The sequence below is a fragment of the Pandoraea sp. B-6 genome (genome assembly GCF_000282835.1).
Lineage (GTDB): Bacteria > Pseudomonadota > Gammaproteobacteria > Burkholderiales > Burkholderiaceae > Pandoraea > Pandoraea cepalis.
This window is the reverse complement of the sequence record NZ_AKXS01000311.1, coordinates 1-81936: the sequence shown is the minus strand read 5'-3', so window position 1 is coordinate 81936 and position 81936 is coordinate 1. Positions and strand designations below refer to the sequence as shown.

Genomic DNA, 81936 nt, shown 5'->3' with positions numbered 1-81936 from the left:
TCTTGCGGGGCGAGGGCCATGTTGCGTTTGACTCCAGGAGTAGCTGCCGACGCCTCGCGTCGGCATTGGGTTCGTTGGTTCGTTTAAGTTGTGACGGTCGTTCAGCGTGTCAGTGCCACGTTGGCCGGCGTGCCAGCTTCGGCTATGTCGTCCACGGTCACCGCAATGGGCTCGTAAGGCAGCACGCCATCGAGCACTTTGTGGGCTCTCGCAAAGTCGACGTCTTTCTCCCATGCGGCCACGACGAGGGTCGCGACGCAGTTGCCCAGCAGATTGGTGACGGCCCGCGCAATGCCTACGAACCAGTCGACCGGAAGGATCAGTACGAGGCCAATGACCGGGATGGCGGGAATGGCCGTGAGCGTCGCCGCCAGGATCACGATGGCCGACCCCGGAATGCCATGGGCCCCCTTGGACGTCAGCAGCGAGACGAGGATGACGAGGATCAGGTCATGGATGGACAACGGGGTGTTGGTCGCCTGGGCAATGAAGATGACGGCCAGCGTGAGGTAGATGGAAAAGCCATCGAGGTTGAAGGAGTAACCCGTAGGTATCACCAGACCCACGGTGGATTTTTTGATGCCCATCCACTCGAGCTTGCGCATGATGGCCGGCAATACGGCATCGGACGACGCGGTGCCCAACACGATGGACAACTCTTCACGGAAGTATTTGATGAACTTGAAGATGTTGAAGCCCGCCAGACGCAATACGGTACCCAGTACCACGGTGACGAAGACGAAGCAGCTCACGTAGAACACGAGCACGAGCATGCCAAGCTGCTTGAGCGACGACGCGCCGTATTTGCCGGTGGTGAACGCCACGGCACCCAAGACACCCAGCGGCGCGAGTCGGATGATAAACGCCATCACTCGGAAGAAAACGTGGCTCAGGTCTTCGATGAAGCGCGCGACAGGACGCCCACGCTCACCAAGGGCGGCCAAGGCACAGCCGAACATGACGGAGAAGACGAGAATCTGCAGGATGTCGCCTTTGGCAAAGGCGTCGGTGACGGTGTCGGGGATGATCTTCAACAGGAAGCCAGCGGTGTCCTGCAATCCCTTGGCATTCTCGGTGTACGCCGCCATCGCACTCGGATTGAGGCTGCGAACGTCGATGTTCATGCCCACGCCCGGATGCGTCGCCCAAGCCAGCAGTGCACCAATGACTAGCGCGAAGGTGGTGATGACTTCGAAGTACAAAACGGCCTTGACGCCAACCCGGCCGACTTTGCGCAAATCACCCGCACTCGCCATGCCACTGACCACCACGCAGAAGACGATCGGTCCAATGACCATCTTGATGAGCTTCAGAAAGCCATCGCCCAACGGGCTCAATGACTCTCCCAAGTGCGGAAACCAAATGCCAAGCGCCACGCCAACGATCAGCGCAATGACGACTCGGCCAAACAACGAACGAAACAGCTTGGGCATGGTTTGTCTCCTCTGCCTGCAAAATCACTCTCTCGGATTTCGCAATCTCTACGCCTGACGGACTGCGCTCTCTGGGGGCTAATGTTTTCTACCGCAACCACAATTCGAATCAACACCCATCCATGTATTCAGACAAGTCATACCGGTCTGACCAGTGGTGTTATGGAGAATATTAGAAAGCCAATATGGTGGGGTCAAGACGTGTTTTCTGAGGGGATTCCCTAGGGCAGGGCGATGCCCCACGCAGCTTGGGTCAGGGGCGGCGATTCGCTCGTATTTGCCGGTTTTGTTGGGCGAATCCTCCGCAGTTTGTGTGAACTTCGCTTTGGGACGCGCGGTCGCACTTGCGTAGGGTGCGCTGCCTCGACGCCCGGTGAAAGCCGCAAGGCAGTGTGCGCAGATCCCGCAATTTGTGCAGAAATAGGGGGGGCGCCATGCGAATGAAGGACACGGTGGTATTGGTTACCGGCAGTGCTCAGGGCATCGGACGCGCCATCGCGATCCGTCTCGCACAGGAGGGCGCACGCATCGTGGTGGAGGATCGGCAGCACAACGCGATGGCCGAACAGACGCTCGACGCGGTGCGCACGGCCGGTAGCGACGGCTGCGTGATCGCGGGAGATGTCGGTGTCGCCGCGGACGACCGCGCAGTGATTGCGCAAGCCGTCGAGGCCATGGGACGGGTCGATGTTCTGGTCAATAACGCGGGCGTGGAGCGGCGGGCGCCCTTTCTGGATGTGACGGAAGCGGACTACGACCTGGTGATGAATGTGAACCTGAAGGGGGCTTTCTTTCTCACACAGGCGTTTGTGCAGCACCTGCGCGACACGAAGCGCGGCGGGCGCATCGTCAACGTCAGCTCGGTTCACGAGGAGCTGCCGTTTCCGCATTTCACCAGTTACTGCGCCAGCAAGGGCGGCCTGAAGATGATGATGCGCAATCTCGCGATCGAACTCGCCCCGCTCGGTATTGCGGTCAACAACGTCGCGCCCGGCGCGGTCGGCACGGCGATCAATCATCAGCTCCTCGCCAATAAGGCGGAGCGCGACGCGCTGATCGCCAACATCCCCCTCGGGCGTCTCGCCGATCCGAGCGAAGTCGCCAACGCCGTGCTGTTCCTCGCCTCGCCGGACGCCAGTTATGTTACGGGCACTACGCTGTTCGTCGACGGCGGCCTGCTCTGGCGTTACGCGGAGCAATGACGATGACGGACACTGTACAACGCTCGCTGGCCGCCGGCGGCATGACGCCGGACGTCGCACATTCGGCACCGTCTGACGTACTCACCCCCGCCGATCGCTATCAGCAGTTGTTCGTCGACGTGCAGACGCAGCGCATTTTTCCCGACAGCAAGACGTTTGTGGACTGCGTGCCCACGCTGGCGCCGGACGAGATCCTGCGCCGCTATCGCGACGACGTCGCGAAACCCGGCTTCGACCTTGCGCGCTTCGTGTCGTCGTATTTCACCCTCGAACGCCCACCCGCCAGTCACTATGTCTCTGACCCAGGGCAGGGGCTCGTCGACCATATCGACGGACTCTGGGATGTCCTCACGCGCTTGCCCGAAACGCACCCGGCCTACAGCTCGCTGTTGCCACTCCCCCGGCCATATGTGGTGCCGGGCGGACGCTTCCACGAGCTTTATTACTGGGACTCGTATTTCACGATGCTTGGCCTGGCTTGCAGCGCCCGCCACGATTTGCTGGTGAGCATGGCCGATAATTTTTCTTTTCTCATCGACACTTACGGCCACATCCCGAACGGCAATCGCACTTACTACCTGAGCCGCTCGCAGCCGCCGATGTATGGACTGATGGTGGCGCTGTTCGAGTCGCACGGCGTGGCGCGCGCGATTCGGTATCTGCCCCACTTGCGTCGCGAGTACGACTTCTGGATGGACGGGGAGGCGTCGCTCGCCCCCGGCGATGCCTATCGCCATGTCGTGTGCCTGCCCGACGGCTCACGCCTCAATCGCTACTGGGACGAACGCGATACGCCGCGCGAGGAAGGGTATCTGGAAGATGTGAATACGGCGCTCCATGCGCCGGATCGTCCCGCTGCGCAGGTGTATCGCGATCTGCGCGCCGGCGCAGCCTCGGGCTGGGACTTCAGCTCGCGCTGGCTGGACGACGCGACCAACCTCGGTTCGATCCGCACGACCGCCTTCGTGCCCGTGGACCTGAATAGCTTCCTGTTCGCCTCTGAAGTGCAGATTTCCAGGCTGAGCGAGGCCAATGGCGACACGGAAAACGCCCGAGCCTTTGCCGCGCGCGCGCAAGCCCGGCGCGAGGCGATGACGCGCTATCTCTGGTGCGATGACGAGGGCGCATTCCTCGATTACGACTGGCAGCGCGGTGCGCCGCACCCGCGGTTGTCGGCCGCACTCGCCACGCCACTCTTTGTTGGATTGGCCTCGCGTGAGCAAGCACGCCGCTCGGCTCAGACGATCGAGGATCGTCTCCTGGCCCCCGGAGGGCTGCGCACGACGCAGGCGTCCAGCCTGCAGCAATGGGATCCGCCGAATGGCTGGGCGCCGCTGCAATGGATCGCCATTCACGGGCTTCGTCAGTACGGCGAGCACAGGCTCGCGAACGATATCGCCCACCGCTGGCTCTCGACGGTCAGCGCGCTCTATGCTCGCGAAAGCAAGCTCGTCGAGAAGTACTCGCTGCATGCGAGCGATGCAATGTCGGCAAGCGGTGGGGGAGGCGGGGAGTACCCGCTTCAGGATGGCTTCGGCTGGACCAATGGGGTCGTGCGTCGCCTCCTCGGCGATCATCCCGAACACCCCGCCCACCAGGCGACGGCGCAAGGCCGCGCGCGCGGGGGCACGCGTCGATAGCGCCTGCTCCGCGCCCGTGCGCCGGGCGAACGGTAAGTCCCCACGCCGCCCGGGTTTGCTCACACGTTGCCGGCTGAGCGCCTGGGGAGATATTTGGCGTCGTACAATGCGAGATACGTATACCCGCATTCCCTGTGAGGCCTCATGAAGCATTCGGCGCATGCCGTAACCGACGCCGCCGTCGCCATCATCCGCGAGCGCATCGAACGTCAGGTCTATCCGGCTGGCGCGATGCTCCCGTCACAACGCCAACTCGCCGAAGAGCTGACGATCAGTCGCGCCTCGCTGCGTGAGGCCCTGTCGACGCTCGAAGCGCTTGGCATGGTCGCGATCCGCCCCGGTAAAGGCGTTTATGTGAACGACGCCTCGGCGCGCCTGGGCGTCGCCTGGCGCTTCGCCGACCAGATCTCGCTCGCCGACACGTATCAGTTGCGCTATGCGCTCGAAGGCTTCTCCGCCCGCCTCGCCGCCCACGCGGCCAGCAATGGCGAGATCGAGTGGCTCACGGACAACGTGGAGGCGATGAAGGTCGCACTGGTCGACGGCGACGTCGATACGGCCGCCCAACTGGACTTTGCCTTCCACCTGCGCATCGTGGGACTCGCCGGAAACGGGGCCATCGCCGATATCCTGCGCGGCAGCACGGAAATCGTCATGGAAAGCCAGCGTTTGCCGTTCTATCAGCGCGAACTGGTGCTCTCCACCTATCATGAACATCTGGAGATCCTCGACGCCCTGCGCCGCCGCGATGGCGCCGTCGCCGGGGCCGCCATGGAGCGCCATATCGTGCTGGCGGCCCAGCGGGCGGGCATCCATTTCCCTATCCCCTCTGCGTATCCGTCCCCAAACAGCCTCACCCCCAGGGAGAACGCAGAGCGTACTGGTGTTCCGCATGTTCAGCTTTGAGATGATTGGGATTTGCGCTATACTTTGAAGGTTTTAGTCATTTAACCCTCACCCTAGCGCCTACCCGCCTGACATCTCGTCCGTAGCCCGAGCCTCCGCTGTGCGCATATTCCGCGCAATTCCGGTGCCCGCGCAAGTGTCATCGCGAGCGGACGATGGGGCTGGCAGCCGGGGTGAAACCTCCAGGAGTTTCCCGTGCTGCCGTCATTCCCACCCGCCATTCTCGCGCTCGCTGACGGCACGGTCTTTCGTGGGTACGCCATCGGCGCTGCCGGTCACACCATCGGTGAAGTGGTTTTCAATACCGCCATCACCGGCTATCAGGAAATCCTCACCGACCCCAGCTATGCGCGTCAGATCGTCACGTTGACGTATCCGCACATCGGCAACACGGGCGTCAACGGTGAAGACGTCGAAGCCACGAAAGTCCATGCCGCAGGCCTGATCATCAAGGATCTGCCGATCCTTGAGTCGAATTTCCGCGCCGACAGGACGCTGTCGCAATATCTGAAGGACGAGGGCGTTGTAGCCATCGCCGGTATCGACACGCGCCGCCTCACCCGTATTCTGCGCGAGAAGGGCGCCCAGAACGGCTGCATCCTCGCCGGAGAAGGCGCTGACGCGGCCAAGGCCATCGCGCTTGCCCAATCGTTCCCGGGCCTCGCCGGAATGGACCTTGCCAAGGTCGTCTCGACCACGGAGCCGTATTCGTGGACGGAAACGGAATGGCGCCTGGGCGAAGGCTACGGTGAACAGAAGGATCCGAAATTCCACGTGGTCGCACTGGACTACGGCGTCAAGCGCAACATCCTGCGCATGCTGGCCCAGCGCGGTTGCAAGGTCACGGTCCTGCCGGCGCAAAGCTCGGCCGACGACGTGTTCGCGCTGAACCCGGACGGTGTGTTCCTCTCGAACGGCCCCGGCGACCCGGAACCTTGCGATTACGCCATCGCCGCCACGAAGACGTTCCTCGAACGCCGCATCCCGACCTTCGGCATCTGCCTCGGCCACCAGATCATGGGTCTGGCCGTCGGCGCGAAGACGCTGAAGATGAAGACCGGTCACCACGGCGCCAACCATCCGGTCAAGGATCTCGCGACCGGCCGTGTGGTCATCACGTCGCAAAACCATGGCTTCGCCGTGGATGCCAATAGCCTGCCGGCCAACGCGCGCGTCTCGCACGTGTCGCTGTTCGATGGCACGCTGCAAGGCTTTGAGCTGACGGATCGCCCGGCCTTCTGCTTCCAGGGACACCCGGAAGCCTCGCCCGGCCCGCACGACATCGGCTATCTGTTCGACCGCTTCGTGCAGTCGATGGTCGACGCGAAGCAGCCCGCGTAAGGCCTGGCACGACGAGATACGGATAAGGGAACGCTCAACATGCTCGGAAACTCGATCGGCATCGTCAACCTCTGGACCTACCTGGCCGGGGTGGTGGTGATCATTCTGCTGCCAGGGCCGAACTCGCTCTATGTGCTGTCGGTGGCAGCGCAGCGCGGGGTTCGCCAGGGCTACGCAGGCGCATGCGGCGTGTTCCTCGGCGACACGATCCTCATGACCCTGTCGGCCGCCGGCGTGGCGTCGCTGCTGCATGCGCAGCCGGCGCTTTTCTTCGTGGTGAAGTATCTCGGCGCCGCCTATCTTTGCTGGATGGGCGTGAACATGCTGCGCGGAGCCATCACCAACGCGCGGGCCGCACGCGCCAACGCCGGGACGGCAGTCGCCGCGCCCAAGCCAGTCGACGCGGATCACCCGTTCAAGCGGGCGCTGTTCATCAGCCTGCTCAACCCGAAGGCGATCCTGTTCTGCGTGTCGTTTTTCATCCAGTTCGTCGATCCGGGCTACGCTTACCCCGCCGTGTCGTTTGCGGTGCTGGGCGCGATAGTGCAGACCTGCAGTTTCCTGTATCTGAGCACGCTGATCCTGGCCGGTTACCGCCTGGCCGAGCACTTCCGGCAACGTCGCCGGTTGAGCGCCGGGGCGACCGGCGGCGTGGGCGCGCTGTTCGTCGGCTTCGGTGTGAAGCTCGCGACCGCGACGCTGAGTTAAATTTTTGTTGAGAACGTTATGCCAAAGCGCACAGACATCAAGAGCATCCTCATCATCGGCGCCGGTCCGATCATCATCGGTCAGGCATGCGAATTCGACTATTCCGGCGCACAGGCCTGCAAGGCGCTGCGCGAGGAAGGCTTCAAGGTCATCCTGATCAACAGCAACCCCGCCACGATCATGACCGACCCGGACACGGCCGATGTGACCTACATCGAACCGATTACCTGGGAAGTCGTCGAGCGCATCATCGCCAAGGAACGCCCGGATGCCATCCTGCCGACCATGGGTGGCCAGACCGCGCTGAACTGCGCGCTCGACCTGCACAAGCATGGCGTGCTCGATAAGTACAAGGTCGAGCTGATCGGCGCGTCGCCGGAAGCCATCGACAAGGCCGAAGACCGCCTGAAGTTCAAGGACGCGATGACCAAGATTGGTCTCGGCTCGGCCAAGTCGGGCATCGCCCATTCAATGGAAGATGCGCTCGCCGTGCAGGCCCAGATCATGGCCGAGATCGGCGGCAGCGGCTATCCAATGGTGATCCGTCCGTCGTTCACGCTCGGCGGCTCGGGCGGCGGCATCGCCTACAACCGCGAAGAGTTCGAAGAGATCTGCAAGCGCGGTCTCGACCTCTCGCCCACGCGTGAACTGCTCATCGAAGAGTCGCTGCTGGGCTGGAAAGAGTACGAGATGGAAGTCGTGCGCGACCGCGCCGACAACTGCATCATTGTCTGCTCGATCGAGAACCTCGACCCGATGGGCGTGCACACCGGCGATTCGATTACCGTGGCACCTGCCCAGACGCTGACCGACAAGGAATACCAACTGCTGCGTAACGCGTCGCTGGCAGTGCTGCGCGAAATCGGCGTGGAGACGGGCGGCTCGAACGTCCAGTTCTCGATCAACCCGAAGGACGGCCGCATGGTCGTCATCGAAATGAACCCGCGCGTGTCGCGCTCTTCGGCACTGGCGTCGAAGGCGACCGGCTTCCCGATCGCCAAGATCGCCGCCAAGCTGGCCGTCGGCTATACGCTCGACGAGCTGCGCAACGAGATCACCGGCGGTGCTACACCGGCTTCGTTCGAGCCGACCATCGACTATGTCGTGACCAAGGTACCGCGTTTCGCCTTCGAGAAGTTCCGCGAAGCCGACGCGCGCCTGACCACGCAGATGAAATCGGTCGGCGAAGTGATGGCCATGGGCCGCACGTTCCAGGAGTCGTTCCAGAAGGCCATGCGTGGCCTGGAAGTCGGGGTGGACGGTCTGGACGAAAAGTCAACCGACCGCGACGAGATCGTGGCCGAGATCGGAGAGCCGGGCCCCGACCGCATTTGGTACGTGGGCGACGCGTTCCGTTTGGGCATGAGCCTGGAAGAGGTGTACGCCGAGACGGCCATCGACCCGTGGTTCCTCGCTCAGCTCGAAGCCATCGTCAAGAAGGAACAGGCGTTGGCCGGCCGTACGCTGGAGAGTCTGTCGACCGACGAGCTGCGCTTCCTCAAGCAAAGCGGCTTCTCGGATCGCCGCCTCGCCAAGCTGCTCGGCACCGACCAGACGGCCGTGCGCCAAGCCCGTATCGCACAGAAGGTGCGCCCGGTCTACAAGCGCGTGGACACCTGCGCTGCCGAATTCTCGACCGACACGGCCTACATGTACTCGACCTATGAGGAAGAGTGCGAAGCCCAGCCGACCAACAAGAAGAAGGTCATGGTGCTGGGCGGTGGTCCGAACCGTATCGGCCAGGGGATCGAGTTCGATTACTGCTGTGTGCACGCGGCGCTCGCACTGCGTGAAGACGGCTACGAGACCATCATGGTCAACTGCAACCCGGAAACGGTGTCGACGGACTACGACACGTCGGATCGTTTGTACTTCGAACCGGTGACGCTGGAAGACGTGCTCGAAATCGTCGACCTCGAAAAGCCGGTCGGCGTGATCGTGCAGTACGGCGGTCAGACCCCGCTCAAGCTGGCCCTCGATCTCGAAGCGAACGGTGTGCCGATCGTCGGCACCAGCCCCGACATGATCGACGCGGCCGAAGACCGCGAACGCTTCCAGAAGCTGCTGCAGGACCTGGGCCTGCGCCAGCCGCCGAACCGCACGGCGCGCGCCGAGGACGAAGCGCTCAAGCTCGCCGCCGAGATCGGCTACCCGCTGGTGGTGCGTCCCTCGTATGTGCTGGGCGGGCGTGCGATGGAAATCGTCCACGAGCCGCGTGACCTCGAGCGCTACATGCGCGAAGCCGTCAAGGTCAGCCACGACAGCCCGGTGCTGCTCGATCGCTTCCTCGACGACGCCATCGAATGCGACGTGGATTGCATCTCCGACGGCACGGACGTCTACATCGGCGGCGTGATGGAACACATCGAACAGGCTGGCGTCCACTCGGGCGACTCGGCTTGCTCGCTGCCCCCGTACACGCTCTCCGCGCCGACCGTGGCCGAACTCAAGCGTCAGACGGCCGCCATGGCCCGCGCCCTCAACGTGATCGGCTTGATGAATGTGCAGTTCGCTATTCAGCAGGGCAACGGGGTCGACACGATCTACGTGCTCGAAGTGAACCCGCGCGCCTCGCGTACGGTGCCCTACGTATCGAAGGCGACCGGCCGTCAACTGGCCAAGATCGCCGCGCGTGCCATGGTCGGTCAGTCGCTCAAGTCGCAAAACGTGACGAGCGAAGTCGTGCCACCGTACTTCAGCGTCAAGGAAGCCGTGTTCCCGTTCGTGAAGTTCCCGGGCGTCGACCCGGTGCTTGGACCGGAAATGCGCTCGACGGGCGAAGTGATGGGCGTGGGCCGCACGTTCGGCGAGGCACTGTTCAAGTCGCAACTGGCCGCGGGCTCGCGCCTGCCGGCCTCGGGCACGGTGCTGCTCACGGTGAAGGACGCCGACAAGCCGCGCGCGGTTGAAGTGGCCCGCATGCTGCACGCGCTGGGTTACCCGATCGTGGCCACGCGTGGCACCGCCGCGGCTATCGACGCCGCCGGCATCCCGGTGCGCGTGGTCAACAAGGTGAAGGACGGCCGTCCGCACATTGTCGACATGATCAAGAACGGCGAGATCGCGCTGGTGTTCACCACGGTGGACGAGACGCGCACGGCGATTGCCGATTCCCGCTCGATCCGCATGTCGGCGCAAGCGCACAAGGTTACGTACTACACGACGATCTCGGGTGCCCGTGCCGCCGTGGAGGGCCTGAAGTACCTGCAGAATCTCGAGGTCTACGACCTGCAGGGCCTGCACGCCTTGCTGCCGGCCTGATTGCGCAAGGCCTGAGCGGTTACGCTGCGAGGAATGGCGCGCTCGGCGGGGAACCGATCCCCGTCGGACGCGCCAAATGGTGCATAGCTGTTGCCATGTCGTGCGGCCAGCCCTGTGGTTGGCAGCCTCGACAACTCTGCTACACTAACGCCACATAGGTATCACAGCCGCGGTCAAGCGGCGTTCGCAAACCAGTGCGAATGCGGCTTTGCTGCGGCAATTTTTTTGTCTTTCGGAACAACGCGTATGAGTACCATTCCTCTGACCAAGCGGGGCGCCGAGCTGCTCAAAGAAGAGCTGCACCGCCTGAAGACCGTCGAACGTCCGGCCGTGATCACTGCGATTGCTGAAGCTCGTGCGCAGGGCGATCTGTCGGAAAATGCGGAATACGACGCCGCCAAGGAAAAGCAGGGCTTTATCGAGGGGCGTATCGCCGATCTCGAATCCAAGCTCTCCGCCGCGCAGATCATCGACCCGTCGTTGCTCGACGCCGAGGGGCGCGTGGTGTTTGCCGCCACCGTCGAACTCGAAGACCTCGACAACGGCGGCACGGTGCTGTACCAGATCGTCGGCGACGACGAAGCCGATCTGGAACACGGCAAGATCTCGGTGAGTTCGCCGATCGCACGTGCCCTCATTGGCAAGTACGCTGGCGATGTGGCCGAAGTGCAGGCCCCGAGCGGCGTGCGTGAGTACGAGATCATCGATGTCCGCTACGTCTGACGTAACGCCCGCCAGCGGCGCGCCGCGGCTGGAACGGCTGTTCCGCCTGATCGCGACCCTCTGGTGCGGTAGTCAGTGGGCGATCGGCTATGTCGTGGCGCCCACGCTCTTCGCAGTGCTGGAATCGCGCACCATGGCCGGAACGGTCGCCGGTCGCCTGTTTCACACGCAAGCCTGGATAAGTCTCGTCTGCGGCGTGCTGCTGGTCTGGCTGGCGACGGCGCTGATTGCGCGTGCGGGCGACGCCCAAGCGGCACGCAGCTATCGCGGACTGCGGTGGCTGGCGGTGGCGATGATGGTCTGTGTGCTGATCGCCTCGTTCGGCCTCCAGCCGTTGATGGCGGATCTGCGCGCGCAGGCGGAGGCGGCGGGCGTGGAGATCGGCCAGTCGGTGTTCGCTGCGCGTTTTGGCATGCTTCACGGTATTTCGAGCGGCATCTACCTGCTGCAAAGCCTGCTCGGCATGGCACTGATCTGGCGCCAGCCGGTGCGTAGCTGAGTGTCGCAGGGGTGCGGCGACGCTGGCTTCGCAGCCAATCCGATCGCGGCATCCATAAAAAAACGCGCCTGTTGTCCGGGCGCGTTTTTTCGAGAACTGGCGGCGGTGTGCCGTTCGCTCAGTCGTTGCGTTGGCGCTTGACGCTGGTCTGGCGCTTTTTGGCCTTCTTGACGATGCCGCCAGCGGTCATGCGTTCGTTGCCGCGAACGGTCACTTTCTTGACGGTCGGACGGCGTCCCGCGTTGGTGCTGGTCTTGACGACCGTGACAGTGCGCGGGGCACGGCCCTTGACCGTCGCACCCGTACCGCCGGTCCGGGAGCGAACCGGCGCTTCCGTTTCGTCCGGCGTCGGGCGGTACAGAACAAGCAGCTTGCCGATGTGTTGTACCGGCGCTGCGCCGAGTTGATCGCAGATGGCTTCGTAGATGGCCACGCGTGCATCGCGTTCGTCGCCGAACACACGTACCTTGATCAGTTCGTGAGCCTTCAGGGCGCCGTCGATTTCCTTGAGCACCGCCGGCGTCAAGCCGTCGGCGCCAATCAGAACAACGGGATTCAGCGCATGGGCGGTGGAGCGCAAGTCGGCGCGTTGCGCCGGGGTCAGGGTCAGGGCGGGCATAGAGGACAGACGAGACAAACGAGTTAGGATGCACCCGTACGCGGCGGCCGGCGCACCTGCAATTACCAGAGGCCGGCTCGCGCATTTTGGGCGCGCAAGGGCCTATTATCCTGCAAAATCGCAGCGTTTTTGAAGAATTATGGCAAAAAACCGTTTCAGCCACGCCTGGCTGCACGATCACATCAACGATCCCTACGTCAAAATGGCGCAGCGCGAGGGCTATCGTGCCCGCGCGGCCTACAAACTCAAGGAGATCGACGAGCAGGACCGGCTGATCAAGCCCGGTCAGGTCATTGTCGACCTGGGCGCGACGCCCGGGAGCTGGAGTCAGTACGCGCGCAACAAGCTCGCGGGCGGCAAGCGCACGGAAGGGGGTATCGACGGCACGATCATCGCGCTGGACATCCTGCCGATGGCGCCGATCGCCGACGTCACCTTCCTGCAGGGTGACTTCCGCGAGGACAGCGTGCTCGTGCAGCTCGAAGAAATCCTCGCCGGACGCAAAGTCGACCTTGTAGTTTCCGATATGGCCCCCAACTTGTCGGGGGTAGCGTCGGCCGATGCAGCGCGGATCGAGCATTTGTGCGATCTGGCGATGGATTTTGCTCAGCGACACCTGAAACCGGAGGGTGCATTGCTGGTCAAATGTTTTCACGGCAGTGGCTACAGCCAGATTGTCGAAAAATTCAAGCACCAGTTCAAAACCGTGGCGCCGCGCAAGCCAAAGGCGTCCCGAGATAAATCTTCCGAAACGTTCATTTTGGGACGAGGATTGAAAAATCCGGCTTGATGCCCGTCAAACCAGCGCTCTGGCGCTATGGCGGCGGTAAAGAATCACTATGGCGGTGCGCCTGCGAGTGGATTAGAATGAATTCTTGGCGCGAAGCGATTTCATGAAGGAGCAACGCTTTGAACAATAATATGTTTTCCAAAGCGGCGGTGTGGTTGGTCATCGCGCTGGTCTTGTTTACTGTGTTTAAACAGTTCGACAAGCCGCACGTCCAGGAAGGCGTGACGTACTCCCAGTTCATGGACGATGCCAAGAATGGCAAGGTCAAGAACGTGATAGTGCAGGGGCGCAGCCTTCAGGTGACGCCCAGCGACGGCCAGAAATACACCATCGTGTCGCCCGGCGACATCTGGATGGTGGGCGACCTCATGAAGTATGGCGTTCAAGTTTCGGGCAAAGCCGATGACGAACCGAACGCGCTCATGTCCGTGCTCTACTACCTCGGACCCACGTTGCTGATCATCGGCTTCTGGTTCTACATGATGCGGCAGATGCAGGGCGGGGGTAAGGGCGGTGCCTTTTCCTTCGGCAAATCCCGCGCGCGCCTCATCGACGAGAATGCCAATCCCGTGACGTTTGCCGACGTCGCCGGTTGCGACGAAGCCAAATATGAAGTCGGCGAGTTGGTCGACTTCCTGAAAGACCCTCAGAAATTCCAGAAGCTCGGCGGTCGTATCCCGCGCGGTGTGCTGCTCGTCGGCCCGCCGGGAACCGGTAAGACGCTGCTTGCCCGCGCCATCGCCGGCGAGGCCAAGGTGCCGTTCTTCAGCATCTCGGGTTCCGACTTCGTGGAAATGTTCGTCGGCGTGGGGGCGGCCCGCGTTCGCGACATGTTTGAAAACGCGAAGAAACAATCGCCGTGTATCGTGTTCATCGACGAAATCGACGCGGTCGGCCGCCATCGTGGCGCCGGCATGGGCGGCGGTAACGACGAACGCGAGCAAACGCTGAACCAGATGCTCGTCGAGATGGATGGCTTCGAAGCCAACTCGGGCGTGATCGTGATCGCCGCAACGAACAGGTCGGACGTGCTCGACAAGGCGCTGCTGCGCCCGGGCCGCTTCGACCGTCAGGTCTACGTCGGTCTGCCGGACATCCGCGGCCGTGAGCAGATCCTGAAGGTGCACCTGCGCAAGGTGCCGATCTCGAACGACGTCGATGCTTCGGTCATCGCGCGCGGAACGCCGGGCATGTCGGGCGCCGATCTGGCGAACCTCGTGAACGAAGCCGCGCTGTTCGCGGCGCGCCGTAACAAGCGCATCGTCGAAATGCTCGACTTCGAAGACGCGAAGGACAAGATCTTCATGGGTCCGGAGCGCAAGTCGGCAGTGATGCGCGACGAAGAGCGACGTGCCACGGCCTATCACGAGTCGGGTCACGCGGTGGTGGCAATGCTGCTGCCGGGTGCCGATCCGGTGCACAAGGTCACGATCATCCCGCGCGGCTGGGCTCTGGGCTTGACGATGCAGTTGCCGGAACACGACAAGTACTCGGAGTATCGCGACACGATGCTCACGCAGATCGCCATCCTGTTCGGTGGGCGTGCGGCAGAGGAAGTGTTCATCAACAAGATGTCGACGGGCGCTTCGAACGACTTCGAGCGTGCCACCAAGCTCGCCCGCGACATGGTGACCCGTTACGGGATGTCGGACGCCCTGGGACCGATGGTCTACGTCGACACGGAGCAAGACTCGGTGTTCGGCCGGATGTCCGCCAAGTCCGTGTCGGAAGCCACGCAGCAGAAGGTCGACGGGGAAGTTCGCCGCATTCTGGACGAACAGTACGCTCTGGCCAAGACGTTGCTGCAAGACAACCGCGACAAGGTCGAATCGATGACCCAGGCGCTGATGGAATGGGAAACGATCGACGGCGAGCAAATCGGCGACATCATGGATGGTCGTCCGCCGCGTCCGCCGAAGAGCGGTCCGACGAACGGTGGCGCGTCGGGCGGCAATCCGCCGCTCAAGCCCAGCAACACCCCGGCGACCGTCTAAACGCGTAAAAGCCTGGCACGCGCAAGCGCTGCCATCCCAGGAAGGCCGGCACTGCGCCGGCCTTTTTGCGTTCAGACGCGGTGGCGCTGCCCGCAGCCCGCCGCCGCGCGCGGAACGCGACGAATATCGGTGTTACCGAGTGTTTCGATGGTCGATGTGACGGGTGATTCCGGTAACATTACGCCCATACGCAGCGTCCGGTATCTCGGGCGCGCAGGTCCGGTCCTGGCGAACGGGCCGCTATATTTGGCCTTATTGAGCTGAGCTTCCGAATGTCCTCCGAGCCGTCGCAATCCCTTCCTCCCATGTCCCCTGACGCCGACGATATCGTCGAGGCAGGCGCGTTACCGGACATCCCGGCCCCCCCCGCCACGCTGGCCTTCGGCCCACGTTTCACGCTCGATGCCCGCCGCGTGCATGTCATGGGCATCCTGAATGTCACGCCTGACTCATTTTCCGATGGCGGCAAGTTTGTCGCGCGCGACGCCGCCCTGCGCCATGCTGAACAGTTGATTGCCGACGGCGTCGACATTCTCGATATCGGTGGGGAATCGACCCGTCCGGGCGCCGAAGCGCTGTCGGAAGCCGCCGAACTCGAACGCGTCGTACCGATCGTCGAAGCGCTGCGCGATTGCTGCGTGCCGCTCTCGGTCGATACCTATAAGCCGGGCGTGATGCGCGCGGTGCTCGCCGCCGGCGCGGACATGATCAACGACATCTGGGGGTTCCAGCAGCCCGGTGCCATCGACGCGGTGCGCGAGAGCGAAGCCGCACTGTGCGTCATGCACATGCTGCACGACCCGAAGACCATGCAGGACGCACCGATCTACACCGACGTCGTCACCGAGGTTGCCGCATTCCTCGACGGTCGGGTGGACGCGCTGCTCTCGGCCGGTGTTGCGCCGTCGCGTCTGTACCTGGACCCGGGATTCGGCTTCGGCAAGAATCTCGCCCATAATCTCGCACTGCTCAAACACTTGCGTGTGCTGTCGCGCGATGGATTGCCGTTGCTCGTCGGCATGTCGCGAAAGCGGATGCTGGGCGAAATTACCGGGCGTCAGGCGCCATTGGAGCGCCGGGTGGCCAGCGTCGCCGCAGCGATGTGTGCCGCGCAGCAGGGCGCGGCCATCGTGCGCGTGCACGATGTCGCCGAGACGGTCGATGCGCTCAAGGTCTGGCACGCCGTGCGCGACGCCGAGTAACCCTGCCGCGGGCAAACCCGTCGGAAGGCCCCATCGCCGCAAGCCAATGGGGACCCAGCGGGGACGCGCGCCGGCGATAATGGCGGGGGCAGTGGCCCCCCACCGTCTGACGACGGCACATATAAAGATTGAACGACGCGCGCGTGCGGTCCCTCATCCGGCGCAGCGCCTCAACTGGGAACGATGCAACGATGAAACGACGCTATTTTGGGACCGACGGGATTCGCGGTACGGTGGGCGAAAGCCCGATCACGCCAGAGTTCGTGCTGCGACTCGGTTATGCCGCGGGTCGCGTGCTGGCCGGCAACCAAACGCTGGGCCGTCCGACGGTGTTGATCGGCAAGGACACGCGCGTCTCCGGCTATATGCTCGAAGCCGCGCTGGAAGCCGGTTTTGCGGCGGCCGGCGTCGACACCATGATGGCAGGCCCGATGCCCACGCCCGCCGTAGCCTACCTCACCCGGGCGCTGCGCCTGGCGGCTGGCGTGGTGATCAGCGCGTCGCACAACCCGTACCACGACAACGGCATCAAATTCTTCTCGGCGGATGGTAACAAGCTGCCGGACCAGACCGAACTGGCCATCGAAGCCGAACTCGACAATCCGATGACCTGCGTGCGCTCCGAGCAACTCGGCAAGGCGCGTCGTCTGGACGACGCCGCAGGCCGCTACATCGAGTTCTGCAAGAGCACGTTCCCGAACGACTTCGACTTGCGCGGCATGAAGATCGTGGTCGATTGCGCCAATGGCGCGGCGTATCACATCGCGCCCCATGTCTTCCACGAGTTGGGCGCCGAGGTTATCGCGATCGGCAACCAGCCGAACGGTTTCAACATCAACGAGGACTGCGGGGCGACGGCGCCGGATGCGCTCATGCGCGCCGTGCGTGCGAATCACGCGGATCTCGGCGTGGCGCTCGATGGCGATGCTGATCGCCTGCAGATCGTCGACGGTGCGGGACGTCTCTACAACGGCGACGAGCTGCTGTATCTGTTGGTGAAGGACCGGCTGGACAATGGCGGTGTGCCGGGTGCCGTAGGCACGTTGATGACCAATATGGCCGTCGAAGTCGCCCTCAAGGACCTCGGGGTGCCGTTCGTGCGCGCCAAGGTCGGCGACCGTTACGTGCTCGAGCAACTACACAAGCACGGTTGGCAGATTGGCGCGGAGGGCTCCGGCCACATTTTGTGTCTGGACAAGCACACGACGGGCGACGGCATCATCTCGGCCTTGCAAGTGCTGGCGGCGATCCGTCGCGCGGGCAACCCGCCGCTGGCGAAGCTGCTCGACGGCGTGCGCCTGTTCCCGCAACAAATGATCAACGTCCGTACGCCGGCCGGCTACGACTGGCAGAGCGATGCGCGCCTGTCCGACGAGCGCAACGCCGTCGAATCTCAGTTGGGAGATACGGGGCGCGTGCTCATTCGCGCATCGGGCACCGAGCCCGTGCTGCGCGTGATGGTGGAAGCCCGCGAAGCCTCCCAAGCCACGTCCTTCGCCCAGCATCTGGCCGACGTCGTCAAATCGGCCGCCTGAGCGTTCCCTGAACGCCCGGTCTGCCGTCCGTCCTGGCAGGGCCGTGCCCCCCCGAGTGGGGCGGCACGGCAGACAACGCCGAATCCCCTCATCGAAGTCGATCCCGCGGGCGCCCAGCGCCGGTCAACGCGTCGTCGCACCCCTGCGGTTCAGGCTTCCCATCATGGCAATCGACTCAACCCGATATTTCCATTTGTGACACGGTGGCCTAGGATGGTTAGACGGTTTGCACCCGTGTCACGGCGCTGACATGTGTCCCGAATTGGGCGTTTTGCGCGATGGCATGTGCTTTGAGATACCCTAAACCCTTGCTACACAACGCTTTTTGGTCCCAGCGAGAGGCGGGAGATGCCTCCGGCAACGTGACGATCCCGAGTCAACTTTATGACGCCGATATTGTGAGCTTTCACAGATGACACATGATTGTCACATTCGGACTCTATTCTTCGAGCCAACCACACGCTGTAACCACACCAACTCGGAGAAATCCATGAAGCTGATGAAGACTGCGATTGCCGGCATGGCTGGCATTCTGTTTGCCGCTGGCGCGATTGCGGGCGAAATTACGGGTGCAGGCAGCACGTTCGCCGCGCCGATCTACACGAAGTGGGCTGACGCCTACCAAAAGGCGACCTCGAACAAGGTCAACTATCAGGGCATCGGTTCGTCGGGCGGCATCAAGCAAATCCAGGCCAAGACCGTCGATTTCGCAGGTTCGGACGCTCCGCTGACGGACGAAGAACTGGCCAAGCAAGGCCTGTTCCAGTTCCCGACGGTGGTTGGCGGCATCGTGCCGGTGGTCAACGTGCCGGGCGTGAAGGCGGGCGAGCTGGTCCTGTCGGGCCCGGTGCTGGGCGACATCTATCTGGGCAAGATCAAGAAGTGGAACGATCCGGCCATCGCCAAGCTGAACCCGAAGGTCAAGCTGCCGGATACCGATATCGCCGTGGTTCGCCGCGCCGACGGTTCGGGCACGAGCTTCGTGTTCACGAACTATCTGTCGAAGGTCAATGCCGAGTGGAAGAGCAAGGTTGGCGAAGGCACCACGGTGAACTGGCCGACGGGTACGGGCGGCAAGGGTAACGACGGCGTCGCCGCTTTCGTGCAACGCCTGCCGGGCGCGATCGGTTATGTCGAGTCGGCCTACGCCACGCAGAACAAGCTGACGTACACGGCACTGACGAACGCCGACGGCAAGACCGTTGAGCCGACCACGGAAACGTTCGCTGCGGCAGCGGCCAAGGCCGAATGGTCGAAGACGTTCTACCAGATCCTGACCAACGAGAAGGGCGACAAGTCGTGGCCGATCGTGGCTGCCACCTTCGTGCTGGTGCACCAGAAGGCTGACGCCGGCAAGGAAGCGCAGGGCGCCGACGTGCTGAAGTTCTTCGACTGGTCGTTCAAGAATGGCGAGAAGACCGCCAAGGAACTGGACTACATCCCGCTGCCGGAAGCGGTGCTGAAGCAAATCCGTGCAGGTTGGAAGGCGAAGGTTGCCGAGTCGGCCCACAAGGCCGGCATCTAAAGCAGCCTTGCTGGCCCCGGGCAATGCACGGTTGCATTGCCCGGGGCCTCAACCCGGCATTATCCGCGCCGCCTGTTCCGAAGCCCGACCTCTGATCTGGCAACGGCAGGCGGCGCGCTCACGCTGAGACGACATCATGGCAGAAGCCACCCGCCCCCTCGCAACAGCAGGCGCGCAGCGCGCTCCGTCTTCCGTTGGCGACTTTCTTTTCGCGCTGCTCACCCGCGCGGCCGCGCTCATTACGCTGCTCTTGCTCGGTGGCATCATCGTGTCGCTGATGTACAGCGCACTGCCGTCGATTCAGAAATTTGGCTTCGCCTTCTTGTGGACGAAGGAATGGGATCCGCCCGCCGATCACTTCGGCGCGCTCGTGCCGATCTACGGCACACTCGTCACGTCGCTCATTGCGCTCATCATCGCGGTGCCGGTCAGCTTCGGCATTGCGCTGTTCTTGACTGAACTCTCGCCCGTATGGCTGCGCCGCCCGCTCGGTACGGCCATCGAGCTGCTCGCCGCCATCCCGAGCATTGTCTACGGGATGTGGGGCCTGCTGATCTTCGCCCCGATCTTCAGCCAGTACTTCCAGAAGCCGCTGCAGACGCTGCTCGGCAACGTCCCGGTCATCGGCGCGCTGTTCCAGGGACCGCCGCTGGGCATCGGTATTCTGCCCGCCGGTGTGATCCTCGCGATCATGATCATTCCGTACATTGCCTCGGTCATGCGCGACGTGTTCGAAGTCACGCCCGTGCTGCTCAAGGAGTCGGCCTACGGCATTGGCTGCACCACCTGGGAGGTGATGTGGCGCGTGGTGCTGCCCTTCACGAAGACGGGGGTGATCGGTGGCGTCATGCTAGGGCTGGGCCGCGCGCTTGGCGAGACCATGGCCGTGACCTTCGTGATCGGCAACACGAACCTGCTCGACAACGTATCGCTCTATTCGCCGGGCAACAGCATTACCTCGGCGCTCGCCAACGAGTTCGCCGAAGCCGGCCCGGGGCTGCATACGGCCGCCCTGATGGAGCTCGGCCTGATTCTGTTCTTCATCACCTTTGTGGTGTTGGCGCTGTCCAAGCTCATGCTGTTGCGCCTTGAGAAAAGCGAAGGTAAATAATGACCCAACAAGCGCTCGAACTGGAAACCCCAGCCGTGAAGCCGACCGACGCCGTGACCCGCGTGCGGCTGCAAGCTTACCGTCGCCGCAAGAACATTTTTGCGATCGCGATGTCGCTCGCGGCCATGGCCTTCGGCCTGATCTGGCTGCTGTGGATTCTCTACACCACGCTCTCGCTGGGCATCGGCGGTCTGTCGCTGTCGCTGTTCACTGAAATGACGCCGCCGCCGAACACGGCTGGCGGGGGGCTCGCCAATGCCATCGCGGGCAGTGTCGTGATGGTCGGTGTGGCCACGTTCCTCGGCACGCCACTGGGTATTCTGGCCGGGGTGTACCTGGCCGAGTACGGTCAGAAGTCGTGGCTCGCGAGCCTCACCCGCTTCATCAACGACATTCTGCTCTCGGCGCCGTCGATCGTGATCGGCCTGTTCGTGTACGCGCTGGTCGTGGCACAGATGGGGCACTTCTCGGCGTGGGCCGGCATTGTGTCGCTCGCGCTGCTGCAGATCCCGATCGTGATCCGTACGACCGAGAACATGCTCAAGCTCGTGCCGAACAACTTGCGTGAGGCCGCGTTCGCTCTGGGCACGCCGAAGTGGCGCATCATCGTCAAGATTACGCTGAAGGCGTCGATCGCCGGTATCGTGACGGGCGTGCTGCTCGCCGTGGCGCGTATCGCGGGCGAGACGGCACCGCTGCTGTTCACGGCGCTGTCGAACCAGTTCTGGTCGATGAACCTGAATCAGCCGATGGCCAACCTGCCGGTCACGATCTTCAAATTTGCCATGAGCCCGTTTGCGGAGTGGCAGTCGCTCGCCTGGGCGGGCGTGTTCATCATCACCCTCGGGGTGCTGCTGCTGAACATCCTGGCGCGCACGCTGTTTGCCAAGAAGTAAGCGGCAACGCGAGACGATACAACGCGACGACACCACGCATACCTGACGGTTAAGACGACCATGACGAATCCGACGCAAGACATCAAACTGCCCTCGAAGATTGAAGTCAATAACCTGAACTTCTTCTACGACAAATACCACGCGCTCAAGAACATCAACCTGCGCATTCCCGACCGCAAGGTCACGGCCTTCATCGGCCCATCGGGCTGCGGCAAATCGACGCTGCTGCGCACGTTCAACAAGATGTACGCCCTGTACCCGGAGCAACGCGCCGAGGGCGAGATCAACATGGACGGTGAAAACCTGCTGACCTCGAAGCAGGACATTGCGCTGCTGCGCGCGAAGGTCGGCATGGTGTTCCAGAAGCCGACGCCGTTCCCGATGTCGATCTACGACAACATCTCGTTCGGTGTGCGCCTGTTCGAAAAGCTCTCGCGCTCGGAAATGGACGACCGCGTGGAGTGGGCGCTGACCAAGGCGGCGCTGTGGGGCGAAGTCAAGGACAAGCTGCAACAGTCGGGCTACGGCCTGTCCGGCGGTCAGCAACAGCGACTGTGCATTGCGCGCGGCATTGCGATCCGCCCGGAAGTGCTGCTGCTCGACGAGCCGTGCTCGGCGCTCGACCCGATCTCCACGGGCCGTATCGAAGAGCTGATCGCCGAACTCAAGGACGACTACACCGTGGTGATCGTCACGCACAACATGCAGCAGGCGGCACGTTGCTCGGACTTCACCGCCTATATGTATCTGGGCGAATTGATCGAATTCGGGGAAACGGAGAAGATCTTCATCAAGCCGGACCGTAAAGAGACCGAAGACTACATCACCGGCCGTTTCGGTTGATGCCCACGAGGAATTTCGATATGAACGACAAACACCTTTCCAGCCAGTTCGACTCGGACCTGAATCAGCTTTGCTCGCGCGTTCTTGAAATGGGCGGCCTGGTCGAATCGCAGCTCGTGACGGCCATGCGGGGGCTCAACACGTTCGACCGTGCTCTGGTCGACGAAGTGATCGCCACCGAGCAGCGCCTGAACACCATGGAAGTCGAGATCGACGAAGAGTGCAGCAAGATCATTGCCCGTCGCCAGCCGACCGCGCGCGATCTTCGCCTGCTGCTCTCGATCTCGAAGTCGATCACCAACCTCGAGCGCGCAGGCGACGAGGCCGAGAAGATCGCCAAGCGTACCCGTCACCTCCTGGAAGACGGCGCGGCGCAAACCGTGAACTTCGCCGAGATCAAACTCTCGGGCGACATGGCCGCTCAGTTGCTGCGCCGCACGCTCGACGCGTTTGCGCGTCTCGACATCGTGGCCGCGGCCGAGATCGTGCGCGACGATAAGGCCATCGACAACGAATTCCGTGGCTTCGTGCGCAAGCTGGTGACCTACATGATGGAAGATCCGCGCACCATCTCGGCGGGCCTGGAATTCCTGTTCATCGCCAAGGCGATCGAGCGCATCGGCGATCACGCGAAGAACATTGCGGAATTCATCATTTACATTGTCAAGGGCACCGACGTCCGGCACATTTCGCGCGAAGACCTGCAGCGCCAAGTGCAAGGCGAATGAACGGCCCGACATCATTGAAGGTTTGAGAGGAAACCGATGCCCAGCAGCATTCTGATCGTGGAAGACGAGCCGGCGATCTCCGAGCTGATCTCCGTTAATCTGCAACACGCGGGTCACTATCCGATTCGGGCCTACAACGCCGAGCAGGCACTCACGCTGATCAGTGACGTGCTGCCCGACCTGGTGCTGCTTGACTGGATGCTGCCAGGCAAGTCAGGCGTGACGTTCGCACGAGAGCTTCGGGCAAACGAGCGCACCAAGCACGTGCCGATCATCATGCTCACCGCCCGCAGCGAAGAGCAGGACAAGGTGATGGGCCTGGAGATCGGCGCGGACGATTACGTCACCAAGCCGTTCTCGCCGAAGGAACTGATGGCGCGGATCAAGGCCGTGCTGCGACGCCGTGCGCCGCAGTTGACCGAAGACGCGGTGAGCGTGAACGGCCTGAAGCTCGATCCGGCGACGCATCGCGTTACGAGCCATCAGTCGAGCGGCGACATCAAGGTGGATTTGGGACCGACGGAATTCCGCCTGCTGCACTTCTTCATGACGCATCCGGAGCGCGTGCACAGCCGCTCGCAGTTGCTCGACCAGGTGTGGGGCGATCACGTGTTCGTGGAAGAGCGCACGGTGGACGTGCACATCAAGCGTCTGCGCGCCGCGCTCAAGCCGGCCGGCCACGATGCTATGATCGAGACCGTACGCGGCAGCGGCTACCGTTTGACGAAGTCGGCTTGAGGCATCGCGCCTCGCCTTCGGGCGAGGCCTGCCGTGCCAATGCCGCCCTTGTCCCATGGGGCGTGGGCGGCAAAACCCCTGTGCATCGTCTATGAATATCATCTGGGCCCGTGCGCTGACGCTCCTGATCCTGCAAGCCTTCATCTCGACGGCCATCGGCTGGTTCTTTGGCGCGAGCGTGGGCTATATCGCGGCCATCTTTCTGCTGGTCACACAAGTCCTCTTCAACGTCTATCACGCCCAGCGCCTCTGGCGTTTGCTTGACGCCCCAGTCTATGGTGAGGTGCCGAGTGCACTCGGGTTGTGGGGGGAAATCTATTACCGGCTGCACAAGCTGGCCAAGCGCTGGCATAACCAGGTCAAGCAGGTGGAACAACAGCACGCTCGCTTCATCCAGGCGATCCAGGCATCGCCCAACGGCGTGATCATGCTCGACGAGCACAACCAGATCGAGTGGTGCAATGCGATTGCCGAGTCGCATTTCGGTATCGACGCCAAGCGTGATCTGCGTCAGCAAATCACGCATCTCCTGCGCACACCGGCCTTTGTGCACTACCTGTCGTCGGAGCGCTACGACGAGGCGCTGCTCATGCACCACATGGGCGAGAAGCGCAACAACGTGCTGTCCATGCAGGTGTTCCCGTATGGCGACCATCGCAAGCTCATGATTTCGCTCGACGTCACCGATCTCGAACGCACCGACTCGATGCGCCGTGACTTCGTGGCCAACGTCTCGCATGAACTCAAGACGCCACTGACCGTGCTCTCCGGATTTCTGGAGACGGTCGGCGAGCTGCCGCTCTCGCCCGAGGAGATCCAGCGCTATGTCGAGATCATGCGCCAGCAGGCCTCGCGTATGCAGAACATCGTGAACGATCTGCTCACGCTGGCGAAGCTCGAAGGCAGCGGCAAGCCGCCGCCGGACGAGCGCATCGATATGGGCATGCAGATGCGCTCGCTACGCAGCGACGCCGAAGGGCTCTCGCAGGGGCAACATGTGATCGAAGTCACGCAGGCCGACGGACTCGATTTGCGTGGCGCCGAAGGCGAGCTGCACAGCGCGTTCAGCAATCTGGTGAGCAATGCGGTGCGCTACACGCCGCCGGGCGGCAAAATCCGCATCGAGTGGGGGCCGACGGACGACGGCGGTGCCCGCTTCGCGGTGACCGACTCCGGGCTGGGGATTCCGGCGGAACATATTCCTCGGCTCACAGAACGCTTCTACCGTATCGACCGCAGCCGATCGCGCGATACGGGCGGTACCGGCCTCGGCCTCGCGATTGTCAAGCACGTGCTGACGCGCCATCAGGCGGATCTGAAGGTGACGAGCGAGGTGGGGCGCGGCAGCACGTTCGCCATTCAGTTTCCGCCCACGCGCGTGACGCAGCGCGCGCCGGTCGACGCCGCCGCGCCACGTTTGACCGTAGACGGCTAAACCTGGGCGACTTGGCGCGCACCGCACACGCGCACGGCTGACCGATGACCGGTCAGCCGCGCGTACCGGTCTGTACGTGCTGGGCGAGTTCCTGCATCAATGCCATCTGGCTGTTGAACGGCCTTTTGCCCGGCTTGCGACGCACGTAGGTGCCGTCCGGACGCATCAGCCATGCGGCGGTGTTGTCACGCAGGTGCACCATCAGACCCTCGCGAATCACGCGGGCCTTCAGGCGCTTGTCTCGTACCGGAAAGGCCACCTCCACGCGACGGAAGAAGTTGCGCTCCATCCAGTCGGCGCTTGAAAGCATGACTTTCTCGTCGCCGTTCGCATAGAAGTAATAGATGCGATGGTGCTCGAGAAAGCGCCCGACGATCGAGCGCACGGTAATGTTCTCGGAAAGGCCCGGTACACCGGCGCGCAGCGAGCACACGCCGCGCACGATCAAATCGATTTTCACCCCCGCGCGCGCCGCTTTGTACAGTTCGGCAATGATCGTCGGTTCGAGCAGCGCATTCATTTTCGCGATGATGCGGGCTTTCTTGCCGGCCGCGGCCGCTTCCGTCTCGTGCCGGATGGCCTCGAGCAGATGCGTGTGCATCGTGAACGGCGATTGCCACAGGCCCTGCAACTGGGTCTGCCGGCCGATGCCTGTCAGTTGCTGGAAGACGATGTGGACGTCGGCGCACAGCGCCTCGTCGGCGGTCATCAGGCCGAAGTCCGTGTACAGACGGGCCGTGCGCGGGTGATAGTTGCCGGTGCCGAGATGGACGTAGCGTTTGAGGAACGTCTTCTTGCCCTGACGCGTGCGGCGCACGACGAGCAGCATCTTCGCGTGACACTTATGACCGACCACGCCGTAGACCACGTGAGCGCCGACCGCTTCGAGCTGTGCTGCCCAGTTGATGTTGGTCTCTTCGTCGAAGCGCGCAAGCAGCTCCACCACGACCGTGACTTCCTTGCCGTTGCGGGCCGCCTCCATCAGGGCATCCATCAGCGCGGATTCGTTGCCGGTACGGTAGATCGTTTGCTTGATGGCCACCACGTCAGGGTCGCGAGCGGCTTGCAGCAGCAGCTCCAGCACCGGCTGGAAGCTGTCATACGGGTGATGCAGCAGCAGGTCGCCCTGGTCGATGAGGTCGAATATCGCGGGCGCCGCGCTCATGCGCTTGGGCAGCGCCGGCACGAATGGCGCGAACTTGAGGTCCGGGCGGTCGACCATCTCGGGCAGCGGCATCAGGCGCACGAGGTTGACGGGGCCCTTGACGCGGTAGCAGTCCGAGTCAGTCAGGCCGCATTCCGTTTGGAGGCGTCGCACGAGGCGCGACGGCGTGCCGGCATCGACTTCGAGACGTACGGCGTCGCCGAGATGGCGGGCCGGGAGTTCGCCTTGCAGCGCGGTGCGCAGGTTGGTGATTTCGTCCTCGTCGACGAACAGATCGCTGTTGCGCGTGACGCGGAACTGATGGCAGCCTTTGGCCGTGAGTCCTGGGAACAGTTCACTGGCGAAGCGCAGCATGAGCGAGCTGAGCAGCACGAAGCTGTTCGGCAAGGGGGCGAGCCCTGGAGGCATGGGAACCAGCCGGGGCAGGGCGCGCGGGGCCTGGACGATGGCGAGTTCGGCGTCGCGTCCGAAGGCGTCTTTGCCTTCGAGTTCGACGGCGAAGTTCAGGCTCTTGTTGAGCACGCGTGGGAACGGGTGTGCGGGATCGAGCCCGATCGGCGTGAGGACCGGCACGAGTTCGCGCAGGAAGTAGTCGCGGGCCCATTCGACCTGGGCGTCGTTCCACTGGCCGGACGGGTGAAACGCGATGCCTTCGGCTTCGAGGCAGGGCAGCAGGCTATCGAACATCGCGTACTGCTTTTCCACCAGCGCTTGCGCCCGGGCGCAAACTTGCGTGTAAACTTGCTGGAACGTCATGCCGTCGGGTGTGAGCATGCCCGGATTTTCGCGCATCTGCTCCTTCAGCCCGGCGACGCGGATTTCGAAGAACTCATCCAGATTGCTACTCACGATACAGACGAAGCGAAGGCGTTCCAGCAGCGGCGTTGCGGGGTCGGCTGCCTGGGCGAGTACGCGTTCATTGAACGCCAGAATGCCCAGCTCGCGGTTGAGCAGCGGATAATTCATGGTGACCGTGCGAAAGACATGGGATTGGCGTGAATTCTTCATCCGTATTGTTACAGTTATATGACGTTCACATTTGTCAACGACGTGTCATATTCGATTTGTAGCGTATTCGTCATTTATTTGTCGAGTGCGCGTCATGCTTTTCGTGTGATACGTCCTCCACTCCGGCACCCTTCGCTCAGGCGCATCCCGACATGAGTACTCCCTCGCCCTTGTTAGCGGCCGTCGATCTCGGCTCGAACAGTTTTCGCCTGATCATCGGCCGCGTGGAGGAAACGTCCGCCGGCACGCAGATCTATCAGGTGGATGCGCTGCGCGAGCCGGTTCGGCTGGCGGCGGGCCTGAACGACGAGAAGTACCTCGATCATCCGTCGCAGCAACGCGGCTGGGACGTCCTCAAGCGCTTTGGCGAGCGGCTGCGGGGCTTTCATCCCGACAAGGTCCGCGCGGTGGCCACGAACACGCTGCGTGTCGCCAAGAACGCCGACGATTTTCTTGGTGAGGCACAGCACGCGCTCGGGTTTCCCATCGAAGTCATTGCCGGGCGGGAAGAGGCGCGCCTGATCTATGCGGGTGCCGCACACTCGGTGCCGACGTGCCAGGGTAACCGACTTGTCGTGGATATTGGGGGGGGCTCCACCGAATTCATTATCGGGCAGGATTACGAGCCGCTCATCATGGAGAGCCTGTATATCGGCTGCGTGAGTCATAGCCGGCAGTTCTTTCCCAGCGGCAACGTCGACGAATACGCGATGAAGCAGGCCGAACTGGCCGCTCGTCGCGAGATCCAGATCATTGCGGCGACTTATCGTGACGCCGCCTGGTCGCAGGCGATCGGCTCGTCGGGAACGGCACGTGCGCTGGCCGAATTGCTCGAAGCCAATGGGTTCAACGACGGCGGTTTGCACGGCCTCACGCGCGGTGGGCTCGAGCGCCTCAAGCGCGCGCTTATCAAGGCGGAGAACGCCAACCGCCTCAAGCTGGCGGGGCTCAAGCAAGATCGAATTCCGGTGCTGCCGGGCGGCCTGTCCATCATGTTGTCCGTCTTCAATGAACTCGAGGTCGAGCATATGGAGACGACCGACGCCGCGCTGCGGCTCGGCGTGATGTACGACTTGCTGGGGCGTACCCAGCATCAGGATATGCGGGCGGTGACCGTCGAGCAGTTCGTGCGTCGGTATGGCGTGGACCGTGCACAGGCCGAGCGTGTAGGACGCCTGGCGATTCGGCTGTATCGCCAATTGCCGGTCGAGGTGCTTGAGGACGACGGCGCGGCGGGGGAACTGGACGACGGTCGCGGGGAAGGCGAGGCGTTGCTCAACTGGGCGTCGTCGCTGCACGAGATGGGATTGTCGATCTCGCACAGCGCGTACCACAAGCATTCGGCGTATATCGGCAGCAACGCGGACATGCCGGGCTTTTCGCGCCCCGATCAGGCGCGATTGGCCGAGCTGTTGCTGGGGCATGTCGGCAAGCTGGGCAAGTTGGCCTCACAGGCGCAGCAGGTCGATTGGCAACTGTTGTTCTGTCTGCGCCTGGCGGTATTGTTTTGTCGCCGCCGCACGGATGCGTTGCCGGACGCCATCGAGGTCAAACGGCTTGGCGATGGCTTCATGGTGTCGGTGGCACGCGCGTGGATCGACGCCAATCCGCTGACCGACTATAGCCTGCAGCGTGAGGCGCAGGAGTGGGAGAAGATCGGCATGCGCTACAAGGTCGTGTACGCCTGACGCATGAGGGCCAGCCCGCCTGTTGAGGGCGAGGGGGGGCAAACGACGAAGCCCGGCATCTGCCGGGCTTTTTTGTGTCCGTTGGCGGGACGGACGACTTGGGCGGAGGCGGCAGGCGTTCAGGCCTGTTTGAGCTTGTTCAGCAGTTCCGCGCCAAGAAAATGGCGTGCGTAGCGCGGGTTGATGTCGGACAGGCGGAACAACGTGAGGAAGTCGGCGGTGTTGAAATCGGGGTCCCAGGCCGGGGCGCCGCAAATACGGGCGCCTAGGCGCAGGTATCCCTTGACCAGGGCGGGCGGCTCGACCTCCAGCGTCGATTGCAGCTCGCTCACCGGCAGCGCGATGCGCGGCACGGCGTGGTACTCGGCCGGCGCCATGGCGGTGTCCTGCAGCTTGCGATAGAGGCTGGCGGCGTAGTGGCCGCCGTCGGCCATCGGCACGCTGGCGCAACCGAGCATCGTCTCCAGGCCGTTGCGCAGCATATACTCGGCCAGACCGCTCCAGAGCGCCATGATGACGGCGCCGTTGCGGTATTCGGCATGCACGCACGAGCGGCCGGTTTCGAGCATCTTCGGGCGCAGATGGTCCAGCCGGGAGAGATCGAATTCCCCTTCGGAGTACAAACGGCCAAGGCGCTTGGCCTGACCCGGGGGCAGTACGCGGTAGGTGCCGACCACCTTGAGCGAGTCCTGATCGCGTACGATCAAGTGGTCGCAGTATTGGTCGTACTCGTCGACATCCAGGCCTGCGGGGCCCTTGACCGACGCGCCCATTTCTTCGGCAAAGACGTGGTATCTCAGGCGTTGGGCTTCCCGAAGCTCGCTTTCGTCGCGTGCCCACGCCACACCCAGATTCGGCTTGAGAGGCGTTTCAGGGCGAGGAAGACGCCTCCGCGAGTTGGGGGTCAACGAAGAGAGCGGCATGGTGGGGTTCGGCAGGTCGCGCATAAAGGCCCTTTGTTTGACGGTCGCGTTGCGACGTACTTTAAAAAGCATCAATGTCGATTCCGTGAACGGTATGTGACAATTCTATGACAAAACGTCCGGTGTCATGATGTCAGGGCGCGTTTTGGGCCCCTTGCGCCAGCCAATTCACGGGGGGGAAGGAGAGGGAGGCGCCGCCGTCGCCTTCGGTTTAGAGCAGGTCGGGATTGACGACGGCGCGCACGACCACCTGGCTCTCGTCTTCGCGGCGGCGTGAGGAGAGCCACCAGATGCCGGCCTTCTTGATCGTCCAGTAGGCTTCCTGGCCGGTCAGCAGCAGGGCGGCGAGTTGGCCGAGGGCGGGTTGGTGGCCGACGAGCACGACCGTCTGGACGTTGCCGGGCCAGCCGATCGTCCCCAGCAGCGTCATGGCGTTCGCGCCGGGGGCGAGATCGTGCACGATGCGTGGTTTGGGGGTAAGCGCCTGAGCGGTCTGGACCGCCCGCAACGCAGGGCTGGAGAGGATAAGAGCGTCTTCTGGGAGACGCGGGCGCAGCCATTGGGCGGCCTTTTCGGCCTGTTTGCGGCCACGGTCGGTGAGCTCGCGGGCCAGATCGGCCTGGGCACTGAGGGCGAGGGAGGCAGGCAGGTTTTCGGCGTCGGCGTGACGCCAGAGAATCAGGTTCATCGACACAGGTTCGGACATGGTGAACCTCCCACTATGACGGGGTTTCGTGGCGACGGCATGACCGTCGGCGAGCCGCTGCGAGACGACTATTGTGCCAGCGGTGGATGGAAAAATGCCGACGCGGCGCACATTGATTTGACGCGGTGCGCCGAACCCACTAGAATGCGTGCTCTTCGTCGGAGCGTAGCGCAGCCTGGTAGCGCATCTGATTTGGGATCAGAGGGTCGTAGGTTCGAATCCTATCGCTCCGACCACTAAATTCAAGGGGTTGGGACAGGCAACATCTATTGTCCCTATTCTCTGCCCTTGCAATTTCCCAACGGCATTAACGACAACGTCTTGCGCGTGTGCATGCGCCGCGTGGTTCGTTATGCGTGTCCCTGCCGCGCGCTGGGCATGCCATTTGCGCGCCATGACGGTCTCTTGCCTCCATGTTGATTAGTAATCCAATGTAAATTCACGCGACGGTCGTGGACGCGCATCGCGTATCTCGCATTGTCGAATGACTTAACCGCCGAGCGAGGCTTCCGGTTGGGATGTATCCGATATTCATACGAACGGGCTAATTGGCTCGTCGCAACTGCGCTAGCCGCGCAGCGGCCTTGAGCCGCCCCGTGACGTCGGTGTGCATACGTTCTGGCGGTTTGACGAAACGTGCTGGCCTTGCAAACGATAACGAAAGCTGGATAACTTCAAAGACGATACATCGATACTTTGACGGCCAATTTCGTTAAATCTTGGAAGCGCATGGCAACGATCATTCCCTCTCTGTCCTCGTGCGCGGGCAGAATGCAGCCCGGCGAACGCAGACTCGCCGAGCGGCTGGAGCAGAAACTCGAAAACGACTATCTGATCTGGTATGACGTTCCCGTCGCCACGATGCAGTCGTATCCGGACTTTGTGGTGCTTCACCCTCAGCGTGGGTTGCTCATCCTCGAAGTCAAGGACTGGAAGGTTTCGACCGTCCTGCGTGCCGATCGCGGCGACTGGCGAATTTTGGGGAGCAACGGCCCCAAAACCGTCATCAGTCCGCTTGAGCAGGCGCGTCGATATACGCTCGACATCGTCAATGCGCTTGAGCGGGATCCGCAACTGGTGAATCCTGCGGGGCATCCCTACGCGGGGAAATTGCGACTGCCCTGGACGTTCGGCGTCGTGTTGCCGAACATGACGCGCAAGCAGTTCACGGATGGCGGTTTGGGGCATGCGCTCGAGCCTTCGAGAGTCATTTGCGCCGACGAAATGACGGAGTCTGTCGACGCGGAAGCGTTTCAGACCCGGTTGTGGCAAATGTTCAAGTTCCAGTTCCGCGAAAAACTGACGCTGCCGCAGATCGATCGATTTCGATGGATTCTTTTCCCGGAAGTGCGCGTGCAGGCGACTCAGCTCGACCTGCTGTCGGATCAGATCGAACTGCCCGACATCATGGCCGTCATGGACGTGCAGCAGGAGCAGTTGGCACGAAGCCTGGGCGATGGTCACCGCGTCATTCACGGCGTGGCAGGGTCGGGAAAGACGATGATCCTCGGTTATCGCGCCGAATACCTGGCCACGCAATCGGACAAGCCCGTGTTGGTGCTTTGTTTCAGCGAGCCACTTTCCCGAAAGATCCAATCGGTCATGGAGGCCAAGGGCTTGTCGGCCAAGGTCATCGTCCGACATTTTCACGGTTGGTGTTCGGATCAATTGAATGCCTATCACGTCACGCGCCCGAAAGGGGCGGGTGAACGGTTTTTTGCGGAACTGGTTCAGTGCGTGATCAACGCCGTTGATCGAGGCAGTATTCCTGCGGCGCAGTACGCCGCCGTGCTGATCGACGAGGGCCACGACTTCGAGCCGTCCTGGTTCAAGCTTGTCGTACAAATGGTTTCGCCGGAATGCCGTCATTTGCTCGTGCTGTATGACGATGCGCAATCGATCTTCAATCGTTCCGAGCGGCAGGGATTCAGCTTCAAGAGCGTTGGCGTGCAGGCGCAGGGACGCACGACGATTCTCAAGATCAACTATCGGAATACGCGGCAAATACTCGCGCTTGCCGCGAGCGTGGCCGAGGACATTCTGGACGCGAAGGCCACTGACGACGATGGGGTGCCTTTGATTCGTCCGATCAGCTGTGGGCGAGAGGGGCCACAACCCATGCTGATCAAACTTCCGTCGATTGCCGATGAGGCCGAAGCCATTTCGAAGCAAATGGGACAGGCACATCAGCAAGGCACGGCGTGGCAGGACATGGCGATCGTTTATCGGACATGGAGTGTCGGCCAGGCGTGCGTTGACGCGCTGGCGAAGGCGCGAATCCCCTACCAGTGGCAGCAGCGAGATCGCAAGCGGTTTTCCCCCAGTGCGGACGCGGTCACCGTATTGACCATGCACGCCAGCAAAGGCCTGGAGTATCCGTTCGTAGCCGTGCCCGGCGTCGGAGCGATGTCGCTGGATGAAGCCGATCTGAAGCAAGAGGCTCGCCTCTTTTACATTGCGGCGACACGCGCGACTCATCGGCTCCTTGTCACCGGTAGCGGGGATTCTTTATTCATGCGCAAACTGTTTCCGGAGGATTCATTGCACGTTGCCTCCTGAGCGAGGGGCGGGCGTGTAGTGAATGGGCGGCGGGGCGAGGTCCGTCGCCGCCGTCGCCCGCGCGAACTTCCCGCATCGATCGCCTGCCTGCGCGCACGCAGATTGCGTCGTGGTACGATCAGATTCATCCACGTCACTCAGATCGTGGCTTCGATCCGGTCCATGCCCGTCGCGAGGCGGGTACATCAGGGGGCAATATGTCTGCCGAGCAAAAGACGCCTTATCGCGGGTTCATCATCGTTACCGTTCTCGAACGTCTGCCCAAGGGGCGCGCGCGACTCTCGGCCAAGGTGCTTGCCGACGATGCGGATCACAAGCGGCGTCTTGGCGGAAAGAAGCTCCTGCAGGCCAAGCGTTGGTTCGATCATTTTGCCGACGATCTGGCCGCGCCCATCATCGAAGGGCTCAAGCGCACGATCGACCTCGAATTGGCGACGGCGGCGAAGGCGGCCAAGTCTCTCAAACCTGCAAAGGCGGCGATGGGTGTGAAGTCCGTCAGGACGGCAAAGCCCAGGGCCGTGAAAGTGCCGGCGGTCGCGGCTGTCGATCGCTGACAATCCAGTCATGTACATTTTCCGCGATTTGTGTGTATAATCCCGACCTTGTCCAAAATCTGGGCATCGAGGGAGGCGGTTCTCATTGACGAACGATGAGCGTGCCGCTTTGCCATCAATCAACCGTTCAGCCAGTCTGGAAGGCGCGATGCAGGGTTCGCGGTAAGCGAGCCGGGCGTTGAAAGCCAATCGGGAGATCGCAGAGGAGGTGATTCGCGGTCCCGCCGGATGTGGTGTAGTGCAGTCCGTGGCAAATCCGTTCGTCGTGCCTGGCAGGAGAGGTCTCTTGCAGGGCGGGGAAGGGTGTTTTTGCCCGGTAAGTTAAATTTGCGGCTCTCGCGAGCCAATTCACTATACGAGCTATTGCATGACCAAGATTCTGATTAAAGACGGTGAACCCGTTGAAGTCGCACTGCGTCGTTTCCGCCGCGCCATCGATGGCACGGGCCTGATCAAGGAAGTCAAGGCACGTGCGGCTTACGAAAAGCCGACGGCCGAGCGCAAGCGCAAGAAGGCTGCTGCCGTGGCCCGTCTGCGTAAGCGTCTGCGCAGCCAGACCCTGAAAAAGAAGATGTACTAAGCACGGCGTTGCACCCTTCGGGTGCAGTGAAGTGCGAAGTGAGAAACCCGCCGCGAGGCGGGTTTTTTTATGGACGGGCGGCGGCCATCGATTTGCTACACTCGTGGCCGTCGCCGCGATGCCGCGAAGGCTTCATCCCCCAGACTCCCCACGATTCCCCTATGAAAACGTTGACTTTTGCTGCGCTCGACGCGCTGACCCAGCAAGCCGAGCAATCGCCGCGTGCGCGCATGAACCAGAACCTGCATGAGTCGCTGGACGATCCGATTCAGCGCCTGGCCATTGCGATGGAGCCGGCGACGTACATTCGCCCGCACTTGCATCGTTACACGTGGGAACTGCTCACGGCGCTGCGCGGACGCTTTGTCGTGCTGACATTCGACGAGGCAGGCGTGGTGACGGACCGCAAGCTGCTGGGCGAGGACACGAGCGTAACGGAGACGGCGCAGGGCGTCTTCCACACGGTGCTTTCGCTGGACCCGGGGGCCGTGATTTTCGAGGTAAAGCACGGCCCTTATCGGCCGTTCGTCGAATCAGACTACGCGAGTTGGTCGGCGCCGGCAGATACGCCCGAGGCGGCAGCGTTCATGGCGTGGGTCAAGACGGCACAGGTGGGCGACCGCTGGGCCGCCTGACGCACGGAGGTGCCGCTGCGGCGGACTTTCGGCGGTAGCGCGCGGCGGTTAGCGCGTCCAGCCTTGAAACCCGGTGGCCATGGCGAGCAGTGCCTGGGTCGCCGCGTCGATGACGCTGTGCCAATCATCCCCGACGAAGCGTGGGTGAGGGGCGCGCGCATCGGCGACGCCCTCGGGGCTGTCCGATGGCTCGCGTCGGGCTTCGTTGCCGCAGGACATGGTCGCCGCGGCATGCAACCGCCAGACCGGCACGCCCAATCCTGTGGCCAAGTCCGCGTGTGTGGCGTCTAAAGAAATCACCAGATCCAGGTTGTCGATGAGCGAGGCCTCGTCGGCGAGATCATCACAGTCGGCGCGCCAGTCGATCCAGTCGACGGTTTCGGGCGGAATGGCGTGGGACGTGTCACCGGCGGGGCGACCCAGTGGTACCCAGGAAACGCCCGGTACGCAGAGCAGCGGTGCAAGCGCAGTGAATCGGGCGGTGCCACATGCCACGGGCGCTTGGGCTTCGGCGTCGAAGACATGCAATCCCGCGAGGCCGACGCAGAGTCCGTGCTGTGCGGCCGCTGCAAGCCGATCGCGCCAGTGCCGTGCTGGGGTAGCGGGAACGCGTAGAAAGGGCCGTCCGGCGTGTGCCGAGGCGGCCTGCGGCCCCAGCACGCGCGCAAGCGTGCCAAGCGGGCAGCGCAAATCCCAGTCCGATACATCGCGCGGCATTCGTGAGAGCACAACCACGCGCTCCCCGATCGACCATTCCACCAGTCGGCGCAAACTCGCGGGGCCGACAAATCCGACCTTGCCAAAGCGAGCGGCGGCGATTTCCAGATGGCGGAGCTGACTGAGCAGTTCTGCGTCGTCTCCCGCGCCGACGATCAAGAGATGTTGATGCAACGTTTGGCCACCGCCGGTCCAGGCGGGAAGCGGGCAATTCGGATGCGGGCTGAGTGCCGCGCCGACCTGGGCCCAGGCATGGGCGATGGCATTGGCGGCAGGGGTGTCCCCGGCGTAAGGGGTTGGGGAGTGAGCGGCGCGCTGCGAAGGCTTCGTCATGCGAATCTTGGCATCGAAAAGGGGGCAAGGACAGGCGAAATCACGGCGCCGGGCAGATGGCGCGGCAACGCAGCGCCTACGACATCTGCGACATACTAGGGAGCTGGCACGCCGGACATGATAGAGGAGGCGGGCCATTGCATTTCGACGCCACTTTTGCCAACGGGGCAGATGCTTTTGCCGGACGGCAAAATATTTGAAGTGCCCGATGCTGGCGCGGTGTGAGAAGGGGGGGGAGGCGGTCTGCAGTGAGTCGCTGCGAAGCGCGGCGCCATAGCGGAACGCCGGCACGGTCATCGCATTGGGCGGAGGCAACAAAAATGCCCCGTCGAGCCCCGCTACGCGGGGCATTTCGGCCATTCTTGCGATGCGCCAAATGCGTATTTGGTCCCCCCGACAGGAATCGAACCTGTATCTAGCGCTTAGGAGGCACTCGTTCTATCCATTGAACTACAGGGAGGGCGCGATGACGGTTTGACGCAGGCATCCTTCAGTCTCGCGAGCGCAAGAGTATAACAAAAAGACCTTGCGCGACACCGTCAAAGCAGCGATCGCGATCTGGCTCATGCCGCTGACGCGTCGCCGAACACGTCGGTTGTGTATGCGGGCGTGGCCGTGTCAAACCACACCCTCGGCGCGCAGCTGCTCGATCCTGGCGTCGTCGAAGCCGAGGCGTTCACGCAGGATGTCGTCGCTGTGCTGCCCCAACGTGGGCGGCGCGGTGCGCGCGATCGGCGGCGTCTCGCTCATCTTCATGGGACTCGCGACCACCCGGGCGACACCCCCAGACGGATGCGGCAACGCCACTTCCATGCCGCGCGCCTTCACCTGCGGATTCGCGAACACCTCCGGCAACGTGTTGATCGGCCCGCATGGCACGCCCGCCGCTTCCAGCTTGTCGATCCAGACATCCTTCCCGAACTTGCGCACCATGTCGGCGAGCATCGGCACGAGCACTTCCCGTTGCCGCACGCGCGATGGATTCGTCGCAAAACGTGCGTCGTCCGCCAGTGCCGCTTCGCCGCCAGCCTCCACGAACTTGCGGAACTGGCCGTCGTTGCCCACCGCCACGATGATCCAGCCGTCGTCCGCCGTCTGGAATGTCTGGTACGGCACGATGTTCGGATGCGCATTGCCCCAGCGAACCGGTGCCTCGCCGCTTGCGAGATAATTCGTGTTCATGTTCGCCAGCATCGCCACCTGCGTGTCGAGCAGCGCCATGTCGATGTGTTGACCGACTCCCGTGCGGTCACGATGCGTGAGCGCTGCCATGATGGCGATGGTCGCGTACATCCCGGTCATCAGATCGGCAATCGCGACGCCCGCCTTCTGTGGGCCGCCGCCCGGCAGGCCGTCACGCTCGCCCGTAATGCTCATGAAGCCCCCGATCCCCTGCACGATGAAGTCGTAGCCCGCGCGCGACGCGTAGGGGCCATCTTGGCCGAAGCCTGTCACCGAGCAATAGACGAGATCGGGCTTGATGGCGCGCAACGACGCGTAATCCAGCCCGTATTTCGCCAACTGACCAACTTTATAGTTCTCGACGATCACGTCGCTCTGCGCCGCCAATGCCTTGACGATCGCCTGCCCTTCGCCAGAGGCGATATCCAACGTGAGCGAGCGCTTGTTGCGGTTTGCGGCGAGGTAGTAGGCGGCTTCGCCCGTCTCGCGTCCGTCGGCGTCACGCTGATAAGGCGGCCCCCATCGGCGAGTGTCGTCCCCGACACCGGGGCGCTCGACCTTGATCACGTCCGCGCCCAGATCGGCCAGATTCTGTGTGGCCCATGGGCCGGCCAACACGCGCGAAAGGTCCAACACCCGGATATGACTCAGCGCACCCATCGTCCGCTCTCTCCTCGATTTCATCGTCTGATTGCTGTCCCGACGTTGTGATCGGAACATTGTTTTGCATTGCGGAACTAGCGCGTTGAAGTCTACGGTGTGCAATGCGCAACTGACCAGCGCCGTTTCGCAGTGCGGTTGTTGGCTGGGCGCTGTGGGGGGACTGATTTCCCGTATAATCAAAAGTTTGCAAAATACCCCGCCCAGCTTGACTGGCCCGGTCCCCACGCTCCTTCGCACGCTATGAAAGTCGCAGACATTCGGGAAAAATTCCTCACCTTCTTCGAGTCGAAGGGGCACACCATCGTGCGCTCGTCGAGCCTCGTGCCGTCCAACGACCCCACGCTGCTGTTCACGAACTCCGGCATGGTGCAGTTCAAGGACGTCTTCCTCGGTCTCGAAACGCGCCCCTACAAGCGCGCGACCACGGCCCAGCGCAGCGTGCGCGCGGGCGGCAAGCACAACGACCTCGAAAACGTCGGCTACACGGCCCGCCATCACACGTTCTTCGAAATGCTGGGCAACTTCTCGTTCGGCGATTACTTCAAGCGCGAAGCCATTCAATACGCTTGGGAACTGCTGACGGACGTCTACAAACTGCCCAAGGACAAGCTGTGGGTGACCGTATACCAGGAAGACGACGAAGCCTACGACATCTGGGCAAAGGAAGTCGGCGTGCCGACCGAGCGCATCATCCGCATCGGCGACAACAAGGGCGCGCGTTACGCGTCGGACAACTTCTGGCAGATGGCCGACACCGGTCCGTGCGGCCCGTGCTCGGAAATTTTCTTCGACCACGGCGCAGACGTGTGGGGCGGCCCGCCCGGATCGCCGGAAGAAGACGGCGACCGCTATATCGAAGTCTGGAACCTCGTGTTCATGCAGTTCAACCGCGACGAGCAGGGCAACATGACGCCGCTGCCCAAGCCGTGCGTGGATACCGGTATGGGGCTGGAGCGTATCGCGGCCGTGCTGCAACACGTACACAGCAACTACGAGATCGACCTGTTCCAGCACCTGATCAAGGCGGCCGGCCGTGAGACCGGCGTGACCGATCTCGCCGCGAACTCGCTCAAGGTGATCGCCGATCACATCCGCGCGTGCTCGTTCCTGATCGTCGACGGCGTGATTCCGGGCAATGAAGGCCGCGGCTATGTGCTGCGCCGAATCATCCGCCGTGCGATCCGCCACGGTTACAAGCTCGGCTGCAAGACGCCGTTTTTCTACAAGCTCGTGCCCGACCTGGTCGCCGAGATGGGCGCGGCCTATCCGGAACTGGCGCAGGCGCAGCAGCGCGTGACCGACGTGCTCAAGCAGGAAGAGGAACGCTTTGGCGAGACCATCGAGAACGGCATGGAGATTCTCGACGGCGCCCTGGCCGATCTGGCCAAGCGCGGCGTGACTACGCTCGACGGCGAACTCGCCTTCAAACTGCACGATACGTACGGCTTCCCGCTCGACCTGACGGCGGACGTCTGCCGCGAGCGCAGCATCACCGTGGACGAAGCGAGCTTCGACGCCGCCATGGCGCGTCAACGCGAACAGGCGCGTGCCGCCGGCAAGTTCAAGATGGCGACGGCCCTCGAATACAACGGCGACAAGACGCGCTTCCAGGGCTACGACAAGCTCGCGCTCGACGGCGCGAAGGTGACCGCGCTCTACGTCGACGGCACGAGTGTGAACAAGCTCGCCGCCGGGCAGCAGGGCATCGTAGTGCTCGATACCACGCCTTTCTACGCAGAGTCGGGCGGCCAGGTGGGCGATCAAGGGCTGATTACGGCGGGCAGCGCCCGCTTCGGTGTGTCGGACACGCAGAAGATTCAGGCTGACGTCTTCGGTCACTACGGCAAGCTGGAATCGGGTGAATTGACCGTGGGCGCGGCGGTCACGGCGCAGGTCGATGCCGTGCGTCGCGCACGCACCGTTCGCAACCACTCCGCAACGCACCTGATGCACAAGGCGCTGCGCGAAGTGCTGGGCGGCCACGTGCAACAGAAGGGCTCGCTCGTCGACGCCGACAAGACCCGTTTCGACTTTGCCCACAATGCCGCGATGACGGCCGACGACATCCGTCGTGTGGAGGACATCGTCAACGCCGAAGTGCTGGCCAATGCTCCGACGCAGGCCGCCGTGATGTCGTTTGACGACGCGGTGAAGGGCGGCGCGATGGCGCTGTTCGGTGAGAAGTACGGCGACGAAGTGCGGGTGCTCGATATCGGCACGTCGCGCGAACTGTGCGGCGGTACGCACGTGGCGCGCACGGGCGACATCGGCCTGTTCAAGATCGTGATGGAAGGGGGCGTCGCCGCCGGTATTCGCCGCGTGGAAGCGATCACCGGCGACAACTCGGTGCGTTTCGTGCAGAAGCTCGACGATCAGGTCAACGAAGCGGCTGCGGCGCTCAAGACCCAGCCGGCCGAACTGACGCCACGCATCGCGCAGGTGCAGGAACAGGTCAAGTCGCTGGAAAAGGAACTGGCGGCACTCAAGTCTAAGCTGGCGTCGAGCCAGGGCGACGAATTGCTCGAGAAGGCCGTCGATGTGAGCGGTCTGAAGGTGCTGGCCGCGCAACTCGAAGGCGCCGACGTCAAGTCGCTGCGCGAGACGATGGACAAGCTCAAGGACAAGCTGGGCAGCGCGGCAATCGTGCTCGCGGCGGTCGAGGGCGGCAAGGTCAGCCTGATCGCCGGCGTGACGGCCGACGCCACCAGCAAGGTCAAGGCGGGTGAGCTGGTCAACTTCGTCGCGCAACAGGTCGGCGGCAAGGGCGGTGGTCGTCCCGACATGGCGCAGGCCGGTGGTACCGATCCGTCGCAGTTGTCGCAGGCGCTCGCCGGTGTGCAGGGCTGGGTGGCTGGCAAGCTGTAACGGTGAGGCGAGCGCGGCGGTGTCCGTCGCGGCTCGCTGTGGGACCTGCCAGCCCCGGTAGCGCGTCGGGATCGCGCTTGCCGCTTGCCGCACGCAAGTTGCACAGAACCCCAAGCGTTGGATCGCGATCCGACCCTTGGGGTTTTTTTATCATGTGGCCTGATGCCCCAGCAGTACAGTTTCGGTATTCGAAAGGATCTGTAAGCGGGAGAGGTCAGTGTTTCGCAAGCGAAAGGATTCAGGCGGACGCGCACGGAAAATGCCGCGCATTGCCCCTGATGCCACAGGGGAACCCCCGCTTGTCCTGATGGTTTGCATGTAAAGTATTCGGCAGACCTCGCGTGTCGTCGCGCGATTTTCCCCCGCTACCGTTATGCCCGCCACTTTCACCGAATCCGACCGCGCCATCTCGTCGCGCCAGCCGTCCCCTGAGCGCGCGGCGTGGCGCATTGCGCTGTCTTGCATGCTCGCGCTCGCCATTGCCATGGGGATTGGCCGCTTCGCGTTCACGCCGATGTTGCCGCTGATGCTGCATGAGCACCTCACCGACATTCAACACGGCAGTTGGCTCGCGTCGCTCAACTATGCGGGCTACTTCGTCGGCGCGCTGTCGTGTATGTGGCTGCGCTTCACCCCGACGCGCATCGTGCGTTTCGCACTGGCGCTCACCGTCGCGCTGACGCTCGCCATGGGCCTGCTCGATTCGTTCGCCGTGTGGGCCGTCGTGCGTACGCTGGCGGGGATCATGAGTGCCTGGGCGATGGTGTTCTCGGCCGGCTGGGCCTTCCGAAAGCTCGGTGAGCTACACATGCCGAGTCTGGGGGGCGTGATTTTCGCGGGCCCCGGCGCCGGCATCGTGGTGACGGGGCTGCTCGCGAGCCTGAACAGCTCGCTCGCGTGGCCTGCGCGCGGCGGTTGGCTGCTGTGCGGGGGGCTGGCGCTGGCGCTGCTCGCGTTGATCTGGCGCACCTTCGAGCCGGATGGCCCCGCACCCGCGACGGCAGCTGGCGCGGCAAACCCCGGGCACGCTACGCACGCCGCACAGGCGCAAACCGCGGCGCATGCCGTCAATCATGGCAGCGGCGAGACGGTGATTCCCGTCACGGTGCTCTACGGATTTGCCGGCTTCGGCTACATCATCACCGCCACCTTCCTTCCGGTGATTGCGCGACAGGCGCTGCCTGGCTCGCCGTGGCCGGATCTCTTCTTTCCGTTGCTCGGCCTCATGGTGATGCCCGGTGCGATCATCGGTGCACGGGCGCCACAGGCCTGGGACAATCGTCTACTGCTCGCGGCATGCTATGTCACGCAAGGGGTGGGCGTTGGCATCGGCATCGTGCTGCCGAACGTCGTGGGGTTCGCGGTGGGTAGCGTGCTGGTCGGACTGCCGTTCACGGCGATTACCGTGTACGCGGTGCGCGAGTGCCGACGCCTGCGTGGGGACAATGCCAATGGTCTGATCGGCCTGGTGACGGCATCCTACGGGATCGGGCAGATCGTTGGACCGCTGGTCGCGGCGCCTCTGGTCGCGGCGACCGGTAACTTCACGGCAGCACTGCTATGTGCGAGTGGCGCGCTGGTGTTCGGGGCGATCGGCTTCGTATGGGACTGGCGACGCTCGCTCGAGCGCGCACCTTGATGCGCCCGGGCGCCAAGGCGCCGCGGCGACACTCTCATCCCCTTGGAACTTGCTATGTCTTTTACCCTGCAGGCGGGCAGAAAAGCCGCCACCGCCATCAGCGACGCCGAGCGCCAGATGCGTGTCGACCTTGCAGCGTGTTACCGGCTCGTTGCGCTGTATGGCTGGGACGATCTCATCTACACCCATATCTCGGCGATGGTGCCGGGAGAGCCGGGGCACTTCCTCATCAATCCATTCGGTCTGACGTTCGATGAGGTGACAGCGTCGAACCTGGTGAAGATTACGATGACCGGCGAGATCGTGGGCGAGAGCGAACATCCGGTGAACGTGACCGGGTTTGCGCTGCATGGCGCGGTGCACGCGGCACGTCCGGACGCCGTATGCGTCATGCATTTGCACAACACGGCAGGTATCGCGGTGTCGATCCAGCCGCAAGGTCTGCTGCCGATCTCGCAGCACGCGCTGCGTTTTCACGAGCGTATCGGATATCACGATTACGAGGGGCTGGCGTTTTCGCCGTCCGAGGGCGAGCGGCTCGTGGCGTCGCTCGGCGCGCATTCGGCCATGCTGTTGCGCAATCACGGCACGCTTACGACGGGACGCTCGGTGGCCGAGGCCTTCGTGCTGATGGCAACGCTCATCAAGGCGTGCGAGATCCAGTTGCAGGCGCTGGCGGGCGGTACGGCGCCCCATCTGCCGAGTCCGGCCGTGCAGGACAAGACCGCGCTTCAGCTCGAAGATGGGGGCGCCATCGAAGGCGTGCTCGAGTGGCCTGCGCTGCTGCGCAAACTGGATAGAATAGACGCCTCGTTTCGCGATTGAACGCCGCGCGGGCGCAACATCGGGAACGCACGGCAAGCCCGCGAGCTTTGAATGCGAGCATGGGCGGCGCTGCCGATCTTGATAACGACACAAGGAGAGAGACTGCAATGCCAACGTTTCACGTCGAGATGTTCGAGGGGCGCTCGATCGAGCAAAAGCGCGCATTCGTCAAAGCGGTCACGGAAGCGGCCGTCGCGACGATCGGTTGCACGCCGGAGTCTGTCGACATCATCATTACTGACGTCAAGCCCGAGAACTGGGCCACCGCCGGCGCGCTGTGGTCGGATCCGCGTCCCGAGTCAGTCTGAAGGTGCCGGTGGTCTCCCGCAGGGGCGCCACCGGTAGGTCGAAGGCAGGGGGCTCGCAGGATCCCTGCCGCATTGATGAGGTTGTCATGTCGCAAGTCCCGTCTGCATCGAACATTCTCGCCTCCGCCCTCACGAACGCTCCGTCCCTGACGGCCGCCGATGGTGGGGCGGCCCAAACGCCACAACATTTTGCCTCCGACAACTACGCCGGGATTTGTCCCGAGGCGTTGCATTATCTGATTGAGGCCAATGCCAGCGGCCACGAAGTCGCTTATGGCGACGATACCTGGACGCAGCGTGTCTGCGACGGTATTCGCAATCTGTTCGATACGGATTGCGACGTCTTCTTCGTCTTCAACGGCACGGCGGCAAATTCACTGGCGCTGGCCTCGTTGTCGCAGTCGTATCACTCCGTGATCTGCCACGAACTGGCCCACGTCGAGACCGACGAGTGCGGCGGTCCCGAATTTTTCTCCAATGGCGCGAAGCTGCTTACCGCCCGCGGTCGCGAGAACAACGGCAAGCTCACCCCGGACGCCATCGAGTCCGTCATCAATCGACGCTCCGATATTCACTTCCCGAAGCCCAAGGTCGTCACGCTGACGCAGGCCACGGAGGTCGGCACGGTCTACTCGGTCGACGAGGTCAAGGCGATCTCGGCGTTGGCCAAACGGCGCAACTTGCGCGTGCATATGGATGGCGCGCGCTTTGCCAATGCGGTCGCGACGCTGGGCTGTCATCCGGGCGACGTGACGTGGCGGGCCGGCGTGGACGTGCTTTGCTTCGGCGGTACGAAGAACGGGCTGCCGGTCGGCGAGGCAGTGGTGTTCTTCAATCGCTCGCTGTCGGAAGACTTCGCGTATCGGGTAAAACAGGCCGGGCAATTGGCCTCGAAGATGCGGTTCATTTCCGCGCCCTGGCTTGGCATGCTGGAGAACGACACCTGGCTGCGCAACGCGCGTCACGCGAATGCGATGGCGCAGTTGCTCGCGCAGCGCATTCGCGACGTGCCGGGTGTGTCGATCATGTTCGAGACGCAAGCCAATGCCGTATTCGCGGAACTGCCGCTGCATGTGATCGAGGCGCTCCGCGCCAAGGGCTGGCGCTTCTACACGTTCATCGGCGCGGGCGGTTGCCGCTTGATGTGCGCGTGGGACACCCGGCCGGAGACGGTCGAGCGTCTGGCGGCGGATATTCGGGCGCTGTGCGCGAACCGGTGACGCACACGTCATCGATCCCGGCACGGCAGTCCGTCGCGCGATTTATGCTTGTCGCGGTGTGGGCGCCGTGGGGATGAGAAAACGATGCGCCAGCGCGTGATAGAACGACGGCGCGATCGTTTTCGACACCTGGGTCGAGAGCAGGGCCACGGCCATGAGCGGGATCACCATCTGGTGGCCGTCGATCATCTCCATGACAATCACGAACGACGTGATCGGTGATTGCGTGACCGCCGCCAGATACCCGACCATACACAACGCGGCAATGGCCGGGAGCGGTACCACCGATGTGAGATGGGCCATCACGTTGCCCAGCCCGGCCCCAATGGCGAGCGACGGCGCGAAAATGCCGCCAGGGATTCCTGACATATAGGACACGCACAACGCTGCAAACTTGAGCAGCGCGTAAAGCGGCGAGAGTGCGACATGCGACTCCAGCAGGCCGCGCGCCTCAGCGTAGCCGCTGCCGAAGGTTGTGCCCCCCGAGGCGAGTCCGATCAACGCGATCGCCAGGCCACACAGGAACGCGAATCGCACCGGATGCGCACGGCGCATGCCGACCAGCGGCCCGGGCAACCAGCGTGGCACGTTGAGCATCAGCCAGCCGAACAGTCCACCGGCCACGCCGCTCAGCAGACTGGCGGCAACAAGTACCGGGATCAGCGTCCAGTGAAAGTCGCTGATCGCCTTGATCTGTCCGAAGTACAGGTAGTTGCCCTGTAGACCGAGTGCCACGACGCCGGAAAAGATGATGGCCGTGATGAGCGTGCCACTGCTGCGTGCCACGAAGCTACGGCTCAGTTCCTCGATCGCGAACACGACCCCCGCGAGCGGGGTGTTGAAGGCCGCCGCGAGACCGGCGGCGGCGCCGGCCAGCGTTAATTGACGCTCGATGTGCACGCTGCTTCGCCGATACCCACGCCGCATCGCATACATGAGCGACGCACCGATCTGCACCGTCGGCCCCTCGCGACCGATGGTGAAGCCGCAAAGAATGCCGAGAAACGAAATCGCGATCTTGCCGATCATGATGCGCATCGACAACAGCGACGACGACAGCCGCGGCTCCTGGAGCGTTGCGATGACTTGCGGAATCCCACTTCCCTCCGAGCCGCGGAAGAACTTCTGCGTCAGCCAGATGGCCAGCGCGGCGCCCAGCGGCGTCACGATCAGCGGCATCCAGATGCCATACGACAGCATGCGCTGAAACAGCTCGAAACCGAAGTCGATCAGCTTGGAGTACACCACCGAGACCAGACCAACGAGCACCGCACCCAGCCAGAAGACGCCGTAGTTGTGCCAGAGGCGACGAGAGCGATGGATGCCTCGTTTGGCCAGGCGCGCGGAAAGCGATGCGGGCGCAGACGACGATGGTGACGGGGGCGGTGAAGCCGGCGTTGCGGCAGTATGGGGAGGGACGTCTGACACGTGGCGCGGGTGAGAATGGGAAGATAAACGATGATTATACGCCCCGCACCCCCTCGCCATTTTCCACAGGTGTCTCGGAATCTACCGAATGTGCAGCGCGTCATGAGTTCATTTAAGATATTCGAATTCGCCAAACAACGATCATGAACGAACTCATTTTCTGTCCCCGCTGTGCCTCGCCGCTCGACTCGCGCGCGGTCGCCGGGCGCATTCGCCGCGCCTGTCCCGACGCGGCTTGCGGTTTCGTCCACTGGGACAATCCGCTGCCGGTCGTGGCCGGACTCGTGGAGTACCGCGGCCAGATCCTGCTGGCGCGCAATGCCACCTGGACCGAGGGCATGTTTGCGCTCATCACGGGCTTTCTCGAGCGCGACGAAACGCCTGAAGACGGCATCCGGCGCGAGATCAAGGAAGAGACCAATCTGGATGCTGGCGCGATTTCGCTGCTCGGCGTCTACGAATTCATGCGCAAGAACGAGCTGATCATCGCGTATCACGCGGTCTGCGATGGCGACATTCGTCTGTCGGACGAACTCGCCGAGTTCCGGCTTGTCGAGCCTGAGCGGGTGCGTCCGTGGCGCGCCGGCACCGGGCACGCGGTGGCCGAGTGGCTGCGGCGGCGCAATCTGCCGGTCGAGTACGTCGAATCGGCCCGGCTATCCATTGCCGGCTGACAAGCGGGCGCGAGGACTGCGGTAGAATCGCAGCTTGCGGGCCAACCCCCGGTACACGATCAGAACGAGTCGGATCCAAGGGACATCAGGAACATGAGCATGGAATTTCAGAAAGAAGTCGACGCAAGCGGACTGAACTGCCCGCTGCCGATCCTGCGCGCCAAGAAAGCGCTCGCCGACATGCAGAGCGGCGAAGTGTTGCACATCATTGCCACCGATCCGGGCTCGGCGCGCGACTTCAGCGCGTTTGCCAAACAAACCGGCAACGAACTCATCGAATCGCGCGAAGAGGGCAAGACGTTTCACTTCCTGATGCGCCGCCGCTGATCGCGTGGCGGCATCTCGCCGAACCCGACCGCCGCAGCGTGATGGGCGGCACAGCGGGCACAAAAAAGCCGACGGACAACTGCCGTCGGCTTTTTCTTTGACACAAGGCCTGGCGCTTATGCCAGATCGAGTTGCGTCTCGCGCAGGTATTCGCGGAAGGCATCCTTGAGTTCCGGATGGCGCAGCGCGAACTCCACGGTGGCTTTCAAGTAGCCGAGCTTGCTGCCGCAATCGAAGCGCTTGCCCTGGTAGCGATACGCCAGCACGACTTCATCCTGCATCAGCTTCTGGATGGCGTCGGTCAACTGAATCTCGCCGCCAGAGCCCGGATCGATTTCGCGGATGCAATCGAAAATGCGCGGGCGCAGCACATAACGGCCGACCACGCCCAGATTCGACGGGGCATCTTCCGGTGCCGGCTTTTCGACGATATTCGTGAGCTTGACGATATCCTTCTCGCCCCACTCGTTGCCCGCGACGATCCCGTACGAGCGGCTTTGCTCGATGGGGATCTCTTCCACGCCGATGATCGAGTTGTGATAGTGGTTGTACAGGTCGACCATCTGCTTGAGCACCGGCGGCTCGCCGTCGAGCAAGTCGTCGGCGAGGATGACGGCGAACGGCTCATCGCCCACGAGCTTCTCGGCGCACAGCACGGCGTGACCCAGGCCCAACGCCTTGGGCTGGCGCACGTAGAAGCAATCGATATGCGGCGGCTTGATCGAATGCACCACGTCGAGCAGCGCCTGCTTGTTCTTGGCCTCGAGTTCCGCTTCGAGTTCGAAGGCCGTGTCGAAGTGGTCTTCGATCGCGCGTTTGTTGCGGCCCGTCACGAAGATCATCTCCGTAATACCGGCGGCCGCCGCTTCTTCCACCGCGTATTGAATCAGCGGCTTGTCCACGACGGGCAGCATTTCCTTCGGGCTTGCCTTGGTGGCCGGGAGGAATCGGGTGCCGAGGCCCGCAACGGGGAACACGGCTTTGGTCACAACGGTTTTCATTGGTATCTCCCTGGTGATATGAGCACGTCTCAGGCGGGCAGGCGAGCGAGCTGGGCCTGCAATTTACCGAGAACCGCTTCAAAGTCGACCAATCGTTGCTTCTCGAGTTCCACCACATTGGCGGGCGCACGTGCCACGAAGCTCTCGTTGGAAAGCTTGCCGCGGCATTTGGCGATCTCGCCTTCGAGGCGCTTCACTTCCTTGCCGAGTCGCTCGCGCTCCGCGGCGACGTCGACTTCCACCTTCAGCGCCAGTTTGTTCGCACCCACGACAGCAAGCGGCGCACCGGCCGCTTGCGCGTCGAGCGTTGCTTCGTCTGCCAGCACTTGCACTTCAGAGAGCTTGGCGAGCGTTTGCAGATACGGCGCAATCGACGTCAGGAAGTCCACATCGCCCGCGACCAGCAGCGGCACGCGTTGCGCGGGCGAGAGGTTCATTTCGCCGCGCAGGTTGCGGCAGGCGTCGACGGCGGTCTTCAACTGCTGCATCCAGGCTTCATCGCCTTCGTCGATCTTGCTCGCGTCGGCCACCGGATACGGCTGCACCATGAGACTGGCTTCGCCTGCTGCCTTGTCCGCCGGATAGCGGCCCGCCAGCGGTGCCACCTTCTGCCACAACGCTTCGGTGATGAACGGAATGATCGGATGCGCCAGACGCAGCACCGTTTCGAGCACGCGCAGCAAGGTGCGACGCGTGGCGCGTTGTTGTGCCGGGGTGCCGTTCTGAATTTGCCACTTGGCCAGTTCAACGTACCAGTCGCAGTACTCGTCCCAGACGAACTTGTAGATCGCGCTGGCGATGTTGTCGAAGCGGTAGTCGGCGAAGCCCTTCGCGACATCGGCTTCCACGCGTTGCAGCAACGACACGATCCAGCGGTCGGCGCGCGAGAAGTCGAGCTGGCCGTCCGGGCCGCAATCGCCTACGCACGGCGCAAGACCGCAGTCGTGACCTTCGCAGTTCATCAGCACGAAGCGCGTGGCGTTCCACAGCTTGTTGCAGAAGTTGCGATAGCCTTCGCAGCGCGCCAGATCGAAGTTGATGTTCCGGCCAAGCGTGGCCATCGAGGCGAACGTGAAGCGAAGCGCGTCGGTGCCGAACGGCGCGATGCCGTCCGGGAACTCCTTGCGCGTCTTCTTCTCGATGCTCGCTGCCTGCTTCGGGTTCATGAGACCCGTCGTGCGCTTGGCGAGCAGGGCGTCGAGCGACACGCCGTCGACGATGTCGATCGGATCGAGCGTGTTGCCCTTCGACTTGGACATCTTCTGACCTTCGGCGTCGCGCACCAGACCGTGCACGTAGACCGTCTTGAACGGTACCTTGCCGGTGAAGTGCGTGGTCATCATGACCATGCGCGCCACCCAGAAGAAGATGATGTCGAAACCGGTCACGAGTACCGACGACGGCAGGAAATGCTTGAGTTCGGGTGTTTCTTGCGGCCAGCCGAGCGACGAGAATGGCACGAGCGCCGACGAGAACCACGTGTCGAGCACGTCTTCGTCGCGCTTGAGCGCGTCGGTGTAGCCCGCCGCGCGGGCCTTTTCGGCCGCTTCTGCTTCCGTGCGGGCGACGTACACGTTGCCGGCGTCGTCATACCAGGCCGGAATCTGGTGGCCCCACCAAAGTTGACGCGAGATACACCAGTCCTGAATGTTCTCGAGCCACTGGTTGTATGTGGTCGTCCAGTTCTCCGGGACGAACTTGATCTCGCCGCTGCGCACGACGTCGAGCGCGGTTTCGGTGATCGACTTGCCCGGATGGAACGTGCCTTCGGGGGCCGGTTTGCTCATCGCCACGAACCACTGGTCGGTGAGCATCGGCTCGATGATCGTGCCGGTGCGATCGCTGCGGGGCACCATCAGCTTGTGCGGCTTGACCGATTCGAGCAGGCCGAGGGCGTCGAGATCGGCCACGATCTGCTTGCGCGCGTCGAAACGATCGAGCCCGCGGTACTTCTCCGGGGCGTTGTCGTTGATCTTCGCGTCGAGCGTGAGAATGTTGATCTGCGGCAGGTTGTGGCGCTGACCGACAGCGTAGTCGTTGAAGTCGTGTGCCGGCGTGACTTTCACCACGCCCGTGCCGAATTCGAGATCGACGTAATCGTCGGCAATGATCGGGATTTCACGATCGCACAGCGGCAGCCTGGCCGTCTTGCCGATCAGGTGCTTGTAGCGCTCGTCTTCCGGATGGACCATCAGTGCGGTGTCGCCGAGCATCGTTTCCGGACGCGTGGTCGCCACCGTGAGCGAGCCCGAGCCGTCGGCGAGCGGGTATCGGATGTGCCACAGCGAGCCGTCTTCTTCCTCGCTCACCACTTCCAGGTCGGACACGGCCGTGAGCAGGGTCGATTCCCAGTTCACGAGACGTTTGCCGCGATAGATCAATCCTTGCTCGTGGAGCGTAACGAACACGTCGCGCACGGCGCGCGACATCTTCTCGTCCATCGTGAAGTATTCACGGCTCCAGTCGATCGATGCGCCCAGGCGGCGCACCTGACGCGTGATCGTGCTGCCCGATTCTTCCTTCCATTCCCAGACGCGCTCGACGAATTTCTCGCGGCCGAGGTCATGGCGCGAGACTTTCTGGGCATCGAGCTGGCGCTCGACGACGATCTGCGTGGCGATGCCCGCGTGGTCGGTGCCCGGTACCCAGAGGGTGTTGGCGCCTTTCATGCGGTGATAGCGGGTGAGGCCATCCATGATCGTCTGGTTGAACGCGTGACCCATGTGCAGCGTGCCGGTCACGTTCGGCGGCGGCAACTGGATGCTGAAATCTTCGCGGGCGTCGTCGAAAGTCGGCCGGGCATAGCCGCGGCGCTCCCATTCGGGGCCCCAGTGGGCTTCGACGTCCTGCGGCTCGAAGCTCTTGGCAAGCGTATTGTCGCTGTCGCTCATGGATTGAATGGACCGTGTAATGCGTGAAACCCTGAATTATAAAAGATTCGGTGGCATTTCCGCGTCGCAGCAGGATTTATAATCGAGCTTCACTCGAATTTCCTTCCCGACATGCCCGATCTGCTCGCCAATCTGAACCCCGAACAACTGGCCGCCGTAACCCTTCCGGACGAGCCGGCCCTTATTCTGGCGGGCGCGGGTTCCGGCAAGACGCGCGTGCTGACCACGCGTATTGCCTGGCTGATCCAGCACGGGCACGTGGGGCCGGCCGGGATTCTGGCCGTCACCTTCACCAACAAGGCGGCCAAGGAAATGCAGGCCCGTCTGGGCGCGATGCTGCCGATCAGCACGCGCGCCATGTGGATCGGCACCTTCCACGGGTTGTGCAACCGTATGCTGCGCGCGCATTTTCGCGACGCCGGGCTGCCGCAGAGCTTCCAGATCCTCGACCAGGCCGACCAGCTCTCCGCGATCAAGCGTCTGCTGAAGGCGTCGAATGTCGACGACGAGAAGTATCCGCCGAAAAACCTGCAGTATTTCATCAACAACGCCAAGGAACAGGGCCTGCGCCCGCACGAGGTCGAGGCCAACGACGCCTTCAACCAGAAGTTCGTCGAGCTTTACGCCGCCTATCAGGCGCAGTGCCAGCGCGAAGGCGTGGTCGATTTCGCCGAACTGCTGCTGCGCTGTTACGAGCTGCTCAAGCACAACGAGCCGTTGCGCGTGCACTACCAGTCGCGCTTCCGGCACGTTCTGGTCGACGAGTTCCAGGATACGAACAAGCTCCAGTACGCGTGGCTCAAGATGCTCGCGGGATCGAACGCCGCGGTATTCGCCGTGGGCGACGACGATCAGAGTATTTATGCGTTTCGTGGCGCCAACGTCGGCAATATGGCCGACTTCGAGCGTGAATTCCGCGTGCGCCACCTGATCAAGCTGGAACAGAACTACCGCTCGCACGGCAATATCCTCGACGCGGCCAACGCGTTGATTTCCAACAATGCGCGGCGTCTGGGCAAGAATTTGCGCACCGACGCGGGGCACGGCGAGCCGATCCGTGTCTATGAGGCGGCCACCGACCTGCAGGAAGCGAGCTGGCTCGTCGAAGAGATCAAGGCACTCGTTGCGCAGGGTCTCTCGCGGCAGGACGTCGCCATTCTCTATCGCAGCAACGCCCAGTCGCGGGTGATGGAGCACGCGCTCGTGGGGGCGGGCATCGCCTATCGGGTGTATGGCGGTTTGCGCTTTTTCGAGCGTCAGGAAGTCAAGCATGCGCTGGCGTATCTACGCCTGATCGAGAATCCGAACGATGATACGGCGTTCGCGCGGGTCGTGAATTTCCCGACGCGGGGGATTGGCGCGCGTTCGTTGGAGCAACTGGCCGACGCGGCGCGACTCTACAACTGCTCGATGTATGCCGCAGTGCCCTACATGACCGGCAAGGCGGGCACGAATCTGACGGCATTCGTGCGGCTCGTGGAGCAGATGCGCCACGATACCGAGCGGCTCACGCTGCCGGAGGTGGTGGCGCGGGTCATCGACGCCAGTGGGTTGATCGCCCATTATCAGACCGAGAAGGAAGGCCAGGATCGCATCGAGAACTTGCAGGAATTGGTGCATGCGGCCACGGCATTCGTTGCCGAGGAAGGTTATGGGCTCGATGCCCCGGCGCGGTTGATTGCCATGCGTCCTGCGCTGCCGGGCGCGCCCGACGTGCTGGCCTCGCCCGACGGCGTGGTCGACGCCGATACGCCGGTGGAGATGACGCCGCTTGCCGGCTTCCTGTCGCACGCGTCGCTCGAAGCGGGAGACAACCAGGCCGAGGCCGGGCAAGACGCTGTGCAGTTGATGACGGTACACGCGGCCAAGGGGCTTGAATTTACGGCGGTGTTCGTCACCGGTCTCGAAGAGGGACTCTTCCCGCACGAGAACAGTGCGCTCGAACTCGACGGTCTCGAAGAAGAGCGGCGCCTGATGTACGTGGCCATTACGCGTGCCAAGGAACGGCTGTATCTGTCGTTCACGCAAAGCCGCATGCTGCACGGACAGACGCGTTACAACGTGCGCTCGCGCTTCTTCGACGAAATCCCCGAGACGGTGTTGAAGTTCCTGACACCGCGCGCGCAGCCGGGCGCGCGGCTGGGGCAGGCCGAGCCGGCCTGGGGGCGCGATTGGTTCGGGCGGGGCAAGACGAGTGCGCCGAAGCCGGAAGAATGGGTGGCCACCCAGTCGGAGCAGGCGCTGGCCGACCGTTCGCGCGCGTCGGAGACGGGCTTCAAGTTGGGGCAGGGCGTTTTTCACACCAAGTTCGGCGAAGGCAAGATCATCGGCCTGGAGGGCGCGGGGGCGGAAGCCCGCGCCCACGTGAAATTCGGCCGACATGGTGAGAAGTGGCTGGCGCTGGCTGTCGCGAAGCTTCAGCCGATCGAGTAACGGCGCGGCCGTCATCGTCACCCACGACAAAGGGCACCCGCGGGTGCCCTTTGTTTTGCGCGTCTGACGTTGACGCCGACGTTTCCGCTTACGCTTCAGGCGGGGCGACGTTCGGATCGATGGCGCCGATCTCCTGCACGCCGAAGCAACCGCGATAGCTCGCGTAGAACGAGCAATACAGCACGGCCGTGAACAGGATCGAGTAAGGCATCAGCAAGAGCATCGCGTATTGATGAATGCCCATCGCAGCCATCGCCAGCGTCACGATCAGCGGCAACACGGTGGCGACGACCGCCGTGCACAGGCCGTAGACGACGAACGCACGGAAGTTGCGCACGCAGGCCGTCCAGCTGAAGAACAGCGCCTTGATGGGTGGGATGTCGTGCCAGGCCACGAGCACCGGCGCGAACCAGAACATCATCGCCACCGGTATGTAGGCCACCGCCACCGCCAGCATCGCCTGGCCCATCGAGCCGTTGGTGAGCGACTCTTCGCTGATGCGGCCATCGAAGAGCATCTTGTTGACCAGGTCGCCGCCGTCGAACAGCGCCGAGAACAGGAACACGACGGTCATCGCCACAATGTAGTAACCGCCTAGCATGAGCAGCCGGCGCGAGACTTCCTTGCCGTGGCCGCGAAAGCCGTCGAGCAATACGTGGGGCAACACCTGCTTGTTCTTGATGATGTCGCGACAGGCCGCCATGAAACCCACCGACAGGCCTGGGATGAACAGCAGCGGCAGGAAGGCGCCCACGACCGGCAGGATCGAAAGCACCATCACCCCGAACAGATAGGCGAAGAGCAGCGTCAGAATGGCGAGCGGGTTCTTGCGGAACAGCCAGATGCCTTGGCGCAGCCACACATATCCACTCTTCGGCGGGACTTCAAGCAATTGCATAGGGTTCGAATGACTCCGATAGGATGTCGAGTTACCGCCAGGGGATGGAATGGGCTTCGATGCGTTGGCGCAGGATTCGTTCGAAATGCCCCGGATCGTGCGGCTTGAGCATTTCGGCCGCCCGTGGCAGGTGAAAATCATACAGGCGCGACAGCCAGAAGCGCAGCGCGGCGGCGCGCAACATGTCGCGCCAGTGCGACGCTTCGATGTCGGTCAGTGGGCGCACCGTCTCGTAAGCGCGCAACATGGCATGCACACGCGCCTCGTCCAGCACGCCGGTCGACAGGTCGCAGCACCAGTCGTTGACCGTCACGGCCAGATCGAACAGCCATTTGTCGCAGCCCGCGAAGTAGAAATCGAAGAATCCGCCCAATCGTGGCGAACCGTCGTCGGCCTTGTCGAACAGCACATTGTCACGGAACAGATCGCAGTGGCACGGACCCGCCTGCATGGCACGATAGTGACTCGACGCGAAGAACGCCGTCTGATGCGCCATCTCGCTATCCAGTAACGCGCGTTCGGCGGAGCTCAGGAACGGCGTGACCTCGGGGGCGGCTTCGCGCCACCAGGGCAGGCTGCGCAGATTGGCTTGCTCCAGCGTGAAGTCGCGCCCGGCCAGATGCATGCGTGCCAGCATCGCCCCGACATGCGCACAGTGTTCGGGCGTGGGGGCCAGCTCGGAGCGTCCGGCCAGCTTGGTGACAATGGTGGCGGGCTTGCCGTTCAACTCGCTCAGAATCTCGCCCGTGCGATCGGGCATCGGATCGGGCACCGGCACGCCGTGATGGGCGAGATGGCCCATCAACTGGAGGTAAAACGGCAGCTGCGTGGCCGTGAGCTTCTCGAACAGCGTCAGCACGAACTCGCCGCGCTCGGTCGTCAGGAAGTAGTTGGTGTTCTCGATGCCGGAGCTGATGCCCCGAAAATCGAGAACATTCCCCAGATCGTAGCGTTGCAGCCATGCCTGGAGCTGCTCGGGCGAGACGGTAGTGAAAACGGCCATGCGTGCGTTAAGTGGAGATGTCTCAGACAAACGGCCCGCGCACGTGCAGCGGGCCGCTGGTGTGAAACAGACAGGATGCAGGCGCACCGCTGGGCGGCGCGCGGAGGTGGCTCAGATTACCAGAGACGTCAGAACTTCAGGCCGACGGACGGCAAACGGTCGTTTTGCGACGTGTTGTCGCGCGTGCGCGGCGCGTTGTCCGGCGGCGTGGTCAATTGGTAATTGGTGCCGAAACGCGAATGGACATCGACCTCCGTGGGTTTGCCGCGGTCGCGGAACTCGGTCACGGTGGTGCCTTGGTCGTTGACGTAGTAGCTCGGCTTGCGCTCCTGGTTGACGTCGACCGACGATTTGCTGGTGGCGGCGGCGCGGGCGTCGGCCTCGCGTTTGGCGGCCTGCGCGGAGGTCTCCTGACCATCCTGGGCGAAGGCATGGCCCGCGAACAGCAGGCCCGCACCGATCATCAGGGGCAGGACACGGGAAAAGCGCGTTGTCATCATTATTCTCCGAGGGCGGGAACGCATTCGCGGCGCGTGAGGCAAGCCTGGCCGACGCAACGGGTTCCAATGTTTACATTCTATCAAACGTCCCCCGCTTCGCATCGTGAAATCGCGTCGAATGTGCCGTCGTGGCTGGCCTGTCGAGGGATGCCATGCCGTGGACGCGTATTTTTTCTCGTCATCGGCGCAGGGTTAAGCGATTCGATTGCATACGCTTAGCATCTTTATATTGCTTTTGGTTATAAATAAATCGCAAGACAATCGTTTTCGTTGAAGTCATCTTCTGGCATCCTGCGTCATTGTCTTGATGGGCGGCCGTGTGTCGCCCATCTGCATTCTGGAGTCCCAAATCATGTCGTTATCCGCCGCCTCGGCCGCCGTCAAAACGGCCCCGCCTTCGCCGTCCTCCTATAACGCCCGGCCGCTCGCCATCGCGCTGGTGCTGATCGTTGTGGGCATCGCCTACGTGCAGGCCACCGTAGGGCCGAAGCAGGCCGCACTGGCCGGTATCGGCGCCTTGCTCGGCGTGACGCTTTACCACGCCGCATTCGGCTTCACGTCGGCCTGGCGCGTGTTCATCGCCGACCGGCGCGGTGCGGGTCTGCGCGCACAGATGGTCATGCTCGCCGTTGGTGTCGTGCTGTTCTTTCCCGCGCTGGCGGATGGCGTGCTCTTCGGTAACAAGGTTGCCGGCTTCGTCTCGCCGGTTGGCGTGTCGGTGGCGTTCGGCGCCTTCATGTTCGGTGTCGGCATGCAACTCGGTGGCGGTTGCGCGTCGGGCACGCTCTATACCGTGGGGGGCGGCAGCACGCGCATGATCGTCACGCTCGCGGCGTTTGTCGTGGGGTCGGTGGTGGCAACGGCGCATCTGCCGTGGTGGGAAGCACTGCCGCATATCAAGCCGGTCTCGCTGGTCAAGACGTGGGGCTTGTGGCCTGCGCTCGTCGCCAACCTGGCGTTGTTCGCCGCGATCGGTGGCTTGACGCTGTGGGCGGAGAAGCGTCGTCACGGCCGTGTCGTCGGTGTGCCAATGACGCGCAGCGCAACGGGCACGCCCGCGTTGCTGCGTGGCCCCTGGCCGCTGGTGTGGGGTGCGCTGGCGCTCGTGCTGCTCAATTACGCCACGCTGGCATTGGCCGGCCGTCCGTGGGGCGTGACATCGGCGTTCGCGTTGTGGGGCGCCAAGGCGTTCATGGCGCTGGGCATCGACGTGGCCTCGTGGCCGTACTGGGCGAAGCAGGCCAATGTACTGAACGCGCCGATCGCACAGGACGTCACCACCGTCATGGACATCGGGATCATTCTCGGCGCCCTCGCGGCCGCGTCCATCGCAGGCAAGTTTGCCCCCGTGTGGAAGATTCCAGCGCGTTCGCTGCTCGCGGCGGTCATCGGCGGATTGCTGCTTGGTTACGGCGCACGTCTGGCGTACGGCTGCAATATCGGCGCGTACTTCAGCGGCATCGTCTCGGGCAGCCTGCACGGTTGGCTGTGGTTGGCGGCGGCGTTTGCGGGCAACGTGTTCGGCACGCGCCTGCGCCCGTTGTTCGGTCTGGCCGTGGAAACGACACCACGCGATACCGGCTGCTGATCGACATCCCCCGCCGGCAGATATTCCGTCTGCCACATAAGAATACGGCGCCAGCGATCACTCGCGGCGCCGTATTGACTTTGGACGATGACGCTTGGGCGGCTGCCCGTCGCGATTACAGGTAGAACATCTTCTCGCTGCTTTCCGTTTCGGGCTCGATGTGGCCGTCGTAGAACGCGAACACCGCTTTGAGGATGTCGTCGGGGTCGTCCATGACCTGCACCAGATCGAGATCCTTTTCGCCGATGAGGCCCATCGGCAACATCGTCGAGCGCACCCATTCGAGCAGTCCCTTCCAGAATTCCGTGCCGACGAGAATCACGGGCACCTGGCGCGACTTCTGCGTCTGGATGAGCGTGAGAACTTCGGACAGTTCGTCGAGCGTGCCAAAGCCCCCCGGCATGATGACGAACGCGTCCGAGTTCTTCACGAACGTGACCTTGCGCGTGAAGAAGTGTCGGAAACGCAGTGAGATGTCCTGGTACTGATTGCCCTTTTGTTCGTGCGGCAGTTCGATGTTCAGGCCGACGGTCGGCGAGGCGCCACCGTGCGCGCCCTTGTTGGCAGCTTCCATGATGCCGGGCCCGCCGCCGGAGATGACGGCAAAGCCATTGTCGGAGAATTTCCGGGCGATAGTCATCGTCAGTTTGTAAAACGGCGATTTCGGCTTGATGCGCGCGCTGCCGTAGATGCTGACGGCCGGCCGGATCTCGGACAGGTACTCGGTCGCCTCGATGAACTCTGCCATAATCGTGAACATCTGCCACGACGCGCGCGCCTTTTTTGCGGTGGCGCGCTCATGGTCTGCCAGCATGCGCAGACTCGGTATTTCTTTTCTTCTCTTGGTCATATGTCGGAACAGCAAAGTCTGGAAGGTAAGACGCTCTTATTGGTCGATGGTTCGAGTTATCTTTATCGAGCCTATCACGCCCTGCCGGATTTGCGCGGTCCCAATGGCGAGCCGACGGGGGCGCTTCACGGCATCGTCAATATGCTGCGCCGCATGCGTAAAGACGTCCACGCAGAGTATAGCGCCTGCGTTTTCGATGCCAAGGGCAAGACGTTTCGCGACGATTGGTACCCCGAATACAAAGCGAATCGACCGTCGATGCCGGAAGATCTGCGCGCGCAGATCGAGCCGATTCACGAGGCGGTGCGCGCCATGGGCTGGCCGCTGTTGATGATCGATGGCGTGGAGGCCGATGACGTCATCGGCACGCTGGCAAGGCAAGCGGCCGAGCGCGGCATGCGCGTGGTCGTCTCCACCGGCGACAAGGATCTGGCGCAACTCGTGAACGACCGCGTGACGCTGGTCAACACAATGACGAACGAAACGCTCGATGCCGCCGGCGTCACCGCGAAATTCGGCGTGCCGCCCGAGCGCATCGTCGATTACCTCACGCTTGTCGGTGACACGGTCGATAACGTGCCGGGCGTGGACAAATGCGGGCCGAAGACGGCCGTCAAGTGGCTCGCGCAATACGGCGATCTCGACAATCTCGTGGCGAACGCCGCGGAGGTGAAAGGGGCGGCGGGCGAGAACCTGCGCCGCGCGCTCGACTGGCTGCCGATGGGGCGCAAGCTGGTGACGGTTGCGCTCGATTGCGATCTCGCACCGCAGGTCACCTCCATCGACGCGAGCTTGCAGTCGCAGCCCGAAGATGTCGAAACGCTGCGCGATTTCTTCGTGCGTCACGGCTTCAAGACCTTGCTGCGCGAAGCGCAGGCCGCCGTTGCCACGCAGGCCGGTGAGCCGGCGCCGGCACCTGTGGCCGACACGATCGAGCGAGAGTACGAAGCGGTGCTGACGTGGGCGCAGTTCGACGCATGGCTGAAGATCATCGAGTCGGCCGAGTTGACGGCATTCGATACCGAGACCACCTCGCTCGACGCGATGCAGGCGCAACTGGTTGGCCTGTCGTTGTCCTGCGAACCGGGACGCGCCGCCTACATTCCGGTGGCGCATCGCGCGCCGGGCGATGTCGACCAATTGCCGCGAGACGAAGTCCTGGCGCGCCTGAAGCATTGGCTCGAAAGTCCGGACCACAAGAAGGTGGGACAGAACCTCAAGTACGATGCCCACGTGCTGGAGAACTACGGCATCGTGTTGCGCGGCATTGCACACGACACGATGCTTCAGTCGTACGTGCTCGAATCGCACCGCGGCCATGACATGGACGGCCTGGCCGCGCGCCATCTCGGCGTGACGACGATCAAATACGAAGAGGTGTGCGGCAAGGGCGCCAAGCAGATCGGCTTCGACGAAGTGACCGTCGAGCGCGCGACCGCCTACGCCGCCGAAGACGCCGACATCACGCTGCGACTGCACCGCGCGATCTATCCCGATGTGGCGCGTGAAGCCACGCTGGAGTTCGTCTACCGAGACATCGAAATGCCCACGGCGCGCGTGCTGCAACGCATGGAGCGCAACGGCGTGCTTGTCGACACTGCCCGTCTGGCCGCACAGAGCGACGAGATCGGCCAGAAGCTGGTCGCGCTCGAAGCCGAAGCGTACACACTGGCCGGGCAGCAGTTCAATCTGAATTCGCCCAAGCAGATCGGCGACATTTTCTTCACGCAGCTGCAACTGCCGATCGTCAAGAAGACGGCGAGCGGTGCCCCGTCGACCGACGAGGAAGTGCTGCAGAAGCTCGCCGAAGACTATCCGTTACCGAAGGTGCTGCTCGATTACCGCGGCCTTGCCAAGCTCAAGTCTACGTACACCGACAAGTTGCCGAAGATGGTCAATGCCTCGACTGGCCGCGTGCACACGAACTATGCGCAGGCCGTGGCGATCACCGGTCGCCTGGCGTCGAACGATCCGAATTTGCAGAACATTCCCGTGCGCACGGCCGAGGGGCGCCGCATTCGCGAGGCGTTCATTGCACCCCAGGGCAGCCAACTGGTGTCGGCGGACTACTCGCAGATCGAGCTGCGCATCATGGCGCATATCTCGGGCGACGAAAGTCTGCTGCGCGCATTCGCCAACGGCGAGGACATTCACCGCGCCACGGCGGCGGAAATCTTCGCCGTCACGCCGATCGAGGTGTCGAACGAACAACGTCGCTACGCCAAGGTCATCAACTTCGGTTTGATCTACGGCATGAGCGCGTTCGGGCTGGCCGCGAACCTCGGTATCGAACGCGACGCCGCCAAGCAGTACATCGACCGCTATTTCATGCGCTACCCGGGCGTGGCGCGTTACATGGACGAGACGCGCAAGAGTGCGAAGGCGCGCGGCTATGTCGAAACGGTCTTCGGACGCCGTCTGTGGCTACCGGACATCAATGGCGGCAACGGACCGCGCCGCCAGGCCGCCGAGCGCGCCGCCATCAATGCCCCGATGCAGGGCACGGCCGCCGATCTCATCAAACTCTCGATGATCGCCGTGCAGCGCTGGTTGGACGACAGCGGCCTGCAGACGCGTCAGATCATGCAGGTGCACGATGAACTGGTGCTTGAAGTGCCCGACCATGAACTGGCCGAGGTTCGCAAGCGTTTGCCGGAACTGATGTGCGGCGTGGCGAAGTTGCGCGTGCCCCTCGTGGCCGAGGTCGGCGTGGGCGAGAATTGGGAACAGGCCCATTGAACGGCGTTGGGTTGACACCTAAAGTGAGTGCGTCGCACGGGCGGCCCCCCGCCTTGGCCGACGCCGCTGTCGGCCCGTATCGCATGGCTCAATAGCGGGAATAGGGTGACAGCCATACCCGAACTCCGCACTCTGCGGTAAGGTAATCGCTATCGCCGGCGCGGCAAATGCCGACCGGCCGGACGGTTTTCCAAGCACGGGGAGTTATTGTGAGTGTGCATCGTATCGTTGTGGTCGGCGGCGGCGCCGGCGGTCTGGAGCTTGTCACCCGACTGGGCGACAAGTACGGGCGTGGCAAGGACGTTCAGGTGACGTTGGTCGACCGGTCCTTGTCGCACATCTGGAAGCCGCTGTTGCACGAGGTCGCTGCCGGTGTCATGGACACCGCAACGCATCAGCTCTCGTATGTCGCTCAGGCCAACTGGCATCGATTCGAGTTTGCGGCCGGCGAGATGATCGGTCTGGATCGCGCGAACCGGACGATCCGGCTGGCGGCGGTGCCTGCGGCAGCCGACGAAGGCGAGGGCGATTTGCTGCCCGAGCGTACATTGGCGTATGACACGCTCGTGCTCGCCATCGGCAGCACGACCAACTTCTTCGGGGTGGCCGGCGCTCAGGAAAATACCATCGCACTCGATACCGTCGAGCAGGCCGAGCGCTTCCGTCGTCGGCTGATGGCCGCCTGCGTGCGCGCGCAGAATGAAGCCGAAGCGCCCGTGCCGAGCGCGCTGGCGGCGCCGGTCGCGCAAGACATTCATGACGTGCCGCCCGATACGGCGGTTTCACCGGCCCCCAAGGTTGAAGGCCGCCCCAAGGTCAACCTCGTCATCGTGGGGGCCGGCGCGACCGGCGTTGAACTGTCGGCGGAGCTGCGCAACACGGCGGAAGTGTTGCGCTCCTACGGGTTGAAGCTCGATCCGCGCAAGGACGTGCGCATCACCATCATCGAATCGAGTCCGCGCATTCTGAAGGCGCTGCCGGAGCGTGTATCGGGAGCGGTGGCCGGGTTGCTGGGCAAGCTCGACGTCGACATCCTGTGTGGCGATTCGGTCGCCGAGGTGCGCAAGAATGAAGTCACGACGACCGGGGGCCGTGTGCTGCCGGCGGACATCACGGTCTGGTCGGCGGGCATTACGGCGCCGCCGGTGCTGGGACAACTGGGGCTTGCCGTCAATCGTCTGAACCAGATCGAAGTGTTGCCGACGCTGCAAAGCAAGTCGGATCCGGACATCTTCGCGTTCGGCGACTGCGCGAGTTGCGAGTGGCCGGAGCATGGCTTCGTGCCGCCGCGCGCGCAAGCGGCGCACCAGCAGGCGAGCTTCCTGGTCAAGGCGATTGACGCCCGGCTCAAAGGGCAAAGCCTGCCGACGTTCACTTATCGCGATTTCGGTTCGCTTGTCTCGTTGGGCAAGTTCAGTGCGGTGGGCAATCTGATGGGCGGGCTCATCGGCGGCAGCATGTTCATCGAAGGGCTGTTTGCGCGGGTGATGTACACGTCGCTCTATCGCATGCACGTGGCGGCGCTGCATGGGGTCTGGCGCATGATGCTCGATACCGTTGCCAATCGCCTGCGTCGTTCGACCGTGCCGCGCGTGAAGCTGCACTGACGATGGGCTGACGCTGGGTTGGCGTTTTGCCGCTGGTCCGTTCGCACGGGGTCGCGGCCTGACCGGGTGCCAGGCGGCCTGCGCTGTGGCGGTGGGTACCCGTTTCGGAGGGTTCCGATCGCCGTCGCGCCGGCGTCCGAGTGCAAGCGCATCTTCACTCTAGTAAGATCCCAACGTCCGGCCCCGGGGCGGTGGCGCATCCCGACGTTTCCGTTGGCGGTCTCCCCGGCATGCCTTTACTGACGTGTTTCCCTGGAGTACGACATGTCGCAAGCGGATCTGGATAGTCTTGTGCCCGAAGTGGCGCCGAGCAACCGGCGCGATTTTCTGAAGACCGCCGTCGGTTCGGCGTTTGCGCTGGCCGTGCTGCCGGTGGCGGCCGAAACGATCACGACCGACACGCAAGGGCTGGAGGCGGGCGAAACCCTGCTCGACGTGCCCGACATCAAAATGCCGGTCTACTACGCGAAGCCTGCGGGCAAGACGCATCTGCCGACCATCGTCGTGGTTTCGGAGATCTTCGGCGTGCATCAGCATATCGCCGATATCTGCCGACGTTTCGCCAAACTCGGTTATTTGGCGGTCGCGCCGGAACTGTTCGCGCGCGCGGGCGATCCGCAGTCGCTGGGCACGATTGCCGAGATTCAGTCGCAGATCGTCGCCAAGACACCGGACGAACAGGTGATGCGCGACATCGACGCGACGCTCAAGTGGGCGCTGGCCAATGGCGGAGACGAGAAGCGTATCGCCATTACCGGCTTCTGCTGGGGCGGACGCGTCGCCTGGCTCTACGACGCGCACAATCCCAACGTGAAGGCGGCGGTGGCCTGGTATGGGCGCATCGTTGGTGACAGGAGTCCGGATTTCCCGAGCCAGCCGATCGATATCGCGGGCAAGCTGCACGGACCGCTGCTCGGCCTGTACGGCGGCAAGGACCAAGGCATTCCCGTGACAAGCGTGGAACAGGCACGCGAGGCCCTTGCACGGGGCAATGCGGCGTCGAGGGCCTCGAAGCTGAAGGTATTCCCGAATTCGGGGCACGCATTTTTCGCCGATTACCGGTCGAGCTATGTCGAAGCCGACGCGAAGGAAGGTTGGACATTGGCATTGGACTGGCTGCACAAACACGGCGTGGCGTGAGCCGCCGCTGTTGCGGGCCGGCTGGCGGAGCTATTGAGCCCGTCGGTGGGGCGGTACGCCACTGTGCTTCGCGACCCGACGGTTTGCCTGTCACGGGAAAAGCTGGTTAAATCGCCGCCTTGCCTGCGGGAGAATCACCATCGACGCCATCTTTCTATTCATCGTTATCGCCACGCTGGCTTCCGGCGTGCTGAGCCTTGCCGGCGCGGCGTCGCTGTCGCTTGGCCTGCTCTCGAAGCTCATCGACAAGATGGTCAGCTTTTCGGCGGGCGTGCTGCTTGGCACGGCGCTGCTGCATCTGCTGCCGGAAAGCCTTGAGTCGCACGTCGATGCGCACGTCATCACCGGTTGGCTGCTGGGCGGTTTGCTCGGCTTTTTCCTGCTGGAGAAGCTGGCGCTGTTGCGCCATAGCCATCATCACGAGGGCGATGGGCATCACCATGAGCACGGGCACGACGCCCATGAAGCAGGCAAAGGCGGCTGGATGATTCTGGTCGGCAGCGCGATTCACAACTTTGCCGATGGTGTCGTGATCGCGGCGGCGTTCCTCACCGATCCGCGCCTCGGGGTTGCGGCAACGGTATCCATCACGGTCCACGAGGTGGCGCACAAGCTCGGCGACTTCATGGTGCTGCTCAACGCCGGCTTTCCGCGTCGCAAGGCGTTGGTGCTGACGCTGGCCTCGAGCCTCACGGCGCTGGCCGGCGGTGTGCTCGGTTACTTCATGCTCGACCGTCTTCAGAGCCTGATCCCGTATTTGCTGGCGCTGGCGGCAAGCAGCTTCATCTATATCGCCGTGTCGGATCTGATGCCGCAGATGCAGCGCCGCACGTCGCCGCGCGACGCGCTGCCCCAGATTCTGCTGATCGCGGTGGGACTGGCGCTGGTGGTGTGGCTCAACGGCCACGATCACGAGCACGCCCACGGTCGCGACCATGAGGCCCCCAGCAGCGCCCTGGCGATGTCGTTGGCAGGTGCCGGCGGGGCTTACGGCTGGGCGCCGGTGGCGACCGGGCGGCGCTTGTCCGCACACCACTCGCTCCACGACCCCGCATAGAGGCTGGCCCCATGAAGGCCCGCGACCTCCATCGCCAGTAGATTGTGGCAAGCCGTCACGCCTGAGCCGCATTGCGATATGACGCGCTCGGGCAGGCGGTCCTTTCCTAGGACCTGCGCGAACGCTTCCCGCAGGGCGGCGGCGGGTTTGAAGCGCCCATCCGGGCCGAGGTTGTCCTTGAAGAAGTGATTGACCGCACCGGGAATGTGGCCGCCGATCGGATCGAGGGTTTCGTTCTCGCCGCGATACCGATCCGGTGACCGTGCATCGACGACCAGTCGCTCGTGCGACGTCAGGTTGCGCTCGATGGCCGCCGCGTCGGCGGTGGTGGCGAGCGGCTCGCCTGCGGTGAAATCACCCGGTGGCGGCGCTTCGGGCGGGGCGGCGTCGAGCGTGAAGCCGGCCGCTTCCCAGGCCTGCAAGCCGCCATCGAGCACGGCAACCGACTCGTGGCCGAGCCAGCGCAGCAGCCACCACAGGCGGGCGGCATAGACGCCACCTTGCGCGTCGTAAGCCACCACTTGCTGGCCCTTCGACAACCCGCACGCGGCGAGTTGGCGGGCGAGGGTGTCGCGCTCGGGCAGCGGATGGCGACCGTTCTTGCCTGTCGTCTTTCCCGACAGGTCGCGTTCGAGGTGAGTGTAGAAGGCACCGAAGAGGTGGCCGTCGACATACGCCGTTTCGCCGGCCGTCGGATTCGCGAGATCGAATCGGCAATCGAAGAGGATCACCGGGGCACCGCCGTCGGCGGCGGTTTGCATCAGCGCGTCAAGATTTTGCGGGCTGATGAGCGTGGTGAAGTGCGTGTGAATCATGGCGTCTCCGCAGGCGGGCGTGGGGGAACGGGCAGCGGGAACCGCCCGGCATCAGGCCGTGGCCGACGGTCGGCGCAGTGCGGTCATGCCGCTCGCCACAATGAGCAGCATGCCGATCCAGCCGGCCAGCGCGGGCCAATCGTCCCAGACAAGCATGCTGATCAGTGTAGCGAAGATTACGCCGGAATATTGCAGATTCGCAGTGACCAGCGTGTTGCCCAAACTGAAGGCTCGGGTGAGTGCCGTTTGGGCGACGAGTGCAGCGATACCGACCCCGAGCATGAGGCCGGCGCTGCGCCAGGTCAGCGCGTGCATGCCGTCGATGGCGACCCAGCCGAGGCCTAGCAGTACCCCGCCCAGCGAGAAATAGAAGACGATGCGCCAATCGGGTTCCCCCGCCGCGCCAAGGTCCTTGACCTGCATGTACGCGATGGCCGAGAACACGCCCGAGACGACGCCCGCCACGCCGGCAGTCCACGCCTGGCTGTCGATGGTCGGCTGGAGCAACAGGGCAACACCGACGAATCCCGCAAAGATCGCGGCGACCAGGCGGAAGTCGGCTCGCAGGCTGCCGCGCATGGCCGCCGTCGCCATCACGATCAGGGAGATCCAGATCGGCGACATGTAATTGAGGGTCATCGCCGTGGAAAGCGGCAGTTGCGTCAGGGAATAGAACCACAGGCCGAGTGAGATTACGCCGGCAGTACTGCGTTTGACGTGCGCGCCGAGGTGGCGTGTTCGAATCGAATGACCGCGTGCGCGCGCCAACACCAGCAAAACGATGACACCGATAAGGCTGCGGTAGAGAATGATTTCGCCGGTGTTGTATTCGTTTGCCGCCAGCTTGATGAATAGCCCCATCAACGTGAACATGAAGGCGGAGACCAACATCCAGAGCGATTGCATGGCGAATGGGGGCCGATTGACGGCGAAGAAGCGAGCTGAGGCGCGGTGAACCGAGCGCGGGCGACGCGTGCGGCAGATGGAGTGCCCGCGCGGTCATGTCGAGAACGTTGCGACGATTCTAACGAAAACGGCGGGCCGATGGCCCGCCGTTCTCCGAAATTTCGGCAAATATTTAATTCAGTCTCGCGGGCGCCACATTGGCCGCTCGGTGGTGTCTCAGCCAGACACTCTAACCGTCTCAACCCGTGAGACGTGCTGGCGTGCCAGCGCTCAGAAATCGCCCATCTGGCGGCGCAAGAACTCATGGAAGTGCTGCATGCCGTCTTCCATCGGGCTTTGATACGGACCGACTTCCGACACGCCGCGATCGAACAAGGCACGGCGGCCGGCATCCATGCGCTCGGCGATCTCGTCGTCTTCGCGGGCGGTTTCCATATACGCGGCCCGCTCGGCCTCGATGAATTCGCGTTCGAAGAGCGCGATTTCCTCGGGGTAATAGAATTCGACGATGTTCGTCGTTTTCTGCGGTCCGCGCGGAATCAGCCAGGACACCACCAGCACGTGCGGATACCACTCGATCATCAGATGCGGGTAGTAAACCATCCAGATCGCGCCGAAGTCCGGCGGCACGCCTTCGCGGTACCGCATCAGCACGTCGTGCCACTGTCGATAGATCGGGCTGCCCGGTTTGGCAAGACCTTCGTGCACGCCGACTGTCTGAACGCTATACCAGTCGCCGAATTCCCAGCTCAGGTCTTCGCAGGAAACGAAGCTGCCCAGCCCGGGATGGAACGGCACGACGTGATAGTCCTCGAGATAGACCTCGATGAACGTCTTCCAGTTGTAATTGCATTCATGCACTTCAACGTGATCGAACATGAAGTTCGAAAAGTCGAGATGATGCTTGACGCCCAGGCGGGCAAGATCGGCCTGGACGTCGCGGCCCTGCGCTTCGAACAGCAGTCCGTTCCAGCGTTGCAGCGGGAACTTGCCGAGGTTCAGACAGGGCTTCTCCGGGAAGTGCGGCGCGCCGAGCAGTTCGCCCTTCGTGTCGTAAGTCCAGCGGTGGAGCGGGCACACGATGTTGCGTGCATTGCCACGGCCGCCCAGCATGATCGCCTGACGATGACGGCAGACGTTCGAGAGCAGTTCGATGCCGCCATGCTGGCCCGCGCCATTGCGCACCAGCATGCGACCTTCCTGTTCGGCAGGCAGCGCAAAATAGTCGCCGGCGTCGGGCACCATCAGCTCGTGGCCTACGTAGCGGGGACCATGTTCGAAGAGGACTTCACGTTCGCGGGCGAGGAGCGCCTCGTCGAAATACGTGTAGACCGGCAGTTGGCTCGAGGCCGGTTTGAGTTGCAAAGCGCTGCTTAGATTGGACATTCCCACTCCCGACTAGCTTGAAAGCAGTGAACAACCCAACCATCGAAAAATCGATTTAGGGGAACCGAGAATTATACCTTGTCTGGGCTCATGAGGGCCGCTAAGTCCATGATTTGCGTTAAATAATGTCCGAAAATTGTCAGTGCGATCGGTTTTGAGGCAATTTACGCTCTGCGAGCCGATGCGCTTTTGCCGTAAAATGGAACATTCGACCCGAATTTTGCGTTTATGGCCAAGACTGCAAAGTCGCAAGACGCGGCACCCGACGTGCCGCAGGACCTGCCCGAGACCTATGAGGCTGCGCTCGCCGAGCTGGAAAAGCTCGTGGGGCGCATGGAAGGCGGTGAGCTGGGGCTGGAGGAGTCGCTTGGCGCCTACCGGCGTGGTGCCGTGCTGGTGAAATACTGCCAGGGCCTGCTCGAGAAGGTGGAGCAGCAGGTCAAGGTGCTCGAGGGAGAGACGCTCAAGCCGCTCGAGCCGGTGCGCGACGAGTTCTGAGCGGCGCCGGGTGATGCGGCAAGCCGACCTGCGACACGCGACACGCGACACGCGACACTCGACACTCGACACTCGACACTCGACACGCGACGCATGAGCGTAGACGTCCCAACGCGGCGCGGGGCGACTCAATAACACGCACGGCCCAATGGGCACGTGCAGGATGAAGACGATGGCGGATCAGAATATCAAGGCCTGGATGCAGGCAGTGCAGGCCCGTGTGGAACAATCGCTCGACGCCGTGCTGCCCAAGGCCGCCGATGGCGGCTCGGCACGACTGAATGAATCGATGCGCTACGCCGTGCTCGGCGGCGGCAAGCGTGTGCGTCCGCTGTTGTGCTTTGCCGCTGGCGAGGTGACCCAGGCAAGCGAGACGGCCCTGGATCGTGCCGCGTGCGCCGTGGAAATGATCCACGCCTATTCGCTGGTGCATGACGATCTGCCGTGCATGGACGACGACGATCTGCGCCGCGGCAAGCCGACGGTGCATGTGCAATACGACGAAGCGACCGGCCTGCTCGCGGGCGACGCGCTGCAAACGCAAGCGTTTGTGCTGCTCGGCGAAGCCACGGGTGACCTGAGCGCCGCACAGTCGCTCGCGCTGGTGCGCGAACTGGCGCTGGCCTCGGGGGCGCTGGGCATGGCCGGCGGGCAGGCGATCGATCTGGAGAGCGTCGGCATCAAGCTGAATCAGTCGCAACTGGAAAACATGCATCGACTGAAGACGGGGGCCTTGTTGCGCGCGTCGTTGCGCATGGGCGCCATCTGCGGCCGTGCATTGTCGGACGATGAAACGCGCGCGCTGGACGCCTACGCGGCGGCCGTCGGCCTGGCCTTCCAGGTCGTGGACGACATTCTCGATACCACGGCCGATTCGGCCACGCTTGGCAAGACGGCCGGCAAGGACGCGGCCAACGACAAACCGACCTACGTATCGCTGATGGGCCTCGACGGCGCGCGCGGCTACGCGGAGAAGCTGCGGGCCGATGCTCACGCGGCGAGTGCGACGCTCGGCAATGCGGATCGGCTGCGTGCCCTGGCCGATTACGTGGTCGATCGCATCAACTGACCGGCGAATCGCCTGACAGGCAAATTTCGAGGCGACCCAGGCGGCAAAGGATCGCGTGATCCGGGGGCGTTTGCAGTAGAAACAGGCAAGGGGCAATGAGGGTCGGCGCGGATCTCCCCACAGAACGCACCGGCAGGAGATCGGGACCGGCTCGCCAGGCAGGGCTGCCCGACCAGAACGCCTACATATGGAATGACGATGTACGAACTGCTAAATACCATCGATGACCCGGCCGCGTTGCGGCGTTTGGAGCGTCGCCAACTCGCACCGTTGGCCGAAGAGCTGCGTGCCTTCGTGCTCGAGAGCGTGTCGCGCACGGGCGGTCACTTGTCGTCCAATCTCGGTACGGTCGAGCTGACGATTGCACTTCACTACGTGTTCAACACGCCGGAGGATCGCATTGTCTGGGACGTGGGGCACCAGAGCTATCCGCACAAGATCCTGACCGGTCGCCGCGACGCCATGGCGTCGCTGCGTCAGCTCGGCGGTATTTCGGGCTTCCCGAAGCGCGATGAATCGCCGTATGACACGTTCGGCACGGCGCATTCGAGCACATCGATTTCAGCGGCGCTGGGCATGGCGCTTGGAGCGCGCACGAAGGGCGAGCATCGCTTCGGCATCGCGGTGATCGGCGATGGCGCCATGACCGCCGGTATGGCGTTCGAGGCGATGAACAATGCGGGGGTGCATGAAGACGTGCCGCTGCTGGTCATCCTCAACGACAACGACATGTCGATCTCGCCGCCGGTCGGTGCCCTCAATCGCTATCTTGCCCGTCTGATGTCGGGTCGCTTCTACGCGGCGGCGAAGAAGGGCGTGGAGAAGGTGCTGAGCGTGGCGCCGCCGGTGCTGGAGCTGGCGCGCAAGTTCGAAGAGCATGCCAAGGGCATGGTCGTGCCGGCGACGATGTTCGAAGAGTTCGGCTTCAACTACATCGGCCCGATCGATGGTCATGACCTCGATTCGCTGATTCCGACGCTCGAGAACATCAAGAATCTGAAGGGGCCGCAATTCCTGCACGTGGTCACGCGCAAGGGGTACGGCTACAAGTTGGCCGAAGCCGATCCGGTGCTGTATCACGGTCCGGGCAAGTTCAACCCGGCCGAAGGGATCAAGCCGAGCACGAGCAGCAAGAAGACCTACACGCAAGTGTTCGGCGACTGGCTATGCGATATGGCCGAAGCCGACAAGCGTGTCGTGGGGATCACGCCGGCCATGCGCGAAGGCTCGGGCATGGTGGAGTTCGAGAAGCGATTCCCGACGCGTTACTACGACGTGGGCATTGCCGAGCAACACGCCGTGACGTTCGCCGGCGGTATGGCGACCGAGGGCCTCAAGCCCGTGGTCGCGATCTACTCGACGTTCCTGCAGCGCGGTTACGATCAACTGATTCACGACATTGCGCTGCAAAATCTGCCGGTCGTGTTTGCGCTCGATCGGTCGGGTCTGGTCGGTGCAGACGGTGCAACGCACGCGGGCGCATACGACATCGCCTATTTGCGCTGCATTCCAAACATGGTGGTGATGGCGCCGTCGGACGAGAACGAATGCCGTCAGATGCTCTATACCGGTGTGCAGATCGACGGCCCGTCGGCCGTGCGTTATCCGCGCGGTGCCGGCACGGGTGCGGCGATCGAATCGACGATGAGCGCACTGCCGATCGGCAAGGGTGTTGTGCGACGCGAGGGACAAGCGGAGGCGGGACGCCGTGTGGCAATTCTTGCGTTCGGCAGCATGGTGGCCCCGGCGCTTGCCGCAGCCGAGGAACTCGACGCCACCGTGGCCGACATGCGCTTCGTCAAGCCGATCGACGAGGCATTGATCGCACGACTGGCGAAAACGCACGACTACCTGGTCACGGTGGAAGAGGGCAGCATCATGGGCGGTGCGGGGTCGGCCGTGGCGGAATCCCTGCTTGCCGGTGGGGAGATTCGGCCTGTACTACAATTGGGCCTGCCCGATCGCTTCATCGATCATGGCGACCCGGCGCTGCTGCTGGCCGCCGTGGGGCTCGATGCGACGGGTATCGCGAAGTCCATCCGTGCCCGCTTCGACCTGCCGCTGATGCAGGCGTCGCAGGCCGCTGGCAAGGTCACGACCAAGCTCGTCGCCTGAGCGTCCGGTAGTCCTGAACCTCCGAACGATCCGGCTTGCATGCCGGATCGTTTCGTTTTGAATCGCCCTTTCCCGATACCGTGCCGGGGGCTCCGGCACGATTCCGACGACAACCGTCAGCGGCTGGCGAGCCAGGCGTCGGATACGTTTGCCTATTGCCTCCCCCAAGTCGGCTTGCCGGCAAAGAAGGAAGAATTAGATGAATCAGATGAACCCCGCTTTCGTCATGCCCGACGTTCAAAGCACCGTCGATACCCGGCAGATCCCGATTCAGCGCGTGGGTGTGCGCGGTGTGCGTCATCCGCTGTCAGTGCGTCTGGCCGATGGGGAGGCGCAGGCCACCGTGGGCTTGTTCAATCTCGACGTGCATCTGCCTGCCGATCAGAAAGGTACGCATATGTCGCGCTTCGTGGCGTTGCTCGACGCGCATCGCGCGCCGATCGACGTGGCGGGTTTTCGCGCCATGCTCGACAGCATGCTGGAAAAACTCGAAGCCGACGCCGGTCGAATTGAAGTGACGTTTCCGTATTTCATCAACAAGACGGCACCGGTCTCAGGCGTGCAAAGCTTGCTGGACTACGAAGTGACGCTCACCGGCGACGTGCGCAACGGCCAGACGCGCGTGTGGCTCAAGGTGCTCGTGCCGGTCACGAGCCTTTGTCCGTGCTCGAAGAAGATCTCGCAGTACGGCGCGCACAATCAGCGCTCGCACATCACGATCGACGCCGAAATCGCGGGCGATATCGCCGTCGAGGAACTGGTGCGCATGGCTGAGGAGGAGGCGTCCTGCGAGTTGTGGGGGCTGCTCAAGCGCCCGGATGAGAAGTACGTAACCGAGCGGGCGTATGAGAACCCGAAGTTCGTCGAGGATCTGGTGCGCGATGTGGCAACGCGACTTAACAATGAGCCGCGCGTCGTGGCCTACGCGCTTCAAGCGGAGAATTTCGAGTCGATCCATAATCACAGCGCTTACGCCGTGATCGAACGCGACAAGCGCGTGGTGGCCTGATCTTGCTGCGCCTCGCGCGGCGCATGCAATGAAAAACCGCTCCTCGGAGCGGTTTTTTCTTGGGCGCGTGCCGGGCGAGGCGCTAGACGCCGCGCACGATGTCGGCGAGGTCCCAGCGCGGGCGGACCGTGTAGGCGTATTCGCTGTCCGCTTCATCTGGCCAGTACTTGAGCCGCATGGCGCCGGCGAAGGCGATCATGGCGCCGTTATCCGTGCAGAAAGCCAGGTCCGGATAGTGCACGCGATAGCCACGGCGGCGAGCGGCTTCATTGAGTCCTTCGCGAAGCTGCGTGTTGGCACCCACGCCCCCTGCCACGACGAGCGTTTTCATGCCAGTCTGCTTGAGCGCGGCCATCGACTTGGCGACGAGCACGTCGACGATGGCATCGACGAAGCCTCGCGCGAGATCGGCCTTTTCCTGGTCGCATACGTTGCCGCCGAGATTGCGCACCTGAGTGAGCACGGCGGTTTTCAATCCGCTGAAACTGAAGTCAAGGTTGCCCGAATGCTTCATCGGACGCGGCAAGTCGTAGCGTCCCGGCGTACCGAACTCGGCCAGGCGCGAGATGGCCGGCCCGCCCGGGTAGCCGAGTCCCAGCAGCTTGGCGGTCTTGTCGAAGGCTTCGCCGGCAGCGTCATCCAGTGTTTCGCCGAGCATGGCGTACTGGCCGAAGGCGCGGACTTCCATCAACTGCGTGTGGCCGCCGGAGACCAGCAAAGCGACGAACGGGAAATCGGGGGCATCCGGTGCGAGCAGCGGAGAGAGCAGATGGCCCTCCAGATGGTGCACGCCCACGACTGGACGCCCGAGCGCAAACGCGAGGGCGTTCGCGACGCTGGCGCCCACCAGCAGCGCCCCGGCGAGTCCGGGGCCTTGCGTGTAGGCGATTGCATCGACCGCGCTGAGTGGCTTGCCAGCTTGCGCAAGCACGGCTTCTGTCAGGGGCAGCGCGCGGCGGATGTGGTCGCGCGACGCCAGTTCGGGCACCACGCCACCGTATTCGCGGTGCATGGCAATCTGCGAATGCAGCGCGTGCGAAAGCAGGCCGGCCTCGGTGTCGTAAAGGGCGAGCCCGGTTTCGTCGCAGGAGCTTTCAATGCCTAAAACCAGCATGGCGGAAGGGGGAGACGTGCGGCGTCAAGGTAACGAGATAACCAAGAAGTATACCAGTCGCCCCTAACCCCTGCCGGGTACAATGCGCGCCATGGAAAAGTTCGATGTAGCAATCGTGGGGGCTGGCGCGGCCGGCCTGATGTGCGCGGCGGTGGCCGGACAACTTGGGCTGCGCGTGGTGCTCATCGATCACGCGACGCGTCTGGCGGAGAAGATCCGGATTTCAGGCGGCGGGCGCTGCAATTTCACCAATATCAACGCCGGGCCGGCCAACTACCTGTCAGAAAACCCGAGATTCTGCCGCTCGGCCCTGGCGCGCTATACGCCGCGCGATTTTCTGGATTTGCTGGGGCGTCACCGCATTGCCTGGCACGAAAAGCATCGCGGACAGCTGTTTTGCGACAACAGTGCCGAGGACATCATCGACATGCTCCGCAAGGAGTGTGCGACGGGGCACGTGCATTGGCGCATGCCATGCACTGTACACACCGTTGCCCATACGTCCTCGGGCGGCGCGCATCCTTATCACTTGACGACAGATGCGGGGCATATCGCGGCCAAACGACTGGTGATCGCCACGGGCGGCCTGTCGATTCCCAAAATCGGCGCGACGGACTGGGGCTATCGGATCGCACGTCAATTCGGGCTGGAGATCGTCGAGCCGCGTCCGGCGCTGGTGCCGCTCATGTTCGACGCGTCGACCTGGGCGCCCTTTGCGGGGCTATCGGGTTTGTCGCTGGAAGTCGAGGTGAGCGCGGGCAAGGGAAAGGATGCCGGTCGTTTCGTTGAGGATCTCTTGTTTACGCACCGCGGGTTGTCCGGTCCGGCCATCCTGCAAATTTCCAGCTTCTGGGCGCCTGGGCAGTCAATTGTCCTGAATCTGTCGCCATCGTCGGACATCGAGGCGGCATTGTTCGAGGCGAAGGCGACGTCGAAGCGGCAGTTGGCCAACCTGTTGGCGCAATGGGTGCCGGCCCGTTTGGCCGACGCCTGGGTTGCGAACAGCGGGCTTTCGCCGCAGGCGCGCGTGCAGGAATTGCCGGACAAGGCGTTGCGCTCGCTTGCCCAGGCGTTTTCCAGTTGGACGCTCAAGCCGTGCGGATCTGAAGGCTGGCGCAAGGCCGAAGTCACGCGGGGTGGGGTCGATACGAAGGCACTGTCTTCCGCCACCCTGGAGGCGCGCGAACAACCGGGGCTGCATTTTGTCGGGGAAGTGGTCGACGTGACCGGGTGGCTCGGCGGCTATAACTTCCAGTGGGCGTGGGCGTCGGCTGTGGCTTGCGCGCAAGCAATGTCCGAAAGCGTGAAGGCGGAGCGGGCGGGGGGCGACGCGCTGTCGTAGACGGCGACTTCCGTGCTGTGATAATCTCTCCCCTTCGTGGAGACGACGCACCGAGGGCGGAGCCGAGTCTCCTGCGAGCCCGCTTGTGATCGCGCGCGTGATCGTTTCCTCAAGCGGGTTTTTGTGCTTTCTGCGCTCGCTAATGTCAGCGCCGAGCCCTCGGCTGCGGCCGCACGCGGCAAGTGCCTGACGACAGTCGTCCTTTCCTTTGGGGCGGCATGCACTACACTGAAACGTATTCGAAATCCGGAACCCCTGCTCATGAGTCTGAAAGAACGCATTACCGAAGATATGAAGACGGCCATGCGTGCCAAGGCCGCGGAACGACTGGGGACCATCCGGCTGCTGCTCGCGGCAATCAAACAAAGGGAAGTCGACGAGCGCATCACTCTCGATGACACGGCGATCGTGGCCGTCGTCGACAAGCTGATCAAACAACGCAAGGATTCCATCAGCCAGTTCCAGGCGGCCGGTCGCACCGATCTGGCCGACAAGGAGGCCGCCGAACTCGACGTGCTCATGGTCTATATGCCCCAGCAACTCTCGGCTGACGAGGTCGAGCAGGCGGTCAAGGCAGCCGTGGCGCAAACGGGCGCCGCGGGTCCGCAGGACATGGGCAAGGTGATGGGCGTGCTCAAAGGCCAGTTGGCCGGCCGCGCCGACATGACGGCCGTGTCCGCGCAGGTGAAGGCGGCGTTGGCTGCGTAATTGAGTGGTGCGGTGAGTTGCCGTCGCAAGCGACGGCACGGTGCCGTGCCGCGATGGTATCGATCCAGTGATCCCCCAGTCGTTCCTGCAGGACTTGCTCAACCGCGTCGATATCGTCGAGGTGGTGGGCCGCTACGTGCAGTTGAAGAAAGGCGGGGCGAACTTCATGGGGCTGTGCCCCTTTCATAACGAGAAGTCGCCCTCATTTACCGTAAGTCCCACCAAGCAGTTCTATCACTGCTTCGGGTGTGGCGCGCACGGCAGCGCGATCAGCTTCCTGATGGAGCATGCCGGACTCGGATTTGTCGAAGCTGTCGAGGACTTGGCCCGCAATGTTGGGCTGGATGTGCCGCGTGAGGCGCCGTTGCCGGGCGCGCCGGCACCTGCCGCGCAGCGTGCGCAAACGCTTGGCCTGGTCGACGTCATGACGCGTGCCTGCGACTACTACCGCAAGCAATTGCGTAGTGCGCCGACCGCCATCGAATATTTGAAGCGACGAGGATTGACGGGCGAAATCGCCGCGCATTTTGGACTCGGCTACGCCCCCGATGGGTGGCAGAACCTCGACGCGGCGTTTCAGGACTATCGCGACGATCAGTTGCTCGACGCGGGTCTCGTCATCGAGAGCGAGAAGGGCGAGGCGGGCAGCACGAAGCGTCGTTATGACCGTTTTCGCGACCGGATCATGTTCCCGATCCGAAACACGAAAGGGCAGGTGATCGCGTTCGGCGGACGTGTGCTGGACAAGGGCGAGCCCAAGTATCTGAATTCGCCCGAGACGCCGCTGTTCAGCAAGGGCAGCGAACTGTATGGGCTGTTCGAGGCGCGCACGGGGATTCGCGACGCGGGCTATGTGCTCGTGGTCGAAGGGTATATGGACGTGGTGGCGCTGGCGCAGCTCGGCTTTCCACAGGCGGTGGCCACGTTGGGCACTGCCTGCACGCCGATGCACGTGCAGAAGCTGTTGCGCCAGACCGAGACGGTGGTGTTCAGCTTTGACGGCGACGCGGCCGGCCGGCGGGCGGCCCGCCGAGCGCTCGAGGCATGTTTGCCGCATGCGGACGACAACCGGAGCTTCAAGTTCCTGTTCTTGCCGAGCGAGCACGATCCGGACAGCTATGTGCGTGAGCACGGCGCTGACGCGTTTGCCGATGAGGTATCGCGCGCCATGCCGCTGTCGCAGTTCCTGATCGGGGAGGTGACGGCAGGTAAGGAGATGCATCAGCCCGAAGGGCGGGCGCGTGCGCTGTTTGAGGCGAAGCCGTTGTTGCAGCAGATGCCGGCAAACGCGTTGCGAGGGCAGATCCTGCATGCACTGGCCGAGCGGGTGGAAAGTTCGGTCGAAGAAGTGGCCGGGTTGTGCGAGTTGTCGATCGGCGCGGCACGCCGTCAGAACACATGGGATAAGGCGCCGGCCAAGCGCGAGAAGCGCCGCGTAGTGGGAACCGAGCATCGGGCGCTGCAGAACTTGCTCATGTTTCCGGCACTAGGGAATGAATTAACCGAAGAAGAGGTCAAGATTTTGCAGGAAGGGCCCCATCACGCCGAGATTTTCTCGGAAGTGCTGGCGCATTGCCGCGAAATGGGGGCGCAGGCTGACTTTCGTTTCATGTCGGATCGGCTGCGGGTGTCGCCGAACTGGGCGAGTTTCGACGACATTCTTCGCGAAATTCTCTCGTTCGAAGAGAATGCCCGTGACCTGTTGTTGTTCGACCCGGAGGATGAGACCCAGGTCGAGCGTCGGGAGGAGCAGATCGCGCTGCGGCTTGCGGAACTGAGAAGCGCGATTCGGCGCTTGCAGTACGACGGTCTGTGCGACGCCCTGGAGACGATTTTCAAGCGGACGTCGCTGACGTCCGATGAATTGCGCCACGCTCAAGCGCTGTCGCGGCAACGCGACGAATTGAAGCGGCTGCTGGCTCCGGCCGGCACAGGAGGCACGCGAAGTTGAGGTAAGCCCGCGTGCTACAATGGAAGGTTTTCAGTGGGCTGTTTTCTGGCAAGCGAGATCGCTATGGCAAAGATGACAACGACCAGCGGAAAAAAGACGGTTATCCCTGCACCGAAGGCAAAGCGCGCGACCAGCGCGGCGGCGGCATCCGGTGGGAGGGGGGCGTCTCGTTCTGCAAAAGCTGGCGTTGCCGTGAAAGCCGATGCGGTGGGTCGAGCCACGAAGAAAACGGCCAGCCAGGCAAGTTCGGCGAAACGTACCACGCAAGTAAAGGCAGCCGCCGGCGCATCGAAGACGACCGGCAAGACGGCTGCGAAGGTGACCGATGTCACCAAGCGCAAGAGTGCGACCGCCGCTACGGTGGGGGCTGCGAAGGCAGCCAGGCCGACGGTGAAGTCCGAGCTGCCCGTCAGGGCGACGAAGGCGGCAACGACCGTGAAGGCGACGGCCGGCGGGAAACCGCAGGCCCGACAACCCGCTGAAAAAAGCGCCAAGAGCGCAACTACCGCCAAGGCATCGACCCTGGCGGGCCGCAGTAAACCTGCGACGCAAGCCCCACGCAAGACAGGGGCTTCCAGCAAACCCGAGGCTGTGGAGGTCGTGTCGGCAGCAAGCGAGCCGCTCGTCCCCAGGACGCGCGGCAAGGCCGCGAAGACCGCCGCCTCGGTGGCGCAGAGCGTCGCAGCGGATACTAGTGATCAACCCGTGAACGAAGATCAGACCAAAGTGGAAAAGCAGAAGGCGCGTGATCGCCGGGCAAAAGAGAAAGCACTGCTCAAGGACGCATTTTCCTCGCACCAGCCCGGTACGGCCGAGGAACTTGAGGAACGTCGTGGCAAGCTGCGGGCACTGATCAAGCTGGGTAAGGAACGAGGTTTCCTGACCTTTGCAGAGATCAACGACCACCTGCCCGACGACGTGGTGGAGGGCGACGCGCTGGAAGGCGTGATCGCTACGTTTAACGACATGGGCGTTGCCGTGTACGAGCAGGCACCCGATGCCGAAACGCTGTTGCTCAACGACAATGCGCCGAACGCCGCAACGGACGACGAAGTCGAGGAGCAAGCGGAAGCGGCCCTGTCGACGGTCGACTCCGAGTTTGGCCGCACGACCGATCCGGTGCGTATGTACATGCGCGAGATGGGCACGGTCGAGTTGCTGACGCGCGAGGGCGAAATCGAGATCGCCAAGCGGATCGAGGAAGGCCTGAAGCACATGGTGCAGGCGATTTCCGCGTGCCCGACGACGATTGCCGAAATTCTGGCGATGGCCGAGAAGGTCGAGCGTGAAGAAATGCGCATCGACGAGGTGGTCGACGGCCTGATCGATCCGAATGCCGAGGCGGTTGCGGCAGCGGCGGCAGCGGCTGCGGAAGACGAAGACTTCGACGCCGATGCGGAAGCGGAAGAGGAAGAAGCAGAAGAAGCGGCTGACGAGGACGACGACAGCAGCGGCGGCGGGGCTTCGGCCGCGCAGGTCGAGCAGCTCAAGCGTGACGCGTTGGCCAAGTTCGCCGAGATCGCCGACTGGTTTGGCAAGATGCGTCGTGCGTTCGAGAAGGAAGGCTACCAGTCGAAGTCGTACGTGAAGGCGGGTGAGTCGATCCAGGCGGAACTGATGACGATCCGCTTCACGGCGCGCACGGTTGAGCGTCTGTGCGACACGTTGCGTTCGCAAGTCGATGAAGTGCGCAACATCGAGCGCGCGATCCTGAATATCGTGGTCGACAAGTGCGGCATGCCGCGTGCAGATTTCGTGTCGCGTTTCCCGGGCAACGAAACCAATCTCGACTGGATCTACACGGTCGTGGCGGACAACAAGGCGTACAGCTCGGTGGTTGAGCGTAACGTCCCGGCGGTGCGTGAATTGCAGCAGAAACTGATCGACTTGCAGGCGCGCGTGGTGTTGCCGCTTACCGAGTTGAAGGACGTCAATCGCAAGATGTCGGAAGGCGAGCGCCGTGCACGCAAGGCCAAGCGCGAGATGACCGAAGCGAACTTGCGTCTGGTGATTTCGATTGCGAAGAAGTACACGAACCGTGGCCTGCAGTTCCTGGATCTGATTCAGGAAGGCAACATCGGCCTGATGAAGGCGGTGGACAAGTTCGAATACCGTCGTGGTTACAAGTTCTCGACGTATGCGACATGGTGGATTCGTCAGGCCATCACGCGTTCGATCGCGGACCAGGCACGTACCATCCGTATTCCGGTGCACATGATCGAGACGATCAACAAGATGAACCGGATTTCGCGTCAGATTCTGCAGGAGACCGGTGTCGAGCCGGATCCGGCGACGCTGGCCGAGAAGATGGAGATGCCGGAGGACAAGATCCGCAAGATCATGAAGATCGCGAAGGAGCCGATCTCCATGGAAACGCCGATCGGTGACGACGACGATTCGCATCTGGGCGATTTCATCGAAGATACGGGCACGGTAGCCCCTGCAGACGCCGCGTTGCATGGTAGTATGCGCGACGTCGTGAAGGACGTGCTTGATTCGCTGACGCCGCGCGAGGCCAAGGTGTTGCGCATGCGTTTTGGCATTGAGATGAGCACGGACCATACGCTCGAGGAAGTGGGCAAGCAATTTGACGTGACGCGTGAGCGTATTCGTCAGATTGAGGCCAAGGCGCTGCGCAAGCTGCGTCACCCGAGCCGTTCCGACAAGCTCAAGTCGTTCCTCGAAGGCAATTGATTGCGGCTGAGCGAGCGCCGGTAGTTGAGGGCCGTTAGCTCAGTGGTTAGAGCAGGGGACTCATAATCCCTTGGTCGCTGGTTCGAACCCAGCACGGCCTACCAAAGAAGTAAAAAAGCCCCTGACGGTGACGTCAGGGGCTTTTTGTTTTTAAATCAATGATTTGCGTAGATGTTTTTCTCTAGGCGTCCGCGGTTTTTAGATGTCGAGAGAGCGTCGGTAGCGGTGCGGCAAAGGGCTAAATTGCCTCTTCGGTACACTTTCAGTACAGTGAGGGAATTCGAGCACACGTCCGAGTACCCATGGCAACGATCGTCAAGACAGCATCTGGCACCTGGAAAGCCGTCATTCGAAAGGCCGGTTTTCCGACCAACGCGAAGACCTTCCGACTGAAAAAGGACGCTGAGGACTGGGCTCGACGCACAGAGGACGAAATGGTCCGGGGGCTGTACGTGCAACGTGCGCCATCTGAGCGCCTGACGTTTGAAAAAGCCATGGCGCGCTATTTGGCTGATGTGACTCCAACGAAAAGACCGCAGACTCAAGCAGGTGAGCGCAAACGATCCATCCCGTTGATCGCATTCTTCGGCAAGTATTCTCTCGCCGCTATAACGCCCGATATGGTCGCTCAGTATCGAGATAGGCGCTTGGCGGGAGAGGGGCGCGTAGATTCTCAAGGAAATCCGGTCCCCAGAGCGACTAATACCGTTCGTCTTGAGCTAGCGTTGCTTGGCCACCTTTTTACCGTTGCGCTCAAGGAGTGGGGACTGGGGCTGGGGAGTAATCCGGTGGTGAACGTTCGGCGCCCGTCGCCGGGTCCGGGGAGAAATCGGCGACTAGATAACGACGAGTCAGCTCGTCTGCTAAGTGCGGTGGACGGCCATTCGAACCCAATGCTCGGTTGGATCGTTCGTATCGCATTGGAGACTGGGATGCGATCGTCGGAAATCGTTACGCTTCGATGCGGTCAGGTCGACGTTGGACGGCGCCTGGTGCGTCTGGTCGAGACGAAGAACACGATGCCTCGGACGATTCCTCTGACGACAGAAGCTACGGCGCTATTCGAGGCTGCACTTGGCAATCCGTTACGGCCGAAGGGGGTTGATCTCATCTTTTTTGGCGAGCCGGGGAAGGACGGCGTACGTCGCCCCTACAACTTCAATAAGGTGTGGATGCAGATCAAGAGCTCTGCCGGGTGCTCCGACTTTCGATTTCACGACCTCCGCCATGAAGCGGTGAGCCGGCTCGTCGAATTCGGTTTGAGTGACCAAGAGGTGGCTGCGATTAGCGGCCATAAGTCTATGCAGATGTTGCGGCGCTACACGCACTTGCGAGCAGAGGACCTTGTAACGAAATTAGACAAGCTGCGGGCTGAGGCGGGGTTGTCCACAATCGACCCTGTTAGAGATAAAGTAGAAGAAAGGTAGAGGTAAAATGAAGCCGAAAAAGAGCTTTGTTTTCATGCTCTTATGCTGACCTCCCCCCGCTTAACCG

65 protein-coding genes and 3 tRNA genes are annotated in these 81936 nt (G+C 62.9%); 48 read left to right on the top strand and 20 right to left on the bottom strand.

Translation table 11 applies throughout. The features are described 5' to 3' along the window. Window positions 1–101 precede the first annotated feature (101 nt). Window positions 102–1433: a C4-dicarboxylate transporter DctA gene (locus A985_RS0102820; protein WP_017231914.1), complete on the bottom strand. Its 1332-nt coding sequence runs from the start codon at window positions 1431–1433 to the stop codon at window positions 102–104. Window positions 1434–1867: 434 nt separating this feature from the next. On the opposite strand from A985_RS0102820, the gene A985_RS0102815 reads away from it, so the two are divergent. The 8 genes from A985_RS0102815 (at window position 1868) to A985_RS0102780 (ending at window position 11713) form a co-directional block, all read left to right on the top strand. Then, window positions 1868–2635 carry an SDR family NAD(P)-dependent oxidoreductase gene (locus tag A985_RS0102815; protein ID WP_026131594.1) on the top strand — a complete coding sequence of 256 codons (768 nt, stop codon included), beginning with the start codon at window positions 1868–1870 and terminating at the stop codon, window positions 2633–2635. Next, entirely contained in the window at window positions 2632–4275 is a 1644-nt protein-coding gene (gene treF / locus A985_RS0102810) for an alpha,alpha-trehalase TreF (protein WP_017231912.1), read from the top strand. The genes A985_RS0102815 and treF overlap by 4 nt, the downstream gene beginning before the upstream one ends. Window positions 4276–4419: 144 nt before the next feature. Next, window positions 4420–5181, top strand: coding sequence for a FadR/GntR family transcriptional regulator (locus A985_RS0102805; RefSeq protein ID WP_017231911.1), 762 nt, complete (start codon window positions 4420–4422; stop codon window positions 5179–5181). 195 nt (window positions 5182–5376) lie between these two features. Next, window positions 5377–6522, top strand: a complete 1146-nt coding sequence (gene carA, locus A985_RS0102800) for a glutamine-hydrolyzing carbamoyl-phosphate synthase small subunit (protein WP_017231910.1) — start codon at window positions 5377–5379, stop codon at window positions 6520–6522. A gap of 39 nt (window positions 6523–6561) precedes the next feature. Next, a complete protein-coding gene (gene leuE, locus A985_RS0102795) occupies window positions 6562–7230 on the top strand; it encodes a leucine efflux protein LeuE (protein WP_017231909.1) in 669 nt (222 codons plus the stop codon). An 18-nt stretch (window positions 7231–7248) separates the two neighbouring features. After that, window positions 7249–10491, top strand: coding sequence for a carbamoyl-phosphate synthase large subunit (gene carB / locus A985_RS0102790; protein ID WP_017231908.1), 3243 nt, complete (start codon window positions 7249–7251; stop codon window positions 10489–10491). Between the two features lie 246 nt (window positions 10492–10737). Next, window positions 10738–11214 carry a transcription elongation factor GreA gene (gene greA, locus A985_RS0102785; protein ID WP_017231907.1) on the top strand — a complete coding sequence of 159 codons (477 nt, stop codon included), beginning with the start codon at window positions 10738–10740 and terminating at the stop codon, window positions 11212–11214. Continuing rightward, window positions 11198–11713 carry a DUF4149 domain-containing protein gene (locus A985_RS0102780; protein WP_017231906.1) on the top strand — a complete coding sequence of 172 codons (516 nt, stop codon included), beginning with the start codon at window positions 11198–11200 and terminating at the stop codon, window positions 11711–11713. The genes greA and A985_RS0102780 overlap by 17 nt, the downstream gene beginning before the upstream one ends. A gap of 118 nt (window positions 11714–11831) precedes the next feature. Here A985_RS0102780 and yhbY read toward each other — a convergent pair whose 3' ends face one another. Then, window positions 11832–12332, bottom strand: a complete 501-nt coding sequence (gene yhbY, locus A985_RS0102775; protein ID WP_017231905.1) for a ribosome assembly RNA-binding protein YhbY — start codon at window positions 12330–12332, stop codon at window positions 11832–11834. A gap of 139 nt (window positions 12333–12471) precedes the next feature. Here yhbY and A985_RS0102770 point away from each other — a divergent pair, with 139 nt between their 5' ends. From A985_RS0102770 to phoR, 11 genes are all read left to right on the top strand, one after another. Then, complete coding sequence (locus tag A985_RS0102770; protein ID WP_017231904.1) at window positions 12472–13122, top strand: RlmE family RNA methyltransferase; 651 nt, start codon at window positions 12472–12474, stop codon at window positions 13120–13122. Between the two features lie 119 nt (window positions 13123–13241). Beyond that, window positions 13242–15116 (top strand): ATP-dependent zinc metalloprotease FtsH, encoded by a 1875-nt coding sequence (ftsH, locus tag A985_RS0102765; protein WP_026131592.1) that lies wholly within the window; start codon window positions 13242–13244, stop codon window positions 15114–15116. 305 nt (window positions 15117–15421) lie between these two features. Next, on the top strand, window positions 15422–16318 hold the full coding sequence (gene folP, locus A985_RS0102760; protein WP_017231902.1) for a dihydropteroate synthase: 897 nt from the start codon (window positions 15422–15424) through the stop codon (window positions 16316–16318). A gap of 191 nt (window positions 16319–16509) precedes the next feature. Then, window positions 16510–17853, top strand: a complete 1344-nt coding sequence (gene glmM / locus A985_RS0102755; protein WP_017231901.1) for a phosphoglucosamine mutase — start codon at window positions 16510–16512, stop codon at window positions 17851–17853. A gap of 490 nt (window positions 17854–18343) precedes the next feature. Next, a complete protein-coding gene (gene pstS / locus A985_RS0102750; RefSeq protein WP_017231900.1) occupies window positions 18344–19378 on the top strand; it encodes a phosphate ABC transporter substrate-binding protein PstS in 1035 nt (344 codons plus the stop codon). 136 nt (window positions 19379–19514) lie between these two features. Then, window positions 19515–20489, top strand: a complete 975-nt coding sequence (pstC, locus tag A985_RS0102745; protein ID WP_017231899.1) for a phosphate ABC transporter permease PstC — start codon at window positions 19515–19517, stop codon at window positions 20487–20489. Next, window positions 20489–21385 (top strand): phosphate ABC transporter permease PstA, encoded by an 897-nt coding sequence (pstA, locus tag A985_RS0102740; protein WP_017231898.1) that lies wholly within the window; start codon window positions 20489–20491, stop codon window positions 21383–21385. Before pstC ends, pstA begins: the two co-directional genes overlap by 1 nt. A 60-nt stretch (window positions 21386–21445) precedes the next feature. Next, the gene (gene pstB, locus A985_RS0102735; protein ID WP_017231897.1) at window positions 21446–22228 is read left to right on the top strand and encodes a phosphate ABC transporter ATP-binding protein PstB; all 783 of its coding nucleotides are present in this window, start codon (window positions 21446–21448) and stop codon (window positions 22226–22228) included. A 20-nt stretch (window positions 22229–22248) separates the two neighbouring features. Further along, window positions 22249–22956, top strand: coding sequence for a phosphate signaling complex protein PhoU (gene phoU, locus A985_RS0102730; RefSeq protein WP_017231896.1), 708 nt, complete (start codon window positions 22249–22251; stop codon window positions 22954–22956). Window positions 22957–22992: 36 nt separating this feature from the next. Continuing rightward, on the top strand, window positions 22993–23694 hold the full coding sequence (gene phoB, locus A985_RS0102725; protein ID WP_017231895.1) for a phosphate regulon transcriptional regulator PhoB: 702 nt from the start codon (window positions 22993–22995) through the stop codon (window positions 23692–23694). Between the two features lie 91 nt (window positions 23695–23785). Beyond that, window positions 23786–25129, top strand: a complete 1344-nt coding sequence (phoR, locus tag A985_RS0102720) for a phosphate regulon sensor histidine kinase PhoR (RefSeq protein ID WP_017231894.1) — start codon at window positions 23786–23788, stop codon at window positions 25127–25129. 52 nt (window positions 25130–25181) lie between these two features. Here the strand turns inward: phoR and ppk1 are convergent, their stop codons facing one another. Next, window positions 25182–27302 (bottom strand): polyphosphate kinase 1, encoded by a 2121-nt coding sequence (gene ppk1, locus A985_RS23930; RefSeq protein WP_017231893.1) that lies wholly within the window; start codon window positions 27300–27302, stop codon window positions 25182–25184. Between the two features lie 152 nt (window positions 27303–27454). Here ppk1 and ppx point away from each other — a divergent pair, with 152 nt between their 5' ends. Further along, window positions 27455–28990: an exopolyphosphatase gene (gene ppx / locus A985_RS0102710; protein WP_026131591.1), complete on the top strand. Its 1536-nt coding sequence runs from the start codon at window positions 27455–27457 to the stop codon at window positions 28988–28990. 119 nt (window positions 28991–29109) lie between these two features. Here ppx and A985_RS0102705 read toward each other — a convergent pair whose 3' ends face one another. Continuing rightward, window positions 29110–29937, bottom strand: a complete 828-nt coding sequence (locus A985_RS0102705; RefSeq protein WP_026131590.1) for a GNAT family N-acetyltransferase — start codon at window positions 29935–29937, stop codon at window positions 29110–29112. Between the two features lie 187 nt (window positions 29938–30124). After that, entirely contained in the window at window positions 30125–30601 is a 477-nt protein-coding gene (locus A985_RS0102700; protein ID WP_026131589.1) for a histidine phosphatase family protein, read from the bottom strand. A gap of 177 nt (window positions 30602–30778) precedes the next feature. On the opposite strand from A985_RS0102700, the gene A985_RS0102695 reads away from it, so the two are divergent. From A985_RS0102695 to A985_RS0102675, 5 genes are all read left to right on the top strand, one after another. After that, window positions 30779–30855, top strand: a tRNA-Pro gene (locus A985_RS0102695). A 493-nt stretch (window positions 30856–31348) separates the two neighbouring features. Next, the gene (locus tag A985_RS0102690; RefSeq protein WP_026131588.1) at window positions 31349–33178 is read left to right on the top strand and encodes a DEAD/DEAH box helicase; all 1830 of its coding nucleotides are present in this window, start codon (window positions 31349–31351) and stop codon (window positions 33176–33178) included. A gap of 197 nt (window positions 33179–33375) precedes the next feature. Next, window positions 33376–33732, top strand: coding sequence for a hypothetical protein (locus tag A985_RS0102685; RefSeq protein WP_017231888.1), 357 nt, complete (start codon window positions 33376–33378; stop codon window positions 33730–33732). Window positions 33733–34099: 367 nt separating this feature from the next. After that, complete coding sequence (gene rpsU / locus A985_RS0102680; protein WP_017231887.1) at window positions 34100–34312, top strand: 30S ribosomal protein S21; 213 nt, start codon at window positions 34100–34102, stop codon at window positions 34310–34312. 161 nt (window positions 34313–34473) lie between these two features. Further along, window positions 34474–34947, top strand: a complete 474-nt coding sequence (locus A985_RS0102675; RefSeq protein ID WP_017231886.1) for a WbuC family cupin fold metalloprotein — start codon at window positions 34474–34476, stop codon at window positions 34945–34947. A 48-nt stretch (window positions 34948–34995) separates the two neighbouring features. Here the strand turns inward: A985_RS0102675 and A985_RS0102670 are convergent, their stop codons facing one another. The 3 genes from A985_RS0102670 to A985_RS0102660 all read right to left on the bottom strand — a co-directional run bounded on the left by A985_RS0102670 (window position 34996) and on the right by A985_RS0102660 (window position 37839). Continuing rightward, window positions 34996–36357 carry a hypothetical protein gene (locus A985_RS0102670; protein WP_198288637.1) on the bottom strand — a complete coding sequence of 454 codons (1362 nt, stop codon included), beginning with the start codon at window positions 36355–36357 and terminating at the stop codon, window positions 34996–34998. Window positions 36358–36382: 25 nt separating this feature from the next. Continuing rightward, window positions 36383–36457, bottom strand: a tRNA-Arg gene (locus tag A985_RS0102665). Window positions 36458–36615: 158 nt separating this feature from the next. Then, window positions 36616–37839 carry a CaiB/BaiF CoA-transferase family protein gene (locus A985_RS0102660; protein ID WP_017231884.1) on the bottom strand — a complete coding sequence of 408 codons (1224 nt, stop codon included), beginning with the start codon at window positions 37837–37839 and terminating at the stop codon, window positions 36616–36618. Window positions 37840–38082: 243 nt separating this feature from the next. Here A985_RS0102660 and alaS point away from each other — a divergent pair, with 243 nt between their 5' ends. From alaS to A985_RS0102635, 5 genes are all read left to right on the top strand, one after another. Further along, window positions 38083–40707, top strand: a complete 2625-nt coding sequence (gene alaS / locus A985_RS0102655; protein WP_017231883.1) for an alanine--tRNA ligase — start codon at window positions 38083–38085, stop codon at window positions 40705–40707. Window positions 40708–41080: 373 nt separating this feature from the next. Beyond that, window positions 41081–42346 (top strand): YbfB/YjiJ family MFS transporter, encoded by a 1266-nt coding sequence (locus A985_RS0102650; protein ID WP_017231882.1) that lies wholly within the window; start codon window positions 41081–41083, stop codon window positions 42344–42346. A 54-nt stretch (window positions 42347–42400) separates the two neighbouring features. Next, on the top strand, window positions 42401–43171 hold the full coding sequence (locus A985_RS0102645) for a class II aldolase/adducin family protein (RefSeq protein WP_017231881.1): 771 nt from the start codon (window positions 42401–42403) through the stop codon (window positions 43169–43171). Between the two features lie 107 nt (window positions 43172–43278). Continuing rightward, window positions 43279–43479: a 4-oxalocrotonate tautomerase gene (locus A985_RS0102640; protein WP_017231880.1), complete on the top strand. Its 201-nt coding sequence runs from the start codon at window positions 43279–43281 to the stop codon at window positions 43477–43479. A gap of 86 nt (window positions 43480–43565) precedes the next feature. Next, complete coding sequence (locus A985_RS0102635) at window positions 43566–44699, top strand: low specificity L-threonine aldolase (protein ID WP_017231879.1); 1134 nt, start codon at window positions 43566–43568, stop codon at window positions 44697–44699. A 42-nt stretch (window positions 44700–44741) separates the two neighbouring features. Here the strand turns inward: A985_RS0102635 and A985_RS0102630 are convergent, their stop codons facing one another. Then, window positions 44742–45968: a chloride channel protein gene (locus A985_RS0102630; protein WP_017231878.1), complete on the bottom strand. Its 1227-nt coding sequence runs from the start codon at window positions 45966–45968 to the stop codon at window positions 44742–44744. 302 nt (window positions 45969–46270) lie between these two features. Here A985_RS0102630 and A985_RS0102625 point away from each other — a divergent pair, with 302 nt between their 5' ends. Further along, window positions 46271–46801, top strand: a complete 531-nt coding sequence (locus A985_RS0102625; RefSeq protein WP_017231877.1) for an NUDIX domain-containing protein — start codon at window positions 46271–46273, stop codon at window positions 46799–46801. Between the two features lie 99 nt (window positions 46802–46900). Beyond that, window positions 46901–47128 carry a sulfurtransferase TusA family protein gene (locus A985_RS0102620; protein ID WP_017231876.1) on the top strand — a complete coding sequence of 76 codons (228 nt, stop codon included), beginning with the start codon at window positions 46901–46903 and terminating at the stop codon, window positions 47126–47128. Between the two features lie 116 nt (window positions 47129–47244). Here the strand turns inward: A985_RS0102620 and galU are convergent, their stop codons facing one another. Beyond that, window positions 47245–48129, bottom strand: a complete 885-nt coding sequence (galU, locus tag A985_RS0102615) for a UTP--glucose-1-phosphate uridylyltransferase GalU (RefSeq protein WP_017231875.1) — start codon at window positions 48127–48129, stop codon at window positions 47245–47247. A gap of 29 nt (window positions 48130–48158) precedes the next feature. After that, window positions 48159–51020, bottom strand: coding sequence for a valine--tRNA ligase (locus tag A985_RS0102610; RefSeq protein WP_017231874.1), 2862 nt, complete (start codon window positions 51018–51020; stop codon window positions 48159–48161). A gap of 111 nt (window positions 51021–51131) precedes the next feature. Between A985_RS0102610 and A985_RS0102605 the strand changes: the two genes are divergently transcribed. Further along, on the top strand, window positions 51132–53453 hold the full coding sequence (locus A985_RS0102605; RefSeq protein ID WP_017231873.1) for a UvrD-helicase domain-containing protein: 2322 nt from the start codon (window positions 51132–51134) through the stop codon (window positions 53451–53453). Window positions 53454–53541: 88 nt separating this feature from the next. Here A985_RS0102605 and A985_RS0102600 read toward each other — a convergent pair whose 3' ends face one another. From A985_RS0102600 to A985_RS26885, 3 genes are all read right to left on the bottom strand, one after another. Continuing rightward, on the bottom strand, window positions 53542–54351 hold the full coding sequence (locus A985_RS0102600; RefSeq protein WP_017231872.1) for a BPSS1780 family membrane protein: 810 nt from the start codon (window positions 54349–54351) through the stop codon (window positions 53542–53544). A 31-nt stretch (window positions 54352–54382) separates the two neighbouring features. Continuing rightward, a complete protein-coding gene (locus A985_RS0102595; protein ID WP_017231871.1) occupies window positions 54383–55354 on the bottom strand; it encodes a homoserine kinase in 972 nt (323 codons plus the stop codon). 128 nt (window positions 55355–55482) lie between these two features. Continuing rightward, window positions 55483–55851: a hypothetical protein gene (locus A985_RS26885; protein WP_017231870.1), complete on the bottom strand. Its 369-nt coding sequence runs from the start codon at window positions 55849–55851 to the stop codon at window positions 55483–55485. A gap of 355 nt (window positions 55852–56206) precedes the next feature. Here A985_RS26885 and A985_RS0102585 point away from each other — a divergent pair, with 355 nt between their 5' ends. Beyond that, a complete protein-coding gene (locus tag A985_RS0102585) occupies window positions 56207–57442 on the top strand; it encodes a YeeE/YedE family protein (RefSeq protein WP_039829765.1) in 1236 nt (411 codons plus the stop codon). Window positions 57443–57557: 115 nt separating this feature from the next. Here A985_RS0102585 and A985_RS0102580 read toward each other — a convergent pair whose 3' ends face one another. Beyond that, a complete protein-coding gene (locus A985_RS0102580) occupies window positions 57558–58292 on the bottom strand; it encodes a TIGR00730 family Rossman fold protein (protein WP_026131582.1) in 735 nt (244 codons plus the stop codon). Between A985_RS0102580 and polA the strand changes: the two genes are divergently transcribed. The 4 genes from polA to A985_RS0102560 all read left to right on the top strand — a co-directional run bounded on the left by polA (window position 58293) and on the right by A985_RS0102560 (window position 64835). After that, window positions 58293–61031, top strand: a complete 2739-nt coding sequence (gene polA, locus A985_RS0102575) for a DNA polymerase I (RefSeq protein ID WP_017231867.1) — start codon at window positions 58293–58295, stop codon at window positions 61029–61031. Window positions 61032–61246: 215 nt separating this feature from the next. Next, on the top strand, window positions 61247–62638 hold the full coding sequence (locus A985_RS0102570; RefSeq protein WP_026131581.1) for an NAD(P)/FAD-dependent oxidoreductase: 1392 nt from the start codon (window positions 61247–61249) through the stop codon (window positions 62636–62638). Between the two features lie 264 nt (window positions 62639–62902). Then, the gene (locus A985_RS0102565; RefSeq protein ID WP_017231865.1) at window positions 62903–63778 is read left to right on the top strand and encodes a dienelactone hydrolase family protein; all 876 of its coding nucleotides are present in this window, start codon (window positions 62903–62905) and stop codon (window positions 63776–63778) included. A gap of 139 nt (window positions 63779–63917) precedes the next feature. Next, window positions 63918–64835, top strand: coding sequence for a ZIP family metal transporter (locus tag A985_RS0102560; RefSeq protein ID WP_369751545.1), 918 nt, complete (start codon window positions 63918–63920; stop codon window positions 64833–64835). Here A985_RS0102560 and A985_RS0102555 read toward each other — a convergent pair. The 3 genes from A985_RS0102555 to A985_RS0102545 form a co-directional block, all read right to left on the bottom strand. Then, the gene (locus A985_RS0102555) at window positions 64766–65650 is read right to left on the bottom strand and encodes a sulfurtransferase (RefSeq protein ID WP_017231863.1); all 885 of its coding nucleotides are present in this window, start codon (window positions 65648–65650) and stop codon (window positions 64766–64768) included. The genes A985_RS0102560 and A985_RS0102555 overlap by 70 nt on opposite strands. 51 nt (window positions 65651–65701) lie before the next feature. Continuing rightward, entirely contained in the window at window positions 65702–66556 is an 855-nt protein-coding gene (locus tag A985_RS23920) for a DMT family transporter (protein ID WP_017231862.1), read from the bottom strand. 270 nt (window positions 66557–66826) lie between these two features. Next, window positions 66827–67942 (bottom strand): aromatic ring-hydroxylating dioxygenase subunit alpha, encoded by a 1116-nt coding sequence (locus tag A985_RS0102545; protein WP_017231861.1) that lies wholly within the window; start codon window positions 67940–67942, stop codon window positions 66827–66829. Window positions 67943–68170: 228 nt separating this feature from the next. Between A985_RS0102545 and A985_RS0102540 the strand changes: the two genes are divergently transcribed. From A985_RS0102540 to folE2, 4 genes are all read left to right on the top strand, one after another. Continuing rightward, on the top strand, window positions 68171–68440 hold the full coding sequence (locus A985_RS0102540) for an exodeoxyribonuclease VII small subunit (protein ID WP_017231860.1): 270 nt from the start codon (window positions 68171–68173) through the stop codon (window positions 68438–68440). Between the two features lie 163 nt (window positions 68441–68603). Next, window positions 68604–69509, top strand: a complete 906-nt coding sequence (locus tag A985_RS0102535) for a farnesyl diphosphate synthase (RefSeq protein ID WP_017231859.1) — start codon at window positions 68604–68606, stop codon at window positions 69507–69509. A 198-nt stretch (window positions 69510–69707) separates the two neighbouring features. Continuing rightward, entirely contained in the window at window positions 69708–71624 is a 1917-nt protein-coding gene (dxs, locus tag A985_RS0102530) for a 1-deoxy-D-xylulose-5-phosphate synthase (protein ID WP_017231858.1), read from the top strand. Between the two features lie 199 nt (window positions 71625–71823). Then, a complete protein-coding gene (gene folE2, locus A985_RS0102525; RefSeq protein WP_017231857.1) occupies window positions 71824–72633 on the top strand; it encodes a GTP cyclohydrolase FolE2 in 810 nt (269 codons plus the stop codon). An 82-nt stretch (window positions 72634–72715) separates the two neighbouring features. Here the strand turns inward: folE2 and tsaD are convergent, their stop codons facing one another. Then, window positions 72716–73747 carry a tRNA (adenosine(37)-N6)-threonylcarbamoyltransferase complex transferase subunit TsaD gene (gene tsaD, locus A985_RS0102520; RefSeq protein WP_017231856.1) on the bottom strand — a complete coding sequence of 344 codons (1032 nt, stop codon included), beginning with the start codon at window positions 73745–73747 and terminating at the stop codon, window positions 72716–72718. A gap of 91 nt (window positions 73748–73838) precedes the next feature. Here tsaD and A985_RS0102515 point away from each other — a divergent pair, with 91 nt between their 5' ends. The 3 genes from A985_RS0102515 (at window position 73839) to dnaG (ending at window position 77748) form a co-directional block, all read left to right on the top strand. Then, window positions 73839–75089 carry an NAD(P)/FAD-dependent oxidoreductase gene (locus tag A985_RS0102515; protein ID WP_039829761.1) on the top strand — a complete coding sequence of 417 codons (1251 nt, stop codon included), beginning with the start codon at window positions 73839–73841 and terminating at the stop codon, window positions 75087–75089. A gap of 261 nt (window positions 75090–75350) precedes the next feature. Then, window positions 75351–75797 (top strand): GatB/YqeY domain-containing protein, encoded by a 447-nt coding sequence (locus A985_RS0102510; protein WP_017231854.1) that lies wholly within the window; start codon window positions 75351–75353, stop codon window positions 75795–75797. Between the two features lie 67 nt (window positions 75798–75864). Continuing rightward, window positions 75865–77748, top strand: a complete 1884-nt coding sequence (dnaG, locus tag A985_RS0102505; protein ID WP_026131579.1) for a DNA primase — start codon at window positions 75865–75867, stop codon at window positions 77746–77748. A gap of 14 nt (window positions 77749–77762) precedes the next feature. On the opposite strand, the gene A985_RS28855 is transcribed toward dnaG, so the two are convergent. Next, window positions 77763–78242, bottom strand: coding sequence for a hypothetical protein (locus tag A985_RS28855; RefSeq protein ID WP_232424494.1), 480 nt, complete (start codon window positions 78240–78242; stop codon window positions 77763–77765). 97 nt (window positions 78243–78339) lie between these two features. Between A985_RS28855 and rpoD the strand changes: the two genes are divergently transcribed. From rpoD to A985_RS0102485, 3 genes are all read left to right on the top strand, one after another. Continuing rightward, window positions 78340–80442, top strand: a complete 2103-nt coding sequence (gene rpoD / locus A985_RS0102495) for an RNA polymerase sigma factor RpoD (protein ID WP_017231851.1) — start codon at window positions 78340–78342, stop codon at window positions 80440–80442. A gap of 28 nt (window positions 80443–80470) precedes the next feature. After that, window positions 80471–80546 (top strand) — tRNA-Ile (locus A985_RS0102490). A gap of 198 nt (window positions 80547–80744) precedes the next feature. Then, window positions 80745–81869 (top strand): site-specific integrase, encoded by a 1125-nt coding sequence (locus tag A985_RS0102485; protein ID WP_017231850.1) that lies wholly within the window; start codon window positions 80745–80747, stop codon window positions 81867–81869. The last annotated feature ends 67 nt before the right edge of the window (window positions 81870–81936 follow it).

Bases quoted from the DNA above. Each gene is read 5' to 3' on its own strand.
- A985_RS0102820 (WP_017231914.1), bottom strand. From the start codon at position 1,433: ATGCCCAAGCTGTTTCGTTCGTTGTTTGGCCGAGTCGTCATTGCGCTG.
- A985_RS0102815 (WP_026131594.1), top strand. From the start codon at position 1,868: ATGCGAATGAAGGACACGGTGGTATTGGTTACCGGCAGTGCTCAGGGC.
- treF (WP_017231912.1), top strand. From the start codon at position 2,632: ATGACGATGACGGACACTGTACAACGCTCGCTGGCCGCCGGCGGCATG.
- A985_RS0102805 (WP_017231911.1), top strand. From the start codon at position 4,420: ATGAAGCATTCGGCGCATGCCGTAACCGACGCCGCCGTCGCCATCATC.
- leuE (WP_017231909.1), top strand. From the start codon at position 6,562: ATGCTCGGAAACTCGATCGGCATCGTCAACCTCTGGACCTACCTGGCC.
- carB (WP_017231908.1), top strand. From the start codon at position 7,249: ATGCCAAAGCGCACAGACATCAAGAGCATCCTCATCATCGGCGCCGGT.
- greA (WP_017231907.1), top strand. From the start codon at position 10,738: ATGAGTACCATTCCTCTGACCAAGCGGGGCGCCGAGCTGCTCAAAGAA.
- A985_RS0102780 (WP_017231906.1), top strand. From the start codon at position 11,198: ATGTCCGCTACGTCTGACGTAACGCCCGCCAGCGGCGCGCCGCGGCTG.
- yhbY (WP_017231905.1), bottom strand. From the start codon at position 12,332: ATGCCCGCCCTGACCCTGACCCCGGCGCAACGCGCCGACTTGCGCTCC.
- A985_RS0102770 (WP_017231904.1), top strand. From the start codon at position 12,472: ATGGCAAAAAACCGTTTCAGCCACGCCTGGCTGCACGATCACATCAAC.
- folP (WP_017231902.1), top strand. From the start codon at position 15,422: ATGTCCCCTGACGCCGACGATATCGTCGAGGCAGGCGCGTTACCGGAC.
- glmM (WP_017231901.1), top strand. From the start codon at position 16,510: ATGAAACGACGCTATTTTGGGACCGACGGGATTCGCGGTACGGTGGGC.
- pstS (WP_017231900.1), top strand. From the start codon at position 18,344: ATGAAGCTGATGAAGACTGCGATTGCCGGCATGGCTGGCATTCTGTTT.
- pstC (WP_017231899.1), top strand. From the start codon at position 19,515: ATGGCAGAAGCCACCCGCCCCCTCGCAACAGCAGGCGCGCAGCGCGCT.
- pstA (WP_017231898.1), top strand. From the start codon at position 20,489: ATGACCCAACAAGCGCTCGAACTGGAAACCCCAGCCGTGAAGCCGACC.
- pstB (WP_017231897.1), top strand. From the start codon at position 21,446: ATGACGAATCCGACGCAAGACATCAAACTGCCCTCGAAGATTGAAGTC.
- phoU (WP_017231896.1), top strand. From the start codon at position 22,249: ATGAACGACAAACACCTTTCCAGCCAGTTCGACTCGGACCTGAATCAG.
- phoB (WP_017231895.1), top strand. From the start codon at position 22,993: ATGCCCAGCAGCATTCTGATCGTGGAAGACGAGCCGGCGATCTCCGAG.
- phoR (WP_017231894.1), top strand. From the start codon at position 23,786: ATGAATATCATCTGGGCCCGTGCGCTGACGCTCCTGATCCTGCAAGCC.
- ppk1 (WP_017231893.1), bottom strand. From the start codon at position 27,302: ATGAAGAATTCACGCCAATCCCATGTCTTTCGCACGGTCACCATGAAT.
- ppx (WP_026131591.1), top strand. From the start codon at position 27,455: ATGAGTACTCCCTCGCCCTTGTTAGCGGCCGTCGATCTCGGCTCGAAC.
- A985_RS0102705 (WP_026131590.1), bottom strand. From the start codon at position 29,937: ATGCGCGACCTGCCGAACCCCACCATGCCGCTCTCTTCGTTGACCCCC.
- A985_RS0102700 (WP_026131589.1), bottom strand. From the start codon at position 30,601: ATGAACCTGATTCTCTGGCGTCACGCCGACGCCGAAAACCTGCCTGCC.
- A985_RS0102690 (WP_026131588.1), top strand. From the start codon at position 31,349: ATGGCAACGATCATTCCCTCTCTGTCCTCGTGCGCGGGCAGAATGCAG.
- A985_RS0102685 (WP_017231888.1), top strand. From the start codon at position 33,376: ATGTCTGCCGAGCAAAAGACGCCTTATCGCGGGTTCATCATCGTTACC.
- rpsU (WP_017231887.1), top strand. From the start codon at position 34,100: ATGACCAAGATTCTGATTAAAGACGGTGAACCCGTTGAAGTCGCACTG.
- A985_RS0102675 (WP_017231886.1), top strand. From the start codon at position 34,474: ATGAAAACGTTGACTTTTGCTGCGCTCGACGCGCTGACCCAGCAAGCC.
- A985_RS0102670 (WP_198288637.1), bottom strand. From the start codon at position 36,357: ATGGCCGAAATGCCCCGCGTAGCGGGGCTCGACGGGGCATTTTTGTTG.
- A985_RS0102660 (WP_017231884.1), bottom strand. From the start codon at position 37,839: ATGGGTGCGCTGAGTCATATCCGGGTGTTGGACCTTTCGCGCGTGTTG.
- alaS (WP_017231883.1), top strand. From the start codon at position 38,083: ATGAAAGTCGCAGACATTCGGGAAAAATTCCTCACCTTCTTCGAGTCG.
- A985_RS0102650 (WP_017231882.1), top strand. From the start codon at position 41,081: ATGCCCGCCACTTTCACCGAATCCGACCGCGCCATCTCGTCGCGCCAG.
- A985_RS0102645 (WP_017231881.1), top strand. From the start codon at position 42,401: ATGTCTTTTACCCTGCAGGCGGGCAGAAAAGCCGCCACCGCCATCAGC.
- A985_RS0102640 (WP_017231880.1), top strand. From the start codon at position 43,279: ATGCCAACGTTTCACGTCGAGATGTTCGAGGGGCGCTCGATCGAGCAA.
- A985_RS0102635 (WP_017231879.1), top strand. From the start codon at position 43,566: ATGTCGCAAGTCCCGTCTGCATCGAACATTCTCGCCTCCGCCCTCACG.
- A985_RS0102625 (WP_017231877.1), top strand. From the start codon at position 46,271: ATGAACGAACTCATTTTCTGTCCCCGCTGTGCCTCGCCGCTCGACTCG.
- A985_RS0102620 (WP_017231876.1), top strand. From the start codon at position 46,901: ATGGAATTTCAGAAAGAAGTCGACGCAAGCGGACTGAACTGCCCGCTG.
- galU (WP_017231875.1), bottom strand. From the start codon at position 48,129: ATGAAAACCGTTGTGACCAAAGCCGTGTTCCCCGTTGCGGGCCTCGGC.
- A985_RS0102610 (WP_017231874.1), bottom strand. From the start codon at position 51,020: ATGAGCGACAGCGACAATACGCTTGCCAAGAGCTTCGAGCCGCAGGAC.
- A985_RS0102605 (WP_017231873.1), top strand. From the start codon at position 51,132: ATGCCCGATCTGCTCGCCAATCTGAACCCCGAACAACTGGCCGCCGTA.
- A985_RS0102600 (WP_017231872.1), bottom strand. From the start codon at position 54,351: ATGCAATTGCTTGAAGTCCCGCCGAAGAGTGGATATGTGTGGCTGCGC.
- A985_RS0102595 (WP_017231871.1), bottom strand. From the start codon at position 55,354: ATGGCCGTTTTCACTACCGTCTCGCCCGAGCAGCTCCAGGCATGGCTG.
- A985_RS26885 (WP_017231870.1), bottom strand. From the start codon at position 55,851: ATGACAACGCGCTTTTCCCGTGTCCTGCCCCTGATGATCGGTGCGGGC.
- A985_RS0102585 (WP_039829765.1), top strand. From the start codon at position 56,207: ATGTCGTTATCCGCCGCCTCGGCCGCCGTCAAAACGGCCCCGCCTTCG.
- A985_RS0102580 (WP_026131582.1), bottom strand. From the start codon at position 58,292: ATGACCAAGAGAAGAAAAGAAATACCGAGTCTGCGCATGCTGGCAGAC.
- polA (WP_017231867.1), top strand. From the start codon at position 58,293: ATGTCGGAACAGCAAAGTCTGGAAGGTAAGACGCTCTTATTGGTCGAT.
- A985_RS0102565 (WP_017231865.1), top strand. From the start codon at position 62,903: ATGTCGCAAGCGGATCTGGATAGTCTTGTGCCCGAAGTGGCGCCGAGC.
- A985_RS0102555 (WP_017231863.1), bottom strand. From the start codon at position 65,650: ATGATTCACACGCACTTCACCACGCTCATCAGCCCGCAAAATCTTGAC.
- A985_RS23920 (WP_017231862.1), bottom strand. From the start codon at position 66,556: ATGCAATCGCTCTGGATGTTGGTCTCCGCCTTCATGTTCACGTTGATG.
- A985_RS0102545 (WP_017231861.1), bottom strand. From the start codon at position 67,942: ATGTCCAATCTAAGCAGCGCTTTGCAACTCAAACCGGCCTCGAGCCAA.
- A985_RS0102540 (WP_017231860.1), top strand. From the start codon at position 68,171: ATGGCCAAGACTGCAAAGTCGCAAGACGCGGCACCCGACGTGCCGCAG.
- A985_RS0102535 (WP_017231859.1), top strand. From the start codon at position 68,604: ATGAAGACGATGGCGGATCAGAATATCAAGGCCTGGATGCAGGCAGTG.
- dxs (WP_017231858.1), top strand. From the start codon at position 69,708: ATGTACGAACTGCTAAATACCATCGATGACCCGGCCGCGTTGCGGCGT.
- folE2 (WP_017231857.1), top strand. From the start codon at position 71,824: ATGAATCAGATGAACCCCGCTTTCGTCATGCCCGACGTTCAAAGCACC.
- tsaD (WP_017231856.1), bottom strand. From the start codon at position 73,747: ATGCTGGTTTTAGGCATTGAAAGCTCCTGCGACGAAACCGGGCTCGCC.
- A985_RS0102515 (WP_039829761.1), top strand. From the start codon at position 73,839: ATGGAAAAGTTCGATGTAGCAATCGTGGGGGCTGGCGCGGCCGGCCTG.
- A985_RS0102510 (WP_017231854.1), top strand. From the start codon at position 75,351: ATGAGTCTGAAAGAACGCATTACCGAAGATATGAAGACGGCCATGCGT.
- A985_RS0102485 (WP_017231850.1), top strand. From the start codon at position 80,745: ATGGCAACGATCGTCAAGACAGCATCTGGCACCTGGAAAGCCGTCATT.